This is a genomic window from Burkholderia sp. NRF60-BP8, assembly GCF_001522585.2.
GTDB lineage: Bacteria > Pseudomonadota > Gammaproteobacteria > Burkholderiales > Burkholderiaceae > Burkholderia.
Genome location: NZ_CP013373.1, coordinates 1,420,942 through 1,534,699, shown reverse-complemented (window position 1 = coordinate 1,534,699; position 113,758 = coordinate 1,420,942). Strand labels below are relative to the sequence as shown.

At 69.2% G+C, this 113,758-nt stretch carries 99 protein-coding genes (2 of these 99 running past the window's edge); 33 read left to right on the top strand and 66 right to left on the bottom strand.

Translation table 11 applies throughout. From position 1 onward, the window contains the following. Positions 1-590, bottom strand: partial view of an MFS transporter gene (locus WS54_RS20485; RefSeq protein ID WP_059780262.1) — the beginning only. Its footprint begins 1,345 nt before the window's first position; only the first 590 of its 1,935 coding nucleotides appear in the window; it begins with the start codon at positions 588-590; its stop codon lies off the left edge, out of view. 142 nt (positions 591-732) lie between these two features. After that, complete coding sequence (locus tag WS54_RS20480; protein ID WP_034207093.1) at positions 733-1,188, bottom strand: CBS domain-containing protein; 456 nt, start codon at positions 1,186-1,188, stop codon at positions 733-735. Between the two features lie 157 nt (positions 1,189-1,345). Here WS54_RS20480 and WS54_RS20475 point away from each other — a divergent pair, with 157 nt between their 5' ends. Continuing rightward, positions 1,346-1,663 (top strand): Mpo1-like protein, encoded by a 318-nt coding sequence (locus WS54_RS20475; RefSeq protein ID WP_059780261.1) that lies wholly within the window; start codon positions 1,346-1,348, stop codon positions 1,661-1,663. Positions 1,664-1,678: 15 nt separating this feature from the next. On the opposite strand, the gene WS54_RS20470 is transcribed toward WS54_RS20475, so the two are convergent. Then, positions 1,679-3,007, bottom strand: a complete 1,329-nt coding sequence (locus WS54_RS20470; RefSeq protein ID WP_034207091.1) for a YihY family inner membrane protein — start codon at positions 3,005-3,007, stop codon at positions 1,679-1,681. 142 nt (positions 3,008-3,149) lie between these two features. Here WS54_RS20470 and wrbA point away from each other — a divergent pair, with 142 nt between their 5' ends. The 4 genes from wrbA to WS54_RS20450 are packed head-to-tail and all read left to right on the top strand — an operon-like array spanning position 3,150 to position 6,455. After that, entirely contained in the window at positions 3,150-3,770 is a 621-nt protein-coding gene (gene wrbA, locus WS54_RS20465; protein WP_034207090.1) for an NAD(P)H:quinone oxidoreductase, read from the top strand. Beyond that, a complete protein-coding gene (locus WS54_RS20460; RefSeq protein WP_059780260.1) occupies positions 3,767-4,159 on the top strand; it encodes a DUF2069 domain-containing protein in 393 nt (130 codons plus the stop codon). Before wrbA ends, WS54_RS20460 begins: the two co-directional genes overlap by 4 nt. An 18-nt stretch (positions 4,160-4,177) precedes the next feature. Continuing rightward, a complete protein-coding gene (locus tag WS54_RS20455; protein ID WP_034200667.1) occupies positions 4,178-5,599 on the top strand; it encodes an FAD-binding oxidoreductase in 1,422 nt (473 codons plus the stop codon). Positions 5,600-5,624: 25 nt separating this feature from the next. Next, positions 5,625-6,455, top strand: a complete 831-nt coding sequence (locus WS54_RS20450; protein ID WP_059780259.1) for a metallophosphoesterase — start codon at positions 5,625-5,627, stop codon at positions 6,453-6,455. Between the two features lie 57 nt (positions 6,456-6,512). On the opposite strand, the gene WS54_RS34020 is transcribed toward WS54_RS20450, so the two are convergent. Both WS54_RS34020 and WS54_RS20445 read right to left on the bottom strand, forming a co-directional pair. Continuing rightward, a complete protein-coding gene (locus WS54_RS34020) occupies positions 6,513-6,665 on the bottom strand; it encodes a hypothetical protein (RefSeq protein WP_179955223.1) in 153 nt (50 codons plus the stop codon). Between the two features lie 117 nt (positions 6,666-6,782). Continuing rightward, positions 6,783-7,724, bottom strand: a complete 942-nt coding sequence (locus WS54_RS20445; protein ID WP_059780258.1) for a LysR family transcriptional regulator — start codon at positions 7,722-7,724, stop codon at positions 6,783-6,785. A 157-nt stretch (positions 7,725-7,881) separates the two neighbouring features. On the opposite strand from WS54_RS20445, the gene WS54_RS20435 reads away from it, so the two are divergent. Genes WS54_RS20435 through WS54_RS20420 form a run of 4 tightly spaced genes read left to right on the top strand, consistent with a single transcriptional unit; the run spans position 7,882 to position 12,776 of the window. After that, positions 7,882-9,468, top strand: coding sequence for an efflux transporter outer membrane subunit (locus WS54_RS20435; protein WP_059780257.1), 1,587 nt, complete (start codon positions 7,882-7,884; stop codon positions 9,466-9,468). A gap of 15 nt (positions 9,469-9,483) precedes the next feature. Next, positions 9,484-11,688, top strand: a complete 2,205-nt coding sequence (locus WS54_RS20430) for an FUSC family protein (protein ID WP_059780256.1) — start codon at positions 9,484-9,486, stop codon at positions 11,686-11,688. Further along, complete coding sequence (locus WS54_RS20425) at positions 11,685-11,888, top strand: DUF1656 domain-containing protein (protein ID WP_034207084.1); 204 nt, start codon at positions 11,685-11,687, stop codon at positions 11,886-11,888. Before WS54_RS20430 ends, WS54_RS20425 begins: the two co-directional genes overlap by 4 nt. Before the next feature lie 12 nt (positions 11,889-11,900). Continuing rightward, the gene (locus WS54_RS20420) at positions 11,901-12,776 is read left to right on the top strand and encodes an efflux RND transporter periplasmic adaptor subunit (RefSeq protein WP_059780255.1); all 876 of its coding nucleotides are present in this window, start codon (positions 11,901-11,903) and stop codon (positions 12,774-12,776) included. A 21-nt stretch (positions 12,777-12,797) separates the two neighbouring features. On the opposite strand, the gene WS54_RS20415 is transcribed toward WS54_RS20420, so the two are convergent. Continuing rightward, a complete protein-coding gene (locus WS54_RS20415) occupies positions 12,798-14,471 on the bottom strand; it encodes a methyl-accepting chemotaxis protein (protein ID WP_059780254.1) in 1,674 nt (557 codons plus the stop codon). 403 nt (positions 14,472-14,874) lie between these two features. Here WS54_RS20415 and WS54_RS20410 point away from each other — a divergent pair, with 403 nt between their 5' ends. Continuing rightward, complete coding sequence (locus tag WS54_RS20410) at positions 14,875-16,113, top strand: MFS transporter (RefSeq protein ID WP_059780253.1); 1,239 nt, start codon at positions 14,875-14,877, stop codon at positions 16,111-16,113. 69 nt (positions 16,114-16,182) lie between these two features. Here the strand turns inward: WS54_RS20410 and WS54_RS20405 are convergent, their stop codons facing one another. Then, positions 16,183-16,977, bottom strand: coding sequence for a 5'-methylthioadenosine/adenosylhomocysteine nucleosidase (locus WS54_RS20405; RefSeq protein WP_442861320.1), 795 nt, complete (start codon positions 16,975-16,977; stop codon positions 16,183-16,185). Next, positions 16,977-19,340, bottom strand: a complete 2,364-nt coding sequence (locus WS54_RS20400; protein WP_034207079.1) for a UvrD-helicase domain-containing protein — start codon at positions 19,338-19,340, stop codon at positions 16,977-16,979. Before WS54_RS20400 ends, WS54_RS20405 begins: the two co-directional genes overlap by 1 nt. A gap of 224 nt (positions 19,341-19,564) precedes the next feature. On the opposite strand from WS54_RS20400, the gene WS54_RS20390 reads away from it, so the two are divergent. Both WS54_RS20390 and galU read left to right on the top strand, forming a co-directional pair. After that, on the top strand, positions 19,565-22,432 hold the full coding sequence (locus tag WS54_RS20390; RefSeq protein WP_059780251.1) for a valine--tRNA ligase: 2,868 nt from the start codon (positions 19,565-19,567) through the stop codon (positions 22,430-22,432). 87 nt (positions 22,433-22,519) lie between these two features. After that, positions 22,520-23,404 (top strand): UTP--glucose-1-phosphate uridylyltransferase GalU, encoded by an 885-nt coding sequence (gene galU / locus WS54_RS20385; RefSeq protein ID WP_034207077.1) that lies wholly within the window; start codon positions 22,520-22,522, stop codon positions 23,402-23,404. Positions 23,405-23,455: 51 nt separating this feature from the next. On the opposite strand, the gene WS54_RS20380 is transcribed toward galU, so the two are convergent. The 7 genes from WS54_RS20380 to WS54_RS20350 all read right to left on the bottom strand — a co-directional run bounded on the left by WS54_RS20380 (position 23,456) and on the right by WS54_RS20350 (position 30,832). After that, on the bottom strand, positions 23,456-24,070 hold the full coding sequence (locus tag WS54_RS20380) for a DUF4136 domain-containing protein (protein ID WP_059780250.1): 615 nt from the start codon (positions 24,068-24,070) through the stop codon (positions 23,456-23,458). A 37-nt stretch (positions 24,071-24,107) separates the two neighbouring features. After that, positions 24,108-26,495 carry a CHASE2 domain-containing protein gene (locus tag WS54_RS20375; RefSeq protein ID WP_059780249.1) on the bottom strand — a complete coding sequence of 796 codons (2,388 nt, stop codon included), beginning with the start codon at positions 26,493-26,495 and terminating at the stop codon, positions 24,108-24,110. 10 nt (positions 26,496-26,505) lie between these two features. Further along, positions 26,506-27,879, bottom strand: coding sequence for a FecR family protein (locus tag WS54_RS20370; RefSeq protein WP_059780248.1), 1,374 nt, complete (start codon positions 27,877-27,879; stop codon positions 26,506-26,508). Then, positions 27,876-28,580 (bottom strand): response regulator transcription factor, encoded by a 705-nt coding sequence (locus WS54_RS20365; protein ID WP_006490421.1) that lies wholly within the window; start codon positions 28,578-28,580, stop codon positions 27,876-27,878. Before WS54_RS20365 ends, WS54_RS20370 begins: the two co-directional genes overlap by 4 nt. A 266-nt stretch (positions 28,581-28,846) precedes the next feature. Further along, positions 28,847-29,266 carry a hypothetical protein gene (locus WS54_RS20360; protein WP_034207074.1) on the bottom strand — a complete coding sequence of 140 codons (420 nt, stop codon included), beginning with the start codon at positions 29,264-29,266 and terminating at the stop codon, positions 28,847-28,849. A 286-nt stretch (positions 29,267-29,552) separates the two neighbouring features. Next, positions 29,553-29,780 (bottom strand): sulfurtransferase TusA family protein, encoded by a 228-nt coding sequence (locus tag WS54_RS20355; protein WP_006402122.1) that lies wholly within the window; start codon positions 29,778-29,780, stop codon positions 29,553-29,555. A 116-nt stretch (positions 29,781-29,896) separates the two neighbouring features. Next, positions 29,897-30,832, bottom strand: coding sequence for a LysR family transcriptional regulator (locus WS54_RS20350; RefSeq protein WP_059780247.1), 936 nt, complete (start codon positions 30,830-30,832; stop codon positions 29,897-29,899). A gap of 115 nt (positions 30,833-30,947) precedes the next feature. On the opposite strand from WS54_RS20350, the gene WS54_RS20345 reads away from it, so the two are divergent. Continuing rightward, positions 30,948-32,468 (top strand): CoA-acylating methylmalonate-semialdehyde dehydrogenase, encoded by a 1,521-nt coding sequence (locus tag WS54_RS20345; protein WP_059780246.1) that lies wholly within the window; start codon positions 30,948-30,950, stop codon positions 32,466-32,468. 57 nt (positions 32,469-32,525) lie between these two features. Here the strand turns inward: WS54_RS20345 and WS54_RS20340 are convergent, their stop codons facing one another. The 8 genes from WS54_RS20340 to WS54_RS20305 all read right to left on the bottom strand — a co-directional run bounded on the left by WS54_RS20340 (position 32,526) and on the right by WS54_RS20305 (position 41,617). Next, positions 32,526-33,410, bottom strand: coding sequence for a MurR/RpiR family transcriptional regulator (locus tag WS54_RS20340; protein ID WP_034207071.1), 885 nt, complete (start codon positions 33,408-33,410; stop codon positions 32,526-32,528). Positions 33,411-33,694: 284 nt separating this feature from the next. After that, positions 33,695-34,867, bottom strand: a complete 1,173-nt coding sequence (locus WS54_RS20335; RefSeq protein WP_059780245.1) for a Gfo/Idh/MocA family protein — start codon at positions 34,865-34,867, stop codon at positions 33,695-33,697. 65 nt (positions 34,868-34,932) lie between these two features. Then, positions 34,933-35,859 (bottom strand): TIM barrel protein, encoded by a 927-nt coding sequence (locus WS54_RS20330; RefSeq protein WP_059780244.1) that lies wholly within the window; start codon positions 35,857-35,859, stop codon positions 34,933-34,935. A 77-nt stretch (positions 35,860-35,936) separates the two neighbouring features. Next, a complete protein-coding gene (locus WS54_RS20325; RefSeq protein WP_059780243.1) occupies positions 35,937-36,950 on the bottom strand; it encodes a Gfo/Idh/MocA family oxidoreductase in 1,014 nt (337 codons plus the stop codon). Between the two features lie 75 nt (positions 36,951-37,025). Further along, complete coding sequence (locus tag WS54_RS20320; protein WP_059780242.1) at positions 37,026-37,940, bottom strand: sugar phosphate isomerase/epimerase family protein; 915 nt, start codon at positions 37,938-37,940, stop codon at positions 37,026-37,028. Between the two features lie 44 nt (positions 37,941-37,984). Further along, positions 37,985-39,010 (bottom strand): ABC transporter permease, encoded by a 1,026-nt coding sequence (locus tag WS54_RS20315; protein ID WP_034207066.1) that lies wholly within the window; start codon positions 39,008-39,010, stop codon positions 37,985-37,987. Between the two features lie 27 nt (positions 39,011-39,037). Next, on the bottom strand, positions 39,038-40,621 hold the full coding sequence (locus WS54_RS20310) for a sugar ABC transporter ATP-binding protein (protein WP_059780241.1): 1,584 nt from the start codon (positions 40,619-40,621) through the stop codon (positions 39,038-39,040). A gap of 69 nt (positions 40,622-40,690) precedes the next feature. After that, on the bottom strand, positions 40,691-41,617 hold the full coding sequence (locus WS54_RS20305; protein WP_034207064.1) for a sugar ABC transporter substrate-binding protein: 927 nt from the start codon (positions 41,615-41,617) through the stop codon (positions 40,691-40,693). A 316-nt stretch (positions 41,618-41,933) separates the two neighbouring features. On the opposite strand from WS54_RS20305, the gene WS54_RS20300 reads away from it, so the two are divergent. The 5 genes from WS54_RS20300 (at position 41,934) to WS54_RS20280 (ending at position 48,286) form a co-directional block, all read left to right on the top strand. Further along, positions 41,934-43,889 (top strand): bifunctional 5-dehydro-2-deoxygluconokinase/5-dehydro-2-deoxyphosphogluconate aldolase, encoded by a 1,956-nt coding sequence (locus tag WS54_RS20300; protein WP_059780240.1) that lies wholly within the window; start codon positions 41,934-41,936, stop codon positions 43,887-43,889. Between the two features lie 46 nt (positions 43,890-43,935). After that, positions 43,936-45,819 carry a 3D-(3,5/4)-trihydroxycyclohexane-1,2-dione acylhydrolase (decyclizing) gene (iolD, locus tag WS54_RS20295; RefSeq protein ID WP_059780239.1) on the top strand — a complete coding sequence of 628 codons (1,884 nt, stop codon included), beginning with the start codon at positions 43,936-43,938 and terminating at the stop codon, positions 45,817-45,819. Between the two features lie 65 nt (positions 45,820-45,884). Further along, positions 45,885-46,814 (top strand): myo-inosose-2 dehydratase, encoded by a 930-nt coding sequence (gene iolE / locus WS54_RS20290; RefSeq protein ID WP_059780238.1) that lies wholly within the window; start codon positions 45,885-45,887, stop codon positions 46,812-46,814. A gap of 56 nt (positions 46,815-46,870) precedes the next feature. Then, positions 46,871-47,689: a 5-deoxy-glucuronate isomerase gene (iolB, locus tag WS54_RS20285; RefSeq protein WP_059505638.1), complete on the top strand. Its 819-nt coding sequence runs from the start codon at positions 46,871-46,873 to the stop codon at positions 47,687-47,689. 102 nt (positions 47,690-47,791) lie between these two features. After that, complete coding sequence (locus tag WS54_RS20280; protein ID WP_059780237.1) at positions 47,792-48,286, top strand: heme-degrading domain-containing protein; 495 nt, start codon at positions 47,792-47,794, stop codon at positions 48,284-48,286. Between the two features lie 46 nt (positions 48,287-48,332). Here the strand turns inward: WS54_RS20280 and WS54_RS20275 are convergent, their stop codons facing one another. The 8 genes from WS54_RS20275 to WS54_RS20240 all read right to left on the bottom strand — a co-directional run bounded on the left by WS54_RS20275 (position 48,333) and on the right by WS54_RS20240 (position 55,414). Further along, on the bottom strand, positions 48,333-49,079 hold the full coding sequence (locus WS54_RS20275) for an SDR family NAD(P)-dependent oxidoreductase (protein WP_034207058.1): 747 nt from the start codon (positions 49,077-49,079) through the stop codon (positions 48,333-48,335). Between the two features lie 184 nt (positions 49,080-49,263). Continuing rightward, entirely contained in the window at positions 49,264-49,968 is a 705-nt protein-coding gene (locus WS54_RS20270) for an ABC transporter ATP-binding protein (RefSeq protein ID WP_059780236.1), read from the bottom strand. Continuing rightward, the gene (locus tag WS54_RS20265) at positions 49,965-50,717 is read right to left on the bottom strand and encodes an ABC transporter ATP-binding protein (protein WP_059780235.1); all 753 of its coding nucleotides are present in this window, start codon (positions 50,715-50,717) and stop codon (positions 49,965-49,967) included. The genes WS54_RS20270 and WS54_RS20265 overlap by 4 nt, the downstream gene beginning before the upstream one ends. Then, complete coding sequence (locus WS54_RS20260) at positions 50,714-51,943, bottom strand: branched-chain amino acid ABC transporter permease (RefSeq protein ID WP_059780234.1); 1,230 nt, start codon at positions 51,941-51,943, stop codon at positions 50,714-50,716. The genes WS54_RS20265 and WS54_RS20260 overlap by 4 nt, the downstream gene beginning before the upstream one ends. Then, entirely contained in the window at positions 51,936-52,871 is a 936-nt protein-coding gene (locus WS54_RS20255; RefSeq protein ID WP_059780233.1) for a branched-chain amino acid ABC transporter permease, read from the bottom strand. Before WS54_RS20255 ends, WS54_RS20260 begins: the two co-directional genes overlap by 8 nt. A 9-nt stretch (positions 52,872-52,880) precedes the next feature. Beyond that, a complete protein-coding gene (locus WS54_RS20250; protein WP_059780232.1) occupies positions 52,881-53,318 on the bottom strand; it encodes an acyl-CoA thioesterase in 438 nt (145 codons plus the stop codon). A 142-nt stretch (positions 53,319-53,460) separates the two neighbouring features. Beyond that, positions 53,461-53,997, bottom strand: coding sequence for an NUDIX domain-containing protein (locus WS54_RS20245; protein ID WP_059780231.1), 537 nt, complete (start codon positions 53,995-53,997; stop codon positions 53,461-53,463). Positions 53,998-54,118: 121 nt separating this feature from the next. Then, the gene (locus tag WS54_RS20240) at positions 54,119-55,414 is read right to left on the bottom strand and encodes a YbfB/YjiJ family MFS transporter (protein ID WP_059780263.1); all 1,296 of its coding nucleotides are present in this window, start codon (positions 55,412-55,414) and stop codon (positions 54,119-54,121) included. A 123-nt stretch (positions 55,415-55,537) separates the two neighbouring features. On the opposite strand from WS54_RS20240, the gene WS54_RS20235 reads away from it, so the two are divergent. Beyond that, positions 55,538-56,452, top strand: coding sequence for a LysR family transcriptional regulator (locus WS54_RS20235; protein WP_059780230.1), 915 nt, complete (start codon positions 55,538-55,540; stop codon positions 56,450-56,452). 141 nt (positions 56,453-56,593) lie between these two features. Here WS54_RS20235 and alaS read toward each other — a convergent pair whose 3' ends face one another. After that, entirely contained in the window at positions 56,594-59,218 is a 2,625-nt protein-coding gene (gene alaS / locus WS54_RS20230) for an alanine--tRNA ligase (protein WP_059780229.1), read from the bottom strand. Positions 59,219-59,461: 243 nt separating this feature from the next. Between alaS and WS54_RS20220 the strand changes: the two genes are divergently transcribed. Next, on the top strand, positions 59,462-60,682 hold the full coding sequence (locus WS54_RS20220) for a CaiB/BaiF CoA transferase family protein (RefSeq protein ID WP_034207048.1): 1,221 nt from the start codon (positions 59,462-59,464) through the stop codon (positions 60,680-60,682). 88 nt (positions 60,683-60,770) lie between these two features. On the opposite strand, the gene WS54_RS20215 is transcribed toward WS54_RS20220, so the two are convergent. Beyond that, positions 60,771-61,319, bottom strand: coding sequence for an RBBP9/YdeN family alpha/beta hydrolase (locus tag WS54_RS20215; RefSeq protein ID WP_059780228.1), 549 nt, complete (start codon positions 61,317-61,319; stop codon positions 60,771-60,773). Between the two features lie 185 nt (positions 61,320-61,504). Further along, positions 61,505-61,714: an ornithine acetyltransferase gene (locus WS54_RS20210; protein ID WP_006497729.1), complete on the bottom strand. Its 210-nt coding sequence runs from the start codon at positions 61,712-61,714 to the stop codon at positions 61,505-61,507. A gap of 254 nt (positions 61,715-61,968) precedes the next feature. Between WS54_RS20210 and WS54_RS20205 the strand changes: the two genes are divergently transcribed. Then, positions 61,969-63,678 (top strand): glutamine--tRNA ligase/YqeY domain fusion protein, encoded by a 1,710-nt coding sequence (locus WS54_RS20205; RefSeq protein WP_034207046.1) that lies wholly within the window; start codon positions 61,969-61,971, stop codon positions 63,676-63,678. A gap of 138 nt (positions 63,679-63,816) precedes the next feature. On the opposite strand, the gene WS54_RS20200 is transcribed toward WS54_RS20205, so the two are convergent. The 3 genes from WS54_RS20200 to WS54_RS20190 form a co-directional block, all read right to left on the bottom strand. Then, positions 63,817-64,287 (bottom strand): NUDIX hydrolase, encoded by a 471-nt coding sequence (locus tag WS54_RS20200; protein ID WP_034207045.1) that lies wholly within the window; start codon positions 64,285-64,287, stop codon positions 63,817-63,819. An 11-nt stretch (positions 64,288-64,298) separates the two neighbouring features. Next, the gene (locus tag WS54_RS20195; protein WP_034207044.1) at positions 64,299-64,685 is read right to left on the bottom strand and encodes a hypothetical protein; all 387 of its coding nucleotides are present in this window, start codon (positions 64,683-64,685) and stop codon (positions 64,299-64,301) included. Positions 64,686-64,810: 125 nt separating this feature from the next. Further along, positions 64,811-66,160, bottom strand: a complete 1,350-nt coding sequence (locus WS54_RS20190; protein ID WP_059780227.1) for a cytochrome-c peroxidase — start codon at positions 66,158-66,160, stop codon at positions 64,811-64,813. Positions 66,161-66,383: 223 nt separating this feature from the next. On the opposite strand from WS54_RS20190, the gene WS54_RS20185 reads away from it, so the two are divergent. Next, complete coding sequence (locus WS54_RS20185; protein ID WP_034207042.1) at positions 66,384-67,970, top strand: acid phosphatase; 1,587 nt, start codon at positions 66,384-66,386, stop codon at positions 67,968-67,970. 108 nt (positions 67,971-68,078) lie between these two features. Here WS54_RS20185 and WS54_RS20180 read toward each other — a convergent pair whose 3' ends face one another. Genes WS54_RS20180 through WS54_RS20155 form a run of 6 tightly spaced genes read right to left on the bottom strand, consistent with a single transcriptional unit; the run spans position 68,079 to position 73,785 of the window. After that, positions 68,079-69,623, bottom strand: a complete 1,545-nt coding sequence (locus tag WS54_RS20180; protein WP_059780226.1) for an alginate export family protein — start codon at positions 69,621-69,623, stop codon at positions 68,079-68,081. Then, positions 69,620-70,318: a YoaK family protein gene (locus WS54_RS20175; protein WP_059780225.1), complete on the bottom strand. Its 699-nt coding sequence runs from the start codon at positions 70,316-70,318 to the stop codon at positions 69,620-69,622. Before WS54_RS20175 ends, WS54_RS20180 begins: the two co-directional genes overlap by 4 nt. Next, complete coding sequence (locus tag WS54_RS20170; RefSeq protein WP_059780224.1) at positions 70,315-71,229, bottom strand: VOC family protein; 915 nt, start codon at positions 71,227-71,229, stop codon at positions 70,315-70,317. Before WS54_RS20170 ends, WS54_RS20175 begins: the two co-directional genes overlap by 4 nt. Before the next feature lie 26 nt (positions 71,230-71,255). Then, positions 71,256-71,708: a DoxX family protein gene (locus WS54_RS20165; protein WP_059780223.1), complete on the bottom strand. Its 453-nt coding sequence runs from the start codon at positions 71,706-71,708 to the stop codon at positions 71,256-71,258. A 1-nt stretch (position 71,709) separates the two neighbouring features. Beyond that, positions 71,710-73,599: an amidohydrolase gene (locus WS54_RS20160; protein WP_108041932.1), complete on the bottom strand. Its 1,890-nt coding sequence runs from the start codon at positions 73,597-73,599 to the stop codon at positions 71,710-71,712. An 18-nt stretch (positions 73,600-73,617) separates the two neighbouring features. Beyond that, positions 73,618-73,785, bottom strand: a complete 168-nt coding sequence (locus WS54_RS20155; protein ID WP_059782752.1) for a DUF1427 family protein — start codon at positions 73,783-73,785, stop codon at positions 73,618-73,620. Positions 73,786-73,883: 98 nt separating this feature from the next. Here WS54_RS20155 and WS54_RS20150 point away from each other — a divergent pair, with 98 nt between their 5' ends. Next, on the top strand, positions 73,884-74,807 hold the full coding sequence (locus WS54_RS20150) for a LysR family transcriptional regulator (RefSeq protein WP_059782750.1): 924 nt from the start codon (positions 73,884-73,886) through the stop codon (positions 74,805-74,807). 66 nt (positions 74,808-74,873) lie between these two features. Here WS54_RS20150 and WS54_RS20145 read toward each other — a convergent pair whose 3' ends face one another. Next, positions 74,874-75,560, bottom strand: coding sequence for a hydrolase (locus tag WS54_RS20145; protein WP_034207035.1), 687 nt, complete (start codon positions 75,558-75,560; stop codon positions 74,874-74,876). Between the two features lie 274 nt (positions 75,561-75,834). Here WS54_RS20145 and WS54_RS20140 point away from each other — a divergent pair, with 274 nt between their 5' ends. Genes WS54_RS20140 through WS54_RS20125 form a run of 4 tightly spaced genes read left to right on the top strand, consistent with a single transcriptional unit; the run spans position 75,835 to position 79,056 of the window. Next, complete coding sequence (locus tag WS54_RS20140) at positions 75,835-76,095, top strand: XapX domain-containing protein (RefSeq protein ID WP_050018056.1); 261 nt, start codon at positions 75,835-75,837, stop codon at positions 76,093-76,095. 25 nt (positions 76,096-76,120) lie between these two features. Then, a complete protein-coding gene (locus WS54_RS20135; RefSeq protein ID WP_059782748.1) occupies positions 76,121-77,701 on the top strand; it encodes a cation:proton antiporter in 1,581 nt (526 codons plus the stop codon). 49 nt (positions 77,702-77,750) lie between these two features. Beyond that, positions 77,751-78,143, top strand: coding sequence for an OsmC family protein (locus WS54_RS20130; RefSeq protein ID WP_059782746.1), 393 nt, complete (start codon positions 77,751-77,753; stop codon positions 78,141-78,143). Positions 78,144-78,174: 31 nt separating this feature from the next. Further along, positions 78,175-79,056 (top strand): pirin family protein, encoded by an 882-nt coding sequence (locus WS54_RS20125; protein WP_059782744.1) that lies wholly within the window; start codon positions 78,175-78,177, stop codon positions 79,054-79,056. A gap of 58 nt (positions 79,057-79,114) precedes the next feature. On the opposite strand, the gene WS54_RS20120 is transcribed toward WS54_RS20125, so the two are convergent. The 9 genes from WS54_RS20120 to bcsB are packed head-to-tail and all read right to left on the bottom strand — an operon-like array spanning position 79,115 to position 93,840. Further along, positions 79,115-79,312, bottom strand: coding sequence for a hypothetical protein (locus WS54_RS20120; RefSeq protein ID WP_034207030.1), 198 nt, complete (start codon positions 79,310-79,312; stop codon positions 79,115-79,117). Beyond that, positions 79,294-80,850, bottom strand: a complete 1,557-nt coding sequence (gene bcsG / locus WS54_RS20115) for a cellulose biosynthesis protein BcsG (RefSeq protein ID WP_059782742.1) — start codon at positions 80,848-80,850, stop codon at positions 79,294-79,296. The genes WS54_RS20120 and bcsG overlap by 19 nt, the downstream gene beginning before the upstream one ends. A gap of 27 nt (positions 80,851-80,877) precedes the next feature. Then, complete coding sequence (gene bcsA / locus WS54_RS20110) at positions 80,878-83,415, bottom strand: UDP-forming cellulose synthase catalytic subunit (protein ID WP_059782786.1); 2,538 nt, start codon at positions 83,413-83,415, stop codon at positions 80,878-80,880. Beyond that, a complete protein-coding gene (bcsQ, locus tag WS54_RS20105; RefSeq protein ID WP_059782740.1) occupies positions 83,412-84,191 on the bottom strand; it encodes a cellulose biosynthesis protein BcsQ in 780 nt (259 codons plus the stop codon). The genes bcsA and bcsQ overlap by 4 nt, the downstream gene beginning before the upstream one ends. After that, positions 84,188-84,433: a hypothetical protein gene (locus WS54_RS20100; protein WP_059782738.1), complete on the bottom strand. Its 246-nt coding sequence runs from the start codon at positions 84,431-84,433 to the stop codon at positions 84,188-84,190. The genes bcsQ and WS54_RS20100 overlap by 4 nt, the downstream gene beginning before the upstream one ends. Then, the gene (gene bcsE, locus WS54_RS20095) at positions 84,430-86,385 is read right to left on the bottom strand and encodes a cellulose biosynthesis protein BcsE (protein WP_059782735.1); all 1,956 of its coding nucleotides are present in this window, start codon (positions 86,383-86,385) and stop codon (positions 84,430-84,432) included. Before bcsE ends, WS54_RS20100 begins: the two co-directional genes overlap by 4 nt. 16 nt (positions 86,386-86,401) lie before the next feature. Continuing rightward, complete coding sequence (locus WS54_RS20090; RefSeq protein ID WP_059782732.1) at positions 86,402-90,286, bottom strand: cellulose synthase subunit BcsC-related outer membrane protein; 3,885 nt, start codon at positions 90,284-90,286, stop codon at positions 86,402-86,404. After that, positions 90,271-91,500: a cellulose synthase complex periplasmic endoglucanase BcsZ gene (gene bcsZ / locus WS54_RS20085; protein ID WP_034207024.1), complete on the bottom strand. Its 1,230-nt coding sequence runs from the start codon at positions 91,498-91,500 to the stop codon at positions 90,271-90,273. The genes WS54_RS20090 and bcsZ overlap by 16 nt, the downstream gene beginning before the upstream one ends. 3 nt (positions 91,501-91,503) lie before the next feature. Next, the gene (gene bcsB, locus WS54_RS20080) at positions 91,504-93,840 is read right to left on the bottom strand and encodes a cellulose biosynthesis cyclic di-GMP-binding regulatory protein BcsB (RefSeq protein WP_059782729.1); all 2,337 of its coding nucleotides are present in this window, start codon (positions 93,838-93,840) and stop codon (positions 91,504-91,506) included. A 190-nt stretch (positions 93,841-94,030) separates the two neighbouring features. On the opposite strand from bcsB, the gene WS54_RS20075 reads away from it, so the two are divergent. Then, positions 94,031-95,365, top strand: coding sequence for a sensor domain-containing diguanylate cyclase (locus WS54_RS20075; RefSeq protein WP_236872810.1), 1,335 nt, complete (start codon positions 94,031-94,033; stop codon positions 95,363-95,365). A gap of 16 nt (positions 95,366-95,381) precedes the next feature. Here WS54_RS20075 and WS54_RS20070 read toward each other — a convergent pair whose 3' ends face one another. From WS54_RS20070 to WS54_RS20055, 4 genes are read right to left on the bottom strand one after another with little or no spacing between them, the layout of a single operon-like run. Further along, on the bottom strand, positions 95,382-95,831 hold the full coding sequence (locus WS54_RS20070; protein WP_059782725.1) for a hypothetical protein: 450 nt from the start codon (positions 95,829-95,831) through the stop codon (positions 95,382-95,384). Further along, positions 95,831-97,243, bottom strand: coding sequence for a phosphatase PAP2/dual specificity phosphatase family protein (locus WS54_RS20065; protein WP_059782723.1), 1,413 nt, complete (start codon positions 97,241-97,243; stop codon positions 95,831-95,833). The genes WS54_RS20070 and WS54_RS20065 overlap by 1 nt, the downstream gene beginning before the upstream one ends. Further along, positions 97,240-99,009, bottom strand: a complete 1,770-nt coding sequence (locus WS54_RS20060; protein ID WP_059782720.1) for a bifunctional alpha/beta hydrolase/class I SAM-dependent methyltransferase — start codon at positions 99,007-99,009, stop codon at positions 97,240-97,242. The genes WS54_RS20065 and WS54_RS20060 overlap by 4 nt, the downstream gene beginning before the upstream one ends. Before the next feature lie 59 nt (positions 99,010-99,068). After that, positions 99,069-99,674: a CDP-alcohol phosphatidyltransferase family protein gene (locus WS54_RS20055; protein WP_059782718.1), complete on the bottom strand. Its 606-nt coding sequence runs from the start codon at positions 99,672-99,674 to the stop codon at positions 99,069-99,071. A 468-nt stretch (positions 99,675-100,142) separates the two neighbouring features. Here WS54_RS20055 and WS54_RS20045 point away from each other — a divergent pair, with 468 nt between their 5' ends. Together WS54_RS20045 and WS54_RS20040 are read left to right on the top strand one after the other, a co-directional pair. Next, positions 100,143-100,775 (top strand): lysophospholipid acyltransferase family protein, encoded by a 633-nt coding sequence (locus tag WS54_RS20045; protein ID WP_059782716.1) that lies wholly within the window; start codon positions 100,143-100,145, stop codon positions 100,773-100,775. 37 nt (positions 100,776-100,812) lie between these two features. Next, a complete protein-coding gene (locus WS54_RS20040) occupies positions 100,813-101,742 on the top strand; it encodes a phosphatidate cytidylyltransferase (RefSeq protein WP_059782713.1) in 930 nt (309 codons plus the stop codon). Positions 101,743-101,929: 187 nt separating this feature from the next. On the opposite strand, the gene WS54_RS20030 is transcribed toward WS54_RS20040, so the two are convergent. The 3 genes from WS54_RS20030 to WS54_RS20020 are packed head-to-tail and all read right to left on the bottom strand — an operon-like array spanning position 101,930 to position 104,938. After that, a complete protein-coding gene (locus WS54_RS20030) occupies positions 101,930-102,241 on the bottom strand; it encodes an AtuA-related protein (RefSeq protein ID WP_034207016.1) in 312 nt (103 codons plus the stop codon). Next, positions 102,241-103,599, bottom strand: a complete 1,359-nt coding sequence (locus WS54_RS20025) for an acyclic terpene utilization AtuA family protein (RefSeq protein ID WP_059782784.1) — start codon at positions 103,597-103,599, stop codon at positions 102,241-102,243. The genes WS54_RS20030 and WS54_RS20025 overlap by 1 nt, the downstream gene beginning before the upstream one ends. 40 nt (positions 103,600-103,639) lie before the next feature. Continuing rightward, positions 103,640-104,938, bottom strand: a complete 1,299-nt coding sequence (locus WS54_RS20020; protein WP_059782711.1) for a CitMHS family transporter — start codon at positions 104,936-104,938, stop codon at positions 103,640-103,642. A gap of 97 nt (positions 104,939-105,035) precedes the next feature. On the opposite strand from WS54_RS20020, the gene WS54_RS20015 reads away from it, so the two are divergent. Further along, on the top strand, positions 105,036-105,932 hold the full coding sequence (locus WS54_RS20015; RefSeq protein WP_034207013.1) for a LysR family transcriptional regulator: 897 nt from the start codon (positions 105,036-105,038) through the stop codon (positions 105,930-105,932). Positions 105,933-105,965: 33 nt separating this feature from the next. Here the strand turns inward: WS54_RS20015 and WS54_RS20010 are convergent, their stop codons facing one another. Continuing rightward, positions 105,966-106,550, bottom strand: coding sequence for a flavin reductase family protein (locus WS54_RS20010; protein ID WP_059782708.1), 585 nt, complete (start codon positions 106,548-106,550; stop codon positions 105,966-105,968). Positions 106,551-106,681: 131 nt separating this feature from the next. After that, positions 106,682-107,107, bottom strand: coding sequence for a VOC family protein (locus WS54_RS20005; RefSeq protein WP_059782781.1), 426 nt, complete (start codon positions 107,105-107,107; stop codon positions 106,682-106,684). Positions 107,108-107,220: 113 nt separating this feature from the next. On the opposite strand from WS54_RS20005, the gene WS54_RS20000 reads away from it, so the two are divergent. Further along, positions 107,221-108,111: a LysR family transcriptional regulator gene (locus tag WS54_RS20000; protein ID WP_034207010.1), complete on the top strand. Its 891-nt coding sequence runs from the start codon at positions 107,221-107,223 to the stop codon at positions 108,109-108,111. A 15-nt stretch (positions 108,112-108,126) separates the two neighbouring features. Here the strand turns inward: WS54_RS20000 and WS54_RS19995 are convergent, their stop codons facing one another. From WS54_RS19995 to WS54_RS19980, 4 genes are read right to left on the bottom strand one after another with little or no spacing between them, the layout of a single operon-like run. After that, the gene (locus WS54_RS19995) at positions 108,127-108,882 is read right to left on the bottom strand and encodes a hypothetical protein (RefSeq protein WP_059782706.1); all 756 of its coding nucleotides are present in this window, start codon (positions 108,880-108,882) and stop codon (positions 108,127-108,129) included. Positions 108,883-108,938: 56 nt separating this feature from the next. Further along, on the bottom strand, positions 108,939-111,506 hold the full coding sequence (locus WS54_RS19990) for a TonB-dependent siderophore receptor (protein WP_059782703.1): 2,568 nt from the start codon (positions 111,504-111,506) through the stop codon (positions 108,939-108,941). A gap of 54 nt (positions 111,507-111,560) precedes the next feature. Next, on the bottom strand, positions 111,561-112,544 hold the full coding sequence (locus tag WS54_RS19985) for a FecR domain-containing protein (protein ID WP_034207007.1): 984 nt from the start codon (positions 112,542-112,544) through the stop codon (positions 111,561-111,563). A 3-nt stretch (positions 112,545-112,547) separates the two neighbouring features. After that, positions 112,548-113,057 carry a sigma-70 family RNA polymerase sigma factor gene (locus WS54_RS19980; RefSeq protein WP_059782701.1) on the bottom strand — a complete coding sequence of 170 codons (510 nt, stop codon included), beginning with the start codon at positions 113,055-113,057 and terminating at the stop codon, positions 112,548-112,550. A 483-nt stretch (positions 113,058-113,540) separates the two neighbouring features. Here WS54_RS19980 and WS54_RS19970 point away from each other — a divergent pair, with 483 nt between their 5' ends. Then, positions 113,541-113,758: the beginning of a porin gene (locus tag WS54_RS19970; protein WP_059782779.1), read on the top strand. The gene runs 943 nt beyond the window's last position; the window shows 218 of its 1,161 coding nt (coding positions 1-218); it begins with the start codon at positions 113,541-113,543; the stop codon falls past the right edge of the window.

Below are 113,758 nucleotides of genomic sequence, written 5' to 3'. Positions count from 1 at the left end.
ACCGCGAGCACGCGCTCGCCGCTGCCTTCGATGCCGGCCGCCGCGCCGCCGATGATCGTGCCGATCAGGATCGCGATGAACGTGCCCATCTCGACGAGGCCGTTGCCGCCGACCAGCTCGTGTTCGCCGAGATGCTGCGGCAGGTACGAATACTTGACGGGCCCGAACAGCGTCGAGTGCATCCCCATCATGAACGTGCACAGATACAGCAGCGTCGCGCTGTGCGTGACGAAGCCGGCTGCGCCGACCACCATCAGCACGATCTCGAAGGACTTCACGAAGCGCGTGAGGGTCGCCTTGTCGTATTTGTCGGCGATCTGGCCGGACGTCGCCGAGAACAGCACGAACGGCAAAATGAAGATCGCGGAAATCAGGAACGCGGCCGTCTTCGCATCGACGCCGGAGAACCGCGCGGTGTGATACGTGACGAGCGACGTGAAGCCGATCTTGAAGACGTTGTCGTTCAGCGCGCCGAGGAACTGGGTCGTGAAGAACGGCGCGAAGCGACGCTCGCGCAGCAGGTCGAACTGCGATGCGTGCGCGCGCCGTTCGTCGCGCCGCCCGGAAGTGGCTTGCGTGTGATCGCTCATGCGGAATACGCGCGCATCGTCTGGGCGAAGCTGCGCGGGCCTCGTGTTGTTGTCGTTGAAAAAAAGGCGGCGCAGGACAAACCTGCGCCGCCGCATGCCGGATGGCGGCGCCCATGCATCGAAGTGCCGGGCGCGGCGGAATTCACGGCTTGTGCGCTTCGGCTTCCGATTCCGGCCAGTCGCGGATGTACGCCTTCAGCATCCGGTTCTCGAAGCTCTGCGCCTCGACGACCGTCTTCGCGACGTCGTAGAACGAAATGACGCCCATCAGCACCTTCTTGTCGAGCACCGGCATGTAGCGTGCGTGACGCTCGAGCATCATCCGACGCACTTCGTTGACGTCGGTTTCCGGCGTGCACGTGAGCGGCTCGTCCATCACCTTGCGCACCTGCACGTCGCCGATCGCGCCGCCGTTTTCGCGCAGGCGCAGGATGATCTCGCGAAACGTCAGCATCCCGACGAGATCGCCGTACTCCATCACGACGAGCGAACCGATGTCGTGTTCAGCCATCGTATCGACCGCTTCGCGCAGCGGCTTATCGGGCGTCACGGTAAACAGCGTGTTGCCCTTCACTTTCAGAATATCGCTGACGCGCATCGTAGTCCCCTCATGCTTGAATGCAAAATCTCTTTCGATCCTATCGGAAAGCCTGTCAAAAGGAAAGCACGGGCCGGCGCGGCGGGCCGTCGCCGCTTGCGGACGCGGGCAGCCGGCCGCACAATGAGCCCATGAACGGCGGCCCGAGGAGACGGCCATGGCGCATACGCATACGGAGCAATTCGCCAGCTTCGCTGACTTCTACCCGTATTACCTGAACGAGCACCAGAACCTGACGTCGCGGCGGCTGCACTTCATCGGCTCGCTCGGCGTGATCGGCTGCGTCGCGATGGCGGTCGCGACCGGCTACTGGCTGTGGCTGCCGGCGGCGATCGTCTGCGGCTACGGGTTCGCGTGGGTCGGACACTTCTTCTTCGAGAAGAACCGCCCGGCCACGTTCCGGCACCCCGTCTACAGCCTGATGGGCGACTGGGTGATGTTCAAGGACATTTGCACCGGCAAGATCCCGCTGTAACCGCCGGGCCCGCCGTCAGGCAGGCCGCGGCGGCCGCGCGTGCGGATCGGCCACGCCCGGCGCCGCACCGGCGCCGCCGGCCGGCTCCGCGCCCGCGAGCCGGTGCGCGGCGATCAGCGACGCGAGCGTCACGTCGAACCGGTCGCTCGACAGCACCGCGAGCAGCGCCGCGCCGTCGACGTGGCTGCGGCGCCGCTGGAGCTGGTAGGTCAGCTCCGTGCGATCGATCACCAGCACGTCGAACAGCTGCGCGAGCGTCAACTGTTCCGGGTTCGCGAGCAGGATGTAGCGCGGCGTGGCCTCGCCGTCGCCGTCGAGCCGCGCCACCCATTCCCGCTCCTCCATCGTCGTCAGCAGCCGCTGCGCGGTTTCCATGTCGCAGCGCAGCATCGTCGCGAGCCGGATCGCCGTGTGGCCGCGCTTGCCGGCCGCGCGCGCGTCGGCCAGCCGCGCGAGCAGCTCGAGCGCGTCGAGCAGGTCGCTGCCCGGATAGTGGATGCGGTGGAATTGGCCGACACGAATCGCGGGCAGCGCCGACGCGACCATCGCGCCGAGCAGCGCGATGAACCAGCTCAAATACACCCACAGCAGGAACACCGGCAGCGCCGCGAACGCGCCATAGACGGCCGTATAGGTCGGAATGCGCCGGACGTAGTAGCCGAAGCCGCGCTTCGCGAGTTCGAACGCGATGGCCGCGAACAGGCCGCCGATCACCGCGTCGCGCCATGCGACCGCGCAGTTCGGCAGGTACACGTACAGCAACGTGAATGCGAGCACCGTCAACGGCAGCGACGCAAGTGCGAGCAGCCACTCGACGATCGACGTGGACGGCCCCGCGCCGGTGAACGCGAGCGACTGCGTGAACAGGTACGACGAGATCGACAGGCTCACGCCGAACAGCAACGGCCCGAGCGTGATCAGCGCCCAGTACGCGAGCACGCGCTGCGCGAACGGCCTGGGCTTGCGCACGCGCCAGATCAGGTTGAACGCCGATTCGATCGTCATCATGGTCATCACCGACGTGACGACGAGCACGATCAGGCCGGCCGTCGTCAGCCCCTTGGCCTTCGACGCGAACTGGTTCAGGTACTTGAAGATCTGGATGTTGAACTGCGCGGGCATCAGGTGATCCGCGAGGAACCCCTGCAGCGAGATCTGGAACGACGCGAACATCGGGAACGCGGTGAACAACGCGAACGCGACCGTCAGCAGCGGCACGAGCGACAGCATCGTCGTGAAGGTCAGGCTGCCCGCCACTTGCGGGATGCGATCCTCGGCGCTGCGCCGGGCCGCGAACTGCGCGAGGCGCTTGATGGTGACGAGATCGACGCTCAACTTCGGCAAACGGCTTCTCCTTCTTGATGCTGTGCGCGTCACGGCGCGCCGCCGCGCTGCGCGACGGCTTCAGCCCCTATAATAGCCGCTCGATTCCAGCAGGGGCCGACTGCACCGGGCACGCGCGCGGCCGCACGCGGCCCCGTCGCCCATGAAAGACATCCTCGTCCTCTATTACAGCCGTCACGGCGCCACGCGCGATCTCGCGCTCGCGATCGCGAACGGCATCGACAGCGTGCCGGGCATGCAGGCCCGCATCCGCACCGTGCCGCCCGTGTCGGCCGTCTGCGAAGCCACCGCCCCCGACATCCCGGCCGACGGCCCGCCGTACGCGGAACTGCGCGACCTCGAGGAATGCGCGGGCCTCGCGCTCGGCTCGCCGACCCGCTTCGGCAACATGGCCGCGTCGCTCAAGTATTTCCTCGACGGCACGACGCCGCAATGGCTGTCGGGCGCGCTGACCGGCAAGCCCGCGAGCGTGTTCACGTCGACGGGCAGCCTGCACGGCGGCCAGGAATCGACGCTGTTGTCGATGATGCTGCCGCTGCTGCATCACGGGATGATGATCGTCGGGATCCCGTACACCGAATCCGCCCTCAGCACGACGCGTACGGGCGGCACGCCGTACGGCGCGTCGCACGTCGCGCAGCACGACCGCGCGGCGTCCGGCGGGCTGTCGGCGGACGAGAAGGCGCTCGCGGCCGCGCTCGGCGTACGGCTCGCGCGCGCCGCCGCGGCCCTCGCCGGCGCCCGGGCCGCCGAGGCGGCATGAGCGCCCCCGCCCGCCCCGCCGTCGCGTCCCGGCCGCGCCATGCGCGGGCCGCCGCCGCGTGTCTCGTCGCGCTGATCGCGCTGTCGCTCGCGTGGGAGCTGTGGCTCGCGCCGTTGCGCCCCGGCGGCTCCGCGCTGATGCTCAAGGCCGTGCCGCTCGCGCTCGCGCTGCCCGGCGTCTGGCGGCGTAACATCTATACGATGCAGTGGGCGAGCATGCTGATCCTCGTCTATTTTGCGGAAGGCATCGTGCGCGGCATGTCCGATCGCGGGCTGTCCGCGACGCTCGGCTGGTGCGAGACCGCGCTGGCCGTCGGCTTCTTCGTGGCGGCGCTGGCTTACGTCGCGCCGTTCAAGCGCGCGGCGAAAAAGCCGCGCACCACGTCCTGACCCTTACGCGACAAGGTGATGATGTCCTCCGAAGCTTTCGTTTCCGCGTGCCGCGACGCGATCGGCGCCGACCACGTGCTGACCGATCCGCACGATACCGAACCGTTCCTGACCGACTGGCGCCGCCGCTACAAGGGCGCGGCATGCGCGGTGCTGAAACCCGCGAACACGGCCGAAGTCGCCGCGCTCGTGAAGCTCGCCAACGCGCACGGCGTCGCGCTCGTGCCGCAAGGCGGCAATACGGGCCTCGCCGGCGGCGCGACGCCCGATGCGAGCGGCAGCCAGGCCGTGCTGAGCGTCGCGCGCCTGAACCGCGTGCGCGCACTCGATCCGCACAACAACACGATCACCGTCGAGGCCGGCGTGATCCTCGCCGACGTGCAGGCGCGCGCCCGCGAAGGCGGCCGGCTGTTCGCGCTGAGCCTCGCGGCGGAAGGCAGCTGCACGATCGGCGGCAACCTGTCGACCAATGCGGGCGGCACCGCGGTGCTGCGCTACGGCAATGCGCGCGAGCTGTGCCTCGGGCTCGAGGTCGTGACGCCGCAGGGCGAGATCTGGGACGGGCTGCGCGGACTGCGCAAGGACAACACGGGCTACGACCTGCGCGACCTGTTCATCGGCGCCGAAGGCACGCTCGGCATCATCACGGCGGCGGTGATGAAGCTGCATCCGCTGCCGGCGGCACAGGTCACGGCGCTGGCCGCGCTCGAATCGCCGCATGCGGCGCTCGATTTCCTCGCGCTGGCGCAGCGGGCGGCCGGGCCGCTGTTGACCGGCTTCGAGCTGATGTCGGATTTCTGTATGCAGCTGGTCGGCAAGCACTATCCGCAACTGCGTTACCCGTTCGCGCAGACCCATGCGCAAACGGTGCTGCTGGAGCTGTCCGACAACGAAAGCGAAGCGCATGCGCGCGCGCTGTTCGAGAAGCTGATGGAAGAAGCGTTCGAGGCCGGGCTCGTGGTCGATGCGGTGGTCGCGGAGAACCTCGCGCAATCGCGTGCGTTCTGGGACCTGCGCGAGCACATCCCGCTCGCGCAGGCCGACGAAGGGCTCAACATCAAGCACGACATCGCGGTGCCGATCTCGTCGATCGCCCGCTTCATCGACGAGACCGACGCAGCGATCCAGCAGGCCGCGCCGGGCGCGCGCATGGTGACGTTCGGTCACCTCGGCGACGGCAACCTGCACTACAACGTGCAGATGCCCGAAGGCGGCGATGCGAAGGCGTTCCTCGCCGCATTCCAGGCGCCGATCAACCGGATCGTCTACGACAACGTGCACCGCCACCACGGCACGATCAGCGCGGAGCACGGCATCGGCCAGTTGAAGATCGACGACGCGCAGCGCTACAAGTCGCCGGTCGAAACGACGCTGATGCGCACGCTGAAGACCGCGCTCGATCCGCGCGGCCTGATGAATCCCGGCAAGGTCCTGCGCTGAAGCCGCCTGCTCCGGAGCGAATCCCGTGAAAGTCCGCGTCCTGTCCGACCTGCATCTCGAAAGCAACCTGCCCGACGCGATCCCGTATGCAGACGCCGATCTCGTCGTGCTGGCCGGCGACATCCACAATCACGCGGAGGGCCTGCGCTGGGCCGCCGAAACGTTCGACCCGGCGGTGCCGGTGATCTACGTACCGGGCAACCACGAGTACTACGACGGGGAATTCGGCGCGCTGGAGACGGCGATGTGCGACGCGGCGCACGCGCTCGACAACGTGCATTACCTGAACAACGGCGTCTACGTCGATCCCGCCCAACGCTTCCGCGTGCTGGGCACGACGCTCTGGACCGATTTTTCGCTGTTCGGCCGGGACGAAGCCAGCGTCGCGCGCGCGACCGACGCCGGCCTGCGCGTGATGCTCGATTTCAAGGGATTGATCCAGGTGACCTGGCCGCACGACGCGGCGGTGCATGCGACGGCAGAGGCGCCGGAACGGGATTTCGCGCCGGCCGACGCGATCGCGCTGCACCGGCAGGGCCGTGCATGGCTGGAAGCGCAGCTGGCGGCGCCGTTCGCGGGCAGGACGATCGTCGTCACCCATCATGCGCCGCACCGCCGCTCGCTGGCGGAACGCTATGCGGAAGATCTGGCGTCGGCGGGGTTCGTCACGGACATGGCCGAACTGGTGCGGCCGCCGGTGGATCTGTGGCTGCACGGCCACACGCATACGTCATTCGACTACGTTGCGGACGGCGGCACGCGCGTGGTGTGCAATCCGCGCGGCTACCTTCACCGGCGCACCGGCGAATGGGAAAACCCCGCGTTCGCGTGGGACAAGGTCGTCGAACTCGACTGAGGGCCGGCCGGACGGCCGCGTGGCGCGGCCTTCCCGCCCTGAGGCGCGACGGCAGGATCAGCCGCCGGGGCGGCGCGGCTGGCGCACGCGGACCGGCACGGGCTTCATCTGCGCCTTCGCCTTCATCGCACGCAGCAGGTCGCGGGTCGCCGCCGCGGCGGCAGCCGCGCCCAGCAGGACGCCAAGGCCGATCATCAGGTGCGTATCCATCGCTACTCCGGTGTGGTGTATCTCGTTAACTTCAACAGTATCAAACTGTCCGACACACGTTCGTAAAAAAATGTTGCGTGAAGGACAAATCTCGTCAGATTGCGGTCGACTGCGCGGTCATGTCGCACGCGTGTACTGTTCGAGCGCGGCTTCGTCGGCTTCGAGCGTGAGCGGCAATTCCTCGCGCAGGAAATCGACCCAGGTCCGGATTTTCGCGTCGAGGTACTGGCGCGACGGATACAGCGCGTAGATGTTCATCACGTGCGACCGGTACTCGGGCATCACGCGCACGATGTGCCCGCTGCGCAGCCAGCCGATTGCCGAATAGACCGGCAACCCGCCGACGCCCATCCCCTCCCGCACGGCCACCGCGAGCGCCTCGGCGACGTTCACGCGGAACGGCGGCGCCGTGATCGACACGACCTCGTCGCCGTTCGGCCCCGCCAGCGCCCATTCGTCGAAGTGAAAGCCCGGCGCGACCATCCCGAGGCACACGTGCTGCGCGAGATCGGCCGGCCGCTGCGGCACGCCGTGCGACTCGACGTAGCCCGGCGATGCACACACGACGCTATAGCTCTCGCCGAGCCGCTGCGACACGAGCCCCGAATCGGGCAGATCGCGGCCGACGACGATCGCGACGTCGTACCCCTCGTCGAGCAGGTCGGGCATGCGCTGCGCGAGCGTCAGCTCGACGTGCACGTCCGGGTAGCGCTCGCGGTAGCGCGCGATGGCCGGCACCAGATAGTGCTGGCCGAGGCTCGTGAAGCAATGGACCTTCAGCTTGCCGGACGGGCGCGCATGCGCGTCGCCCGCCTCGGCTTCGGCCTGGTCGACGTACGCGAGGATCTGTTCGCAGCGTTGCAGATAGCGCTCGCCGGCTTCGGTCAGCGCGATCCGGCGCGTCGTGCGGTTCAGGAGACGCGTGCGCAGGTGTGCCTCGAGATCCGAGACCGCGCGCGACGCGTAGGCGGTGGTCGAATTCATCTGCTGGGCGGCCGCGGTAAAGCTGCCCGCGTCGACCACGCGGACGAATACCCGCATGTTTTGTAGCGTATCCATCCTGTTACCCCTGTGAATCCGGAGGGATTGTTGCACAGGGCCCAACAAATATTATCTCAAGATTCGTAAAAATGACTTGCACCGTTGTCCGTATATTCAGGAATCGCTGAAAAATATAATCGCTTCCGACTCATCTATATCCGAAAGGGAGAAAATCGTGCAGTCTCCGGCGACAAAAGGGACGCTCGCACTGGCGGTTCTTGCAGTCTCATTAATAATGGCCGGTTGCGCGAGCATGGGCGACAACAAAACCCAGTCCACCCGTATCGACGCGAACGCGCTCGATGCCGGCGCGGCGATCCGCGCGGCCGACCGCGACGCGGGCTGGCCCGCCGCGGACTGGTGGCGCGCGTACCGCGATCCGCAACTCGATGCGTGGATCGCCGCCGCCCAGGCCGGCAACCCGACCCTCGCGGCCGCCGAGGCCCGCGTGCGCGAAGCGCAGGCGATGGCGCGCGTCGCGCGTTCGGCCGAACTGCCGCAGATCAACGGCAACCTGTCGCTGATGCGCGAGCACTGGCCGGACAACGTGTACTACGGCCCGGGCCCGCTCGCGAACGCCGACACCTGGAACAACACCGGCATGCTCGGCCTGTCGTACCACCTCGATCTGTGGGGCAAGGACAAGAACGCGACCGAGCGCGCGCTCGACACCGCGCACGCGAGCGCCGCCGACGCACGGGCGGCGAAGCTCGAACTCGAGGTCAACGTCGTACGCGCGTATGTCGGCCTGTCGATGAACTACGCGCTGCTCGATCTCGCGCACGAAACCTTCGAACGCCAGCGCGCGCTCGCCGATCTCGCACGCAAGCGGCTGCAGGCCGGCCTCGGCACGCAGCTCGACGTGAGCCAGGCGGAATCGACGCTGCCCGACTACGAGCGCCAGATCGACAGCTACGAAGAAGCGATCCAGCTCGCGCGCCACCAGCTCGCCGCCCTCGCCGGCAAGGGCCCGGGCGCCGGCGACGCCATCAAGCGGCCGCAGCTTGCGCTCGACGCGCCGGCCGGCCTGCCGTCGGCGCTGCCGGCCGACCTGCTCGGCCGCCGCCCCGACGTCGTCGCGGCGCGCTGGACGGTCGACGCGCAGGCGCGCGGCATCGACGTCGCGAAAGCGTCGTTCTACCCGAACATCGACCTGCTCGCGACGGTCGGCGGCTTCGGCGTGACCGCGCCGTTCACCGACTTCCTGCGCGCGATGAACGGCGGCTGGACGGCCGGCCCCGCGCTGTCGCTGCCGATCTTCGAAGGCGGCCGGCTGCGCGCGCAGCTCGGCGCCGCGAATGCCGGCTACGACCAGGCGGTCGAGCGCTACAACCAGACGATCGTCGGCGCGCTCAAGGACATCGCCGATCAGGTCGTGCGGATCCGCTCGCTCGATACGCAGAAGAAGGACGCCGCGCGGTCGGTGGCGGCCAACGATCGCAGCTATCGACTGTCGCGCGAAGGCTTCCGCCGCGGGCTGACCGATTACGTGAACGTGCTGGTCGCGCAGCAGCAACTGCTGCGCGCGCAGGAAACGGCCGCCCGCATCGACGCGGAACGCCTCGCCGCGCACGCGCAGTTGATGGCCGCGCTCGGCGGCGGGATCGAGACGGGCAAGGACGTTCCGGCGGACGACCGGCCCGCCGACGGCGCCAACCCGTCGGGCACGGCGCCCGCGGCGGCGGTTGCCCGGCCCGCGGAAGTCGCCGCCGCCGGCACGTCCGGGACGCCCCGGACGCCCGCCGTGCCGGCCGCACGGTAACGCGGAGCGCGCGCCATGTCAGCCTCCTCTCCCGCTTCCACGCCCGCCGGCGGTCCGCTCGCGGCCTGGTACGCCGCGTTCGGCGACTGGGCCCGCACCGACGGCGCCGCCTGGCTCTATCTGTTCAAGGCGCTGCTCGCCGCGTTCATCGCGACCGGCGTGTCGATGCGGCTCGACCTGCCCGCGCCGAAAACGGCGATGACGACGGTGTTCATCGTGATGCAGCCGCAAAGCGGCGCGGTGCTCGCAAAAAGTTTCTACCGCGTCGCCGGCACGATCTTCGGGCTGATCGCGACGCTCACCTTCGTCGGGCTGTTCCCGCAGCAGCCGCAACTGTTCCTGCTGGCGGTCGCGCTGTGGGTCGCACTGTGCACGGCCGGCGCCGCGCGCAACCGCAACTTCCGCAGCTACGGCTTCCTGCTGGCCGGCTACACGACCGCGCTGATCGGGCTGCCCGCGTCGCAGCACCCGGACGGCGCGTTCATGAGCGCGATGACGCGGGTGGCTGAAATCATGGTCGGGATCGTGTCGGCCGGCGTGGTCAGCGCGCTCGTGTTTCCGCAGACCACCGGCGAGCAGATGCGCACGACGGTGCGCAAGCGCTTCGGCAGCTTCGTCGACTACGTCGCGGCGGCGCTGTCGGGCCAGCTCGACCGCGCGCATATCGAAACCATCCATACGCGCTTCGTCGCCGACGTGGTCGGGTTCGAGGCCGCGCGCAGCATGGCCGTGTTCGAGGATCCGGACACGCGAATGCGCAGCGGCCGCCTCGCGCGGCTGAACAGCGAGTTCATGAGCGCGTCGAGCCGGTTCCATGCGCTGCACCAGTTGATGAACCGGCTGCATGCGGCCGGCGCGCAGGCCGCGATCGACGCGATCGAGCCGTACTTCCGCGAGATCGCACCGCTGCTGCTGACGCCCGCCGGCGAACCGGTGCGCACGTCGGCCGATGCGGGCCACGCGGCCGCGCAACTGCTCGCGTGGCGCGACGCGCTGCCGCGCCGCATCCGCGCGACGCGCGCCGCGCTCGAAACGCAGCCGGACTTTCCGCTGCTCGACTTCGACACGGCCGCCGAACTGCTGTACCGCTTCATCACCGACCTGCACGAGTACGCGGCCACCTATGCGTCGCTGTCGACCGCGACGCACGAGCGCGAACGCTGGATCGAGCGCTACGAGCCGCGCACCAATGCGACGGCGATGGTGATCGCGGCGATTCGCACCGCGACCGTGATCCTCGTGCTCGGCTGGTTCTGGATCGAGACCGCGTGGCCGAGCGGCGTGACGATGACGCTGACGGCCGCGGCCACCTGCGCGCTCGCGTCGTCGACGCCGCGCCCGACCGCGATGTCCGCGCAGATGGGCATGGGCACGGCGCTCGCCGTCTGCACGGGCTTCCTGCTGACGTTCGGCATCTATCCGCACATCGACGGCTTTGCGCTGCTGTGCGTCGCGCTCGCGCCGCTGCTCGCGATCGGCATTTTCATGACGCTGAAGCCGAAGCTCGCCGGCTACGGAATGGGCTACCTGATCTTCTTCAGCTTCCTCGCCGGCCCGGACAACATCACGCACTACGATCCGACCGGTTTCATGAACGATTCGCTCGCGCTCGTGCTGTCGATGCTGGTGTCGGCGATCGCGTTCGCGGTGCTGTTCCCGCCGACCGCGCCGTGGCTCAAGAAGCGGCTGTTCGCGGACCTGCGCCACCAGGCCGTCGCAGCCGGCCACGCGCGGCTCGCGGGCTTGCGCACGCGCTTCGAGAGCGGTGCGCGCGACCTGATGTACCAGGCGCACACGCTGTCGGCCGACCAGCCCGACGTGCAGCGCGACGCACTGCGCTGGATGTTCGCGGTGCTCGAAGCCGGCAACGCGACGATCGACCTGCGTCACGAGCTCGCGACGCTGCCGTCCGAGCCGCGCTATGCGACCGCGATGCCGTGGCGGCGCGCGATCGAGACGATGCGCACCGCGCTGTCGGCGCTGTTCTCGAAGCCGAGCGCCGCGCGTTTCGATGCGACGCTCGCCGCGACCAACGCGGCGATCGACGCGACCCGGCAAACGCTCGATGCGTTCGAGCCGTCGCGTGACGAGCGCCACCGGCTGCAGCGCATCCTGAGCCATCTGCATTTCGTACGGACCGCGCTGCTCGACCCGGAATCGCCGCTCGAGCCGCTCAACCGCAACCGCCCCGTGCGCCCTCAACCCGGAGCCTCGTCATGATGCCGCGTGAAATCGCCATTCTCGATGCCTACATGCCCACGGTGGTGCTGATGTTCGCGCTCGGCGCGATCGCGACCTGGGCCGTCGATCGCTTGCTCGCCTATACGGGCCTCTACCGTCTCGTCTGGCACCCGTCGCTGTTCCGGGCCTGCCTTCTCGTCTGCATTTGCGGCGGACTGAGTCTTGCCGTTTACCGTTGATTCCGAACCATCATGATGCTCAGAAAACTCCTCGGCTTCGTCGCGACCGCCGTCATCCTTCTCGTCGCGATCCTGATCGGGCGCTCGCTGTGGGTGCACTACATGGACGATCCGTGGACGCGCGACGGACGTGTGCGCGCCGAGATCGTCAACGTCGCGCCGGACGTGTCGGGCGCGATCGTCGACCTGCCGGTGCATGACAACCAGCTGGTGAAGAAAGGCGACCTGATCATGCAGATCGACCCGTCGCACTACCGGATCGCGGTCGAGCAGGCGCAGGCGGCGGTGGCCGCCCGTCGTGCGGAACTGCAGATGCGCCGCGACGACGCGGCCCGCCGCGCGGACCTCGACGCGCTCGTCGTGTCGAAGGAAAACCGCGAGAACGCGGTGCACAGCGCGTCGAGCGCCGATGCGCAGTACCAGCAGGCCGTCGCCGCGCTCGACGCCGCGAAGCTCAACCTCGAACGCACGCGCGTCGTCGCGCCGGTCGACGGCTACATCACGAACCTGCAGACGTTCAAGGGCAACTATGCGGTGGCCGGCCAGGCGAAGCTCGCGATCGTCGACAGCCACTCGTTCTGGGTCTACGGCTACTTCGAGGAAACCAAGCTGCCGCGCGTGAAGATCGGCGCGCCGGCCGAGATGCGGCTGATGAGCGGCGGCGTGATGAAGGGCCACGTCGAGAGCATTTCGCGCGGCATCTACGATCGCGACAACCCGCAAAGCCGCGACCTCGTCGCGGACGTGAACCCGACCTTCAACTGGGTGCGCCTCGCGCAGCGCGTGCCGGTGCGCATCCGGATCGACGAAGTGCCGGCCGACGTGGTGCTGTCGGCGGGCACGACCTGCACGGTCATCATCGATCCGGATCAGCGGAAGAAGTCGTGATCGCCCGGGCGCGCCGCGCGCTCACGCCGCGATACGGAAACGCCCGACCAGCGCCTTCAACGCCTGCGCCTGCTCGTCGAGCGCGTTCGCGGCAGCGGCCGCCTGTTCGACGAGCGCCGCGTTCTGCTGGGTGCCGGCGTCCATCTGCGTGACCGCGCGGCCGATCTCGTCGATCCCCGCGCTCTGCTCGTCCGACGCCGCCGAGATCTCGCCGATGATGTCGGTCACGCGCTTGACCGCGCGTACCACGTCGCCCATCGTGCGGCCCGCGTCGTGCGCGAGCGCCGCGCCGTTCGCCACGCGCTCGACCGACGCGCCGATCAGTTCCCGAATCTCCTTGGCCGCCGTCGCCGAGCGCTGCGCGAGCAGCCGCACCTCGCCCGCGACCACCGAAAAGCCGCGTCCCTGTTCGCCGGCGCGCGCGGCCTCGACCGCCGCGTTCAACGCGAGAATGTTGGTCTGGAATGCGATCCCCTCGATCGTGCCGATGATGTCGCGAATGTTCTTCGCGCTGTCGTCGATCTCGCTCATCGTCGCGACCACGCGCCCGACGACCTCCCCGCCCGCCTCCGCGACTGCGGACGCATTGGCCGCGAGCGTGCTCGCCTGCCGCGCGTTCTCGGCGTTCTGCCGCACGGTCGACGTGAGCTGCTCCATGCTGGCCGCGGTGCGCTCGAGCGCGACGGCCTGCTGTTCGGTACGCCGCGACAGGTCGAGGTTGCCGGTCGAGATTTCGCCGGACGCGGCCGCGATCGCCTCGGCGCTCACCGCGATCTCGCCCACGGTGGCCGCGAGCCCCGTCTGCATCTCGGCCAGCGCGCGCACCATGCTGTCGCGGTCGTGGCGGCCGAGCGTGATCGGCCGCGTCAGGTCGCCGCGCGCGATGTCCGCGGCAATCTCCTTCGCGTGCGCGGGCTCGCCGCCGAGCTGCGATGCGAGGCGCCGCACGACGCGCTCGGCGATCGCGACGGCCAGCACGATCAGCGCGGCCGTCATCGCCGCGATCATCGCGAACGACGACGAAAAAATGGTCGCGGACGCATCGAGCGTCGCCTTCGACTTTTCGCCGCGCGTCTTCACGAGTTCGGCGACGAGCTTTTCGAGCTTGCCGGTTTCGACCAGCAGCGACACGTCCTGCGTGCCGACCTGCCAGTTCATCTGCGACAGGTCGAGCGGCTGCGCACGCACGAGCGTGACGAAATCGCGCAGATGCGCGCTCCACGTGCCGACCGCCGTCGAGAATGCGTGCAGCCGCGCCGAATCGCCGGCATCGGCCGGATCCGCATAGCGCTGCAGCGTGCCGAGCGCCTGGCCGATCGACGCGAGTCCCGCGCTCACGTCGGCGCCGAGTTCGTCGCGCTCCTTCGCGGTGGTCGCGGTCAGCAGCATCTTCTGCGCGCGGCTCGCGCGCAGCACCTCGGCGCGGACTTCCTCGGCCGCACGGCTCGCGACGTGCCCCTGCTCGTAGACCGACGCGATCGACGCGTTCAGGCGGCTGATCTGCCACAGCGAAAACATGCCGATCGCGAGCGTGCCGGCCAGCAGGATCGCGAATGCGGCGCGCAACGTCGCCTTGACGGTCCACGGCCGGCGCGCGCGACGCGCCGCCTGCGCGCGCCGAGCGGCGCGACCGGCGGCAACGTCGGGTGCGGCGGCGGCTGCACCGGGCTGTGGATGCAAAGATGCTGCTTTCATCGATCTACCCCGTATTGATCACGCTGCCGGAAAGGTCGGTCCCGGCGTTCCCGCGACGGCTGGCCATGCCGCGCGTCCTGCCCCCTGCCCGGCGGGTAGCCGGCGCCGGGCGCGGCGCGCCTGTTGTCATTGGGTCGTTCTACGGCCGCCACCGCCGTTTCTTGAGTCCGGTAAACCACCACCCGGCCCCGGCGCGCCGCCGCTGACGGGTCGACACGCCGCCAGCGTTATACCCGTTCAAAAAAGTACGCACCGGCCGATCCGTCACACGAATGTCCGATTCACGACAAAACTTGGCCTGACATTCTCGATACGCCACATTACACTTCTTTGACGCAGCAACGATCCAGAACGCGCCGATCCCCAACAGAGCGCGCCAGCCACCTCAACTCGTTCAACTCTCATGGAAACCAGCCTCGACTCCGGCTCCGCCGGCGCAGCCGCCGCCCAGCCGTCCGCACCGCCCGTCGCCCGCACCGTCTATCCGGTGCTCGGCGCGATCAGCTTCTCGCACATGCTCAACGACATGATCCAGTCGTTGATCCTCGCGATCTATCCGATGCTCAAGAGCCAGTTCGCGCTGTCGTTCGCGCAGATCGGCCTGATCACGCTCACCTACCAGATCACCGCGTCGCTGCTGCAGCCGCTCGTCGGCCTCTATACCGACAAGCGTCCGAAGCCGTATTCGCTGCCGGTCGGCATGGGCTTCACGCTCGCCGGGCTGCTGCTGATGTCGGCGGCGTCGAATTTCCCGATGCTGCTGGTGGCCGCCGCGCTCGTCGGCTGCGGCTCGTCGGTGTTCCACCCCGAATCGTCGCGGGTCGCGCGGATGGCGTCGGGCGGCCAGCACGGGCTCGCGCAGTCGGTGTTCCAGGTGGGCGGCAATGCAGGCTCGGCGCTCGGGCCGCTGCTCGCCGCGCTCGTGATCATTCCGCACGGCCAGCACAGCATCGCGTGGTTCTCGGCGGCCGCGCTCGTCGCGATGATCGTGCTCACGCAGATCGGCCACTGGTACAAGAAGCATCCGTCGATGAAGAAGAAGGCTGCGTCGGCCGGCCACCCGACGCTGTCGCGCGGCCGCGTGATGGGCGCGATCGGCGTGCTGGTGCTGCTCGTGTTCTCGAAGTACTTCTACCTCGCGAGCATCAACAGCTATTTCACGTTCTATCTGATCGACAAGTTCCACCTGTCGGTGCAGGCCGCGCAGATCCACCTGTTCGTGTTCCTCGCGGCGGTGGCGGCCGGCACGCTGATCGGCGGGCCCGTCGGCGACCGGATCGGCCGCAAGTACGTGATCTGGGTGTCGATCCTCGGCGTCGCGCCGTTCACGATGCTGCTGCCGTACGCGAACCTGTTCTGGACGAGCGTGCTGACCGTGATCATCGGCGTCGTGCTGGCGTCGGCGTTCGCCGCGATCCTCGTCTATGCGACGGAGCTGATGCCCGGCAAGGTCGGGATGGTCGCGGGCCTGTTCTTCGGCTTCGCATTCGGCCTGGGCGGCGTCGGCGCGGCCGTGCTCGGCCAGCTCGCGGACGCGACGAGCATCCCGTTCGTCTACAAGGTATGCTCGTTCCTGCCGCTGATCGGCGTGCTGACGGTGTTCCTGCCGAACCTCGAAAGCAGCCGGCGCAAGAAGGCATGACGAACGACAGGCCGCGGCGTGCAAGCCGCGGCCTGTCGAATGGTACGAACGGCGGATTCGACGGCGGCTTCAGGCCGCCGTCGTCGCATGCAGCGTCAGGAAACGCTCGAGAATGCCGGACGAATAGCTGCTTGCGATCGCCGACAGGAAGTGCGAGAACGACTGCGTCGCGTGGTCGTCGGCCGTGTCGGAGATCGTGCGCACGAGCGCGAACGGCACGTCGTGTTCCGCGCATACCTGCGCGATCGCCGCGCCTTCCATCTCGACCGCGAGCGCGTCCGGCAGCGCGTCGCGCAGCGCGACGACTTCCCGCTCGCTCGACACGAAGCGGTCGCCGCTGATGATCAACCCGCCGTGCAGCGTCGCGCCGGCCAGCCCGAAGCGCTCGGCGAACTGCGCGCCCTCTTCTTCGACGAACAGCGCGCATGCGGCCTTCAGGCGGGCCGTCAGCGCCGGGTCGGTCGCGAAGCGCATGATGCCGAGCAGCGGCACCTCGTAGCGCGGAAACAGCGGCGACGCGTCGAGATCGTGCTGCAGCAGCGTATCGGCCACGACGACGTCGCCGACCCGCACCGTGCGCGACACGCCGCCCGCGACGCCGGTGAACACGACGCCCGACACGCCGAACACGTGGATCAGCGCGCTGACCGTCGCGGCGGCCGCGACCTTGCCGACGCGCGCGAGCGTGACGACGCAGGCCGCGCCGTGCACGGTGCCGACGTGATAATCGCGGCGGCCGAGCGTGACCGTCTTCATCGCGCCGTCGGCGCGCATCGCGGCGATCAGGTCGCCGAGTTCCTCGGGCAGCGCGGCCAGAATGCCGAGCGGCCGGGCGGCAGGCGTAACGGCCATGTCGACGTCCATCATTCCACCGCCTGCAGTTTCGCGACCGCGAGCGCGAGCCATTTCTCGCCGTGGCGCTTGAACTTCACCTGCGCCTTCGCATCGGTGCCGTTGCCTTCGAGCGCGGTCACCGTGCCTTCGCCGAATTTCGTATGGAATACCTGCTGGCCGACCCGGAAGCCGGCGTCGGCCGCGCGCTGCTTGTCCGCGAACGCCGGCAGCGGCGCGGACACGGCCGCATCGACGATCTGCTCGCGACTGCCGCCGCCCGGCCGCGCGAACCAGTCGCGCCCGTAACCGGCATTGTCCGACCGGCCGCCCCAACGCGACCCGGCCTCGACCTTCGGCGTCAACCACTTCAGCACGTGCTCCGGCAGTTCGTCGAAGAAGCGCGAGCGCACGTTGTAGCGGGTCTGGCCGTGCAGCATCCGGCTTTGCGCGAACGACAGGTAGAGCCGCTCCTTCGCGCGCGTGATCGCGACGTACATCAGCCGGCGCTCTTCCTCGAGGCCGTCCGATTCGAGCACGCTGTTCTCGTGCGGGAACAGCCCCTCCTCGAGCCCCGTGATGAACACGGCCGAGAACTCGAGCCCCTTCGCCGCGTGCACCGTCATCAGTTGCACGGCGTCCTGGCCGGCCTGCGCCTGGTTGTCGCCGGCCTCCAGCGACGCGTGCGACAGGAAGCCCGCGAGCGGCGTCATCGTGTCGGGATTCTGCGCGGGGTCGGCGGGCGACGCCGGATCGAGCACGTCGAGCGCCGGATCGTCCGTCGCGGCGCTCAGCTCGGGCGCCGCGATCGCGCCCGCGCGCAGCGGGATCGAGCGGGCCGGCGTGTCGAGCCCGTAGCCTTCCTCGGCGATGAACGCGGTGGCCGCGTTCACGAGTTCCTGCAGGTTTTCGAGGCGATCCTGGCCTTCGCGCTCGCCCTGGTAGAAATCGGCGAGGCCGCTCGCGCGCACGATGTGCTCGACGGTGTCGGGCAGGTTCATGTGCTGCGTGTCGGCGCGCATCTTCGCGATCAGGTTCGCGAACCCGCCGAGGCTCGTGCCGGCCTTGCCGGTCACGTACGGAATCGCGGCGGCCATCGAGCAGCCGTACAGGCGTGCTGCGTCGGCCAGTTGCTCGACCGAGCGCGCGCCGATCCCGCGGGTCGGAAAATTGACGACGCGCGCGAATGCCGTGTCGTCGTTCGGGTTGTCGATCAGGCGCAGGTAGGCGAGCGCGTGCTTCACTTCCTGCCGCTCGAAAAAGCGCAGGCCGCCGTACACGCGGTACGGAATGCCCGACGACATCAGCGTGTGCTCGATCGAGCGCGACTGCGCGTTGCTGCGGTACAGGACGGCCACTTCGCTGCGCGCCATCCCGGTGTTGATCAGCGAACGGATCTCCTCGACGATCCAGCCGGCCTCCTGCGAATCGGTGCTGGCTTCGTACACGCGCACGGGCTCGCCGTGGCCGGCATCGGTGCGCAGGTTCTTGCCGAGGCGGTGCGCGTTGTTCGAGATCAGCTGGTTCGCCGCGTCGAGGATGTTGCCGTGCGACCGGTAGTTCTGCTCGAGCTTGATCAGGTTGCGCACGCGGAATTCGTCTTCGAAGTCGCGCATGTTGCCGACGTTCGCGCCGCGGAATGCGTAGATCGACTGGTCGTCGTCGCCGACCGCGAAGATCGCGTTCTCGCCGCCGGCGAGCATCTTGAGCCACGCGTACTGCAGCTTGTTGGTGTCCTGGAACTCGTCGACGAGGATGTGCCGGAAGCGCGCCTGATAGTGCGCGCGTAGCGGCGCGTTGTACGCGAGCAGCTCGTAGCAGCGCAGCAGCAGCTCCGGGAAATCGACGACGCCTTCGCGCTGGCACTGCTGGTCGTACGCCTGGTACAGCTCGACGAACTTGCGGTTGAAGTTGTCGGTCGCGTCGACCTTGTCCGGCCGCAGCCCCTGCTCCTTCGCGTTGTTGATGAAGTACTGGACGTTCTTCGGCGGGTACTTTTCGTCGTCGACGTTCGCCGCCTTCATCAGCCGCTTGATCGCGGACAGCTGGTCGGCCGTGTCGAGGATCTGGAAGGTCTGCGGCAGGCCGGCATCGCGCCAGTGCGTGCGCAGCATCCGGTTGCACAGGCCGTGGAACGTGCCGATCCACATCCCGCGCGTGTCGATCGGCATCATCGCCGACAGGCGCGCCATCATCTCGCGCGCGGCCTTGTTCGTGAAGGTGACGGCGAGCACGGTAGGCGGCGACGCATAGCCCTGCTGGATCAGCCAGGCGATGCGCGTGATCAGCACGCGGGTCTTGCCGCTGCCCGCCCCTGCGAGGATCAGCGCCGGTTCGTTCGGCAACGTGACGGCGGCGAGTTGTTCGGGGTTCAGATTGGCGAGCAGATCGGGCATGGAGCGGCAGCTGACGGGCGAGAAAAATGCGGACCCGTCATTATAAGTCGGCCGCGCGATACCGTTTCCGATCCGTTCGGCCGCCCGTCGTACGCGCGGCGCAGGCACGTTGCGGCCGCGCCCCGACCGGCCCGCGCCGGCTGCGCGATGGCTGGCCGATGGGCATCCATTTATAATTGTCAGATTCGGCATCCAATTCACGCATTTTTCGGCAGATTTCCAACATGAGCGACAACACGCTTGCGAAGAGCTTCGAGCCCCATACCATCGAGTCCCAATGGGGGCCGGAGTGGGAAAAACGCGGCTATGCCGCCCCGGCATTCGATCCGTCCCGCCCCGATTTCGCGATCCAGTTGCCGCCGCCGAACGTGACGGGCACGCTGCACATGGGCCACGCGTTCAACCAGACGATCATGGACGGCCTCGCGCGCTATCACCGGATGCTCGGCGAGAACACGCTGTGGGTGCCCGGCACCGACCACGCGGGCATCGCCACCCAGATCGTCGTCGAACGCCAGCTCGACGCGCAGGGCGTGTCGCGCCACGACCTCGGCCGCGAGAAGTTCGTCGAGCGCGTGTGGGAATGGAAGCAGCAATCCGGTTCGACGATCACCGGCCAGGTCCGCCGCCTCGGCGCGTCGACCGACTGGTCGCGCGAATATTTCACGATGGACGACAAGATGTCGGCCGCCGTGCGCGACGTGTTCGTCACGCTCTACGAACAGGGCCTGATCTACCGCGGCAAGCGCCTCGTCAACTGGGATCCGGTGCTGCTCACCGCGGTGTCGGATCTCGAAGTCGCGAGCGAAGAGGAAAACGGCCACCTGTGGCACATCCGCTACCCGCTCGTCGACGGGTCGGGCTCGCTCACGGTCGCCACCACGCGCCCCGAGACGATGCTCGGCGACGTCGCCGTGATGGTGCACCCGGAAGACGAGCGCTACGCGCACCTGATCGGCAAGCGCGTGACGCTGCCGCTGACGGGCCGCGAGATCCCGGTGATCGCCGACGACTACGTCGATCGCGAGTTCGGCACCGGCGTCGTGAAGGTCACGCCCGCGCACGATTTCAACGACTACCAGGTCGGCCTGCGCCACAAGCTCGCGCCGATCGAGATCCTGACGCTCGACGCGAAGATCAACGACAACGGCCCCGAGCAGTATCGCGGCCTCGACCGCTTCGACGCGCGCAAGGCAATCGTGGCCGACCTCGACGCGCAGGGCTTCCTCGACTCCGTGAAGCCGCACAAGCTGATGGTGCCGCGCGGCGACCGCACGGGCGTCGTGATCGAGCCGATGCTGACCGACCAGTGGTTCGTCGCGATGACGAAGCCGGCGCCGGAAGGCACGTTCAATCCGGGCAAGTCGATCACCGAGACGTCGCTCGACGTGGTGCGCGACGGCCGGATCAAGTTCGTGCCGGAGAACTGGACGACCACCTACTACCAGTGGCTCGAGAACATCCAGGACTGGTGCATTTCGCGCCAGCTGTGGTGGGGCCACCAGATTCCGGCGTGGTACGGCGAGAACGGCGAGGTATTCGTCGCGCGCAACGAGGAAGACGCGCGCGCGCAAGCCGCCGCAAAGGGCTACACGGGCGCGCTCAAGCGCGACGAGGACGTGCTCGACACGTGGTTCTCGTCGGCGCTCGTGCCGTTCTCGTCGCTCGGCTGGCCGAACGAAACGCCCGAACTGCAGCACTTCCTGCCGTCGTCGGTGCTCGTCACCGGCTTCGACATCATCTTCTTCTGGGTCGCCCGGATGGTGATGATGACCACGCACTTCACGGGCAAGGTGCCGTTCCATACCGTCTACGTGCACGGCCTCGTGCGCGACGCGGAAGGCCAGAAGATGTCGAAGAGCAAGGGCAACACGCTCGACCCGATCGACATCGTCGACGGCATCGACCTCGAAACGCTGGTCGCGAAGCGCACGACGGGCCTGATGAACCCGAAGCAGGCGGCGACGATCGAGAAGAAGACGCGCAAGGAATTCCCGGACGGCATCCCCGCGTTCGGCACCGACGCGCTGCGCTTCACGATGGCGTCGATGGCGACGCTCGGCCGTAACGTGAACTTCGACCTCGCGCGCTGCGAAGGCTATCGCAACTTCTGCAACAAGCTGTGGAACGCGACGCGCTTCGTGCTGATGAACTGCGAAGGCCACGACTGCGGCAACGACAAGCCGGAAGTGTGCGGCGCGGGCGACTGCGGCCCCGGCGGCTACCTCGACTTCTCGGCGGCCGACCGCTGGATCGTGTCGCTGCTGCAGCGCACCGAAGCCGACATCGCGAAGGGTTTCGCCGATTACCGCTTCGACAACATCGCGACCAGCATCTACAAGTTCGTGTGGGACGAGTACTGCGACTGGTATCTCGAACTCGCGAAGGTCCAGATCCAGAACGGCACGCCGGAACAGCAGCGCGCGACGCGCCGCACGCTGCTGCGCGTGCTGGAAACGGTGCTGCGCCTCGCACACCCGATCATCCCGTTCATCACCGAGGCACTCTGGCAGAAGGTCGCGCCGCTCGCCGGCCGCTATCCGCAAGGCAAGGCCGAGGGCGTTGCGTCGCTGATGACGCAGGCGTATCCGGTCGCGAACCTGCAGAAGATCGACGAAGCGTCCGAGCAGTGGGCGGCCGACCTGAAGGCGATCGTCGACGCATGCCGCAACCTGCGCGGCGAGATGAACCTGTCGCCGGCCACCAAGGTGCCGCTGCTGGCGGCCGGCGACGCCGAGCGCCTGCGCGCGTTCGCGCCGTACGTGCAGGCGCTCGCGCGCCTGTCGGACGTGCAGATCCTCGCGGACGAAGCGGCGCTCGACCAGCAAGCGCACGGCGCGCCGATCGCGATCGTCGGCCAGAACAAGCTGGTGCTGAAGGTGGAAATCGACGTCGCGGCCGAACGCGAGCGCCTGTCGAAGGAAATCACGCGCCTGACGGGCGAGATCGCGAAATGCAACGCGAAGCTCGGCAACGAGGCTTTCGTCGCGAAAGCGCCGCCGGCCGTGGTCGAACAGGAGCAGAAACGCGTCGCGGAATTCCAGAGCACGCTCGAAAAACTGCGCGCGCAACTCGATCGGTTGCCTGCGTAACAAACGGTAAGGTCGTTTGCGTTCACTATAATGCGAACGTGAACATAGACCGTCTGACAAGTCGATTACAGGAATAAAGGTTCGATCATGTTGAAAGTCACCAAGGCGGTATTCCCCGTTGCCGGTCTCGGCACGCGGTTCCTGCCGGCAACGAAGGCGAGCCCGAAGGAAATGCTGCCCGTCGTCGACAAGCCGCTGATCCAGTACGCGGTCGAGGAAGCGATCGCCGCGGGCATCACCGAGATGATCTTCGTGACAGGGCGCAGCAAGCGCGCGATCGAGGATCACTTCGACAAGTCGTACGAAGTCGAGGCCGAACTCGAGGCGCGTGGCAAGGAAAAGCTGCTCGAACTCGTGCGCAGCATCAAGCCGAGCCATGTCGACTGCTTCTACGTGCGCCAGCCGGAAGCGCTCGGCCTCGGCCACGCGGTACTGTGCGCGGAAAAGCTCGTCGCCGACAATCCGTTCGCGGTGATCCTCGCCGACGACCTGCTCGACGGCAATCCGCCGGTGATGAAGCAGATGGTCGACGTGTTCGACCACTATCACAGCTCGGTGATCGGCGTCGAAGAGATCCCGCCGTCGGAGACGAAGTCGTACGGGATCGTCGACGGCAAGGAATGGGAAGAGTCGATCGTCAAGATGTCGGCGATCGTCGAGAAGCCGGCGCCGGAAGTCGCGCCGTCGAACCTCGGCGTGGTCGGCCGCTACATCCTGAAGCCGCGGATCTTCGAGCATCTGCGCGCGCTGAAGCCCGGCGCGGGCGGCGAACTGCAGCTCACCGACGCGATCCAGGCGCTGCTCGCCGACGAACAGGTGCTGGCCTACAAGTACCAGGGCACGCGCTACGACTGCGGCAGCAAGCTCGGCTACCTGAAGGCGACGGTCGAATTCGCGCTGCGCCACCCGGAAGTCGGCGCGGAATTCGATACGTACCTGCGCACGCGCGACGGCGCCCAACCCGCCGTCTGAACGCGGCAAGGGCGCGCCCGCCGGGGCGCGCCCTCACCTCCCGGCCACCGCTTAGCGCGCGTCGGCCGGCTTCACCGAGACGACGCCCGGCATCCCGCCCGCGTCGTCTTTTTTCGTCTTGACCAGCCAGCCGCCGCCGTCGCCGAACGGCAGCTTCGCCAGCGCGCTCCTGACGAGCGCCGGTGCGGCCTGCTGCGTGCCCGGATCGCGGTCGCGCAGCGACGCCGACACGCGATAGACGTCAGCGCCCGATTGCGCATCGACGAAACGCAGCGTCAGCACGTGACGGTATACCTTGCCCGCGAACGGCAGCGCGAACGGCGCCGGCCCGTCGACCGTCACGCATGCGCTGCTGGCCGCACCGCACCGGTCGGCGCTCGCCGCGACCGCCGCCGGCTGCGTCGCATACGCGATCGACAGCCGGTAACGCGCGTCCTTGAGCGGCTGCGCATCGAAGCCGCGGCGCGCGAGTTCGTCGCGTACGAGCGACTCGATCCGCCGGTAGTCGGCGTCGTCCCGCTGCGCGGCCGTCCGCACGAAATCGTAGCCGTGCGCGCCGGATGCAAATGCATTCGGCTGCCCGACCGCACTCACGCCGCTCGTCACGCCGGCGCAACCCGTCAACAGCGACGCCGCCAGCGCGGTCGCTGCCCATTGCTTTCTCATGGCTTTCCCCAAATGCCTGCCGCCGCGCCCGGCCCTGTCAGGCGGACGGCTCGTCGATCGCGGGCAGCGACACCGTCACCGCGGTGCCGACACCCACTTCGCTGTCGACCGACACGCTGCCCCCATGGCGCGTGACGACCGTCTTCACGAATGCCATGCCGAGCCCGGAACCCGGGATGTCGGGCCGCTCGCCGGCATGGAATCGCTTGAACCGCTCGAACAGATGCCGCTGATCTTCCGGCGCAATGCCGTACCCCTGATCGCGAATCGTACAGAACATCCGCTTCGATGCGTGCTCGACCGTCAGCGTACACGTGATCACCGTGTCGGACGGACTGTATTTGACCGCATTGTTCAACAGGTTCACGAACGCGCGCGTGATCAACGAGCGATCCGCGCGCACCCAGCACATGTCGGCGCCCACGTCGGACTCGATGCGAATGTGCTTGGCCTGCGCCTGCGGCCACACTTCGTCGCTCGCATCGATCAGCACGTCGACGAGGCTCGTCACCTCGAGCTGGTACGCCTGCGACTCGGCGCGCGCCAGTTGCACGAACTCGTCGGCGAGCGACAGCGCGCGGTGCGCATAGCGCTCGATCCGCGCGAGCAGGCCGCGCATCGCGTCGCTCTCGACGCGATCGCGCTCGATCTCGACCAGCGCCAGGATCGACGACTGCGGCGAACGCATGTCGTGCGACAGCAGATGCAGCGCCTCCTCGCGATGCCGTTCGGCCGCATGCAGGTCGGTCACGTCGACGAGGCCGGCGATCCAGCCCGTCACGCGCCCTTGCGCGTTCGTGCATGCCGCGTAGCGTAGCAGATGGTCGAGCCCGTCGCGATCGCGCACCTCGATGCCGCGCGCCATCGCGTCGTGCTCGGCCTCGAGCGTCGGGTCGAGCGCGGCCGGCCAGCGCTCGCGGATCGCCGCGTCGTGCTCGGCGTTGCCGTCGACGGTCTTCATGAACGTCAGCTCGCCGAGCGCGGTGCGCAGCGGCCGCCCTTCCGGCAACGGCAGCGCGAGCCGCGACCCGTAGCGTTTGGCCGCGTGGTTCGCGATCAGCACGGTGCCGGCGAGGTCGGTCACGAAGATCGGCTCGGGCATGCTGTCGAGGCTGTCCCACACGAAGCGCTTCATGTCCTGCACGCGCTGCGCGGCCTGCGCCATCAGCGCCATCTGCCGCTCGAGCACGTCGCCGCCGACGCTGCGCGTGCGCGGCGCCTCGGGCAACAGGTGCGGCTCGTCGGCGAGCCGCTGCAGCTCGCGGCGCAGGTACGACATCGTCATTTCCAGCCGCCGCCAGTTCCAGATCGGGTAGACGGCGATCAGCCCGAAGATCGCGGGCGCCGGCGTCAGCCAGATGCGCGCCTCGAACAGCAGCGCCATGCTCGCGATCACGGCGAGCGCGGCAAGGCTCAGCGTCAGCAGCAGCGCGCGCCACGGCGACAGCATCAGGAAGCCGCCCAGCAACACGGCGAGCGGCAGCAGCGACGCGACGAACAACCCCGCGCGCGATGCGGGCGAGATCGCGCTGCCGGTCGCCAGCATGTCGAGCACGTTCGCATGGATATACACGCCGGCCAGCGGGCCGAACTCGCCGGACACCGGTGTCGCGAAGCGATCGTACAGCCCCGACGCCGTCACGCCGACGACGACGATCTTGCCGTGCAGCGCGTCGGGCTTCACGCGCCCTTCGAGCACGTCGTCGAACGACAGCGTCGGATACGCGGGCGTGTTGCGGCTGAACGGAATCAGGTAGCGGCCGTCGCCGGCCGCATCGCGCGACAGGTCGTGCGCGTTCGCGCCAGGCATGCCGCCGACCGGGTGCAGCCGGCCGGCCTGGATCGCGCGGTAGACGGGCACCATCAGTTGCGGCCAGCGCACGCGGCCGTCGCTTTCGAACAGCGCGACGCTGCGCACGATGCCGTCGCGATCGACTTCGAGATTGATATGACCGAGCCCCGTCGCGCGCGCGGCGAGCGCGGCGACAGGCGGATCGACCGATCGTGTGCCGTCCGGCTGCTCGGGGCTCAACAGCACCGGCAGGAAGGTCGGCACGCGGCTCATCGCGTCCGCGAACGTGCGATCCTCGGACGACGGCTCGGTAAACAGCACGTCGTAGACGACGGCGGCCGGCTGCGCGCGCGCGAGCGTGTCGAGCAACCGCGCATGCACGTCGCGCGGCCACGGCCAGCGGCCGAGCGCGGACACGCTCTGGTTGTCGATGTCGACCACCACCACGTCGGGCGACAGCGGCAGGCTGCGCAGCATCAGCAGCCGGTCGTAGATCAATCCGTCGACGCTCGACGACAGGCGGCCGAGCGCGCACGCGAGGATCACCGCGATCCCGAGGCAGCCGATCGCGATCCACTCGATCAGAAAGCGGCGGCCGAGGCGCCGCCGCGGGGAAACGGAGTCGGGTTTCATGCGCCGCGGGTCAGCGCGACAACGTGAACGCGCTGACCGGACTGGTCTTCTCGTAGAACTTGCCGCCTTCGAATTCCTCGACGGTCACGGCCCAGAAGTAGTCGCCCGCCGGCAGGTGCGCGACGGTGATCTGGCGCGCGTGCAGGCCGACCTGGTCGACGACCGGCGCGCTCAGGTCCTTCGAACGCGACAGCACGAACCGGTAACGCGCATTCTTTCCCGACCCGTTCGGCGACCAGCGGAACTCGTAACCGCCCGCGCCTTGCGACGCGCTCGCGTCGAGCCCCATCACGCGGCGTTCGAACGCATAGGTGCGCGGCTGCCCCTCGAGGCCGTTCGCATCGATCGCGGCGATCCGCACGAAGTAATTCCCGTTCGGCACGTCGCGGAACACCGCGTGCGGGGAATCGGTACGCGTTTCGCGGAACAGGTCGAGCAGCCCCGCGTCGTGCGCGAGCTGCACGCGATACGCATGCGCCTGCGCGAGCGGCGTGAGGTCGAATGCGACGTCGGGCTCGTCCTGCACCTTGTCGGGATGCGCGAGCGTGGGCGCGCCCAGCAGTTCGACGGGCGCGCCGACCGCGCCGGACGACGTCGCGACGCTGCCGAAGTTCGCATGCACGAGCGTCGCGCCGGCCGGCTGCCGGCCGCCCGCGACGCCGACGGTGCCGTCGAGCACTTCGACGCGGGTCGCCGCGGTGCCGGCCGCGTCGTAGTTCACGCGAAAGCGCGTGCCGCGCACGCCGGCGACGACCGACGGCGAGCGGATCTGGAAGCGATCGTCGCGTTTCTTCAGGTGGGTGACTTCGCTGTCGACCGAGCCGCGCGTGAGTTCGAACTCGCGATCGAGCGTGCCGGTCAGCACCGTGCGGCGCAGCGACTTCAGCTCGAGCTGGCTGTCGGGCGGCAGGCTCATGTGCGTGCCGTCGGCCAGCTCGATCGTCACGAAGCCGTTCGGGCCGGTGCGCACGCGATCGCCCTCGGCGAGCGTCGCATCGTTCGCGAGCGGCGCGAACGAGGTGCCGGACGTAGCGCCGGACGCGCGCTCGGCCGTGCCCTGCACCGCGATCACGCGGGCGGTGAGCTTTTCCTTGCGCAGCCGCGCGACCGGCAGCTTCAGCGCGACGCCGGGCTGCAGGCGCTTCGGCGCCGGCACGCCGTTGATCTGCTGGAGCAGTTGCCAGTCGTCCGCGCCTTGCAGGTAGCGCGTGGCGACGTCGTACAGCGTGTCGCCCGCCTGCGTGCGATAGACGACCGTCTTGCCTGCGGCGGCGGGCGGCTGCGCCGCGGCCTGCTGCGCGGCGAACGCGAACGCGACCGCGCAGGCTGCGCGCAGTGCCGCCGTGCGCAGGCTCGCCGTACGCTGCGTGATTCGCGCGGTCACTCCGGTTCCCCCTGGCCGACCCGTTCGAGACGGTAGCCGTACCCGTAGATCGGCGCGAGACGGTAACCGTTCTCGGGCCGCAGGCCGAGCTTCGTGCGCAGCATCGAAATATGCGTATCCATCGTGCGCGACGGAATGTCGGTCGCCTGCTTCCACACGAGGTCGAGAATGTGCGCGCGCGACAGCGGCCGATCGAGATGCTGGAACAGCAGCAGCGCGAGCTCGAATTCCTTTTGCGTGAGGCTCACGGCCTTGTCGCCGACGTACGCCTGCTTCAGGTTCACGTCGAAACGGAACTGATCGAATTCGCGGACGGTCGCCTCGGCGTTGACCGGATACGCGCGGCGCAGCAGCGAGCCGATGCGCGCGCGCAGGATCGGGCCCGACACGGGCTTGACCACGTAATCGTCGGCGCCGGCGTTGAGGATCTGCGTGATCCCCGCCTCGTCGTCGCGGCTCGTCATGAAGATGATCGGCAGGCTGTGCTCGGTCTGGTTGGCGCGCACCCATTTGAGCACTTCCTCGCCGGACATGTCGGGCACGTTCCAGTCGAGCACCAGCAGGTCGAACGTCTCGCGCTGCAGGCGCTTCTTCAGGGCCTTGCCTTCCTTGAACGCATAGCACGTGTGGCCGACGGCCGTCAGCGTTTGACTGACGAAATCCGTCTGGGCCGGATCGTCATCCAGTACAGCAATTCTCATAGCACCCCGCAAATCGAAATCGATCCGTCCATTCGGCTCCCGCGCCTGCCCCGGCCGCGCACCCTGCGCGCGGCGCCGGATACCGGCCGGCAAGCCGTCGTTCGCCGCTCGCGCCTCCTGCGCAAACCGGCGACCCCGGGCAAATATCTCAAAAACGGGGCACGGACGAACCGGCGATTTCATCATAGTAGTATGAAATTCGCCAAGAAATTGCGCGGACTATCGCCCTTTCTTCGAATAATCCTTTCTGCTGCACAACCGGACGCCTATTCGGCGCCCGCGATGCCGGCCACCGGCTCGGCAAAATCGTCTGTCGGCACGCGCGGCGACGGCCGTTGCGCGAGCATCCGCTGCAACTGGTCGCGCACGCGCTCCCATGCGCCGGCCGCGTAGTCGGGCTGGCCTGCCGCCCATGCCTGCGCCAGATCGAACACGCGTTCGATCGTCGCACCGCAGTAGGTCGGGCCCGCGCCGTCGTCGCGCGCGGCATCGCGCAGCCGTTCGTCGAGCCACTCGGCCAGCCACGGCATCTCGGCCGCGGCCGAATCCGCGTAGGCTTCCAGCGCGGCACGCGCGTGGCGGTCCTGTTGCGGATCGAGCTCGATCCGGTTCAATTCCGAGGTGCGCACGGGCGCAATGCTTTCCGCTCCGGACGGACTTCGAAGGGTCCCTGGTCTGAAGGACATGTCCTCTCCCCGTTGTACGACGGTAGCGTCAGGCATGGCCCCCGAGCCCGCCGTGCGACGTACCGTGGCCGGCGCCTCCGCTGGGAGCGGACGACCGGCCGCGTCAGTATACGCAGCCGGTCACGCAACGAGGTTTAAGAATTGTCAGAGAGGCGCGGAACCGGCCGGTCAAGGGCGGCCGGCCAGGTGCGGCGGGCTAAGCGGGCCGGCTAGCGGGTCGGCAAAGCGCGGTCAGCCAGGCGCGCCGGCCGGGAGCCTGGCGCGGCGGGACGTCCGATGCGCGCCTTCAGCGGCGACGCATCAGGAACACGAAGGTCTTGTCCTGGGTCGTCGATTCGACGATCTCGTTGCCCGTCTGCTTCGCGAACGCGGCGAAATCGCGCTGCGAGCCCGGATCGGTCGCGAGCACCTTGAGGATCTGCCCGCTTTCCATATCGGCAAGCGCTTTCTTGGCACGCAGGATCGGCAACGGGCAATTGAGCCCGCGCGCGTCCACTTCCTTGTGAATCTGCATCGGCTGTCGACCTTCGAATGACGCGCCCACACGGCGCGGATGGAAGCCGCGATTTTACCGCAGCGCCGCCGCGCCTGCCCGGCCCGCCCACGGCCCGGCGCCCGCCGCCGCCCGGCTCACGCGCCGGAGAAGCCGCCCGCGAGCCGCTCGCGCAGGTGCCGCACGAGCGCGCGCACCGCGCTCGGCACGACCGGGCTGTACGGGCGGATCGCGAAAATGTGGTCGCCGAACGCACCCGACGGCCGCCAGCCGTCGAGCAGCGCGACGAGCCGGCCGGCGTCGAGATCGCGTCGCGCGCTGAAATCGGGCAGCAGCGCGATGCCGAGCCCGCCGAGCGCGGCCTCGCGCATCGCCTCGCTGTTGTTCGCCGCGAAACTGCCGCGCACCGGCACGCTCACGCGCTGGCGCCGGCGGCCGTCCGGCTCGAAGCTCCACGCGGCCGGCTCGTGCTCGCGCAAGTAGCACAGACAGCTGTGATCGACGAGTTCGCTCGGGTGGCGCGGCTCGCCGCGCGTGTCGAGATAGTCGCGGCTCGCGACCAGCAGCGAACGCGTGTCGCACAGCTTCCACGCGACATGGGTCTGCGGCGCGGTGGTCGTATGGCGGATCGCGAGATCGAAGCCCTCCTGCGTCAGCGAATGCAGGCGGTCGGACAGGTCGAGCTCGATCTGTACGCCCGGATGCTGGCGCAGAAAATCGGGCAGGTGCGGCACGATCTGCTGGCGCCCGAGCGCGACCGGCACCGTCAGGCGGAGCAGCCCGCGCGGCTCGCCGGCGAGATCCTTCACGCGCGCGAAATGCTGGCCGATCGACTCGAACGCGTCGCGCGTGCTGTCGACGAGCGTCTGGCCCGCATCGGTGAGCCGCACGCTGCGCGTGGTGCGCCGCACGAGCGGCACACCGGCCGCCTTTTCGAGATCGGCGATGCGCTGGCTCATCGCGGCCTTGCTGATGCCGAGCCGCTGCGCGGCAGCCGTGAAACTGCCCGCCGCGGACAGCACCGTCAGCGAATGGATGTGCGGCCAGAGCGCCTGGACATTTTGCTGATTCATCCGCCGATTATTCAGAATTCTGAACAGTGAATCAAGCTGCGCGGCCTTCTCCCGCCCCGCCGCTTTGCCTAGACTAGGTTCCGTTCACCCCCATTCCCATCCGCAGGAGACACGCATGACCACGGTTCCCGCCTATACGTCCGACGCCGACGTCGGCCACTACCTCGACGGCGCGCCCGTCGCCGGCCGCAGCGGCCGTTTCCAGGACGTCTTCAATCCGGCGCTCGGCCGCGCGGTGCGCCGCGTCGCGCTCGCGGGCGACGACGAAGTGCAGCGCGCCGTCGCGTCCGCCCGTGCGGCGTTCCCGGCCTGGGCCGACACGCCGCCGATCCGCCGCGCGCGCGTGCTGCACCGCTTCCTGCAACTGATGAACGAGCACCGCGACACGCTCGCGGCGATCATCACGGCCGAGCACGGCAAGGTGTTCTCGGATGCGCAGGGCGAAGTCGCGCGCGGCATCGACATCATCGAATTCGCATGCGGCGTGCCGCAACTGCTGAAGGGCGATTTCACCGACCAGGTCAGCACCGGCATCGACAACTGGACGATGCGCCAGCCGCTCGGCGTCGTCGCGGGCATCACGCCGTTCAACTTCCCGTGCATGGTGCCGTGCTGGATGTTCCCGGTCGCGCTCGCGACGGGCAACACGTTCGTGCTGAAGCCGAGCGAGCGCGACCCGTCGGCCGCGCTGTTCATCGCCGACCTGCTCACGCAGGCCGGCCTGCCCGCCGGCGTGTTCAACGTCGTCCAGGGCGACAAGGGCGCGGTCGATGCCCTCCTCGACCACCCGGACGTGCAGGCCGTCAGTTTCGTCGGCTCGACGCCGATCGCAGCCTACGTGCAGCAGCGCGCGGTGCAGTCGGGCAAGCGCGTGCAGGCGCTCGGCGGCGCGAAGAACCACCTCGTCGTGATGCCCGACGCGAACATCGAGCAGGCCGTCGACGCGCTGATCGGCGCCGCATACGGCTCCGCGGGCGAGCGCTGCATGGCGATCAGCATCGCGGTGCTGGTCGGCGACGTGGCCGACAAGATCGTGCCGGCGGTCGCCGAGCGCGCACGCAAGCTGGTGATCGGCGACGGGATGTCGCCGGAAGTCGAGATGGGGCCGATCGTCACCGGCGACGCGCTCAAGCGCATCGAAGGCTATATCGAGCAGGGCGTGAACGAAGGCGCGCAACTGGTGGTCGACGGCCGCGGGCTGCGCGTGCCGGGCCGCGAAGCCGGCTTCTTCACCGGCGGTACGCTGTTCGACCGCGTGACGCCCGACATGCGCATCTACAAGGAAGAGATCTTCGGGCCGGTGCTCGGCTGCGTGCGCGTGAAGGACTTCGGCGAAGCGGTCGACCTGATCAACGCGCACGAGTTCGGCAACGGCGTGTCGTGCTTCACGAGCGACGGCGGCATCGCGCGAGAATTCGCGCGGCGCATCCAGGTCGGCATGGTCGGCATCAACGTGCCGATCCCGGTGCCGATGGCGTGGCACGGCTTCGGCGGCTGGAAGAAGAGCCTGTTCGGCGACATGCACGCATACGGCGAGGAAGGCGTGCGCTTCTACACGCGTCAGAAGTCGGTGATGCAGCGCTGGTCGTCGAGCATCGGCAAGGGCGCCGAATTCGCGATGCCGACCGCGAAGTAAGCCGCCCGGTGCGCCGTCCGCCGATCCGTTCGGCGGGCGGCGCACCGGCAGTCGCGATCAACCGGCTTTCGTGCCGTGCGCGCCGTCGGCGGTCGGCATATAGGACAACTCGAGCCGGTACGCGAGCGCGACGAACAGACTCTGCGCGAGGCCCATCGTGGCGGTCAGCGCACGAAAGCCGAACGTCGCGCTGTCCTGCACCATCAGCGTCACTTCCGCCTCCCGCGCGAGCGGGCTCATCCGGCTGTCGGTGATCGCGATCAGCCGCGCGCCGCGCTGCGCGGCCTGCTGCGCGACCTGCACGGTCTCGTCCGCATACGGCATGAACGAGATCGCGATCATCACGTCGCCGTCGCGCACCGACCGGATCTGGCCGAGATGCATGCTGCCGAGCGCGCTGAACAGGCCGATCCGCTTGTCGGTATGCTGCAGCGCATAGTCGAGATACACGGCGATCGGAAACGCGCGCCGCGACCCGGCGATCCAGATCGCCTGCGTATCGGCGAGCAAATCCACGGCCTGCGCGAGCGCCTGCGAATCGAGCGTCTGCCGCAACTGCTGCATCCCGGCAATGCTGCCCTTGATGAATTCGTCGGCGATCTGTTCGGGCTGCAGGCTCGACGAGCCGGCTTCGATCACGTCGCGCAGCCGCAGGTTGTACGCACGCCCCGGCGCGATCTGCTGCGCGAGCCCCTCGCGGAACAGCCGCTGCATCTCGGAGAACCCGGAGAAGCCGAAGTGCTTCGCGAAGCGCACGACGGCCGACGGCTGGACGCCGCATGCCTCCGCGAGCGACTGGATGCCTTCCAGCCCAAGCTGGTCCCGATGCGTTTCCACGTGACGCGCAATCACCTTCAGGCGATTGCTGAGACCGTCGTACTCCTGCGTCAGATGCTGCAGGAACTGCTCGACGGTGGCGGGAGGTTTCTCGGATGAACTCATCGGATAGCGCGAAGTTGACGGCCCCGATGCGCGTGCGATGCTGGCGGACGCGGCCCGGGGCTCGGCTGGATACATGCATGAAGGGCGAATTTAATCACGTTTGCGGCACGGCCCGCGCCGCCTGCTCGCTCCCACGCGCTCGATCATCGCTTGCATACGCTCCACGGCAAGACTGGAAACGATTGTCCAACGCCCTCGCGGCGTCGTAAAGATCAGGGTGTCTACCAAGCCGGCCGGCGCGACCACACGCGACGGCCCGCGGCGGCGCCGGCCTGCCCCCTCGTTCAACGATAGTCGACCCACACGCCGCCCGCATCGGCGGACCGCACGCAGTTCTCGACCCACCGCACGCCTTCGACGCCCGCATGGACGTCCGGAAAGCGGATCTGCTTCAACGTCTGCGCGTCGCCGCGATCGGCCGCGTCCATCGCGAGCGCGAAGCGTGCGTACAGGTTCGACCACGCTTCGAACAGCCCTTCCGGATGCCCGGCGCCGATGCGGTCTTCGCGCGTCGCGTTCGGGTGCAGGTACGGCATCCCGCGATCGAGCACCTGCGCGGGCTGCCCCTGGATCTCGTAGCGCAACTGGTTCGGATGTTCGTCCCACCATTCGACGCTCGCCTTCGAGCCGATCACGCGCACCTTCTGCCCGTGCATCGAGCCGGCGTTCACCGCGCTCGACCACACGTAGCCGATCGCACCCGTGTCGTATTCCATGATCGTGAACGCGTTGTCCTCGAGCGGTGCGCGGCTCTTCACGAAGCTCTGCCGCGAACACATCAGCCGTTTGATCTTCAGGTCCGGCGCCATTACTTCGGAGATGTACAGCGGGTGCGTGCCGATATCGCCGAGCACGTAGCTCGGCCCCGCGAACTTCGGGTCGACGCGCCAGCGTGCGGCGGCGCTCGCGGCTTCGACGCCGTCGCTGTGGAAGCCGTGCGCGAACTGCATCTGCACGATGCGGATCTCGCCGAGATCGCCGCGCGCAATCATTTCGCGCGCCTGCTCGATCATCTGGTGTCCGGAATAGCCGTACGCGACGCCGACGATGCGGTTCTTCTCGACCGACAGCCGCTGCAGCGCCTCGGCCTCCTCGGTCGTGAAGCACAGCGGCTTCTCGCATACGACGTGCAGCCCCGCGTTCAGCGCCGCGCGGCAAATCTCGAAGTGCGTGTTGTTCGGCGTCGCGATCGACACCGCGCGGATGCCGTCGGCACGCTTCGCCTCGGCGTCGAACATCGTCCGGTAGTCGGGATAGCAGCGGTCCGCGGCGACGCCGAGCTTCACGCCGAACTGCCGCCCGCGCTCGGCATCGATGTCGAACGCGCCGGCAACGAGCTGGAAACTGCCGTCGCGCAACGCGGCCGACCGGTGGCTGTAGCCGATCTGGCTGCCGAGCCCGCCGCCGACCATGCCCCAGCGAATCGAATGTCCGAGCAGAATCTGTCCGTCGATCATGATTGTCGTGTTCCTGTCCGTGTTCAGTGTTCAGAGTGTGTGCAAAGGGTCGGGCCGACGGCCGATCACGCGAACCCGGCCGATGCGAGAAACGCGCGGCTCGCCGCGACGTCGCGCAGGCTCGTGCCGGCATTGCGCGGATCGCGCTCCTGTTCGATCGTGATATAGCCCGCATAGCCGATGTCGTCGAGCGCGCGGCGAATCGCGCGGTAGTCGAGCACGCCGTTGCCGATCGGGCACATCACGCCGCGCGCGCACGCCGCGAAGAATGCGATGTGCTCGCGCATCACCGCGTCGTACACGGTCGCGTCGATATCCTTGAAATGCACGTAGTCGAGCCGCGCCGCGTGACGGCGCAGCCAGGTCTCGGGATCCATCCCCGAGTAGTACAGGTGGCCCGTGTCGAGACAGAGGCCCGCCGTCTCGGCCGCAACGTCGGCGACGATACGGTCGATCTCGTCCGCGAACTCGATGTAACCGCCCGCATGCGGATGGATCACCGCGCGCACGCCGAACTCGTCGCGCGCGAGCGTCGCGATCTGCCGGATATGGTCCACCATCCGCGCCCAGCGCTCGTCGGACAGCCGCGGCGCGCGATCGCCGTGACCGGCCGCATAGTCGCGCTCCTCGTGGCCCCAGTCCATCACGACCAGGTACGGCGCCGCGTAGCGCTGGCCGTCCTGCGTCGGCAGCTTCGGCAAGCGCGTGATCAGCGCGCAGATGTCGCGCGTCTGGCGCAGCAGGTTCGGCAGGTTCTCCGGCGACACCAGGTCGTCGAAGATCGTGCCGGCGGTGATGCTCAGGCGCTGCCGTTCGAGCTCCGCGCTCACCACGTCGAGCTCGAGCGGGATATAGCCGTACGGGCCGAGCTCGATGCCCGAATAGCCGGCCTGTGCGGCTTCGGCGAGCACGTGCCGCCACGGCGGCACGTGCGGATTCTTCACGTCGTCGACGCCCCAGCAGCACGGCGCGCAGCCAATCTTCATCGTCATGTCGGTCAGTCCATCAGGAAAGCGGTGCGTGGCCTCGAGCGTGGCCGCGTGGCACGATGTCAACGTGTCCGGCCCGTTCAGCCGCGATAGAACGCCGGGCGTTCGGCCATCGCGATCGGCTCGACCGCTCCGCTCTGCTGCGCGCGCACGCACGCATCGGCCGCGACCGCCGCCGCATAGCCGTCCCACGCGGACGGGCCGGTCAGCGCGCCCTGCCGCACGCCGTCGACGAACGCCTGCAGCTCGACGTCGTACGACGCGATGAAGCGCTCCTTCCAGTCGGTCATGATCTCGACCGACTGCCGCGCCGCATGCTTGAGCCCGACGGCCGGCGGATCGGGCAGCTTCGCGATGCCGTTCTCGCCGACCACCTCGCACTGGATGTCGTAGCCGTACTGGCAGTTCACGAAGATCTCGACGTCGATGCGCACGCCGCTCGCGGTTTCGAGCAGCACGATCTGCGGATCGGCGAGATGCGCGCTCGCATGGCGCGTCTTCTTCGGGTAGACGACCTGCGCGCTCGTGTAGTCCTCGCCGAGCAGCCAGCGCAGCACGTCGAGCTCGTGGATCAGCGTGTCGGTGATCGCCATGTCGGTCGTATAGCGCTCGCCGACCGACTGGTTGCGATGCGCGCAATGCAGCATCAGCGGCGCGCCGATCTCTCCGCTGTCGATCACGCGCTTGAGCGCACGATAGCCTTCGTCGTACGGACGCATGAAGCCGACCTGCACGAGCCGCTTGCCGTGCGCGATCTCGGCCTCGACGATGCGCATGCAGCCGTCGGCAGTCACCGCGAGCGGCTTCTCGCAGAACACCGGCTTGCCGTGCGCGATCGCGTCGAGCACGAACGCTTCGTGCGTCGGCCCCCACGACGTGACGAGCACGGCCTGCACGTCGGCGGCCGCGACCACGTCGTGGCCGTCGCCGTAGATTTCCGCGTCGAGCCCGTACTTCGTCACCGCATCGCGCGCCTGCTGCGGGTCGATGTCGTTGACGGCTACCACGCGTGCGCCGGACAGCGTACGCGTCAGCCTGCGGATATGGTCCTGGCCGATCGCGCCGCAGCCGATCACACCGATTTGCAACGTCATTCGAATATCTCCAGTCGTTCGTTCATCAACGGCGTGGCCCGTGCCGCGCCGGTCAGCAAGGGTGCCCAAAACGGCTCAGCGCGCGGCCGCCCGCTCGAAATGGCGTTCGACGTAGCGCTGGATCGTGTCGCGCATGTAGCGCGACGACGCTTCCGCGCGGTCCTCCCACGCGAACACGCACGACGACATCACGCCATCGAAGCCGGCCGCGCCGAGCGCGCCGAAAAACACGTCCCAGTCGATCTCGCCCTGCCCGATGTCGAGATGCTGGTGCACGCGGATCTGGTTCGAGCCCGGCGGGTTCACGATGTAGCGCAACTGACTGCTCTTGCGGTGATCGAACGTGTCGGCCACGCGCACGTGCGCGAGAATCGGCGCGGCGGTCGCGATCATCGCGGCCATGTCGTCGCCGTAGTAGAACGTGTGCGGCGCGATGTACGACAGCTTCAGCGACGGCGAGCCGATGTTCGTGACGATGTCGATCGCCGGCTGAAGCTGCTCGATCCAGTCCTCCGGATGCGGCTCGACCGACAGCACGATGCGTTCGCGCTCGAGGATCGGCAGCAGCGCGTCCATCGAGCGAAACCACGCGGCCTCGCACAGCTCCTTCGGGTTCGCGCCCGGCCGCTCGCCGACCGAACGCTCCGGCGACGCGCCGCGCCCGAACTCGGACACCATCAGCGGGCACTCCATCTCCACTGCGACCTCGATCGCCTTCTGCCAGCAGCGCACGGCCCATTGCCGCTCGTCCTCGAACGGGCTCGCCCAGCGGTACATCGGCTGCAGCGACGCGAGACCGACGCCGCTCGCGCGCATCGCCTGTCGGAACGCGGCCATGCGCTCGCGCGTCGCGCGCGGCATCACCCACCAGTCGAGAAAGTCGCTGCGTGGCGACAGCTCGATCTGGTCGTAGCCGAGCTCGGCGACCGCATGCGGCAGCCGGTCGAGCGGCAGGTGGCGAATCATGTAGGGATCCAGAGCGATCTTCATCTTCTTCCCGGAAGGTTGCGTGGTGTCGGCCGCGTCGGAATCGGTCAGCGGCGCGACTTCTTGTTGCGGTACTGGTCGGCGATCACGGCCGCGACGATGATCGCGCCCTTCACCATCTCCTGGTAATACGCGTCGATGCGGATGAACGTGAAGCCCGACGTCATCACGCCGAGGATCAGCACGCCGATCACGGTGCCCGTCACGCGCCCGAGGCCGCCCGACAGCGACGTGCCGCCGATCACGACGGCCGCGATCGCATCGAGCTCGTACATCACGCCCATGCCGGACTGGCCGGAGATCGCGCGCGCGGCCGTCACGGTGCCGGCGATCCCGCTCAGGAGGCCCGCGATCGCATAGACGAAGATCAGGTGGCGCGTCACGTTGATGCCCGATACGACGGCCGCGTGGCGGTTCGCGCCGATCGCATAGGTGTATTTGCCGAAGCGCGTGTAGCGCAGCACGACGTGGAAGATCGCGGCGATCACGAGAAAGACGATCACCGGGTTCGCGCCCGCGCCGATCGCCGCGAACGAGTCGGTCAGCATCGACACCGGCATCCCGTTGGTGAACCACTTCGCGAAGCCGCGCGCGGCGACCATCGTGCCGAGCGTCGCGATGAACGGCGGGATGCCCGTCATCGCGATCAGCGTGCCGTTCAGCAGGCCGACCAGCAGCCCGACGCACACGCCGGCCAGCACCGGCCAGATCACCGGCAGATCGGTGAGATGCGGAAACACCGCGCGCGGGAAGTCGGACACCTGCGCGAGGCTCGCCGACACGACGGCGGCCGCCGCGACCACCGACCCCGACGAGAGATCGATCCCGCTGGTGATGATCACGAGGTTCACGCCGACCGCGATGATGCCGATCACGGCCATCTGCAGCACGATGATTTCGAGCCGCTCGGCATTGAACAGAAAGCTCTGGCCGACGACGATCCAGCCGAGAATCTCGAAGAACAGGCTGATGCCGACCAGCACGAGGAAGATGCTCAGTTCGGGCGGCCACTTCGTATGCCGCGACTTGAGTGTCATGGTCTGCGCATCCGCGACCGGGTTCAGGTTGCCCATTTCAGTTGTCTCCAATCTTGTTTCGGCTCAGCGCGACGCGAGATCCATGATGCGAACCTGGTCGGCGTCCTTGCGATCGACGATGCCGGTCATGCGCCCTTCGTGCATCACCATCACGCGATCGCTCATCCCCAGCACTTCCGGCATTTCCGACGAGATCATCAGCACCGCGACGCCCTTGCCGGCCAGCGCGCTGACGAGCCGGTGAATCTCGGCCTTCGCGCCGACGTCGATGCCGCGCGTCGGTTCGTCGAGGATCAGGATGCGCGGCTGCGTGAGCAGCCAGCGGCCGATCAGCACCTTCTGCTGGTTACCGCCCGACAGGTTCTGGATTTCCTCGTGCAGCCCGGGCGACTTCACGCGCAGCATCCGGCTCATTTCCTCGCAGTCGCGCTTCAACTGCGCCTGCTGCACGAAATTGAACTTCACGTAGCGGTTGCTGAGCACCGCCGCTTCCATGTTCGCGAGCAGGTCGAGATTCAGGAAGCAGCCGGAGTCCTTGCGATCCTCGGTGAGGAACGCCATCCCGTGCTTCATCGCCTGCGCGGGCGTCGCGATCCGCACCGGCTTGCCGTCGATGCGGATCTCGCCCGACGTGGCCGGCACGACGCCGAACAGCGCCTCCGCGACGTTCGAGCGCCCCGAGCCGACGAGGCCCGCGACGCCGAGGATCTCGCCCGCGCGCAGCTCGAAGCTGACGTCGCGGAACACGCCGTCGACGCAGAGATCCTTCACCGACAGCACGACGTCGCCGATCGGCACCGCTTCCTTCGGAAACATCTGCGTGATCTCGCGCCCGACCATCATGCGGATGATGTCGTCGCGCGTGACGTCGCTCGACGCATGCGTGCCGATGTACTTGCCGTCGCGGAACACCGAGAACTCGTCGGCGATCTCGAACAGCTCGTTCATCTTGTGCGTGATGTAGACGATGCCCTTGCCCTGCTCGCGCAGCTGGCGAATGATCCGGAACAGGTGCGCGACTTCCTTTTCGGTCAGCGCGGAGGTCGGCTCGTCCATGATCAGCACGTCCGAGTCGAACGACACGGCCTTCGCGATCTCGACCATCTGGCGGCTCGCGACCGACAGCGTGCGCACGTCGGTTTCCGGATCGATGTCGATCGACAGCCGCTCGAACAGCGCGGCCGTGCGGCGGCGCAGTTCGGCGTGATCGATCAGGCCGAAGCGGTTCTTCGGTTCGCGGCGGATCCAGATGTTCTCCGCGACCGTCATGTACGGCATCAGGTTGAGCTCCTGATGGATCATCGCGATGCCGCGGTCGAGCGCATCGAGCGGGCCGTTCAGCACGACCGGTTCGCCGTTGATCAGGATTTCGCCCTGGTCGGGCGTGTAGACGCCGGCGATGATCTTCATCAGCGTGGACTTGCCGGCGCCGTTCTCGCCCATCAGCGCATGAACGGTGCCGCGGCGCACGCGGAACTGCACGCCGTCGAGCGCGACGACGCCGGGAAAGGACTTGCCGACGCCGCGCACCTCGAGCACGCAGTCGGCCATGGAAGGAGGCGGCGAGCCGGACGAGCCGGCCGCCCCGGACGAAGCGGCCGGCGCGTCGCCGCCGGCCATCGGGCGCGCGATCCTGGCTGTAAACATGGACGTTCCTCGACAAGTCGCGCGCGAACCCGGCCGTGCCGGGCCCGCGCAGTTCAACGGGACAACCGGTCAGTGCTTCGCGTACTGGTTCATGTTGTCGGGCGTCACGAGCTCGAACGGCACGTTCACATAGCGATCGACCGGCTGCTTCTTCGCGAGCTTCAGCGCGGTGGCGACGGCCTGCGCGCCCTGCCCGGTCGCGTTCTGGTAGACGGACACCTTCAACTCGCCGGCCTTCATCGCCGCGAGGCCGTCCGGCGTCGCGTCGATGCCCGCGACGACCGTTTTCGGCGTCAGCTTGCGCGCGGCCTTCAACGCGTTGATCGCGCCGATCGCCATTTCGTCGTTGTTCGACACGATCGCGTCGAACTTGGTCCCGGAGCTCAGCCAGTTCATCGTGATGTCCTGGCCCTGCGTGCGGCTCCACTTGCCTTCGCGCTTGTCGACGATCTTCATGCCCGCGCATTCCTTCGTCGCGATCACGTCCTCGATGTCCTTGGTGCGGGCGCGCGCCGATTCGTTGGACAGCTCGCCCATCAGCACGAGGATGTCGCCCTTGCCGCCGAGCAGCTTGCACACCTGGCGCGCCTGCAGCGTGCCCGACTGCTTTTCGTCGGAGGCGACGACCGCGACGCCGGCCGGCAGCTTGTCGAAATCGACCGGCTTGCGGTTCACGTAGACGAGCGGGATCTTCGCCGCGGTCACCATCTTCGTGATCTTCGGCGTCGCGTCGGTATCGACCGCGTTCACGATGATCGCGTCGACTTTCTGCGCGATCATGTTCTGGACCTGGCTCAACTGCTTGCCGACGTCATTGCCGCCGTCCTCGATCTGCACGGTCGCGCCGTCCTTCTTCGCCGAATCGGCGATGCTGTTGCGCAGGATGGTCAGGAACGTGTCGTCGAACGATGCCATCGTCACGCCGATCTTCTCCGCATGCGCAAGCGGCGCAGCCAGGATCGCGGCGGCCGCGACGGCCATCAGCTTGGTCTTCATGATCAATCTGTCTCCTCATCTCCGGGGGGCGGAAGACGGCGCATTGCGCGCCGCCGGGCCGAGTCCGATCGGATCCGATCGGGACTGAAGCATCCGGATGAAACTGTAGATCACTTCCTCGAAAATTTGGAAATTTATTTCTACGTGATTTCACCTAGGGAACTGGATTTCCAAAAAGTCTAGACTGCGTCCGTAGCCCGAATCCCGGCGGCAGGCAGCCTCGCGTCGTGCGGCACATGCCGCGGACAGCCGCCGCCGGATCGGTCCCCTAATCCGCCGGCAGCGCCGAACGCCGGCCGCGAGCGTGACACGTGATATGAGCCTGCTGAACTTTCCGAGTGACCGCCCCATCGATCTCGCCTGCCTCGGCCGCGTGGCCGTGGATCTCTATGCGCAGCAGTACGGCAGCCGCCTCGAAGACGCGCGCAGCTTCCAGATGTATCTCGGCGGCTCGTCGGGCAACGTCGCGTTCGGCGTCGCGCGGCTCGGGCTGAAGACCGCGATGATCTCGCGCGTCGGCGACGAGCAGATGGGCCGTTTCCTGCGCGAGACGCTCGAGCGCGAAGGCTGCGACACGAGCCAGTTGCAGACCGATCGCGAGCGGCTCACAGCGCTGGTGCTGCTCGGGCTGAAGGATCGCGATACGTTCCCGCTGCTGTTCGTGCGCGAGAACTGCGCGGACATGGCCGTGCGCGCCGACGAGATCAGCGAGGACTTCATCGCCGGTTGCCGCGCGCTGGCGATCACCGGCACGCATCTGTCGACGCCGGGCACGCGCGAGGCGTCGCTGACCGCGCTCGGTTACGCGCGCCGCCACGGCGCGGTGCGCATCCTCGACATCGACTACCGGCCGGTGCTGTGGGGGCTGACCGCGCGCGGCGCCGGCGAGAACCGTTACGTACCCGACGCGCAGGTGACGCGGCAACTGCAGCAGGTGCTCGACGAATTCGATCTGCTGGTCGGCACCGAGGAGGAATTCCTGATCGCGGGCGGCGTGCCGCACGACCTGATCGCGTCGTTGCAGGCGGTGCGCGCGATCACGAACGCGACGCTGGTCGTCAAGCGCGGCGCGCTCGGCTGCTGCGTGATCGAAGGCGACGTTCCCGCGCGCATCGACGCCGCGCCGACCTTCGTCGGCGAACGCGTCGAGGTGCTCAACGTGCTCGGCGCGGGCGACGCGTTCCTGTCGGGCCTGCTGTCGGGGCTGCTGCGCGGGCGCGACTGGGCCGAATCGACGCGCATCGCGAACGCATGCGGCGCGATCGTCGTGTCGCGCCACGCGTGCTCGGCCGCGATGCCGACGCCGGCCGAACTCGCGCACTGGTTCGGCGGCAGCCGCAATCCGGCGGTCGATGCCGACCGCACGCTCGCGCACCTGCATCGCGTGACGGTGCCGCGCCGCGAATGGGACGACCTGTGCGTGATGGCGTTCGACCATCGCAGCCAGTTCTACGAGCTCGCGGTGCAGGCCGGCGCGGACGAGGCGCGGATCAGCACGTTGAAGCGCCTGCTCGTGCGCGCGGTCGAACAGGTCGAGCGCGACCGCGGCATCGCCGGCCACGTCGGCGTGCTGATCGACGGCGGCGCGTACGGCCGCGACGCGCTCGCGTCGGCCACCGGGCGCGGCTGGTGGGTCGGCCGGCCGGTCGAGCTGCCGGGCTCGCGGCCGCTGCGGTTCGACGAGACGCGTTCGGTCGGCTCGTCGCTCACGCACTGGCCGACCGAACAGGTCGTGAAATGCCTCGTTCACTATCACCCCGACGACCCCGTCGACCTGCGCGTCGAGCAGGAGCAGCGCGTGCTCGAACTGTGGGAAGCCACGCGCGCGAGCGGCAACGAGCTGCTGCTGGAAATGATTCCGCCGCGCGCGGTCACGCCGGCCGGCACCGAGGACGACGCGGTGCTGCGCACGGTCGCGCGCTTCTACAACCTCGGCGTGAAGCCCGAATGGTGGAAGCTCACGCCGCTCACCGCCGACGGCTGGGCACGGCTCGCCGCGCTGATCGCCGAGCGCGACCCGCACTGCCGCGGCGCGGTGATCCTCGGGCTGAACCAGCCGCTGCAATACCTCGTCGACAGCTTCCGCTCGGCGACCGACCCGATCGTCAAGGGCTTCATGGTCGGGCGCACGCTGTGGGCCGATGCCTCGCTGAACTGGTTCGCGGGCCGGATCGACGATCAGGCGCTGATCGACGAAGTGGCCGGCAACTTCGCGCAACTGGTCGACGCGTGGCTGGGCCGCCGGGCCGCCGCGCGCGCCGCCGCAGCCTGATGCCCGTGTTCGCGACGACCACCCGACTTCTCTCTATCGACCGACGATGACCACCACCGTAAGACTGACCGTCAGCCAGGCGCTCGTGCGCTACCTGGCCGCCCTGCGCGCCGAAGTCGTCCAGCCCGACGGCCGCACCGAGATCCTGCCGTACTGCGGCGGCGTGTTCGCGATCTTCGGACACGGCAACGTGGCCGGGCTCGGCGAAGCGCTGCATGCCGAGAAGGACCGGCTGCCGACGTTTCGCGCGCACAACGAGCAAGGGATGGCCAACGCGGCCGTCGCGTTCGCGAAAGCGAATTTCCGCCAGCGGATGATGGCCGCGACGTCGAGCATCGGCCCCGGCGCGACCAACATGCTCACGTCCGCCGCGCTCGCGCACGTCGGCCGCTTGCCGCTGCTGCTGCTGCCCGGCGACGTGTTCGTGTCGCGGCTGCCCGACCCGGTACTGCAGCAGGTCGAGGATTTCGAACAGGGCGACGTCAGCGCGAACGACTGCTTCCGGCCCGTGACGCGCTACTTCGACCGCATCGCGTCGCCCGAGCAACTGCTCGTCGCGCTGCCGCGCGCGATCCAGGTAATGACCGATCCCGCGCAGTGCGGCCCCGTGTGCCTCGCGCTGCCGCAGGACGTGCAGACCTTCGCGTACGACTGGCCCGAGGATTTCTTCGCGCCGCCGGTGATCCGGATGCGCCGGCCGCCGGCCGACCCGCTCGAACTCGCCGATGCGCTCGACGTGCTGAAGGCCGCGAAGAAGCCGCTGATCGTCGCCGGCGGCGGCGTGCTGTACAGCCAGGCGTGGGACGCGCTGCGCACGTTCGCCGACACGCACGGCGTGCCGGTGGCCGAATCGCAGGCCGGCAAGGGCAGCCTCGCGTGGGACCACCCGCTGAACCTCGGATCGATCGGCGTGACGGGCTCCCCCGCCGCGAATCGCGCGGCCGCACAGGCCGACGTCGTGTTCGCGGTCGGCACGCGGCTGCAGGATTTCACGACCGGCTCGCACGCGCTCTACGGCGACGCAACGTTGTTGAGCCTGAACGTGCAGCCGTTCGACGCGGGCAAGAAGCGCGGCCGGCAACTGGTTGCCGATGCGCGTACGGGCCTCGGTCAGTTGTCGGCCGCGCTGGCCGGCTGGCGCGCCGACGCGGCGTGGACGGCCGCGAACCGCGACCAGGCCGCCGCGTGGAACGCGCGCGTGACGACGCTGACCACCCGGATGCCGACCGACACGCTGCCGTACGACGCGGAAGTGATCGGTGCGGTGCGCGACTCCGCGGCCGACGCGGGGCGCGACAGCGCGCGCGACGACCTCGTCGTCTGCGCGGCCGGCACGCTGCCGGCCGAACTGCACAAGCTGTGGCGCAGCGGCGTGCCGGGCAACTACCACATGGACTATGCGTATTCGTGCATGGGCTACGAGGTCGCGGGCGGTCTCGGCGCGAAGCTCGCGCGGCCCGAGCGCGAAGTGATCGTGATCGTCGGCGACGGCTCGTACATGATGCTCAACGCGGAGCTCGCGACCTCCGTGATGCTCGGCCGCAAGATCATCGTCGTGATCCTCGACAACCGCGGCTACGGCTGCATCGAGCGGTTGCAGCTCAACTGCGGCGGCGCGAGCTTCAACAACATGCTCGACGACTGCGTGCCCGAAGGCGGCGAACGCTCGACGATCGACTTCGCGATGCATGCGCGCGCAATGGGTGCGGAAGCCGTGCACGTGCGCGACGTCGGCGAGCTGCGCCGCGAAATGAAACGCGCACGGGCGGCGACGAAGAGCCAGGTGCTCGTGATCGACACCACGCATCGTCGCACCACCGACGACGGTGGCGCGTGGTGGGAAGTCGCGGTGCCGCAGGTCTCCGCACGCGCCGATGTCGAACGCGCGCACCAGACGTATCTCGACGCGAAAACCCGGCAGCGGCGCTGATCGCGCACGCCGCTCCACGAACACGCTTCGCCCCCATCATCCGAATCGAATCGAGGAAGCAAGACATGAGCTGGAACGTCCGCATCGGCATCAACCCCCTGTCGTGGATGAACGACGACCTGCCGTCGCTCGGCGGCGAGACGCCGCTCGAGACGGCGCTGAAGGAAGGCGCCGAAATCGGCTATGCGGGCTTCGAGCTCGGCAACAAGTTTCCGAAGACGGGCCCCGAACTGAAGGCGAAGCTCGCCGAATTCGGGCTCGTGTGCGTGTCGGGCTGGTATTCGGGCTTCCTCGCGGAAGTCGCGCCGGGCATGACCGACGCCGATGCCGTCGCGGCGGAGATCGAGCGCTGCCGCGCGCACATGACGAAGCTGCAATTCAACGACGTGACGGTCGTCGTGTACGGCGAATGCGCGGGCACGATCCAGGGCAACATCGACACGCCGGTCGCGAAGCGGCCGCGTTTCGTCGACGACGAAGCGTGGCGGCGCTACGCGGCGCGCCTCGACGCGTTCGGCGCGCATCTGCTCGACACCTACGGGATCCGGCTCGCCTACCATCACCACATGGGCGCGTACGTCGAGTCGCCGGACGACGTCGACCGGCTGATGGCGCTGACCGATCCCGCGAAGGTGTTCCTGCTGTTCGACACCGGCCACGCGTATTTCGGCGGCGCGGTCGACCCGGTGACGCTGCTGAAGAAGCACGTGTCGCGCGTGGCGCACGTGCATTGCAAGGACGTGCGGCCGCAGGTCGTCAACCAGGCGCGCAACGACGGCTGGAGCTTCCTGAACGGCGTGATCAACGGCACCTTCACGGTGCCGGGCGACGGCGCGCTCGACTACGACGCGACGCTGCGCACGCTGAAGGATGCCGGCTACGAGGGCTGGCTCGTCGTCGAGGCCGAGCAGGATCCGGCCGTCGCGCCGAGCTATGCGTATGCGAAGAAGGGCTACGAGTCGCTGCGCGCGATCGTCGACCGGTTGAGCGCGTGAGCTCGCGCGCAAGCGCCCGAGCATTCGCGTCCTACCCTATTGCGGAGACCCACTTCATGACGATTTCTCCCCTGCTGGTCAAGGCATCCGCCGACCGCGAAATCTGCAACGTCACGCCCGAATCGGCCGGCTGGAAGCACGTCGGCTTTCGCGCGCTGCGCCTGAAGGCCGGCGACGCCGAGACGCTCGACACGGGCACGCGCGAACTGTGCGTCGTCGTGCTGACGGGCACGGTGCGCGCGGACGTCGACGGCGAAACCTACGACGCGCTCGGCAAGCGCGACAGCGTGTTCGAAGACGTATCGCCGGACGCGCTGTACGTGCCGGGCGGCAAGCGCGTCACGCTGGTCGCGACGCGCGATGCGGAAGTCGCGCTGTGCACCGCGCCGTACGCGAGCGGCGACAAGCCCGTGCGGCGCCTCGACGGCGAACGGATGCGCCGCTCGGTGCGCGGGCAAGGCACCAACACGCGCTACGTATGCGACATCCTGATGGGCGACAACCCGGCCGCCGAGCGCCTCCTCGTCGTCGAAGTCGTCACGCCGGCCAGCCATTCGAGCAGCTATCCGCCGCACAAGCACGACCGCGACGCGGCGCCCGACGAAACCTCGCTCGAGGAAACCTATTACCACCGGATCGATCCGCCGCAGGGTTTCGCGTTCCAGCGCGTGTACACCGACGACCGCAGCCTCGACGAGGCGTGCGCGGTGGAGAACCACGACGTCGTGATGGTGCCGCGCGGCTACCACCCGGTCGTGGCTCCTCACGGCTACAACCTGTACTACCTGAACGTGATGGCCGGACCGAGCCGCGCGTGGGCGTTCAAGAACGACCCCGCGCACGAGTGGATGCTCGATGCGGCGCCGAAACGCTGACGTGCCGACGCGCCGAAGCACTGAACGGAACACGGGCCCGCGCGGCCCGTGACGATGCGACGCCCGGCACGCGTATCGAGCCGGCCACGCCACGGAGCCGCCATGGTGACGTCCCCCTTTCGCCTCGAACCCCACGCCTTCGACGACGATACGTCGACCCCGGCGCTGCCGCACTTCGATGCGGCCGTCGCGCGCCGCATGGGAGAAATCGCGGTCAACCTCGCGTCGCGACGCGGGCTGCCGATCGCGGTCGGCATCGTCGGCGAGCAGGCGCTGCTGTTCTACTGTGCGCTCGACGGCAGCGGTGCGCACGACGGCGATGCGATCCGCCGCCGGCAGAACACGGTCCTGCGTTTCGGCGAGAGTTCGCTCGCGGTCGGCGCGCGCTTTCGGCGTGCCGGCTGGTCGCTGCGGTCGCAGGGCCTGTCGGACGACGACTACGCACTCGACGGCGGCGGCGTGCCGTTGCGGATCGCCGGCGCCGGCATCGTCGGCGCGATGGCGATCGCGGGCCTCGGCGCCGAACGCGATCACGCGCTCGTCGTCGAATGCCTGCGATGGCACGTCGGCGCGAATGCGCTCGCGATGAGCGCGTAGCGGCGCGAACGGCGCACCCGCACCGCTCGCGCCGACCTGCGGACGATCAGTTCAACCCGCCGCTCACGACGAGGTGCTCGCCGGTCATCCAGCGTGCATCGTCCGATGCGAGGAACACGGCGACCGACGCGATGTCGTTCGGCTCGCCGAGGCGGCCGAGCGGCGTCTGGCCGCGCACCTGCGCTTCGAGATCGGAACCGATGATGCCCGCGCTGTGCGTGCCTTCGGTCACGATCATCCCCGGGTTGATCGCGTTCACGCGGATCTTGCGCGGGCCGAGTTCGAGCGCGAGCACGCCGGTGATCGCGTCGACCGCACCCTTCGTGCCGCTGTACACGGCGCTGGCGGGCGGCGTGATGCTGGTCACGACCGAGCTGATGTTGATGATGCTCGCGCCTTCGCCGAGATGCTTGACCGCCGCCTGCGTGGTCAGCAGCACGCCGAACACGTTCGTGTCGAACTGCCGGCGGTAGTGTTCCTCGGTGATCGCTTCGATCGGCGCGAATTCGTACACGCCGGAGTTGTTGACGAGCACGTCGAGACGACCATACGTTTCGATCGCGGTATCGACGATGCGTTGCGCGTCGGCTGCCTTCGACACGTCGCCGCCGACCGCGACCGCGCGGCCGCCCGCTTCCGTGATCGCGCTCACGACCGCATCCGCGCCTGCCTTGCTGCTCGCGTAGTTGACGACGACCGCTGCACCTTCGTCGGCCAATGCCTTCGCGATTGCCGCGCCGATGCCCTTCGATGCGCCCGTGACGATCGCTACCTTGCCTGTCAGCTTGCTCATGATTTCATTCCTCAGTCCGAAGACGTTCGATGGATGGCGCCGGTTGCCGCGACGATGCGTCGATGCGTCGATGCGTTGCGACGGCGACCGGCCTGACTGGCAATGTACGGTGCGGCGCCGCGACGATAAAGCGGCTCGACGCGAATTGACTGGCGGAGTTTGCCGAACAATCGACTGGATGCCGTCAGCCGGCGCTCAGCCACGCGCGTGCGACCTCGCCGCCCAGCCCGTCGAGCCCGCCGTCGTAGACGATCCGTCCGCGCCCCATTACCGCCGCGCGTCGCGCGAGCCGCGGCGTGAGCTGCAGCCGCTGCTCGATCAGCACGATCGACACGCCGTCGGCCTGCAGCGCGGCGAGGCACGCGCCGACTTCGTCGACCGCGAGCGGCGCGAGCCCTTCGGCCGGCTCGTCGACGATCAGCACGCGCGGCCGGCCGGCGAGTGCGCGCACCAGCGCGAGCACCTGCTGCTCGCCGCCCGACAGCCGCCCGGCTTTCACGTCCGCGCGCGCGGCCAGCAACGGAAAGCGCTCGAACAGGCGGTCGAGCGCCGCGCGTTCGATGGCGCCGCTCGCGCCGCGCAAACCGAGCCGCAGGTTGTCGCGCACGGTCAGCAGCGGAAACACGTCGCGGCTTTCGGCCACGTAAGCGACGCCGCGCCGCGCGATCTCGAACGTGCGCGCGCCCGCGCATTCGGCGCCGGCGATGCGCACCGAGCCGGCCGTGCGCACGAGCCCCATCACGGCCTTCGCGAGCGTCGAGCGCCCCGAGCCGTTGCGGCCGAGCAGCGCGAGCGTCTCGCCCGGCGCGAGCGCGAGATCGACGCCGTCGAGCACGGGCTGCACCCCGTACCACGCACGCAGCCCGCGAATCTCGAGCACGGCGCTCATGCCGCGCCCTCGCCCAGATAGGCGGCCCGCACGCGCGGATCGGCGCGGATCGCGTCGGGCGCGCCGGTCGCGACCACGGTGCCGCGCACGAGCACGGTGATGCGTTCGGCGAAACCGAACACCGCGTCCATGTCGTGCTCGATCATCAGCACGGTGCGGCCCTGCGTCGTCGCGCGGATCAGCGCGATCATCCGCGCCGCCTGCGCGCGGCTCATGCCGGCCGTGGGCTCGTCGAGCAGCAGCGTACGCGCGCCGCTCGCGAGCGCGATCCCGAGATCGAGCGCGCGCTGCTCCGCATAGCTCAGCGCGGCGGCCGGCGTGTCGCGCCGCGCATCGAGGCCGATGTCGTGCAGCACGCGCGCCGCCGCGCGATCGATCGACGCCGATTCGCGCAGCCGGTTCCACCAGCGCCGCCGTTCGGCCGGCGCGTGCAGCGCCGCGCAGCGCAGGTTGTCGAACACCGTCAGGCGCGCGAACGCGCTCGTCTGCTGGAAACTGCGGCCGATGCCGAGGCGGCTCGCGACGACCGGCCCGCGCCCGCGCAGCTCGACGCCGTGCAGCACGACGCGTCCGCGCGTCGGCCGCGTCGCCCCGGCGATCACGCCGAACAGCGTCGATTTGCCCGCGCCGTTCGGCCCGATCAGCGCGTGGCGCTCGCCTGCCGCGATGCTCAGGTCGACCCCGTCGAGCACGGTCTGCGCGCCGAAGCGCTGCACGACGCCGTGAAGCGCGATCGCGTTGCCGTTCATCGCGCGTCCTCCTGCATGGCCACCGCCGCGTCATGCGCGAGCCGCGCGCGCCAGCGCCACAGCAGCGTGCCGATGCCGGCCGCCGAGCACGCGACGGCCCAGCCGGCCGGCGTATCGGCGTCGATGTTCCACGCACCGAACGCGAAGCCCGTGCCGTCGTCCTGCGCGAAGCGCCATGCATAGCCGAGCTCGGCCGCGCAGACGATCGCGACGCCCCAGAACGCGCACGCACCGACGGCGCACAGCACGCGCCACCGCTCGACGGCCGGCGCGCCGCGCCGCAGCGTAGGCGCGAGCGAGCGCGCAATGCCCGCGATCCCGCCGGGCGCGGCGACGACGATCGCGACGAACAGCACGCCGAGATACAGCGCCCACGCGCGCGACACGCCCGCGACGACGATACTCAGCGCGGTCAGCACGGCCGCGCCGGCCGCCGGCCCGAAGAACGCGCCGGTGCCGCCGATCACCGCGGCGATCAGCACGGTCGCCGAGCGCGCCATCGACACGCTGTCGGGCGTCGCGATCTCGACGTCGATCAGCGTCAGCGTGCCGGCGATGCCCGCGAAGAACGATGCGCAGGTGACCATCGCGAGCCGCACGCGCCGCGGATCGGTGCCGAGCGCGGCGACGCGCGCCGGGTTGTCGCGCACCGCGTTCGCGAGGCGCGCGAGCGGCGTGCGCGTCAGCGCATGCATCGCCCACGCCGACACGATGCACCACGCGGCGATCAACGCATACGCGTGCGTCGGCGCGCCGAAATGCGCGTTGCCCCACGGCGCACCGCTCGCGCGATCGATCGGCACGCCGCCGAGGCCGCCGAACCACGCGGGCACGCTCCACGCGGCGGCCGCGACGCATTCGCCGAGGCCGAGCGTGATCATCGCGAACGCGGTGCCGGAACGGCGCGTCGCCAGCAGCCCGGCGACGAACCCGAAGCCCGCGCCGGCCGCGCCGCCGACGAGCGGCAACAGCGGCAGCGGTCCGCCGATATGGTTGAACCAGTGGGCGGCCGCGAACGCGCCGAGGCCCGCGAATGCCGCATGCCCGAACGACAGCAGCCCGGTCGTGCCGAGCTGCAGGTTGTACGACAGCGCGAGCACGACGAGCGCGGCCGTCTGCGCGAGATAGCCGAGCACCGCGCCATGCGGCCACAGCCATGCGGGCAGCGCGACGCACGCGGCGAACAGCGCCCAGCGCACGCATCCGGCCAGTGCGCGGCTACGCATCGGCACGCTCGCCGAACAACCCGCGCGGCCGCGCGACCAGGACCGCGACGAGCAGCAGGTACGGCACCAGCGGCGCCAGTTGCGCGATCGACACGGTGGCCACGCTGTCGGGCAGCGCGATGCCCGTCCATGCCGCGAGGTCGCGCAGCGACGTGTCGCTCGCCGCCGCGAAGGTCTGCGCGAAGCCGACCGCGAGCGACGCGACGAACGCGCCGCCGAGCGAGCCGAGCCCGCCGATCACGACCACCGCGAACACGACCGATCCGACGGTTTCAGCCAGCGCGGGCTCGATCACCGCGAGCGGCGCGCCGATCACGCCGGCCAGCGCCGCGAGCGCGGTGCCCGCGCCGAACAGCGCCGTCATCACACGCGGCACGTCGTAGCCGAGCGCCTCGACCGCCGCGCGATGCGTGAGCGCCGCGCGCACGACGAGCCCGAGGCGCGACGCGCGCAGCAGCCCGCCGAGCACGACCAGCATCGTTGCGGACATCGCCATCATGAACAGCCGGTAACGCGGCAACGCGAGACCGAACACGATCACGGGCGCGCCGTCGAACAGCGGCGGCACGGGCGCCGGCAGCGGCGCGAGACCCCATGCGAGTTTCGTGCCCTCGCCAATCAGGTACGCGAGACCGAAGGTCAACAGCAGTTCGCTCGTATGGCCGCGCGCCTGCACGCGGCGCAGCAGCGCGCGTTCGCAGCCGGCGCCGAGCAGCCCGACGGCCAGCGGCGCGAACACGAGCGCGGGCCAGAAGCCCGCCGAGGCCGCGATGCCGTAGCCGACATACGCGCCGAGCATGTAGAAGCTCGCATGGGCGAAGTTGAGCACGCCCTGCACGCTGAAGATCAGCGTGAGGCCGGCCGACAGCATGAACAGCAGCAAGCCGTAGCTGAGGCCGTTGAACGCCTGGAGCGCGAACGCGTGCACCGCGTATCGTCAGGCGGCGAGCGGTTCGAGCGCGGCGCGCAGCGCATCGGGCAGCGGCACCGGGCGGCGCGTGCCGCGATCGACGTACACGTGCACGAAATGCCCCTGTGCGGCGGGCGCCGCATCGCCTCGGGCGAACAGCCCGACCTCATAGCGCACGCTCGACGTGCCGAGCTTCACGACGCGCAGGCCCGCGTCGACCAATTGCGGAAACACGAGCGGCGCGAAGTAGTTGCATTGCGTCTCGACGACGAGCCCGATCGTCTGCCCATGCTCGACGTCGAGCACGCCCGCACGGATCAGGTACTCGTTCACGACGGTGTCGAAGTAACTGTAGTAGACGACGTTGTTCACGTGCCCGTAGACGTCGTTGTCCATCCAGCGGGTCGTGATCGGCAGGAAGTGGCGATAGGCGTCGCGCGGACGCGGCTGCGGCTTGTCGGACATGGCGATGGCGGTCAGGACGATGGGAGCGAAGGGAACGACGGGGACGGCGCGTGACGGCCGCACGACGCGGCGCGCCGGCCGGCGACGAAGCGCCGCGACGCGCGCACCACGGCGGACGGCATGCTGCGGGCAGGCCGGCGCGTCACTGCCCCGGCCGGTCGACGAATTCGAAATCGAGGCCGCGCGCGCGCATCCAGTCGGCGAGCGCGACGCCCGTGCCGGCGCGCCACGGGCGCAGCAGCGGCGGATCGACGAGCTTGTATTCGAGCAGTTCCGGCGACAGCGACACCGTGCCCGACGCCCGCACGTGGTACGCGATGATCAGCTCGTTCTTGCGCATGAATTCGTACACGCCGACGAGCGATACGTGCTCGGCCTTCAGCGCGGTTTCCTCGAATACCTCGCGCGCGATGCCGTCCTCGGGCGTCTCGCCGTTTTCGAGAAAGCCGGTGATCAGCGCGAACATCCCTTCGGGCCACGCCGCGTTGCGCGCGAGCAGGACCTTGCCGTCGAGTTCGACGATCGCGGCGACGACGGGCAGCGGGTTGTTCCAGTGCACGTAGCCGCAGGATTCGTCGGGGCAGGCCTGGCGGATGCGGCCGCCCTCATGGTCGGGATCGGCCCGCTCGGTCAGCGGGCTCGCGCAGCGCGGGCAAAAGCGGTAGTCGGCGGTGGTCATCGATGGCAATCTGGCGAGCGCCGGACGGCCGTGTGCCGGCTGCCCGCGCACCCGCTCGGCGCGGGAAAGGCTTCATTCTAGCGAGTTTGCCCGCGCCCGAGACGATCCGGCCCCACCGGCGTCAGGGCGACCGGCGCCCGCGTGCGGCGGTCGCCGCGAAGCCGGCGGCGCCGATCAGCAGCGCGGCCGCCGCGACCCACAGCGCGGGCGTAAACGACCCGAAGCGCGCGGCGAGCGGCGCCGCGACGAGCGGCCCGAGTATCTGCCCGACGCCGTACGATGCGGTCGCATAGCCCATCAGCCCGGCCGCACGCTCGCCGTGCAGGCGCCGCGCCTCGCGCATCGCGAACAGCGTGATCGCGGTGAACGGCAGGCCGAGCAGCGCGCTGCCGATCGAGAAGCCGGCCGCGTTCGGCCATACGATTCCGGCCGCGATGCCGAGCGCCTGCGTCGCGCAGCCGGCCGCAAGCAGCAGCCGGTTGTCCCAGTGCCCGGGCAGCCGCGCGGCGGTGATCGCGCCGACGATCAGCGCCGCGCCGAACATCGGCCAGAACAGGTCGGGCCACGGCGAACCGGCCGGCAGCGCGGCGCGCGCGATCACCGGCAGGAACGTCGCGGTGACGATGTAGCCGAAGCCCGGCGCGCCGTACAGCACGACGAGCCACGCGGCGTCCGCGCGACGGCTGCGCGTGGCCGCCCGTGCCGCCCGTGCCGCCAGGGTGGCGGGCGCCCCGGCGGCCGGCGGCGCTGCCTGCGCGTGCGCCGAGGTCGAGGTCGAGGTCGAGGCCGAAGCCGAAGCCGAAGCCGAAGCCGGCGCCGCACCGAACGCGCGCCAGATCGCGACCGACAGGACGGCCGACAACGCCGCGAAACCGAGCCAGCCCACCACCGCACGCTGGCCGGCCAGCGCACTGCCGATCAGCCCCGTCACGACGATGCCGACACCCGGCCCCGCGTAGATCACCCCGCTCCATTCGGGCGCACTCAGTTCGGCCAGGCGCCGCAATCCCCATTGCGACATGAACACGAACGTCCATGCGCTGACGACGCCCGCGACGAAACGCACGACGAGCCACGCCGGCAGCCAGTGACCGGCCCCCATCGCGGCGGTCAGGAGCACGGTCGCGACGAGCCCGACACGCACCATCCGCGCGGGCGCGACGCGCAGCGCCGCGCAACTGAGCGCCCCGACGAAGTAGCCCGCGTAGTTCGCCGACGCGAGCCAGCTGCCTGCTTTCAGGCCGATCGAGCCGTCCGCGAGCATCAACGGCAACAGCGGCGTGAACGCGAAACGACCGACGCCGAGCACGACGGTCAGGCCGATCATGCAGGCGAGCGCGGCCGCGCGGGCGCGGCGGTCGGCGCGGTCGGGCGAAAGCACGCGGGCGGCGGCGGTCGGGACATCGAAGCGGGACATGGCGACATGGGCCGACGCGTCGCGCGCCGGCCGCATCGGGAATCGGAACGTCTCCATCCTAGCTTGACCGAACGTTCTCTAAAAATGAATAATTGAGAATCAAGTCATCCCATGGAGAGAATCATGGACCTGGCGGCGCTGGCGATCTTCCGGGCGGTGGTGCGCGAGAACGGCGTGACGCGCGCGGCGGCCAAGCTCAATCGCGTGCAGTCGAACGTCACGACGCGCATCAAGCAGCTGGAGGAGGAACTCGGCGCGGCGCTGTTCGTGCGCGACGGCCGCCGGCTCGTGCTGACGCCGGCCGGGCATACGCTGCTGCCGTATGCGGAGCGCCTGCTCGCGCTCGCCGACGAGGCGCGCGATGCGGTGCGCGAGGACACGCCGCGCGGCCGGCTGCGGCTCGGCACGATGGAAAGCACGGCCGCGAGCCGGCTGCCGACCCTCCTCGCGCGCTACCACCATGCATGGCCCGACGTATCGCTCGAACTGCTGACGGGCACGACGGGCTGCCTGATCGACCGCGTGCGCGACTTCGAAATCGACGCCGCGCTGTTCGCGCGCCCGCCCGAGCCGGACACGCTGCCCGACACGTTCGAGACGGTGCCGATCTTCCGCGAGGACCTCGTGCTGCTCACCCCGCGCGGCCATCCGCCGGTGCGCACGCCGCGCGACGTGCTCCTGCCGACGCTGGTCGCGTTCGAGCGCGGCTGCGCGTATCGCAAGTACGTCGAGCAATGGTACGCGGCGCACGGCGCGAAGCCGGCGCGCGTGCTCGAGCTCGGCTCGTATCACGCGATCGTCGCGTGCGTCGCGGCCGGCGCGGGCATCGCGGTCGCGCCGCGTTCGGTGCTGAATCTGCAGCCCGAGCCCGGCAACATCGCCGCGCACACGATTCCCGAACTGGAAGGCATCGACACGCTGCTCGCGTGGCGGCACGGTTATGCGTCGGCGGCGCTCGCCGCGCTGCGCGATGCGCTCACCGACGCCGCGCGACAGCCCGGCGACGCGGCGAAGCCGACCGCGACCGTGCCGGCCTGACCGGGCTCGCGCGTCGCCGCATCGAGCGACGCGCCGGTACGGCACAAACGAAACGACCCGACCGGCACCGCTGCCGATCGGGTCGTTTTTCGCTTCACGCGATGCCGTCGGTACGACGACGTCGCGTCGGTCGTACAACGATCAGAGCCGTTCTTCGACCCAGCCCTTCACGCCGGCCAGCGCGCCCGGCAGGTTCGCCGGCTCGGTGCCGCCTGCCTGCGCCATGTCCGGACGGCCGCCGCCCTTGCCGCCGACCTGCTGCGCGACGAAGTTCACGAGCTCGCCGGCCTTGACCTTCTTGCTCGCATCCGGCGTGACGCCCGCGATCAGGCTGACCTTGCCGCCTTCGACGGCCGCCAGCACGATCGCCGCGTTCTTCAGCTTGTCCTTCAGCTTGTCGACCGTTTCGCGCAGCGTCTTCGCGTCCGCGCCGTCGAGCGTCGCGGCCAGCACGTACACGCCGCCGACTTCGACGGCCTGCTGCGCGAGCTCGTCGCCCTGGCTCGACGCGAGCTTCGACTTCAGCGCGCCCAGTTCCTTCTCGAGCGACTTCACCTGGTCCTGCACCTGCGCGATGCGCTGCGTGAGTTCCGACGGCTGCGCCTTCAGCGCCGCTGCCGCTTCGTTCACACGCGCGTCGAGCTCCTGCACGTAGCGCACCGCGTTGTCGCCGGTGATCGCCTCGACGCGGCGGATGCCGGCCGCGACGCCGCCTTCCATCACGATCTTGAACAGGCCGATGTCGCCGGTGCGGTGCACGTGCGTGCCGCCGCACAGTTCGCGCGAGAAGCCGAGGTCGAGCACGCGCACTTCGTCGCCGTACTTCTCGCCGAACAGCGCCATCGCGCCGCCCTTCACCGCTTCGTCGTACGGCATCACGCGCACGATGCCCGGCGCGTTCGCGAGGATTTCGGCGTTGACGATCTGCTCGACGCGACGGATCTCGTCGTCGGTCATCGGCGCGTTGTGCGCGAAGTCGAAACGGGTCTTGTCCGCGTCGACGAGCGAACCCTTCTGCTGCACGTGCGCGCCGAGCACTTCGCGCAGCGCCTTGTGCATCAGGTGCGTGGCCGAGTGGTTGCGCTGCGTGCGCGCGCGGCGCTGCGCGTCGATTTCCGCGCGCAGCACGTCGCCGACCTTGAGCGTGCCCTGCTCCAGCGTGCCGTGGTGGCCGATCACGTCGGCCTGCACCTTCAGCGTGTCGGCCACCGCGAAGCGCGTCGATGCGTTCGCGAGCACGCCCTGGTCGCCGACCTGGCCGCCCGATTCCGCGTAGAACGGCGTGTGATCGAGCACGACGACCGCATCCTGGCCGGCCTTCACTTCGTTGACGGCCGAACCGTCGACGTACAGCGCGACGACCTTCGCGTCGTCGAACGCGATTTCCTCGTAACCGTGGAACGTGGTCTTCGCGCCCGAGTATTCGAGGCCCTGCGTCGCCTTGAACTTGCCGGCCGCGCGCGCCTGCTCGCGCTGGCGCGCCATCGCGTCGTCGAATGCCGGCTCGTCGACCGTCATCCCGCGCTCGCGGCACACGTCGGCCGTCAGATCCAGCGGGAAGCCGTACGTGTCGTGCAGCTTGAACGCGAGTTCGCCGTCGAGCACCTTGCCGCCCTTCGCGTCGACGTCGGCGAGCGCGGCCTCGAGGATCGACATGCCGTGCTCGATCGTTTCGAAGAAGCGCTCCTCTTCCTGGCGCAGCACGTCGGTCACGCGCTGTTCGGCTTCCTTCAGCTCCGGATAGGCCGTGCCCATCTCGGCGACGAGGTCGGCCACCAGCTTGTGGAAGAACGCGCCCTTGCGGCCCAGCTTGTAGCCGTGGCGGATCGCGCGGCGCACGATCCGGCGCAGCACGTAGCCGCGGCCTTCGTTGCCGGGGATCACGCCGTCGACGATCAGGAACGAGCACGCGCGGATGTGATCGGCGATCACCTTCAGCGAGTTGTTCGTGAGGTCGCTGATCTCGGTCACGCGCGCGGCGGCCTTGATCAGGTTCTGGAACAGGTCGATCTCGTAGTTGCTGTGCACGTGCTGCAGCACCGCGGCGAGACGTTCGAGGCCCATGCCGGTGTCGACCGACTGCTTCGGCAGGCGCGTCATGTTGCCCTGCGCGTCGCGGTTGAACTGCATGAACACGAGGTTCCAGATCTCGATGTAGCGGTCGCCGTCTTCTTCGGGCGACCCCGGCGGCCCGCCCCACACGTCCGGGCCGTGGTCGTAGAAGATCTCGGTACACGGGCCGCACGGGCCGGTGTCGCCCATCGTCCAGAAGTTGTCCGACGCGTAGCGCGCGCCCTTGTTGTCACCGATCCGGATGATCCGCTCGGTCGGCACGCCGACTTCCTTCGCCCAGATGTCGTACGCTTCGTCGTCTTCCTGGTAGACGGTGACCCACAGTTTTTCCTTCGGCAGCTGGTAGACCGTGGTCAGCAGCTCCCACGCGAACTTGATCGCGTCGTGCTTGAAGTAGTCGCCGAACGAGAAATTGCCGAGCATCTCGAAGAACGTGTGGTGGCGCGCCGTGTAGCCGACGTTCTCGAGGTCGTTGTGCTTGCCGCCCGCGCGCACACTGCGCTGCGCGGTGGTGGCGCGCGAGTACGGGCGCGGGTCCGTGCCGAGGAAGACGTCCTTGAACTGGACCATGCCCGAGTTCGTGAACATCAGCGTGGGATCGTTACCGGGCACGAGGCTCGACGAGCGGACGATCGTGTGGCCCTTCGATTCGAAGAATTTGAGGAATTTCTCGCGGATTTCGGCAGCTTTCATGGCGTGCGGGGACAGTCTGGCAAAGACGGCTTCAAACGCCGGCGCCCCAGGCGGGGCGCGCGGCGGCATGGATTCGGAAACGATCGATTATACGATACAGACCGCCCGCCCAAGCGGCAGCGGCCCGCTGCGCCGGACGACCGGCCTGGGCCACCGGCGCGGCCGATTCGCCTTAAGATGCTCGGCATGCCAATCGGCCGTGCCCGGCAAGGCAGGCCAGCCATGAAAGGAGACGTTTCGACGATGGGTGCCCTGAGCCATATCCGCGTGCTGGATCTCACCCGTGTACTCGCGGGCCCGTGGTGCGCGCAGACCCTTGCCGATTTCGGCGCGGACGTGATCAAGGTCGAGCGCCCGGGCGCCGGCGACGACACGCGCCACTGGGGCCCGCCGTACCTGAAGGACGCGGACGGCGCGGATACCGCCGAGGCCGCGTACTACCTCGCGGCGAATCGCAACAAGCGCTCGGTGACGATCGACATCGCGACGCCGGAGGGCCAGCAGATCGTGCGCGAGCTCGCCGCGCAAAGCGACGTCGTGCTCGAGAACTACAAGGTCGGCCAGCTGAAGAAATACGGGCTCGACTACGACGCGCTGCGCGCGGTGAAGCCGGATCTCGTCTACTGCTCGGTCACCGGCTTCGGCCAGACCGGCCCGTATGCGCATCGCGCGGGCTACGATTTCATCGTGCAGGGCATCGGCGGCTTCATGAGCATCACCGGCGAACGCGACGGCGAGCCGGGCGGCGGCCCGCAGAAGGCCGGCGTCGCGATCGCCGATCTCGCGACCGGCCTCTATTCGACGATCGCCGTGCTCGCCGCGCTCGCGCACCGCGACCGCACGGGCGAAGGTCAGTACATCGACATGGCGCTGCTCGACGTGCAGGTCGCGCTGCTCGCGAACATGAACACCAACTTCCTCGCGAGCGGCAAGCCGCCGGTGCGCTGGGGCAACGCGCATCCGAACATCGTGCCGTACCAGACGTTCCAGACGCGCGACGGCTGGATCATCGTCGCGGTCGGCAACGACGGGCAGTTCCGCAAGTTCGTCGAGGCCGGCGGGCGGTCCGAGCTGGCCGACGACGAGCGCTTCGCGACGAATCCGTCGCGCGTGCGCCATCGCGACACGCTGGTGCCGATCCTCGCGGAGATGGTGAAGGCGCGCGACAAGGCCGACTGGATCGGCGCGCTCGAAGCGGCCGGCGTGCCGTGCGGGCCGATCAACGATCTCGACGAGGTGTTCGACAACGAGCAGGTGGTCGCGCGCGGGATGCAGGTGTCGCTGCCGCACCCGTGCGGCGCGGAGGTAAAGCTCGTGCGCAACCCGATCCGGATGAGCGCGACGCCGCCCGACGCGCGCACGGCCCCGCCGCTGCTCGGCGCGCAGACGGACGACGTGCTGCGCGACATGCTCGGCTACGACGACGAGCGGATCGCGGCGTTGAAGGCGAAACAGGCGATCTGACGCGGTTCGGGTGACGGCGTCGCGGCGGCGCACCGGATGACGACGATCGGATCAGACGGCCGCGACTCGCGCACGACGAGCAGACGCACTAACGTGCGAGCGCATCGAGCCAGCCGCGCGCTTGCGGCCAGTCGCCGAGCCCGCTGTCGGCGTTGATGTGGCCGCGCGGGCCGAGGTCGTGGAACGTGCTGCCCCACGCGTTCGCGCAGCCGCGCGCGAAGGCGAGCGAACCGTACGGATCGTCGCTGCTTGCGACGACGCAGGTCGGAAACGGCAACCGCTCGTGCGGCACCGGGCCGAAGCCGTGCGCGTCGGCCGGAAACGCCGGCCCGGCGGGATCGGGCAGCGCGACCAGCAGCGCGCCGCGCACTTTCGCGAGCGCGGCCGGCCGCGCGTAGCGGGTCGCCCACCATGCGGCGGTCAGCGTGCCGAGACTATGGCCGGCGATCAGCACCGGCCCGCGCGCGGCTTCGACCGCCCGGTCGAGCGCGAGACACCAGCCGTTGCGGAATGCCCGCTCCCAGTCGGGCATCGCGACGCGCACGAAACGCGCGTCGGCGCGCTCCCAGCGGCTTTGCCAGTGGAACGGGCCGGAGTTGCCGTAGCCCGGCAGCACGAATACGAGGGGGTCGCTCATGAGAGGATTCGTCGGCGCATGAAGTCGTTATGTGGCGTCGACGAAGTGTCGCACACCCGTTCCTCCCTGATGTTGCCTGTCGAAAAACGGAAGGGGTGTGCGGGCGGGCCGTTACGCGTACGGAACGGCATCACGCCCGGCCGGCGAGCGCGCGAGCCGGCGAGGCCCGCACGCGCCGGCGTGAATCAGCGTACGCCGGCGCCGACCAGGCCGCCTGCCGCCGCCCCGGCGACCGTGCCGACCGGCCCGCCCGTGATCAGGTAACCGAGCGCGCCGCCTGCGGCCGCGCCGATACCGGCATTGCGCTGCGTATGCGTCATCGCGCATGCGCCGAGTTGCGACAGGGCCGCGACGATCACCGCGGTACGAACGAGAAAAGTGGTCTTCTTCATCATGATTATTGGCGTCCTCCCGCCACGCAAAAATCGCGAATGGCGGCATTGAATCGGTAACGCCATCATAGGAAAAGCCGAATGGCACCGGCAATCCGATTTACGTCGTGTTACAGCCGACACACACTCGATATATTGCGGTACGCATCGCGAACGCGCGTCGCCCGACCGGCAGGCCGCGCGGGACGGACCCCGGTCAGGTAGAATTACAGGATTAAACCGGCGCGACGCGCCGACACAACCCTGACGCCAACCGCATGAGCACCGAACGCAACGACGCCCCCGCGGCTTCCAATTTCATCCGCAACATCATCGACGACGACAACCGCACCGGCAAATGGGGCGGCCGCGTCGAGACGCGCTTCCCGCCCGAGCCGAACGGCTATCTGCACATCGGTCACGCGAAGAGCATCTGCCTGAACTTCAGTGTCGCGCGCGACTACGGCGGCGTGTGCCACCTGCGCTTCGACGACACGAACCCGGAAAAGGAAAGCGTCGAATACGTCGACTCGATCGTCGACGCGGTGCGCTGGCTCGGCTTCGACTGGCGCAAGGACGCGGTCGATCATCAGTATTTCGCGAGCGACTACTACGACAAGCTGTACGAATTCGCCGAGCTGCTGATCCAGCGCGGCAAGGCGTACGTCGACAGCCAGAGCGCCGACGAAATGCGCGCGAACCGCGGCTCGCTGACCGAAGGCGGCAAGCCGTCGCCGTTCCGCGACCGCTCGCCCGAGGAAAACCTCGACCTGTTCCGCCGGATGAAGGCCGGCGAGTTCAAGGAAGGCGAGCACGTGCTGCGCGCGAAGATCGACATGGCTTCGCCGAACATGAACATGCGCGACCCGGTGATCTACCGGATCCGCTACGCGCACCACTACCGCACCGGCGACGCCTGGTGCGTGTATCCGATGTACGACTACACGCACTGCATCTCGGATGCGCTCGAAGGCATCACGCATTCGCTGTGCACGCTCGAGTTCGAGGATCACCGCCCGCTGTACGACTGGGTGCTGAACGAACTCGCGGAAGCCGGCGTGTTCACGCGCCCGCTGCCGCAGCAGATCGAATTCTCGCGGCTGAACCTGACTTACGCGATCACCAGCAAGCGCAAGCTGCTGCAGCTCGTCACCGAAGGCCACGTCGACGGCTGGGACGACCCGCGCATGCCGACGATCGTCGGCATTCGCCGCCGCGGTTTCACGCCGGAGAGCATCCGCCTGTTCTGCGAGCGGATCGGCGTGACGAAGATCGATTCGTGGATCGACATGAGCATCTTCGAAGGCGCGCTGCGCGACGACCTCGACGAAAAGGCCGCGCGTACGGTCGCGGTGCTCGATCCGCTGAAGCTCGTGATCGACAACTATCCGGAAGACCTCGAGGAAGCCTGCACGGCGCCCGTGCATCCGCATCATCCGGACCGCGGCGTGCGCACGTTCCCGATCTCGCGCGAACTGTGGATCGAGCGCGAGGATTTCGTCGAGAATCCGCCGAAGGGCTATTTCCGCCTGTTCCCGGGCAACAAGGTGCGCCTGCGCTACGGCTACGTGATCGAATGCACGGGCTTCGACAAGGACGCCGACGGCAACGTGACGGCCGTGCACTGCAACTACTTCCCGGACAGCAAGTCGGGCACCGAAGGCGCGAACACGTACAAGGTCAAGGGCAACATCCACTGGGTCAGCGCGAAGCACGCGCAGCCGGCCGAAGTGCGGATCTACGATCGCCTGTTCAAGGAACCGCATCCGGACGCAGGCGGCGCGAACTTCCTCGACGCGCTGAACCCCGATTCGAAGAAGATCGTGCAGGCGTACCTCGAGCCGGGCAACGGCGACGTCGCGCCGGAAACGCGCCTGCAGTTCGAGCGCCACGGCTACTTCGTTGCAGACCGTGTCGATTCGAAGCCGGGCAAGCCGGTGTTCAACCGGATCGTCGGGCTGCGCGACAGCTGGGGCAAGCCGGCCTGACGGCCCTGCTCCGCGCGGCGAGCGTGCGGCTTCGCAAGCCGCCGCTGCCTGCCCATGAAAAAAACCGGCCTTGGAGCCGGTTTTTTCATGGGCGTGCGCCGAACGACGGCGGGCGGCAGCGCAAGCCGCGGCGCCCGTTCACGCGCCGGACAAGCGCCGATGCAGCTCCGCCAGCGGCAGCTTCGTGCGAAACAACCGCGCGAGACTGCGGCTCGCATAGGTGTCGATGTCGCCCGGCACGGTCCAGCGGTACGCATCCATCTCGGGGATCATCGAGCCGTCGCGGCGGCTTGGAAACAGCGACGTACACGTGCAGCGCTCGGGATCGATCTCGCCTTCGGCCACCTGCACCGCGAACAGGTGCAGATCCTTGTCGTGCCGGTATGCGAAGCGGCCGAGATCGAGCAACCGTGCCGGCGCGAACTCGATGCCGGTTTCTTCCAGCAGTTCGCGCAGCGCGGCATCGGCCGGCGTCTCGCCTGGTTCGCCCTGCCCCTTCGGAATATCCCAGTGCGTGGTATCCGTCGCGTGCGCGAGAAACACGCGGCCGGCCGCATCGAGAATCACGACGCCGCACGACACCGTGCGCGGCGCGCCGCCCCGCTTCATCACGCGCGGGCTCAGCGCTTCTGCAACTGCCACTTGCCCGCGGCCGTCTTGCAGTAGACGGGCTTGAGCGTCATCGTCTGGCCCTTCGCGGTGATTTCGGTCGCGACTTCGCGGCAGGTCTTGCCGTCCGTCTCGGTCGTGTTCGGCGTGAGCTTCGCGTCGATCTGCGTGCCGCGGCCGCTGCTCTGCCACGTCGTGGTTTCGCCGTCCTTGCCTTCGTCGCGCGCCTGCACGACCGCCTTCGTGAGCGACGCGCGGTCGGCCTTGCTGAAATAGCTGATCGGCGTGTCGTTCAGGAAGTTCAGGTTGTTCTGCGCATGGGCGGGCAGCATCGCGGCTGCGCACGCGGCGCCGGCCAGCACGCGCGTGACGACGGAAAGGGATGCACGCATCGACATGTTTTTTCTCCTTGGATGTTCGATCGAACGGCGCGGCGCATGCCGGCGAACCGGGAACCGGCCCTCCGGCACGCGCCACGCCCGTCAGCGAGCGAGCATAGCATGCGTGCTGCAATGAATGCCTTCTAGGGCTTGGCCGGCGCGGCCGTTTGCTGATATCCGTCAGTCAGCGTGCCGAGGAACGCGATCACGTCCTTGATCTCGGCCGCGTTCAGCGCCGGCTGCTCGCCGCGCTTGCGGTCGAACGGCGGCTCGCGGTTGATGTTCGGCCAGTAGCGCTTCGGCAAATCGTCGTAGATCTGCACCTTGCCGTGCACGACCGGGTAGAACTTCTCCGGATGGATGTCGCGTTCGACGTAGAAGCGCATCACCTCCTCGAGCGAGTGATACACGCCGTTGTGGAAGAACGTCTTGCGCAGCGCGACGTTGCGCAGCGACGGCGTGCGGAACAATCCGCAGAATTCGTCGCGGCCCTTCAGGTCGGTGCGTTCGGGGCCGCATGCGCCGAGATCGTAAAAGCGCGGGTCGCGATTGACGGGCAGCGCGCGATTGCGCGGCACCGCGATCGCGATCAGCCCGAAATCGCTGAACTGCGGCGGGCCGCCTTCGAGCGTGCGCTGGCTGACGTGGCAGCTCGCGCAGTTGCCCTTCTTCTCGTCGTTGAACAACTGCAGCCCGTGCAACTCGGCGGGCGTGAGCTTTGCGCGGCCGGCCAGATACGCGTCGTATTTGCTTGTGTACGGATCGAACAGCGCCGGCTGCTGCTGGAATGCGTCGAGCGCGCGCAGCACCGCATCGAACGTCGCCTGGTCGTCGCCGAGAACCTGGTCGCCGAACGCCTTGCGGAACGCGTCGGCATACGGTGCGGCGCGAACCGCCTTCGCGACCCGCGCGGGCGAACTGCTCATCTCGAACGGCGACGTGAGCGGAATGCGCGCCTGCGCATCGCGCGTATCGACGCGACCGTCCCAGGTCAACCCGCCGGTCGGGCCCGCGTCGATGCTTTCGTCGCCTTCGTCCGGCGAATCGTGGAAGTGCTCGCTGAACGGCGGGATGCCGCGCAGGTACTTCAGCGACGGTACCGCGCGAAAGCCGGTACGGTGCATGTCGTCGCCGCCGAGCTGCACCGACAGCGCGTTCGGCGGCCCGAACGCATGCTCGGCGCTATGGCACGACGCGCAAGCGAGCTTGCCCGAGCCGGACAGCGACGGATCGAAGAACAGCTGCTTGCCGAGCGCCGTCATCTGCTTCACGCCCTCGAACACCTGCGCGCGCGTCTGCGGCTGGCCGGCCGGCGCGACCGCCGGAACGGCCGGAGCGGCCTGGGCCGCCGGGACGACGGACGCGGCCGACGCATTCGTGCCGGGCCGTGCGTCGCAACCGGCGAGCGCCGCGAGCGTGCCGGCCACCGCGAGCGCCGCCGCGGCGGGGATCAGCGATCGCGCGGACGCGAAGGATTTCAGAAGGGTGTGCATCGTCGTTGTTCTAGTAGCGGTGGGCAATCGGCCGGAGCTTATGTCAGTTCCGTGACCGTTGAATGACGTTCGACCGACAGTCAATTGAAAGCGCCCCTACACCCGGCTGTCAAATCGGTTCCAGATAATGCGCGCAGCCGGGCGATACCGCGAGGTTCGTGCGCCGGCTCTCCCGCCACCCGGTTCCCACACGCGACCAACGACGAATGAGAGAGAACATCGCATGAAGAAGCACGCCTGGATTCGCTATACGCCGATCGCCCTTGCGGCAGCGCTCAGCCTGACCGCCTGCGGCGGCGACGACGTCACGCAGCAGGGCCTGTCGGCCGTCAAGAACGTCGTCGTGATCTACGCTGAAAACCGCAGCTTCGACAACCTGTACGGCAATTTCCCGGGCGCGAACGGTCTGCAGAACGTGACGGCCGCGAACTCGGTGCAGAAGGATCGCGACGGCTCGACGATGGCGACGCTGCCGAAGATCTGGGGCGGCCTGACCGCGACCGGCATCACGCCGGCGGTGACCGAGGCGATGACGGCGAACCTGCCGAACGCGCCGTTCGCGATCGACGATCCGAAAGGCTTCAACCAGTCGATGAGCATCGCGACGCGCGACATCGTGCACCGCTTCTACCAGGACCAGATGCAGATCAACGGCGGCAAGAACGACATGTACGCCGCCTGGACCGACGCAGGCGGCCTGACGATGGGCCACTACACGGCCGATCCGTCGAAGCTGCCGCTGTGGAAGATCGCCCAGCAGTACGTGCTCGCGGACAACTTCTTCATGGGCGCGTTCGGCGGGTCGTTCCTGAACCACCAGTACCTGATCTGCGCGTGCGCACCGTACTACCCGAACGCCGACAAGAGCCCGGCGGCCGGCAAGATCGCCGTGCTGAACGCCGACGGCAAGTCGCTGAAGGTGGCCACGAACTCGCCGGCTTCCGCGCTGAGCGGCCCGCCGAAGTTCGTCAACGACGGCGCGCTCACGCCCGACTTCTACGGCGTCAACACGATGCAGCCGGCGTATCAGCCGAGCGGCAACAAGGCGGCCACGGGCGGCGACCCGCTGCTCGCCGATCCGGCCAATCCGTCGACGATGCCGCCGCAGACGGCGACCAACATCGGCGACCTGCTGACCAATGCGGGCGTGTCGTGGGCATGGTACGGCGGCGCATGGGGCCAGGCGCTGCAGGCGAGCCAGAACGGCACGTCGAACGTGATCTACGGCGCCGACCTGTCGACGCCGAACTTCCAGCCGCACCACCAGCCGTTCAACTACTTCGCGAATCAGGCGCCGGGCACCGCGAGCCGCGCGCAACACCTGCTCGACGGCGGCGCGAACGGCGCCGAGTTCATCAAGGCGATCGATGCGGGCACGCTGCCGCAAGTCGCGTTCTACAAACCGCAAGGCAACCTGAACGAGCACCCGGGCTACACGGACGTCACCTCCGGCGACCAGCACATCGCCGACGTGATCGCGCACCTGCAGGCCAGCCCGCAGTGGAAGAACATGGTCGTGGTCGTCACGTACGACGAAAACGGCGGCTTCTGGGATCACGCCACGCCGCCGAATGCCGACCGCTGGGGCCCGGGCACCCGCATTCCGGCGCTGATCGTGTCGCCGTACGCGAAGAAGGGTTTCGTGGACCACACGCAGTACGACACGGGTTCGATCCTGCGCTTCATCACGCGCCGCTTCTCGCTGCCGCGCCTCGCGGGCCTGCAGCAGCGCGACGACGCGCTGAAGGCGAACGGTGCGCAGCCGATGGGCGACCTGACGAACGCGCTCACGCTGTCGCCGAACCTGTAATCGCCTCGCGATCGCGAACGGGCCGGGCACGCCGCCGGCTCGCTCGAACGGAGAGCGGCCCCTCGGGGCCGCTCTTTTTTCATGGGCGCACGATGCCGCGCGGCGGCGTCACCATCCGTACTTCAGCTCGACGCCGACGTAGTCGGCGTTGTGCCCGCCCGCTTGCCGGATCGCGTCGCCGACCTGGAAATGCACGGCCTCGACCGCGCCGATCAGGTTCGCCGCGATCGTCCAGTCCGCGCGCAGTTGCACGTACATGCCCGTCCACGACCCGCCCTTGCCCGCCGTGCCCGGCACCGGGACGTTCGGCTGCTGATAGACGGCATCGCCCGTCGTCTCGCGCCACTGGAAACCCAGCGCGCCGAGCAGCGACAGGCTCGGCGACGGCTTCAGCGTCACGGACGGCTTCACGTGAATCAGGTTCGCGTAACTCGTATAGCCGGCCAGCGTGAAGTAATAGCCGTTCGGAAACAGCGGATTGAAGGTGCCGACGCGGCCGTCGTGCGGATGCCGGTCGCCCGATGCCGCGTCGACCTGCAGCGCGATGCGCGGCGACCACGGCGCGTCGAGCTTGTAGCCCGCAATCGAACCGACGGCCCACGCGCCGATCGTCGCGTTGCCGACCGTGCCGGTCTGCAGCATCGTTTCGAGATCCCAGTCGAAGCGGCCCTGCGTGCCCGTGTAGCGCACGTCCCACACGTCGCGATGCTCGGGGCCGCTCGCATCGAGGAAGTGCGCGCCGCGGCGGTTGTAGCGCGACCAGTAGCCCGACAGATCGCCAGGCCCGACCGACTGCCGCTCGACGCGTACGCCGCTGAACGTGAGATCGCGATTCGACACGTCGTCGAAATCGGACGCGTTGCGGTTCTGCACCGGCTGCGTCGCATAGCCGATGAAGCGCCACTTTCCGTATTCGTAATCGGCCCAGACCGCGTCGAACGCGAGCCGCATGTTCGGGCCGTCGCGCGCGGCGATGAAGCGCTGCAGGTCGAACGCCATCTCCTGACGGCCGACGCGGAACTTGACCGTGCCGCCGCCGAGCGCCCCCGTGTAGGTCGCGAACGCCTGTTCGAGATCGAGCGGGTTCCGGTCGACCGGCGACACCGTGTTCTTGCCGAACGCGCGTGCGTCCTGCAATTGCGCGAAGAACTGCCAGTGCCGGCCGAGGTGCGCATCGGCGTGCACTTCGACGCGCTGGATCAGGTACGTATCCGATTGCGCGGAGCCGATGCCGAACAGCGGCGCGTCGTTGGTCTCCAGACGCTCGCGCAGGTTCACGCCGAGCGACAGGTAGGGGACCTGATCGTTGCCGAGCGGGATGTATTTCAATCCGTCGAGCGGCGCATGCGGCACGCAGGGATTCGCGAGCACCGACCAGTCTTCCTGCCAGCGGTTGAATAGCACCGTCGGCCGCTTGGCGGTGCACGTCGATGCGGCGGCGGCTGCCGACGTCGACGCCGGCGCCGAAGCCGATGACGCGCTCGACGCCGGCGTCGGTTCTTGCGTCGAAGCCGGCGTGATGATCGGGGACGACGCGGCTGCCGTTTCCGCGAACGCAGCGTCGGTCCCCGCGAACAGCAGTCCCGCGACGACCGACACGCGCGCGGCCCGCGCGAAGCGGGGGCCGCAGCGTCCCCTCCGCCGCTCGCTCATGCGCGCGCCTGCGGGGTTGCATCGGCCGCTTGCGCCGCGCGCAGCGCAAGCGTCGCGAGCGCGCCGACGGGAACCAGCAGCGCCAGGAATCCGACGTAGCGGAACCCGAGCGCACCGCCCGCCGCGCCGAGCGCGAACGCGACGATCGCCGGCAGCATCTTCGCGAAGCGTGCGCGCGCGGTGGCGCGCACGCTGTCCGCCGTGCCGGGCGACAGCATGTCGACGGCATCCAGGATCGCCTGCGTGACGTTGCCGGTCATCACCGTATTCGGCACGCCGCCCGCGCGGGCGATCACGCGCGGATGCGCGTTCTGCACGCCCATCGCGAACGTGCCCACGATGCCGGCCACCAGCGCGGCGACGCTGTCGGGCTGCGTGACGGGCGTCGCCCACACGCCGGCCGCGCAGAAGCCGAGCAGCAGCACGGCCTGCACCGCATGCAGCACGCGCGTGCCCTGCCATGCCGGCCGCGCGGACATCGACCGCGCGATCAGGCTCGCCGCGATCACGCCGCACACGAACGCCGGAAACACGCTGAGCTTCAGAACGACGCCCTGGCCGAAGCCCGCGATGCCCGCACCGATCAGCACGAAGTTGCCGGTCACGTGCGCGGTGAACAGCCCGAACAGCGCGACGAAGCTCAGCGTGTCGACGAAGCCGGCCACTGCGGCAAGGATCGTGTCCTCGTGCTTCATCGCGCCGCGCTCGCGTGGATTTCGGCGACGTAGCCGCCCGGGAACTGCACGAGCGCCGCATCGCGGCCGCCCGACTCGAACGGCGGCACGAGCACGGTCACGCCTGCGGCCTGCGCCTGCTTCAGCGTCGCGGTGAGATCGGACACTTCGTAGCCGGTCATCTCGCGGCCGAACGGGTAAGGCAGATGGCCGTCCGTCACCAGCACGGTCATCTTGCCGAAGCCCGATTCGACGCGAATGCGGCGGTAGGTATCGTCCGGCCGGCCGATCTCGATGCCCGGCGCCTTCGGGTCGTCGGACACCACCTTGCCTTTCGAGAACTTGACGAAGTCGTGCACGAACTTGCGCACGCTTTGCGGCGAGACGTACACGCGGTTTTCGGGGATGATCTGCAGCGCGTCGTAATGCGGCGCCTGCGTGTGCCAGTACAGCTGCATGTTCACGCCGCCCGCCCACGTGACGATCGCGTCGCGGCCGATCGGATCGGCAAACGTGTCGACGATCACGTCGGCGCCGTGCTCGCGAGCCGACTTCACGGCGACGTCCATGTCGGTCACGAGATAGCCGGTGCGCTCCGCGCAGAACGGATACGGGATCGGCGTCTTGAAGCCGAACACCGAGATCGTGCCGACCGGTGTCAGCACGAGTTGCGACATCGTCTGGCTCGGCGTCGGCGTGACCTGGAACACGCCCTGCTTCGACTTCTTGCCGCCGAACGTCGCGACGAAGCTGTCGGTGAAGCGGTCGAAGTCTTCGGGCGCGACGCACACGTGGGTCGTGTCGTACTGCGGGCCGACCGCCACCGTCGGCACTGCGGCGGGCGGCGTCGGCGGTTTCGCGAACGTCGCGGGCGCAACGGCGAGGCCGCCCGCGAGCATCGCGGCGAGCAGCACGGAACGAAGGGATTTCATCACGGGATGTCCTGGTTGTTGCATCGTCATCGAATGGAACGGCCATCATCGGCCGATTGCCGCGCATCGTCGAGCACGGTCGCGAGCACGAGTGCCGCGATCAGCCCGAGATGCTCGAAAAAGCTGTTGAGCGCCATGAAGTGCTCGGCGCCCGAACGGTTCCAGAAATCGTTCGCCACGCACATCGCGACCAGCGTCAGCATGCCGAGGCTGCCGGCGCCGAGCCACGTGAAGCGGCGAAACACCACGCACAGCGAGCCGACGATCTCGACGGCGATCGCGAGCGCCGCCCACAGCGCGGCCGGCTGCAGGCCGAAATGCGCCTGTTCCGCGACCGCGCCGTCGAAATCGAGCGCCTTCGCGACGCCGCCGAGCAAATAGGCGGACACCAGCGCGAGGCGCGCGAGCGGCAAGATCCACGGCTGCGACAGCAGCACGCGGATCCACGCGGGGGTGTCGTAAGCGGTGCGCGTCGCCATGTCAGACCGCCCAGCACGAACAACCGAACGCGCCCCAGAAGCCCTTCGCGTCCGACATCGGCAACGCGCTTGCCCATGCGCTCGCGTGCGCATGCTGGTGAACGGTGCATGCATTCGCGCAGCCGCACATCGCGGCGGCCGCCGCGCGCTGCAACGGCGCGCCGTTGCGCTGCGTCGCGCCCCAACCGCCGTAACCGCCAAATTCGCGCACCGGCGACCAGTCCGGCATCGCCGGCGGAATCGGCGCGTCGTGCGATGCGAACGGCCCCGCCCCCCACACGATCTTCCCGTCGACCACCGTCAGCAACGCGGTCGTGGCGGCGATATCGTCCTCCGCGCACGCGAAGAAATCGCGATCCGGGACGATCAGGTCGGCAAGCTGCCCCACCGCGATGCGTCCTTTCTTGCCTTCCTCGTTCGAGAACCACGTCACGTACTCGGTCCACATCCGCAGCGCGGTTTCGCGATCGAGCAGGTTGCGCTGCGGATACAGGCGCATGCCGCCGACCGTCTTGCCCGTCACGAGCCACGCGAGCGACACCCACGGGTTGTACGACGCGACGCGCGTTGCATCCGTGCCGGCCGACACTTTGAGCCCCTTGCCGAGCATCTTCGCGACCGGCGGCGTCGCCTCCGCCGCTTGCGCGCCGTAGCGCTCGACGAAGTACTCGCCCTGGTACGCCATCCGGTGCTGCACCGCGACGCCGCCGCCGAGCGCGGCGATCCGGTCCATCGATTGTTCGGTGATCGTTTCCGCGTGATCGAAGAACCAGTTCAGCCCTTCGAGCGGGATGTCCTTGTCGACCTTCTCGAACACGTCGAGCGCGCGGCTGATGGTTTCGTCGTAGGTCGCATGCATGCGCCACGGCCAGCGGTTTTCCGCGAGCACGCGCACGACGCCTTCGAGATCGTCCTCCATCTGCTCGGGCAGGTCCGGACGCGCAACGCGGAAGTCTTCGAAATCGGCTGCGGAAAACGCCAGCATCTCGCCCGCGCCGTTATTGCGGAAGTAGTCGGTGCCGTCGTGGTACTTGACGCTCTTCGTCCAGTTCACGAAGTCTTCCTTCTCCGCGTTCGGCTTTTGCGTGAACAGGTTGTACGCGATCCGGATCGTCATCTCGCCCGCGTCGTGCAGCTTGCGGATCACTTCGTAATCCTCCGGATAATTCTGCGACCCGCCGCCCGCGTCGATCACGCCGGTCACGCCCAGCCGGTTCAGCTCGCGCATGAAATGGCGCGTCGAGTTGTACTGATACTCGAACGGCAGCTTCGGCCCCTTCGCGAGCGTCGCGTAGAGGATCGTCGCGTTCGGGTTCGCGAGCAGCAGGCCGGTCGGGTTGCCGGCGGCATCGCGCAGGATGGTGCCGCCCGGCGGCTCCGGCGTGTCCTTCGTGTAGCCGACCACCCGCAGCGCCGCCGCGTTCAGCAACGCGCGGTCGTACAGGTGCAGGATGAACACCGGGGTGTCGGGCGCGACTGCATTGAGTTCGTCGATCGTCGGCAGCCGCTTCTCCACGAACTGATGTTCGGTGAAGCCGCCGACCACGCGCACCCACTGCGGCGCGGGCGTCACGGCGACCTGACGCTTGAGCATCTCCATCGCGACCGCGAGCGACGGCACGCCGTCCCAGCGCAGTTCCATGTTGTAGTTCAGGCCGCCGCGAATCACGTGGCAGTGGTTGTCGATCAGACCGGGCAGCACGCCGCGGCCGCCGAGATCGTTCGTCTTCGTCGCGCGGCCCGCGAGCGGCATGACGTCCGCGTCGCTGCCGACGGCGACGAAGCGGCCGTCCTTGATCGCGACGGCGGTCGCGACCGGGTTCGCACGATCGAGCGTCGTGATGCGCCCGTTGTGCAGGATGAGATCGGGTTGGGTATCGGTTGCGCTCATGAAATGTCCTCGATGCGGTCAGAAGCCGAGCCAGTGACGAACCGGCGCGATGGCCTGCACGCCGACCAGCATGCCGGCGAGGCCCACCAGCGCGATCAGCGGCGGCGCCGGCGAACGTACCCCGATCACGCTGTACACGACGCCGATCAGCATGCCGGCGCCCAATGAAAGTAAATACGATTCCATAACGTCTTTTCTCCCGGCCGGATTAGAATCACCCGCATCGCGAGGCCGCGCGCGCGGCGCATCGCATCCGTTTCGCTTGCCTGCCACCCCTTCCGACCATGCAACACCTTCCTGATCTCGAAGCCTGGGCCATCTTTGCGCGCGTCGCCGAGACGGGCTCGTTCGCGAAAGCCGCCGACCTGCTCGGCGTATCGCAACCCACCGTGTCGAAAGCGATCGCGCGCCTCGAAAAGCGCCTCGGCGCGATGCTGCTGTACCGCACGTCGCGCAAGCTGTCGCTCACACCGACCGGCGAACTGCTGCGCGACCGCGCGATCCGCCTGCTCGCCGATGCGGAGCTGATCGAAAACGAAGCGTCCGCGCAGGCGCTCGAACCGCATGGCCTCGTGCGCGTGAATGCGCCGATGTCGTTCGGGCTGCACCATCTGTCGCCGGTGCTGCCCGCGTTCCTCGAGCGCTATCCGCGCGTCGACATCGATCTCGTGCTGACCGACCACATCGTCGACATCGTGTCCGGCGGCTTCGACGTCGCGATCCGCATCGCCGAGCTGAGCGATTCGACGCTGCGCTCGCGCCGCCTCTGCGCGGTGCGCCGGCCGCTCGTCGCATCGCCCGCGTATCTCGACCGGCACGGCCGCCCCGCTCATCCGCGCGACATCGAACAGCACGTGTGCCTCACCTACACGAACCTGCCTACGCCCGAGTACTGGCGCTTTCGTCACGCGGCATCGGGCGACGACTTCGGCGTGAACGTGCACGGACGCATTCGCTCCAACAACGCCGACGTGATCGTGCCCGCGCTCGTCGCCGGTCACGGCCTCGCGCTTCAGCCCGAATTCCTGGTGTGGGACGAACTGCAGCGCGGCGCGCTCGAGGAAGTGATGAGCGACTGGAAGATCGCGGACATCAACGTGAACCTCGTCACGCCGCCCGGCATGCTGCGCGCCGCACGCGTGACGGTGCTGCTCGCTTTCCTCGCCGAACATTTCTCGCGCGCGCCGTGGGCGCTGCCCGCCGCCTGAACGCGCGACCGCCGCCAGCACGCGCTCGCCGCGGCAGCCGTTGCGGCGAGCGCGGCCGGCGGCCCGTTACTTCGCCGGTACGGCCGGGATCGACTCGTGCGGCGTCGCGGTACGCTGCGGCGCCTTGTGGACCATCGTGTACGCGTAGTCGACGCCCATCCCGTACGCGCCCGAATGCTCCTTCGCGATCGCCATCACCGCGTCGTACGAGTCGCGGCGCGCCCAGTCGCGCTGCCATTCGAGCAGCACCTGCTGCCACGTGACCGGCACCACGCCGGCCTGCACCATGCGCTGCATCGCGAAGTCGTGCGCGGCCTGCGACGTGCCGCCCGAGGCGTCGGCGACCATGTAGATCTCGTAGTCGCCTTCGAGCATCGCGCACAGCGCGAACGTCGTATTGCAGACTTCGGTCCACAGGCCCGACACGACCACCTTCTTGCGGCCGTTCGCGGCGAGCGCGTCGCGCACCTTCTGGTCGTCCCACGAATTCATCGACGTGCGCTCGAGCGTCTTCTGGTTCGGGAACACGTCGAGCAGCTCGGGATAGGTGTGGCCCGAGAAGCTGTCGCTTTCGACCGTCGTGATCGTGGTCGGGATGTTGAAGACCTTCGCGGCCTTCGCGAGCCCGACGACGTTGTTCTTCAGCGTCTGGCGATCGATCGACTGCACGCCGAACGCCATCTGCGGCTGCTGGTCGATGAAGATCAATTGGCTGTTCTGCGGCGTCAGTACTTCAAGCTTCGGGTTGCTCATGGCGAATGGAGTCCTATGAACGAAAAGGGGAGCCTGCCTCGACCGCGACAGCGGGAGGAGCCCGGAATGCGTCGGCGCCGGATCGTCATCCGCGCCGCAATATTTAAGCTGCAAACGCGCGGCGCGAACACCCAAGAAACGGAATCGATCCGATTCCCGAATGGATGCCCGTTCGGGGCCGCCCGCCCTTTTTTTCTTCACGCAAACCCGATACGCTTTCAAGACTTTGACGGTGCCCTTCCGGCGCCGCTCGGGCACCACGAGGCGCACCACCATGAAACCGTATGTCCTCTCGCTGCTCGCCGGCATCCTCGCCGGCGTCATCTACGGCGCGATCGGCGTGAACTCGCCCGCGCCGCCGGTCATCGCGCTCGTCGGCCTGCTCGGCATGCTGGCCGGCGAACAGATCCTGCCGGTCGCGCGGCGCATGCTGTCCGGCCATCGGCTGAACACCGCATGGCGCGACGCCAAGTGCAGCCAGCACATGTTCGGCGCGCTGCCGGGCGGCGCCGCGAACGACCGCAAGCCTTCGTGATCCACCCCATCGCCGTCCGCCACGCATGACCAACGTCGAGCTGTTCCATTACCTGCTGCTGTTGATCTGCGGCGCGGGCGCCCTCACGTGGCTCGCCGAGCGGATCTCGATTCCGCCAGCCGTCGTATTGCTGCTCGGCGGCTGCGTGGTCGCCGTCGCCGGCAAGCGCGTGCCCGACATGGACCCGGCGCTGCTGCTCGCGGCGGTACTGCCGCCGCTGTTGATGTCGAGCGGCTTCTATACCGCGTGGAAGGAATTCCGGCAGGCGCTCGCATCGATCGCGTCGCTCGCGCTCGGGGCCGTGGCGTTCACGACCGTCGCGGTCGCGCTCGCCGTGCACGCGGCGAATCCCGCGCTGCCGTGGGCCGCGTGCTTCACGCTCGGCGCGATCGTGTCGCCGCCCGACGCGGTCGCCGCGAAAGCGATCCTGCAGCGCCACCCGCTGCCCGCGCGGCTCGTCGCGGTGCTCGAAGGCGAAAGCCTCGTCAACGATGCGTCGGGCCTGCTGCTGTACCAGATGGCCGTGTCGGCCGCGCTCGCCGCGTCGATCACGACGGCGAGCGCCACCGGCCTGTTCTTCTCGCTCACGCTGATCGGCATCGCGGTCGGCCTCGCATGCGGCCATGCGATGTGCTGGGTGCTGCAACGCCTGCGCGAGCCGATGCTCGGCATCGTCGTGACCTTCGCGATGGCATGGGGCAGCTACGGAATCGCGGAAGCCGTCGACGGCTCGGGTGTGCTGTCGGTCGTCACCTGCGGCCTCGTGCTCGGCGTGCGCCAGCATCGCGTGTTCGACGCCGACATGCGGATCAAGGCGAAGGCGACGTGGGAAGCGATCGTGTTCGTGCTCGACGCGCTCGTGTTCATCCTGATCGGCCTCGCGTTGCACGCGATCCTCGCGCGCGTGAACCACGAAGGCGCGGTGCTGATGGCCGGCCTGCGGGTCGCGCTGCCGGCGACGGCCGCCGCGATCGGCGCGCGCGTGGTGTGGGTGTTCGCCGCGATGTGGCTGCCGGGGCGCCTGCGCGAGCGACGCGCGGGCCACGCGCCGTGGTCGTGGCGCGAGGCCGTCGTACTCGGCTGGTCGGGCATGCGCGGCGTCGTGAGCCTCGCGGCCGCGATCGCGCTGCCCGCCAACTTCCCCGGCCGCGACCTGATCCTGTTCAGCACGTTCCTGCTGATCATCGCGACGCTCGTCGTGCAGGGCGGCACGCTCGCGCCGCTGATCCGCGTGCTGAAGCTGCGCCCGGCCGTGCGCCGCACGATGTCCGAGCACGCGGTGCGTGCGCACGCGTTCGGCGCGGCGCTCGCCGAACTCGATGCGCGCGGGGGGCGCGGCGCCGGCCTCGAACGCGCATCGCTCGACCGGCTGCTGACCGAGTACCGCAACCGCGTCGCGTTCAACGAACGCGCGCACCGCGACGGAGCGGCGCCCGCGGACGTGCGCGCGCGGATGCTGCGCGTCGAGCTCGAGCTGGTCGGCGTGTCGCGCGACGCATTGCTCGACCTGCATCGCGACGGCAAGGTCGACGACGCGGTGCTGCACCGCATAGAATCGGAGCTCGATTTCGAGGAGCTGCGGCTGCAGCGCCTGCTCGAACCGTGATGCCCGGCCTGCCCGGCCGGCCCGTCCCCTTTCCCCACCCGGAACTGCAATGAGCGAACTGTCCGTCGAAGCGAGCATCGGCCCGGTCGATTACCTCGTCCACTTCAGCGATGGCGTCCATCAGTGGCGCGCCGACGAACCCGCGTCGCTCGGCGGTGGCGATGCGGCGCCGACGCCAATCGCGCTGCTGCTGTCGAGTCTTGGCGCGTGCACCGCGATCACGCTGAAGATGTATGCGCAACGAAAAGGCTGGCCGCTCGACGAAGTGCACGTGAAGCTCGCGCACGAAGCGGGCAGCGCGGGCAGCACGATCGTGCGCCGCATCACGCTCGACGGCGACCTGACCGGCGAGCAGCGCGAACGGCTGCTGCAGATCGCGAATGCCTGCCCGGTGCACAAGATCCTCACGCATCCGATCGCGATCGATACGGCGATCGCCTGACGCGTTCCCCCTGACCACGACCCAGCCCACCATGTCCGCCTCGATCAAGACCCTGCTCACGCCGCGCGAAAGCGACATCGGCAACCTCGTCGTGCGGCGCGTGCTGCCCGCGCGCGCGGCGCGCCTCGTCGGCCCGTTCATCTTCTTCGACGAGATGGGGCCGGCCGTGTTGCCGGCCGGCCGCGGCATCGACGTGCTGCCGCATCCGCACATCGGGCTCGCGACCGTCACCTACCTGTTCGACGGCTCGCTGATGCATCACGACAGCCTCGGCTTCCGGCAGAAGATCGTGCCGGGCGACGTGAACTGGATGACGGCCGGCCGCGGCATCGTGCATTCGGAGCGCTCGCCCGACGAGGATCGCCCGCGCGAGCAGCCGGTGCACGGGATCCAGACCTGGGTCGCACTGCCGGTCGAGCATGAAGACGCCGCGCCCGCGTTCGTTCACCACGCGGCCGACACGCTGCCGTCGTTCACGCGCGACGGCGTGACCGTGCGCGTGATCGCGGGCACCGCGTTCGGCCTCGCGTCGCCGGTCGCCGTGTTCTCGCCGACGCTCTATGCGGTCGCCGATTTCGCGTCGGGCGGGCAGCTCGCGCTCGATGCGGAGCACGACGAACGCGGCGTGTATCTCGTCGACGGCGATCTCGCCATCGACGGCACGCCGCTCGCCCCGGCGACGATGGCCGTGCTCGAACCGGGCGCGACCGTCGCGCTCGCGAGCACGCACGGCGCCCGCGCGATGCTGCTCGGCGGCGCGCACCTGCCGGGCGAGCGGTTCATCGAATGGAATTTCGTGTCGAGCCAACGCGCGAAGATCGACGCCGCGCGGGCTGCGTGGGCCGATCAGACGTTCGGCAAGGTGCCGGGCGAAGAAAGCGAATGGACGCGCCAGCCGGAACGCAAGCCGTAATGAGCGGCCTGGCGCGACGCACCGACGACGGCCGGCAGTCATGCCGGCCGTCGTGTGTTTACCGCTTCAATCCCATCAGCTTCGCGAGCGTCGGCCAGCGTTCGAGCGACGCGTCGAACGCGCGGCGCGCCTGTTCGTCGACGTAGCGCCCGGGATCGAGCGCGGGCAGATGCCGCGCGAGGCCGATCACGTCGTTCGGCTGCGACAGGCGGTCTTCGTCGCCTTCGCCGGTCATCGTTACTGTTCGTCGATCCATACGCCGTCCGGAGTCTTGACCGCGTAACCCGCAGCCGTCTGCATCGTCACCGTGCCCTCGTTCTCGCCGATCATCCGCGTGCGCGGCAAATCGGCCGCGTATTGCGCGAGCGTCGCGCCGGGCTTGAACGGGCTGTTCGACACGAGGTTCGACAGCAATTGCGCGAGCGCGAGGAAGCTGGTCGGCTGCTCGATCACGGTCGTCGCGCCGTGATTGCCGGTGAAGCCGACGAGCCGCACGCCGACCGGCCCATGCACGATGCGCGGCGTCGGAATCTCGCGCAGCCCCGCGACCTGGTTCTTGTCGCCGCGCAACGCGGCGCCGTGCTCGGGCACGAACACGATCACCGCGCGGCGGCCCGATTGCGCGATCAGGTCGGCAAGACGGTCGAAGTCGGTCATCAGCTTCGTCGCGCGCTGCGGATACGAGTCGATGCTCGTCAGCGCGCTACCGACCACGCGGTTGCCGTCGTGCAGGCTGATCGTGTTGTAGTACAGCGCGACCGGCCCCGGCACCGCCGCGCGCTGCGCGTACCAGTTCGCGAGCGTCGCGTAGTCGTCCTTGATCGCCGACCCGTCGAACGCGTGCATCGCGACCGGCGCGGCCGCGTTCGAGATCATCGGCGCATCGGCCACGCCGATGTTGTCGTGGATCACCTGCAGGAAGTTGTCGAAATGGCCGTCGTGGTTCAGCAGCGACTGCACCGTGTAGCCGGCGCCCGCCAGTTGCGAGAACAGGTGGCACTGCTGCGGCGCGGGCTTGTACAGGTCCGCATGCGCTTCCTGCCCGCAGCTCGCGCGCAGCACGCGGATCGCCGCCGGGCCGCTGTAGCTCGCGGCCGTGCTGAAGTTCGTGAACAGGTAGTCGAAGTGGCTCAGCATCGGATGGTTGCGCACCTTCGCCGCATCGAGGTCGTCCCACGACAGCGAGCAGACGTGCAGCACGATCACGTCGAACTGCGCGGCCGGATCGCTGCCGAGATGGCCGAACGCGACCTGCCGCTGCGACTCCTGCGTGCGGAACGTCGCGAGCGCCGCGTTGTGATCCTCGGGCTGGTCGACGCGGGTGGCGCCCGCCGCGCTCGCCTGCGGCTGGGCCGGCGCGGCGACGCGCGCCATCAACCCGCTGCCGGCCTGCCAGAGCGGCATCGCGATCAGCGCGACCACCACGAACGTCGCGACGCGCAGCCAGCGGTTGACGATGAAATAGACGATCAGCGCGCCGACGATCGTCAGCGCCAGCACGGGCGGCAACAGGCGCGGCAACAACTCCATCCAGTAATCGACGCGGAACGTGCTGACCTCGCGCGCGGCCTCCGCGAGACGGACGAGCGGCGGCGCATGCAGCTCGCGCGCGAGCAGCGGCACCGCGATCGCGATCGCCGCGACCTGCCGGACGATGCGCCACGCGCGCGAGCGCAGCGGCGCGCTCGCCGCCAGCGCCACCGCGAACGCGAGGTTCGCGAGCCAGAACGGCTGCAGGCGCCCGGTCGCGAACAGCGCGAACTTCAGGATGAAATACAGATTCCAGAACGTCATCTAACCCACTCCATGATGCGCGCCGCGTCAGTCGCGCGCGCGATCGAGTTTCGGCGCGAGCATGGCCTGCAGGCCGCGCGCCGCGCCCTTCCACATCCGTACGTAACCGTCCAGCCCGATCCGCAGCACTTCCTTGAGCCCGCCGAGCGGCGTGTCGGGCCGGGCGCCTTCGTGCCAGTCGAGCCACGCATCCGCGCGGCCGAACGTGCATTGCACGAGCTGGCGCTCCTGCTCGAGCGTCAGTTCCTCGAAGCTCACGCCGACGTGGGTCGGCGTCGCACGGGTCACGCGCACCGGGAACGGAAACGCGCGGTCGCCGCGCGTCACGCACACCGTCAGCGTGTCGCCGACGGCGAGCGGCAGCCCCGGCACCGCTTCGAGGCCGAGACCGCCGGTCGAGTAGTCGCTCGTGAAGCATGCGGCGGTCGAGCCGTCGGCGAGCAGCAGCATCGCCGGCACGCGCATCGCGATCCGGTGCGTGACACGTACCTGCTTCGTCTCGCGCGCGACGGCCAGCGCGGCGCCGAGCATCGCGAGGTTGTACACGGTCCAGCCGAGCGTGATCAGGATCGTCGACGCCTCGTCGCCCTGGTCGGCCACGAGCCGCCACAGGCCGGCGACGATCGCGAGCACGTTCAGCGCGAACAGCACGAGATACGGCTTCGACGTCGACCAGTCGACGTAGCCTTCGTCGATCTTGCCGCCCTTGTCGGTCACGTTGAACTTGCCGTGCTTCGGGCTGAAGAACGCAACGGTGGTCGGCAGCGCGATGTACCACGCGAGCACCGATTCGTAGACCTCGGCCCAGAACGAATGCCGATAGCGTCCCTGCATCCGCGAATTCGCGATGTTCGCGAGCACGAGATACGGGATCACGTAGCTCGCGAGCGCGAGCGACGACGCGTTGATGAAGTACAGGTGGAAGAACAGATACGCGAGCGGGATCGTCAGGAACACCAGCCGCGGAATCCCGTAGAAGAAATGCAGCATCGCGTTGCCGTAGCAGATCCGCTGGATCAGGCCGAGCCCGCGCCCGAGGAACGGGTTGTCGATGCGGAAGATCTGCGCCATCCCGCGCGCCCAGCGCGTGCGCTGCTTCACGTGGCCGGCCAGGCTTTCGGTCGCGAGGCCTGCCGCCTGCACGGTCGGCAGGTATGCCGACGTATAGCCGCGCCGATGCAGCTTGAGCGCCGTATGCGCATCCTCGGTCACGGTCTCGACCGCGACGCCGCCGACCTCTTCCAGCGCGCTGCGCTTGAGCACCGCGCACGATCCGCAGAAGAACGTCGCGTTCCACAGGTCGTTGCCCGACTGCACGAGGCCGTAGAACAGGTTGCCCTCGTTCGGCACCTCGCGGAACGTGCCGAGGTTGCGCTCGAACGGATCGGGCGAGAAGAAATGGTGCGGCGTCTGCACGAGCGCGCACTTCGGGTCGCGCAGGAACACGCCCATCGTCGTCTGCAGGAACGAGCGCGTCGGCACGTGATCGCAGTCGAAGATCGCGATGTACTCGCCGTGCGTTTTCGGCAGCGCACGGTTGATGTTGCCGGCCTTCGCGTGACGGTTGTCGTCGCGCGTCAGATAGTCGATGCCGGCCTCGGCCGCGAATGCCGCGAACTCCGGACGCCGGCCGTCGTCGAGCAGGTACACGCGCAGCTTCGCGCTCGGCCAGTCGATGCTCTGCGCGGCGAACACCGTCGGCTTCACGACCGACAGCGGCTCGTTGTAGGTCGGGATATAGACGTCGACGGTCGGCCAGGTGTCCGGATCGTCGGGCAGCGGCACGATCGGCCGGTCGAGCGGCCACGCGGTCTGCACGAAGCCGAGCAGCAGGATCATCCACGTATAGGCTTCGGCGCCGTACAGCAGGTAACCGGCGACGGCTTCGACCGGGCTGCGGAAGTCGAGCGTCTGGGTCGTGCGCCACCACACGTAGCGCACGGCCGCGAGCAGCGCGAGCGACGCGAGCGCGAGGGTCGGCAGGTGGCCGGGCAGCCGGCGCAGCGCGAGCGCGAGCACCGCGACGATCGCGAAGAACGCGAACTGCGCGCCGGGCATCAGCGGCGACATCCCGGCCGCGGCCCACAGCACCGCGCCGGCCACGAGCAGCAGCGGCGCGAGCCAGCGGCGCCGGCCGACGCCGTTCGCGCGCGCATCGAGCCAACCGCCCCAGCGCGCCCACGGCAGACGCGCGAGCATCGCGTCGATGCGCCGGCCGAGCGCGCGCCCGGCCATGTAGACGGGCACCACGAGCGTATCGAACCATGCGAGCGGATCGTGCGCGGGACGACCGTCGGCCGCACGCGGTGCGCGCACGATCGCGCGCCACAGCCATTCGCGCGCGCTGAGCGGTTGCAGCACGCCCCAGTCTTGTGCGAGCCGCAGGAACGCGACGCGCACCCAGCGGCGCACGAGATCGGGCCGGCCGGGCGGCGGCGCGTGGAAGAACAGCCGCACGAGCCAGTCGACCCGCGTGCGTTGCGCCGGCAGCCCGATGCCGCGCGCGCACCAGTCGGCCGCCCGGCGGCCGAACGCGCGCAGTCGCGACGCGAACGCGGCCTTCATCGCGCCGCTCCGGCACGGCCCGCGACGGCCGCCGTGAGCCATGCATCGACCCAGTTCGCGACGCCGTTCAGGTCGTGCGACGCCTGCGAATACGGCGCGTCGTCGAAGATCCAGCTGCCGCGCGCGAGCGCTTCGGGCACCGCGGCGTCGACGTGGATGCGCTGCTCGAGCATCGATGCCGGCCCCGCGACCGCGCGCAGCATCGCCAGCGCGTCGCGCTGCATGTCGCGCGCCGGGTTCAGCCGGTTCACGACGATCTGCAGGTCGCCGCGGCCGGCCCGCAACGCGCCGAGCCGCGCGGCCGTCGTCGCGCAGGCGGCCGGCTCCGGCGGCACGACGACGAGCGTCAGGTCCGCGCACCGGATCGCCTGCCCGGCCTGCGGCGACGGATAGCGGGGGGTGTCGACCAGCACGACGCCGTCGGCCGGCAGCGCGATCTCGTCGAGCGCGCGCGACAGCCAGGCGGGATCGGCCGCGAGCCGCGCATCGCACGCGGCGGCGCCGGCCGCATCGACCTGCCCGTACGGCACGAACAGCACGCCGTCGGCGTTGCGCCACGTATGCGCGTGCCACGGTTCGGCGCCGCCCAGCAGGCCGTGCGCGAGACCGCGTTCGGCCAGCGTGTCGAGGCCGAGCGTCGCGCCCATCAGGTTCTGTGCATCGAATTCGACCGCGACGACCGGGCGGCCGCGGCGCGCAAGCAGCACCGCGAGCGCGGCGGCGAGTGTCGTGCGGCCCGCGCCGCCCGTCGTCGAAGTCACGGCGATCGTCTTCATCGTGCCGCCTCGCTGTCGTGCTCACCGCGTTTGCCGCGCTTGTCACCTTCGTCGCCGCCGACGCCCGGCAGCAGGCGGCCGCGCAGCACGACCGGCACGAGTTCGCACGGCACCGCGTCGCGCCGGTCGATGCCCCTCGGCGCGTGGAAGCCGCGGCCGATGCCGAGGTGCTGCGCGACGATCCACACCGGCACCGCGATCGCGATACCGACGACGAAGCCGATGACGAGTTCGGCGATCATGCGTCCTCCTGCTTGCGCAGCGGCATCGCGCTGCGGACGGCGCCGCGCGCACGCGCGGCGGGAACGACGGGGTCCGGCGCCGACGGGGCGACGGCAGCGGGCGCGGACGCCTGCGGCACGCCGATCGCCTCGAGCGCGACGACGGTATCGATCGCCGCGATCGCGTCGCTCACCTCGCTCGCGTCGGGCAACGCCGCGCCGGGACCGGCGTGCGCGCCGCCCGCCGGCTGCGTCGCCGCGAACAGGTCGCTGTAGTCGGCGATCGGCGCGCGCCGGTTCTCGGCCGTCAGCGCGTCGAGCTCGGTGTCGATGCTGCCCTGCCCGAGGCACACGACGCGGTCGGACAGCGTATCGACCGGCACGTCGAAGATCCGCGCGAGCGCGTCCTCGGCGTCGACCGGCTCGCACGCGAACAGGAATACGAACAGGTGTCCGGCATCGGCCGTCACGATGTCGCCCGTGCGGCGCGGCCGGCAGTGCCGCAGCGCGTCGACGTGCGACACGTCCGGCAACAGCGTGAGCTTCGCGAGCGTATGCGGCAGCGCGAGCACCGCGCCGCGTTCGAGCACCGCGCGAACCCGCTGGCAGAACGCGCCGACCGGCAGATAGCCGAGCACGGAATCGCCGAGCGCGGCCGCGAGCGTCGCGCGATAGTCGGCCGCGACGGGCCGCGCGTAAAGCTGGCCGTGCAGCGCGTGCACGGCGGCCTGCATCCGCGAGACCGGCAGATCGCGCGCGACGACCCGGTTCGCGCCGACGCTCAGCACGAGCACCTCGAACTGCTGGCGCAGCACCTCGCCGCGCTCGACGACCGCGATCTTCAGCGCGCCGCCGCACTGCCGGCGCAGCGCGTGCACGTCCGCGCACAGCGCTTCGAGCTGCGCATGCGAACGGAACACGAGCACCGCGGTCGCGGCCTGCGCGTGCGCGCACGCGGCGACGACGGCCGCGTTGTCGTCGACGATTTCCCAGCCGTCCGGCACGCGGCTCGCGCCGTCGAGCACCGCGCGGCTCACCACCACGCGATCCTCGTCGCGCGCGAGCTTCATCCGGCGCGCCGGTTCGGTCGCACCGCCATCCACGTTCGCCGACAGCCGGCCGCCCGGCGCAAAGCGCAGCGGCCGTACCTCGCCGGCCGCGAGCGTGTCGCCCGCGCGCCAGAAATCGACGACCCACAGCAACTCGCCGTGCGTGCGCTGCAACTGCGCGACGCCCGAGCAGACACCGTGGAAGTCGCCGCGCTGCGTGCGATCCGCATCGCGCACGAGCGGCGCATCGTCGGCGCGGGCGACGCCGCCCGCACGGCTCGCTTCCGGGTCGAGCAGCAGCACGAGCGCGATCCGGCGCGTGCGGCACCAGTCGGCCAGCGCATACGCTTCATCCGCGAGCGCGGCCGGATCGTCCCAGCTGAACCAGCGCTGCGCGCCTTCGACGAAATACAGCGAACGCGCATGCAGCCCGTAGCGCTTCATCGCGCGCAAGCCGCCGGTCAGCCGCGCGAACGCACCCGGCGCCGCGCGGCGCGACGCGTGGCCGGCCACGCCGGCGTCGGCACCGTCGTCGGCCGGCTGGGCCGCCGCCGGCATCGCCAGCACGTTCAGGTTGCGCGGCCAGCCGGCCGGCTGCGCGCCGCCCGCGAAACCGAGCGACGCAATCTGCGCGGCGACGCGCGCCGGATCGCGCGCCAACACGATCGTGACGTCGCGCGTGCGCGCCTGGCGCGCGCTTTCCCATACGAGCGCATCGCATGCCGGCGTGCCGCCGGCCGCGTAGATCGCATAAAGGCCGCCGGCTTCCAGTTGCGTCCAGGTATCGGGCAAACCGTCGATCGCGAGCCGGCTCAACGCGCCGGCACGGCCGCCCGCCAGCCTCACGCGCAGCAGCGTGCGCAAGCGGTCGGCCAGGCCGGTAGCGCCGGGCGCGAGGCGGTTGGCATCGAATTCCGTAGTCACGGCGTTCCCCTCGTCCCTAGTAATCCGAATAAAGCCGCACGGGCGTCGGCGTCACGAGCCAGTTGCGCGGCGCGCGCGCATCGAACGCATAGCGCAGGTAGACGAGCGCCGAGCTCGGCGCATAGTCGTGCGATCGGTCGATGTGCAACTGCGCGCCGACGCTCAGGTGCGGGTTCACGCGATACTCGACGATGCCGTTCACGCCGTACGAGAACGACACGCCGCGCGTCGAACTGCCCGCGTACACGAACCCGGCCGCCACCTGCGCGGCGCGCTGGTCGGAGAACGTCGGGTAATACAGCGAATCCTTCTCGTAGCTGTTCGAGATCCCGCCCGTGACGGTCAGGTCCCACGACAGCGCATCGTGCCGCCCCGCCCATTCGATCGGCACGCCGAGCGACAGATAGCGCTGCGGGCTGTAGTAACCGCCCTGCCCGTACGTGTAGTAGCGCAGGTTCTGCGCGTAGTGCCACGCATTGCCGACGAGCCCGGTGCTGACCTTCATCGTCGCGCGCTCGTACACGGGCACCGTGAAGCCGGTGCGCAGCGTGACTTCCGCATTGCGCTCGACGTTGCGGCCGGACAGCACACCCGCGCCGAGTTCCGCGAACAGGTTCGTGCGGCCGACGTCGACCGACGCGCGCAGGTTCACGCCGTCGCGGCGCACGCCGCCCCACACCGCGCCCGTCCACGGGTCGCGCATCCCCGCGTACGACAGCACGCTGCTCGTTTCCGGCCGCCGCGATGCATTCACGGAGAAGCTCGCGGGGCCCGCGTCGAAGCGATAGCGCACGCCGCCGACGAGGTAATGCACCGGGAAGCCGAGCGGCGACGTGCCGAGATCGACGCGCCACGCGTCCGACAGGTAGCCGGCGCCGAGCGCGACGCCCGTCGTCGACTGGTGCAGCGAGCCCGGCGGATTCGCGAGCAACGCGGGGGCCAGCGGATTCGTCCGTGCCCTGAGCGCCGCATAGGTGCCGAACGTCTTCAGCGAATACGCGTCCGGATCGCTCGTGTCGAGCGCGCCCGGGTCGAGGTGCACGGTGTCGATCTGCGCGAACGCGTGCCCGTCGTAGCGGATCGGCATCTGCAGGTAGATCGGCACCTGCTGCGCGCGATACGACGAGACGCCTTCGTCGCCCGACTTGTACGCGGGCATCCAGCCGGTCTCGATCTCGGGATTGCGCCGCTGTTCGAGTTCCGCGAACGCGGCCTGCGCGGGCGTCAGCCCGTCGCGGCCCGGACTCACGCCCGCCGTGCGTTCCTGCGACAGCGACAGCCGGTACAGCGACGCCGCGTCGTCATAGCGGCCCTGCGCCTCGGCCACGCGCCCGGCCGCCACCGTCACGTCGGCGCGTGCCGGATATGCGGCCTGCAGCCGGCCGGTCACCTGCGCGGCGTCGTCCGGGCTGCGCAGCGCGTTCAGGCGGCGCACGGCCGACAGTTGCGTGTCGACGTCGTCGTCCGGCGTGCGCGCCAGCACCGCGAGCACGCGCGTGCGGGCGGCGGCGCGGTTGCCGCTGTCCTCGTCGATCCGCGCGAGCGCGAGCTGCGTATCGGCGTCGTCCGGCGTGCGCGCCACGACCGGCGCGAGCGCATCGCGTGCGGCGTCGTAATGACCCTGCGCGCGTTCGAGATCGGCGAGTTCGAGCGCGTAACGCTTGTCCGCGCGGCCGGCCGGGCTCGCGCGATCGAGCAGCGTGCGCGCCCGTGCATAGTCCTGTCGCGCGATCGCATCGTCGGTCTGCCGCAGCACGAGCCGCAGCGACTGGTCCTCGAGCCGCGCCGTCTGCGCGGGCGTCAGCGCCGGGTCGCGGCGCAGCGTGTCGAGCCACGCGGCGAGCGCATCGTCGCGACCGGCGCTGCCGAGCAGGTCGCCGTAGCGCAGCCGCACGTCCGCGTCGGCTTCGCGCGGGTGCGCGGCGATCCAGTCGTGCAGCGGCGCGAGGCCGCGCTCGGGTTCGCCCGCGTCGATCCACTGCGCGCCGATCGCGGCGAGCATGTCGGGATCGTCCTGCGCGCTCGCCTGCGCGTGCGCGAGCGTGGCGGCGAATGCCGCGCGATCGCCGCGGGCATGCGCGCCGCGCGCGTCGGCCAGCGCGCTTTCGGCATCGAGCTTGCGCGCCAGCGCTCGCATGCCGTCCGAACGGTGCGCATCGTCGACCGGCGCCAGCGCGGCCTGCGCGCCCGCGACATCGTCGAGCGAGTTGCGGTACAGCGCGCTCGCGTAGCGCATCTCGGGCGTGTCGCTGCGGGCGAGCCCGTCGTCCATCACCGTGCGGCCGAGCTGCGGCAGCCCCATGTCGCGATAGAGGCGCGCGAGCGCGAAGCGCGTCCACGGCGCGTCGGGTGCCGCGCGCACGGCCGCCTCGTAGCGTTGCGCGGCCGGCCCGCGCGCCCCCTTGTCGGCCAGCGCGCGCGCCTCCTTCGCGAGCAGGTCGCCGCGCAGGCCGTCGAGCGCACGGCGATCGTCGGCGCCCGTCACGCGCCCTTGCAGCGCGTCGAGCAGCGGGCCGATCCGGTCCGCACGGCCGGTGTTCTCATACAGCGTGGCCGTGTCGCGCACGGCCGACAGGCTCGGCGAGCGGGCGGCCAGCAAGCCGCGCAGCAACGGCTCCGCCTGCGCCCAGTCGCGCTGCGCGAGCAGCGCATCGGCGAGCTGCAGCTTCGCGTCGGGGTTGTCCGGCTGCATCGCGAGCGCCGCGCGCGCGGCGCGTTCGGCATCCCGCGGGCGTCCCGCACCGGCCGCTTCGCGGCCCTGGGCGAGCAGCCCCCAGAACTGCGCGGTACGCGCGAGGCCCAGCCATTTGCCGCGCTGGTCGGTCGCACGCGTCGCGGCCCGCGCGAACAGCGCGCGCGCTTCGTCGTGCCGTCCTTCGCGCAGACGCAGCAGGCCGAGCCCGCCCAGCGCATCGGCGTCGTCCGCGCGCACCCGCGCGGCGCGCGCGAGCAGCGGATCGGCGGCGGCCAGATCGCCGCGCGCGAGCGCCTGCAACCCGCGCTGCTGCGCGATGTAGTCGGGATCGCGTTCGAGCCGGCGCTGCGCATCGCGTTGCCGCTCGAGGCCGGCGACGCGATCGCGGAATTCGGTGTCGTCCGGCGCGAGCGCGAGATAGGCCTGCAGCGCATCGAGATACGCGGGATCGCTGCCGGCCGACTGCAGCACGCGCCGCCACAGCGCCATCGCTTCCGTATGGTCCGCGTCGGCGCGTTTCGCGAGCGACGCTGCGATCCGGTTCGCTTCCGCGCGCGTGTCGTCGCGCTGGTTCAACAGCCCCGCGAGTGCCATCGACGCGCTCGTGTCCCGCGGATCGGCGGCGACCGCGCGCCGCAGCGCGGCGATCGCCGGCTCGCGCCCGCCCGGCGCATTCGACACGATCTGGTAATACTCGGCGCCGAGCGCCCCCGCCGGCGCGCCGTTCGGAAACAGCGCGACGATCCGCCGGGCCGCCTCGTCGGCGCGGCCGCTGCGCGCGAGTAGCCGGATCTGCGCCATCTCGCCACGCCCGCTCGTCGCGACGCGGTATTCGTCGGCCACCCGCCGCGTGGCGGGCGCATTCGGCGACTGCGCCTGCAGCCGCGCCAGCGAGGCCTGCGCGCCTTTCGCGTCGCCGAGCCGCAGCAGCACGCGCACCTGTTCGGCCAGCAGATCGGGATCGCCCGGCGCGATCAGCAGCCCCTTGCGCAGCGCATCGCGGGCGAGATCGTCGCGATGCTTGATGCCCCACATCCGCGCGGTGTCGAGCTCGCGCCGCGCATCGGCCGCAGCCGAGGCCGCCGGTGCCGCGGGGTTCGCCATCGCCGCGCCCGACGCGGCGCCCGGCGCCGCCGCGCACACCGACGACGCGAGCCACGCGAATCCCGCGACGTGAGGCACGGCGCACTTCAGCGGGCGGCGCACGAGCGGCCTCCCCAGCGGGCGTCGAGCGTGCCGTCCGCCCCGAATCGGTAGCGGCCGTCGCGCCAGCCGAGGCCGAACAGCGTCAGCACGCTGGTGTAATAGCCGGGCGCCGACTGGCGCGCGAGCGTGTCGACGCGGGCTGCCTGCGCATCCGCGAGCGCGTGCTGGCCGCGTGCGTCGAGAAACGGCACGGCCGCCGCGGAGAATCCGCCGTTGCCGTCGTTCGGCCCCGCGACGCCCGTCGTCGTATCGACCCGCTCCGGCGGCGCGCCGTGCGCGGCGATATGGTCGGCGAACGGCGCGAAGCGCGCGAGCAGCGGCGCGGCGAGCGGATCGGCGCGATCCAGCATGCCGGCCCACAAGTACACGCGGATCGCGTTGTACGCGCTCTGCGCTTGCGTGTCCGGATCGGGCCCGAAACCCTTGCCCGCGCGATACAACGCCCAATCGGGCGAGAAGCCCTTCGGCGCGGTGTCGAGCAGCACGCGCCCGGTGCTGGATGCCAGCGCTGCCCAGCGACGGTCGTCGGGCAGCCGCGCACCGAGCGCGCGAATCACCTGCGGCGGCGAATAGCTCGGATTCACGCGCCATTGGCCGTTGGCCAGCTTGAACCCGGTCGGCCCCGGCAGCAGCGTGAGGCCGAGGCCCGGCACGGTCGCCGTCTCGGCGTCGAGCACGCGCTTCGCGAGCAGCGCGCCGCGCGCCGTATAGCTGCGCTCGTGCCACAGCCGGCCGGCCTCGACGAGCGCATACGCGATCCACAGGTCGGCGTCCGACGCCGCGTTCGCGTCGAGCACGCGCCACGCGCCGTCGGGCGCGCGGCCCCACAGCCACGCCGGCAGATGCGCGCTCAGGTCGCCCTGCGCGAGGTTGTTCTCGGTCCATGCGAGGATCGTGTCGAACATGCGCCGGTCGTCCGCGACGAGCGCGAAGAAAAGTCCATACGCCTGACCCTCCGATACCGTGCGCGAATCGGCCGAGCCGACGTCGATCACGCGGCCGTCCGCCGAGATGAAATCGCGCTTGAACGCCTCCCAGCGCGGCCACGCCGCGCCGCATCCCGCGGCGGCCGCGTCGGCTGCGCCGGCCCCGGCGGCGTGCGCGCGCGTGGCCATGCCGGCCGCCGCGCACGTCACCGCAACCGCCAGCGCGAGCGTCGCGCCGACACGCCGCGCCGGCTGCGTTGCCCGTCGCTTCGTCATTGCCCGCGCCATCCGTTACATCCCCCGTCGACGCGCGGCAATCCGCTGCAGCACGCTGAACACGCCGAGCGCGAGCAGCAGCCCCGCGACGACGCCGACCGCGCCGAGCACGACCGGATGCCGCGCCGCCTGCGTCCACACGCGCGCATACCACGGCACGAAGCCGACCACGTACGGCTCGCCGACCCGCAAGCTGTCGACCTGCCCCGGCCGCACCAGCGCGAGGTCGCCCTGCAACTGCGACACGAGTCCGGCGTTCTCGAACGCGTCGAGCAGATCGCCGAGGCGTCGCTGGTCGGTCGCCGTCAGCGCGACGACGCTGCGGCCGCGGCTGCCCGGCAGCTCGAACCCGGCGAGCGCCGCGAGCGGGCCGGTCTGTTCGATGTGCGCGCCGCCGTCGGCGACGCCCACGCCGTTGCGCCAGCGCTCCTTCACCGTGAACGCGACGCGCGTCGCGCCCGCGCCGCCCGCGCCGCCCTGCTCGCCGATCGCGAGCGGCAGCGCCGCGCGCCAGTGCGCGAGCAGCGGCGACGCCGGCGAACCGTCGATCACGAGCAGATCCTTGTGCCCCGACAGCGCGGCGACGTCGCCGGGCCGCGCGACCTGCACGCGCAGCGCCGGGAAGCCGGTCCATTCGCCCATGTGGCCGAGCATCGTCAGGTAGGCCTCCAGTTCCTGCGGCGACGGCCGGTCGGGCATCACGACGGCCGTCTGCGACAGGTCCGCGAAGCGCGTGAACGGGAAGCCGCTGTTCGCGAAGAACGCGAGATTCGGCAATTGCGCGTAATGGACGAAGTGCGAGAAGTCGATCGTCGAATCGGGATCGATCGCCGCGCGCTGCGGCTCGGTGGCCGTGCTCGAACACAGGCCCGTCTTCTGCGAATCGAGCGTGAAGCGGAACTGCAGCTGGTTGCCGCTGCCGACGCGGAACGCGGGAATGTCGACGTCGCTCGTCACGCGCCCTTCCGGCACCGCCAGCAGCGGCAGCTGCATGCGACCGTGCGCGTCCTCCGCATGAGCCGGCCCGAGCCGGTACGACTTCACGAGCTGATCGTTGATCTCGACCGCGAGCGTCGAATTGTCCTGCACGGTCGGCGCCGTATAGCGGTAGCGCAGCGTGATCGGCACGCCCGCGCCGTTCCACGAATGCAGATCGGCCGGCACGCGCAGGTTCAGCCGGATCGCGTCGGGCGTCGTGCCGCGCACTTCCAGCTGGCGCGGGTCGTTCACGAGTTCGCGGAACGCGATCGGCCGATTCACCGGCAGCCAGCGCGGCGCGTCGTACGGCTTGCGCGGCGCGCCGAGATCGACGTGCGCGACCGTCGCCGCCGGTCCCGACAGCGCCGCGCGGCCGAGCACGAGCGTCGCGACCGCGTCGTCGACTTCGGCCGCCGTGCGGCCCGTGACGACCAGCAGCTTGCGGCCCGGCGCGGCCGGGTTGTCGGCGACCGCGAGCAGCGGGCCATCCACCGGCGGCAGCGCGAGACCGGCCGGCAGCGTCGCGGCCGTGCCGACCACGACGGCCTGATCGTCGGCCGGCAGCGCGACCGACACCGGGAAGCGCGCATGCCGGTAGTCGGCCAGCGCGCCGAACCACGACGCGAGCACGCCCGCGCTGCGCAGCGTCGCCGAATCGGGCGTGGCCGGCAGCACGAACGGCAGCCGCACGCGGCCGTTGTCGCGCCGGTCGAAGAACGGCGCGGGCAGCAGCGCGAGATCGTTCGGCAAGCGCACCGGCGATTCGTCGAGGATCAGTTCGCTCGTCGGGCTCACGTCGGCCCACAGCGCCGAGTTCGCCGGATCCTCGCAGTGATCGAGCGTGTAGTGCGCGATCAGGCGCAGACCGATCTGGTTGAAGTCGGAAAAGTAGCGCGGATCGATCGGGATCTCTTGCGTCACCGTGCGGCCCGCGCGCGCGGCGTCGAACGGGACGGTCGCGATCACCTCGCCGTTCACCGATACCTTCAGATGCGACAGCGGAAACACCAGCGACGGCGAATACGCGTAGGTCAGGCGCAACCGCGCGCCCGTGATCACGCGATCGAGCCGCACGCCGGCGTTGATCGTGCGTGCGTCGTCGGCGCCGCGCAGGCGTAGCGGATCGAACGCGCCGAGCGACGCGAACGGCACATGCACGGTCGTCGCCGGCAGCCCGGCGGCCGGCGCGCTGGCCGACGTCGGCGCCGTCGCGGGCACCGCGGCCGGGGCGGCATCGAGGGCCCCCGCGTGACCGGCAGCGGCCGTCGCAGCGGCGGCCGGGGCGGCCGGGATCGGCGCGGCCGACGGCGCGGCCGCGTGGAAAGCGCCGGTCATCGCGGCCGCCAGGACGAACAGCGACACGGCCGGCTTCATGCGCGGCTCCGCGGCGTCACGATCGTCCGGTCGTCCTGCGCGTCGACACCGACGCGCGCAAAGCAGCTATGCCCGTGAGTGCACATCCCCTCTGCTTCCCCTCATGTATGTTGCGCGTCGCGTAACGCGGATATGGCCTGATTGATTTATCGGAACGACGCGACGGATTCTTCAATGATCCGTTCGTCGCGTGGCGCAGCGCCTGGCACCGGCGCCCGCCCATTCGTCACACTATCTCAAAAATAGAACAAAATTCACCGCGATTCGCGACTGGGAAGCGAAAAAAATCTCAATTCGGTCGGAAATGCTGCACAGGAGGCGTGAATGGCAAGAATTGCGCCGTTGCTGCCGGACGGCCGGAACGGCATACTGCCAGCGCGGAACGGCTCGCCGGGCGTCGGCCGCGCTCCGTTGCAGACCGCCCGGAACACGCTGCCGTGAGCGGCGCGTATGCTACCGCAAGCGCGCGCCGCGCGACGGATTTTCTTCGTGGAAAACTGACTTGAATCAAATCGTCGACTCCGCTACCCCGTCCCCCGACACGTTGCTGCGGATCATCGCCGCTCAAACCGAAATCGCGAAACTCGGCCTCGACCTCGGCAGCGTGATCGCCTACGTGGCCGAGCAGGTGCCGCGGCTCACCGGCGCGAGCGCCGCCGCGGTCGAATTCGCCGAAGGCGACGACATGGTGTACCGCGCCGCGTCGGGCACGGCCGCCGGAATGCTCGGGCTACGGTTGCGGCGCTCGGGCAGCCTGTCGGGCCTGTGCGTGCAGCAGGGCGAGTTGCTCCACTGCATCGATTCGGAAACCGACCCGCGCGTCGATCGCGATGCGTGCCGCCGGGTCGGCCTGCGCTCGATGCTGGTGATGCCGCTCACGCATGCCGATACGACGGTCGGCGTGCTGAAGGTGATGTCGCCGGATGTCGACGGCTTTTCGCCGGCCGACGCCGGTACGCTGCGGCTGATGGCCGATCTGGTCGCCGCCGCAATGTTCCACGCGGCGCGTAACGAAGCGAACGAACTCTATCTGCGCGCGACGCACGACGCGCTCACCGGGCTGCCGAACCGCGCGCTGTTCTACGATCGCCTGCGCCAGTCGATGCACACGGCGTTGCGTGCGAGCGGCCGGCTCGGCATTCTCAACATCGACATGGACGGGCTGAAGCCGATCAACGACGGGTTCGGCCACCGCGCGGGCGACGCCGCGCTACGCGAGATCGCCGTGCGGATGCAGGCTGCGGTGCGGCGCTCGGATACGGTCGCGCGCGTCGGTGGCGACGAATTCGCGGTGATCCTGCCGAACATCGGCACCCGCGACGATGCGCATGTGCAAAGCACGCGGCTCGCGCGGCAGGTCGGCGAGCCGTTCGAATTCGAGGGGCACGCGCTGCGGCTGGGCGTCAGCATCGGGATCGCGATGCTGCCGGACGACGGCACCGACATGAATGCGCTGATCGAGCGGGCGGATCAGGCGATGTACGAAGCCAAGCGAACGCGGTCGCAGCGCTCCGCGCCCGCATGACGCCTGGCATGCATCGCTAGCCGATCGGCCGCCCCGCGATCGCGATCCCGACGACGATCCACTGCACGACCGCGACGAGCACGGCGGCACGGCACAGCCCGACCGCGCCGCGCACGCGCGCGTCGAGCGTGCGCCCGGCCTTCGCTGCGTCGATCCAGCCCAGATCGACGAGCGCGCGGTCGAGCGCCGCGAGCCCATCGTCGACCGATGCATGACCTCCCGTCGCCTGCGCCAACGCGGCGAACAGCCGCCGATCGATCTCGATGCGCACCGCGTACCACAGCGCCGCGATCCCCGCTCCCGTGCTGACGGCGGCCAGCAGCACGCGGGCGAGCGTCGCCGGCCAACCGGCCGCGGTCCACCCGCCGGCGCCGGCCGCGACCAGCGCGGCCGCGATCGCCCACGCACCCGCATCGAGCGCGCCGCGCGCGGCGGCGATCCTGAACGGGGCGGACGGATCGCGCATCACCCGTGCTCCCCATCGCGACGGCGATCGATCCACTGCTGCAGCACGGCCGCACCTTCCTCCGACCACACCGCGTGCGGCCGGACCGCGCGCACCGCGGCCAGTGCGTCGCGCGCATTCGCCAGCCCGCGCCGCGCCGCGAGCCAGGCGGCCGCGCACAGCACGCTGCGCCCGTAGCCGAGCGCGCAGCAGACCAGCACGTCGCGCCCTTCGCCATGCAGGCGTTCGAGCGCCGCGACGGCCTGCGCGAGCTGCGCCGCCGTCGGTGCGACGAGGTCGAGCTGCGGCACGCACGCATACGCGAACGATGCATCGGCTGCGGCCCAGCGCGGCATCTCGGCGGTCAGGTCGACCAGCGCGGTGAAGCCGTGGCGCCGGATGTCGCGCGTCGTCGGCGTACGGCCGATCGACACGCGTTCGTCGATCCGCACCGGCGCCGGCTGCCGCCACGTCCACAACCGCGAATTGACGAACGCGCCGACGATCGTCGGCGCGAGCAGCCAGCCGATGAAGACCGGAAACCGCCCGTGCGCATCCTTCTGAAACGCGTCGGGCGCACCGCGCCGGTAAGCCCAGGCGACGCAGGCGAGCGCCAGCGCGACCCACCCTGCCGCCAGCGCCCAGCCCGGCGCGCGCGGCACGCATGCCAGCGCCGCGAGTGCGACCAGCGCGGCGCCGAACGCATAGCGGCGCGCGAGCGCGCGACCGGCCGCGCACGGCAACGCATCGGTGCCCGGCAATCGGCCCGCGGCATCGCGCAGCGGAAACAGGAACAGCGCGAGGCAGCCGACGGCCGCACCGGTCGGCACGTCGATCGCGTGATGCTGGTAGGTCGTCAGCACCGACACGCCGATCGCCGCGAACCACAGATGCAGCACGGCCCGCACGAACGTGCCGCGCAGGTGCTTCGCATAGACGGCCCACAGCACGACGAGCAAGCCGATATGCAACGAAGGCGCCTGGTTGAACGGCTTGTCGAAACCCATCAGCAGCGAGAACAGCGCACCGGCCATGCCGCCCGCGTCGGGCCGTTCGAAGCCGAAGCGCAACGGCCACGCGATGAAGCACGCGACCGACACCAGTTGCACGGTCAACAGCCGCTTCACGTGATCGAGCAGATCGTCGCGGCGCGTCCAGAAGAAGAACGACAGCGCATACAGCAGGTCGATCGACCAGTACGGCACGATCGTCCACGGCACGAACGGGATCGCATGCTCCCAGCCGAACGCGAACGTCGGCACCGCGACGCGGCGGGCGGCGAGCCAGTTCGCGAAGCCGTACGTCGAGAAGAACACGGCGCCCATCGCCGCGAGCCAGCCGATGCGCAGCGCGAACGACGCGTCGCGCGCGCCGGCCGCCGCCGGCTCGGCCAGCCCGCCCCGCGCGCCCGCGCCGCCGCCGAGCGCGCTCATGACGCGTCGACCCGCTGCGCGAGGCTGACCGTGAAGATGCCCATCTCGTCGATCCGCTGGTCGAGCTTGCGGAAGCCCGCCCGCGCGACGAGCTCGTCCATTTCGGCCTGCGAACGGCGGCGCATCACCCAGGTCGACTCGCCGCGGTGATTGTTCAGCACGCGCGCGATGAATTCGAGCTGCGGATGCCACGGCTGCCCCGTATAGACGAGATAGCCGCCCGGCGGCACGGCCTGCGCGAGCCCGCGCAGCGAGCGCTCGATCAGCGCGTTCTCGCCGAACAGCTCGTACAGGCCCGACACGATCGCCAGCGTCGGCCGCGGCTCGAGCGTCGCGAGCGACGCTTCGTCGAATGCGTCGCCGCGCTCGAAGCGCGCGATCGGCTCGAGACCGCGCTGCGCGATCAGCACACGCCCGGCCTCGACGTTCGGCGGGCTGTAGTCGCGCAGCGTGATGTCGTCGGGCGCCGCGCCGTCGCGCTCGGCGGCCATCGCGATCGCGTCGAGCACGTAGCGCCCGTGGCCGGCCGCGATGTCCACGATCCGCACCGGCGAGCCGTGCCCGCGCAGGCGGCCGATCGCCGCGCCGATCAATTCCTGCAGATGCACCTTGCGCTGGCGAATGCCGACCCAGCCCGGCGAATCGAGATACGTGCGGTCGATCAGCGCGCCGACGCCGAATCTCCCCTGCGCGCGATTGCGGTACACGTAGTCGAGCGTCGAGCCCGAATCGAAGCCGAGCCGCAGCCCGAGCGCGATGCCGTCCGACAGCGCGCCGCCGGCTTTCAGGCCGGCGCGCGCGAGTGCCCAGTACGCACGGGCGAACAGGTTGGCCGGCGGCCGACCGAGCGCCGCGTATTCGTCGTGGAACGCGCCGCGCCGGTCCGCATCCGCGAGCGACACGCGCGGGCTCGGCGCATCGAACTCGCGCAGCACGAACGCACGCAGCGGCGCGAGCGCCTGCGCACGGTCGCGCTCGCCGAGCGTGTCGTGATAGAAGCCCGGCAGCACGATGCGCTCCTTGCGCGCCGCGCCGAGCCGTTCGAAGAAGCGGTCCTGCGGGCCGCGATGCACGACCCAGTCGGCGCCCGAGATCAGCAATTGCGTCGGCACGGTGATCGCGGCCGCGTCGGCGACGATCCGCCGCGCGGTATCGTGCAGGTCGAGCAGCATGTTGACCGCGATCGGCCGCGTGATCAGCGGATCGGACGCGTAGCTCGCGATACGTTCCGGATCGTGCGTGAGGAATTTCGGCTTCACGTAGCTGTTCACGTAGAACAGCCCGCGCAGCGTGTACATCAGCCGCAGCCCCGGCCGCGCGAACGGCACGTAGAGCTTGATGTGGAACGCCGGCGACGCGACGACGAGCGCGCGGATCGGCGGCGCATAGTCGTGCGCCCAGGTCGCCGCGAGCACCGCGCCGACGCTCTGGCCGACCACAGCCATATCCTCGATCGCGATGCCGTGCGTGTCGCGGATATGCTCGACGAAGGTCTGCAGGTCGCGCACCGACGCGGCCGCGCTCGGACTGTAGCCGCGCGCGCCCGGCGAGCGGCCGTGGCCGCGTGCGTCCCACGCGAAAAAAGCGAAATCCGGCAGGTCGAGCTCGTCGACGAGGTGCGCGACCCGCGCCGAATGTTCGTGCCCGCGATGCAGCAGCACGATGGCGCCGCGGCAGCGTGCGCCCGTCGCGGGCCAGTGTCGATAGAACAGCGTTTGACCGTCGTGCGTGACGAAGTCGGCCTCACGGGCCGTGCGTGTGCTCATGCGATCTCTCTCGTTTCGTTGTTCGAATCATGTAGCGCCGCCCTCCGGCGCCCGCCCCGTCAGCCGCCCGCTTCGGCAATGCCCGCCTGGACGCGCCGCACCGCCGTCACGATCGACAGCACGATCAGCAGCCGCCACAGCCATGCGGCGACACTGCCGATCGGCAAGCCCAAGCCGATCCACAGCGCGAACGCGCCGAGAGCCAGCGCCCGGTCGCTCTTGCCGAACGGGCCGTCGTAGCGGCGCGTCGCGCCGACGAGCGGGCCGATCAGCCCCGCGCATTCGACGATCACCGCCGTCAGCGCGAACAGCCACACGTCCGCCGGCGCGAACGCGGGAATGGCAAGGAACGGCAGCACGAGCGCGACGTCGGACACGATGTCGCCCAGCTCGTTCAGGTACGCGCCGAGCGTGCTCTTCTGCCCGTGCTCGCGGGCGAGCATCCCGTCGATCGCGTTGAGCGCCATCCGCGCGAACAGCCACAACGGAATCAGCAGGAACAGCACGCGGGCGAACACGCCGAGCCCCGCGAGCGCGCCGACGACGATCGAGCCGCCGGCCGCGAACAGCGTGACCTGGTTGGCGGTGACGCCGCGTTCGGCGAGCGCATTCGCGAACGGGCGCAGACGGTCCTGGAATTTGGGTTTGAGTGCGTAGAGGCTCATCGTTTCGTATTCGTATTATTCGCGCGAGACGGTCGGCTACGTTTCCCGCCGCCATGCCCCGGGCGGCGAAACGGCCGTCGCCGGCCTGGATTGAACGGCCCTCATCGTCGCCGAGCGGCCTCGCTGCGTCAAGCATGCGGGCCGGCCCGCCCGGGCGGCGCCAATCTGGCGTTTTTCTTCGAAACTCGCGATAATCCGCTGGCCCGATCGCGGCGAGATCGATTCGAACTGCAGACGGGCACGCGTGCAACAGCCGATTATCACGCCGCCGTCCGGCGCATTCGCCGCGACGCAACAGCGTGCGACGGCGAATCGTCCGATCATCGCGGACCTGCGACAGGCAGCCACGAACTTGAAAAAATGTAAACGAGAGCGATCCGGCGCGCATCCTGCCGCGCCGGCATTCCGGGGTTCCGTCCGCCGCGCGTGCGCAGCGGGCCGGGCATGCATGCAGGAGCCGGTGTACCGATGAACGTCCTCAACGTCTGGCAGCGCGACTTCCTGCTGTCCATCGTGCGGCTCGTCGCCGGCGCGTATCCCGTCTGGCATCAGGCGCCGCCGTCGCCGACTCAGAAGATCTATTTCTCCAACCATACGAGCCACATCGACACGCTCGCGATCCTCGCCGCGCTGCCGCGCGACGTACGCGCAGTCGTGCGGCCGGTCGCCGCGCGCGACTACTGGGACAGCAGCAACCTGAAGCGCCACATCGCGCAAAAGCTCCTGAACGTCGTGCTGATCGACCGTCATCGCGAAAGCGGGGGCGACCCGCTCGACCCGGTGCGCGATGCGCTGCGCCAGGGTCACTCGATCATCATCTTCCCGGAAGGCACGCGCGGCGCCGACGTGCTGCCGCAGCCGTTCAAGAGCGGGCTGTTCCATCTCGCGACCGAGTTCCCGGACGTCGCGCTCGCGCCCGTCTATCTCGAGAACCTGCAGCGCATCATGCCGAAGGGCGCGATCTGGCCCGTGCCGCTGATCTGCAAGGTGCATTTCGGCGCAAACGAAGCGCTCGGCGCTCAGGAAGACAAGCCGACGTTCCTCGCCCGCATGCGCGACGCGGTCATCGCGCTCGCGCCGCCGCAGCGGCCGGCCGGCTGAACGCGGCGCCCCCTTCTCCCTTTTCCGGACATCAACCATGCGAACCCTCTTCTGGGAACTGGTCGCGGGCGTCACGGGCGTGCTCGTCGTCGCGACCGTGATCGGCGCGATCCTCGGCGCGCGCAGCGGCGGCACGAGCGCGACCATCGTCAACCTGAACCAGCGCATCCGCGCATGGTGGGCGATGATCGCGATCATGGCCGTCGCGATCGGCCTCGGCAACAACGTCACGTACCTGGTGTTCGCGCTGCTGTCGTACCTGACGCTGCGCGAATTCATCACGCTCACGCCGACCACCGCGAGCGACCATACGACGCTCTTCATCGCATTCTTCGTCGCGATTCCCGTGCAATACCTGCTGCTCGGGATCAACTGGTACGGAATGTATTCGATCTTCGTGCCCGTTCACCTGTTCTTCGCGATGTCGCTCGTATCGGCGCTCACGCAGGACACGCGCGAATTCCTGAGCCGCAACGCGAAGATCAACTGGGCGCTGATGGTGTGCGTGTACGGGCTGAGCCACGCGCCGGCCGTGCTGATCCTCGACATTCCGCGCTACGCCGGGCAGAACGCGCTGCTGCTGTTCTTCTTCCTGTTCGTCGTGCAGATCAGCGACGTGCTGCAGTACGTGGTCGGCAAACTGTTCGGACGCCGCAAGATCGCGCCGCAGTTGTCGCCGTCGAAGACGATCGAGGGTTTCGTCGGCGGCGGCCTGCTGGCCACGCTGTGCGGCGCGTCGCTGTATCGCGTGACGCCGTTCGGCTTCGGCGCGGCGTTCGGGATCTCGCTCGCGATCGTGATCGCCGGCTTCGTCGGCGGGCTCGTGCTGTCGGCCGTCAAGCGCTCGCTCGGCACGAAGGACTGGGGCTCGATGATCGCCGGCCACGGCGGCATGCTCGATCGCGTCGATTCGATCTGCTTCGCCGCGCCGGTGTTCTTCCACCTCGTGCGCTACCTGTACGTGTGAGGGGTGGGCGGCGTAACGCCGCCCATTCCGGCGCACGGCGACTCAGTATCCGCCGCGCAGCGCCTTCGGCACGCCTTGACGCCCGCGCGCGGCGTCGAACTTCACCGTCCAGTGCACGTGGATGGCCTAGCCGCCGCGCGTACCCGATGCCGTGAGCGCCCGGCCCCGTCCCGGCACTACGCCTGTGTCACGCCGGATCCGGCACCTCGATCGCGAGCAGCGCCGAACTGATCGACTTGCCGTGCGCATCGAGCGCGAGCGAGCGCGTCACCCCGCCGCCGAGCGCATCGCGCAGCACGAAGTTGAACGCGCCGAGCGCCGGCAACTCGTAGCGCACGACGTCGCCGTGGACGATGCCCGCCAGTGATGCCTTGACCGTCTGCGCATCCAGATGCGTGCGCAGATGGTCGTAATGACGCGGATCGCGGCAGATGACCGACACGTTCAGCGTATTGCCCTTGTCGCCGGTGCGCGCATGCGCGAGTTCACGCAGTTGCATCAGGCCTCCACGAATGAAAACGACGGCGTCACGGCCGCGCGCGGCAGCAGCACCGACTGCACGGCGATCACCTCGCGCGTCGACTTGAACGCACCGCCGCCGCCGGCCGGCCCGTTCGTATAGAGCGTCTCGACTTCGTTGCCGATCCGCGCGGCTTCGGCGGCGGTCGCCGCCCGGCCGGCCACCCGCACGCGCACCTCGGCCGGCTTGCCGCGTCCGGCCGGCGTCGCGTCGCCGTACAGCGCATCGACGCCGATCAGGTCGAAGCGCAGCTCGCTCGCCGCGACGCCGGTCAGCGCGAGCCGCTCGCGAACGATGTCGAGCGCAAGACGCGCACGCGCGAGCGCGCCCGGGCCGCCGTACGAGATCTGGCCTTCGCCGATCCAGCCGTCGACATACGCGACCGACACCTTCAGCGTATCGGGCCGCGCGGCGCCGCGCCCGCCCGTCACGCGCACGCGATCGACCGCTTCCTCGGCGACTGCCACGCCCGTGAAATCGGCCACGACATCGGGCTGCAGATATCGCGCCGGGTCGTGAATCTCGTAGAGCAGTTGCTCCTTGCAGGTCGCCGCGCTCACGCGGCCGCCCGCATGCGGCACCTTCGTGATCACGACCGAGCCGTCGGCCGCGACCTCGCCGATCGGGAAGCCGAGCCGCGCGAGATTCGGCACGTCCTTGTAGCCGGGATCGGCGAAATAGCCGCCCGTCACCTGCCCCGCGCATTCGAGCAGATGGCCGACGACGGTCGCCTGGCCGAGCGTGTCCCAGTCGTCCATCCGCCAGCCGAACGCGTGGATCAGCGGCGCGGCGAACAGCGACGGGTCCGCGACGCGGCCGGTCAGCACGACGTCCGCGCCGGCCGCGAGCGCATCGACGATCGGCGCGGCGCCGAGATACGCGTTCGCGGACACGATGCGCTCGCGATACGCGGCGACTTCATCGCCCGATTCCTCGAAACGGAACGCGCCGCGCAGCACGACGTCGAGCACGTCGTCGCCTTCGACCGCCGCGACTTTCAGCCCCGCGATGCCGAGCGACTGCGCGATCCGCGCGGTACGTCGTGCGGCCGCGCGCGGGTTCGCCGCGCCCATGTTCGATACGATGCGCACGCGCCTGGCCGCCGCGACCGGCAGCACCGCCTGCATCCGCGCGTCGAGCAGCGGATCGTAGCCGAGCGCCGGATCGTTGCGGCGCGCCTGCTGCGCGATCGCGATCGTGCGCTCGGCCAGGCATTCGAACACCAGATAGTCGAGCTGCCCGTGTTCGGCCAGTTCGACCGCGGGCTCGATCCGGTCGCCCGAGTAGCCGGCGCCCGCGCCGATTCGCACGCGTCGTTCAGTTTGCATGGCTGTCATGTCCGTACCGTCGTCCGGCGACACGCGCCGCCGGGAAGAATCAAAAGATGCCGAGCGCGACGCTGGCGATCGTCATCACGATCGACGCGCCGAACAGCAGCGGAAACGTGAATTTCTGGTGCTCGGCCAACTCGATCCCGCACAGGCCCACGACGAGGAACGTCGCGGGCGTGAGCGGGCTGACCGGGAACCCCGTCGTCATCTGGCCGAGCAGCGCCGCCTGCCCGACCTGCACGGCCGGCACGCCGAGCTGGCCGGCCACCTCCGCGATCACCGGCAGCACGCCGAAGTAGAACGAATCGGGATCGAACAACATGCTGAGCGGCATCGACGCGAGACCGAGCGCCACCGGGATATGGCCCGCCATCGACGGCGGCACGAAGCCGACCGCCGCCTGCGCCATCGCCTTCAGCATCCCGCTGCCCTGCATGATCCCGGTGAACACGCCGGCCGCGAGCAGGATGCCGGCCATCATCAGCGCGGCGCGCGCGTGCGCGTCGATGCGCTTTCGCTGCATGTCGACGTCGGGGTAATTCACCATCAGCGCGACACACAGCCCGACCATGAACATGATCGCGGGCGGAATCTTCTCGCCCATCACGACCATCGTGCCGAGCACGACGAGCGTCAGCACGAGGTTGAACCAGAACAGGTGCGGCCGGCGCAGCGCCTGCTCGTCGGCCGTCAGTTCGCGTCGGGGCAATGGAATCGACGCATCGTCGCGCGACAGGCCGAGCCGCTTCTCCTCGCGCCGCCCGAGCCAGTAGGCGACGCCGAACACGAACACGAGCCCGATCGCCTGCACCGGGATCAGCGGATTGAACAGCGCCGACACCGGCAGGTGCAGCGACGCGGACGCGCGGATCATCGGCCCGGTCCACGGCAGGAAGTTGATGCCCGCGGCCATCGACACGGCAGCGGCCAGCACGCGCCGGTCCATCTTCAAGCGATCGTACAGCGGCAGCACGGCCGGAATCGTCACGAGAAAGCAGACGGCGCCCGAGCCGTCGAGGTGGATCAGCAGCGCAAGCAGCGTCGTGCCCATCACGATGCGCGTCGGCCGCGTGCCGACCGCGCCGAGGATCCGGTCGATGATCGGATCGAGCGTGCCGGCGTCGGTGATCGTCCCGAAATACAGGATCGCGAACACGAACATCCCGACGACGGGCGCGAGCCCTTTCAGCCCGTCGATGACGAACTTGCTGGTGTGCAACCCGAAGCCGCCGAGCAGCGACGCGGCGATCGGCACGACGATCAGCGCGACGAGCGGCGACATCCGCTTCGACAGAATCGCGGCCAGCAGCACGACGATCGTGCCCAGCCCGAGTAACGGCAGCATCGGTGTCTCCTACCTTGTCTTTTGTTGGAGACGAGCGTAAGGTCGGCGCAGCGATAGCACAATTGAAATGATTTGATCGCAGCAATCACAAAGCGTTATGGATCTGAATCTTCGCGACATTCGCGCGTTCGTCACCGTCGCGCACGCCGGCAACTTCACGCGCGCCGCCGCGCGGCTGCATCTGTCACAGCCGGCGCTGACCGTGCAGATCCGCCGGCTCGAGGACATCGTCGGCGCGCGCCTGTTCGACCGTAACAGCCGCAGCGTCGCGCTCACACAGACCGGGCGCGAGTTGCTGCCGCTATTGCAGCGCTCGCTCGACGACATGGAGCGCGTGCTGCGCGATGCGCGCGCGCTCGGCGAAGGCACGAGCGGCACGGTGCGGCTCGCGTGCCTGCCGACCTTCGCGTCCAGCGTGCTGCCGGAGCTGATCCAGTCGTTCCGGCGCGACGTGCCGCGCGCGGGCTTCGAGATCCGCGACGGCGTCGCGAGCCTCGTCACCGCGCTGGTGCGCAACGAGGAAGCCGATCTCGGACTGACCGGCGGCGACATGTTCGATGCGTCGCTGGAGGTGCTGTACGCGGGCGCCGACCGGCTCGTCGCCGTATGCCCGAAGGATCATCCGCTCGCGCGCAAGCGCCGCGTGAGCACCGCCGACGTCGCCGGCGTGCCGCTCGTGCTCACCGCGCAGGGCACGAGCGTGCGCAGCGTCGTCGATGCCGCGTTGAAAGCGACCGGCTGCACGCCCGACATCGCGTGCGAGCCCACCTACATGATGACGGCCGTCGCGATGGTGCGCGGCGGCCTCGGCGTGACGATCCTGCCCGCGACCGCACGCGAGGTGCGCGCCGAGCCCGACCTGGTCGCGAAGCCGATCGACGATCGCGCGTTCGTACGGCCGATCGCGCTCGTCGCGAAGCGCGGGCGCACGCTGCCACGCGTCGCGCAGACGTTCGCCGACCTCATGCTCGCCGAACTGAAAAAGCGCGCATGAAGCGCGCCCGATCGGGGACAGTCCGTCCGGCGCTTACTGCGCGTCCGGATCGACGTGCAGCGATTCGCCGATCGCATAGAAATTGCCGCCCGCGATGTAGTGCAGGCTGCGCAGCGCGGGGTCGGCCGATTCGAAATACCAGTGGCCGTCGCGGAACACGCGCGTGTCGGACCATGCGCCGATCACCTCGCCGATGAACAGATCGTAGGTCTGCTGATTGTGCGGCTCCGGAATCAACCGGCACGCGAGCCAGCCCGAGCAGCCGGCGACGAACGGCAGGTCGTGACCGGCGACGTCGAACAGCGTGACGCCCGCTTCGCGCAGCTTGTCGGGCCGCTCCGCGAGGCTGTGGCTGCCGACCGCATGCGTGAGCTGCAGTTGCGCGGCCGTCGGCACCTGGATCACGAACGTGCCGCTGCGCTCGACGAGCTCGCGCGTCTTCGCGGATTTGTCGAGCACGACGGTCAGCTTCGGCGGCAGGAAATCCAGCGCGCACGCCCAGGCGGCGGCCATCACGTTGTCGACGCCGTCGTGGCGGGCCGACACGAGCACGGTCGGGCCGTGATTGAGGAGGCGGTAGGCTTTCTTCAGCTCCACCGGAGCGATGTGATTGTCCATACGGGTTCCTTGGAGAACGACGCGCACGGACGGATGCCGTGCGGCGCGGCGCCGGCCGTCGCAGCTGCGCGCGGCCGGGCCGCAGGCCGCATTCTCGCACCCAATTTCAATCGGCGCCGCGCCGCTGCCGGTTACTTCGCGAACAATTGGCCGATGTCGCGGAACGCCTTGAATTCGAGCGCATTGCCGCACGGATCGAACAGGAACATCGTCGCTTGTTCGCCGACCTGCCCCCGGAACCGCACGTACGGCTCGATCGCGAAAGTCACGCCGAACGCGCGCAAGCGTTCGGCCAGCGCTTCCCAGCTCGCCCAGTCGAGCACGATCCCGAAATGCGGCACCGGCACGTCGTGACCGTCGACCGCATTCGTATGTGAGCCTTCCTGCGAGGCGGTTCTCGGATGCTCGTGGATCACGAGCTGATGCCCGTAAAAGTCGAAGTCGACCCACTGTGCACTCGAGCGCCCCTCCTCGAGCCCGAATACGCGACCGTAGAAATCGCGCGCGGCCGGCAGGTCGTAGACCGGAATCGCCAGGTGAAACGGGGAAAGACTCATGATGGCCTCGTGAAAGAAATGCTCGCGTGGCGCGAGGACGGCATCATGGTAGACAAGGCCGAGCAAAAATTAAATCAATATATAATTTCGCGATTCATAAACGGAATCGATGAATGATCCGCGAACTGAAAACCCTCGTCGCCGTCGCCCGCGAAGGCACCTTTGCCGCGGCCGGCAATCGTATCGGGCTCACGCAAGCGGCCGTGAGCGCGCAGATGCAGCGTCTCGAAGCCGAACTCGGCTTCGCGCTGTTCGATCGGCAAGGGCGATCGGCGCGTCTCAACGAGCGGGGCCATCACGTGCTCGACCAGGCACAGGCGCTGATCGGCCTGTACGAGAACCTGAGCTCGACCGCGCCCGGCTCGCCGGCCGCCGTGCGCGTGACGATCGGCGCGATCGCCTCGGTGCAGAGCGCGCTGCTGCCTGCCGCGCTGGCCGATTTCCATCGCCTGCACCCTGCATGCCGGACGCGCGTGATACCCGGGCTGTCGATCGAGCTGGTCAACCGGGTCGACACGGGCGAAATCGACATGGCCGCGATCATCCGCCCGCCGTTCGCGCTGCAGAGCGACCTGCACTGGACGACACTCGCGCAGGAACCGTTCCGGCTGATCGTGCCGCGCGGCGTGAAGGGCAAGGACTGGGCCGCGCTGCTCGCGCGCGAGCCGTTCGTGCGCTACGACCGCGGGTCGTTCGGCGGCCGCCAGGTCGACCGCTTTCTGCGCAAGATGCACATCGCGGTGCGCGACACCTGCGAACTCGACGAGCTCGACGCGATCGTCAAGCTGGTCGAGAACGGTGTCGGCGTCGCGATCGTGCCGCAAACCGCCGGGTATCGCCGCTGGCCGGCCGGCGTGCGCGCGATCGATCTCGGGCATCACACGTTTCACCGCGACATCGGGCTCGTGCATCGCGCCCGGCGCACGATGTCGGAACCCGCGCAGACGCTCGCGCGACTGATCGACGCCGCGTCGCGTCGGCGCCCGCCGCCGCGGGCCGCGTGATCGACGCGTGGCAGCTCAGCGCCGCCCGGCCGCCCAATCCACCGCCGCGTCGAACAGCGCGACACCGGCCGGCGACAGGTTCGTGAACGTGTCGTTGTCGAGGAAGAACATCACGCGGCGCGCCGGCGCGAGCGTTTCGTAGTCCATCGTCGCGCCCTTCTCGTATGCAAAGATCGCGGCCTTGTCGGGTTGCCCGTACACGGTCGCGATCGTGATCGCGCCGAGCCCCGGCTTGCCCCAGCTCATCGGCGCCTGCTTGCCGTACGCGTTCGTCGCGCCGGCCGGCAGCCCGGCCGCCATCGGATGCGGCGCATTGACGAGCCACAGGTAACGCTCCTTGCCCGTTTCGCCGAAGTCGACGTCGTGCCGCTTGCCCGTCATCGCGAGATCGTCGAGCAGGTCGTTTTCCCACGTCACGAGCGGCTTGTCGAGCGTGCGCCAGCCGGGCCGCACGTTCTTCGACGATACCGTCGACGAGATCACCACCAGATCGGCGTCGCGCGCCGCATCGGGCGCGGCCGCCTCGTCGATCAGGCGCACCGCGTAGCCGCGTTCGCCGAGATGCTGGCCGATGCGTTCGTCGACCTTCAGGTTCGGGCCGTGCAACTGCACGAGCATCGCGACGCGCGTGACGGGCTGCGGCGCATCGGCGGCGAATGCGGGTGCCGACACGCCGGCGCCGACACCGACGCCCGCGGACAGCGCGAGCGCCGAACCCGCGATCGTGCGCAACAAGCGGCGGCGCGCACCGGTCTTCGTCTTCAGATTCATCTGGATTCCTCTCCGAAACCGCGCGCCGGCGTTACGGCCGCGCGGTGATTGCATGGTCAGAACTGCAGCGTGGTCAGCAGCGACACCTGCCGCGCGTCGCCGATCGCGACGAAGTAGCGGTTCGCGCTCGACGGGTAGTACGTGCGATTGAACAGATTCTTCACGTTGAACTGGAACGACAGTTTCTGCTTGCCGATCCGCGTGTCGTAGGTCGCGAACGCATCGGCGAGCACGTACGACGGCAGCGTGAAGCTGTTCGCCGAATCGCCGGGCCGCGCGCCCACGTAGCGCGCGGCCGCGCCGATGCGCAGGTCGTCGCCGCCCGCCACCGTGCCGAAGTCGTAGACGGCCGCGAGCGATGCGGTGTGACGCGCGACGTTCCACAGCTGGTTGCCCGTGTACAGCGGATCCTCGGTCGTCTTCGCGTCGATGTATGCGTAGCTCGCGATCACGTTCACGCGTTCGCCGATCTTGCCGGACACGTCGAGCTCGATGCCGCGCGAGCGCGCCTTGCCCGACGTGCGCCAGTCGGTCAGCTTCGTCGCGTCGTTGTATTGCGACACGAGCACGTTCTTCTTGTCGATGTCGAACAGCGCGAGCGTGCCGGTCATCCCGCCCGGCAGGTCGAGCTTGCCGCCCACTTCCCACGCGGTCGCTTCCTCGGGCGGCGTCGCGCCGTCGATCACGTAACCCGTCATCGGCGCGATCGACGACGACGGCTTCAGCGACTGCGAATAGCTGCCGTACAGCGAGAACGTATCGGTCCACTTGTAGACGACACCCGCGCGCGGCAGCCACTTCGAGCCGCTGAGATCGGTGTTCGCGGTGAACGGCCGACCGCGTCCCGCGACCTGGTTGTAGGTGATGTAGCGGAGGCCGCCCGACACGATCCACTTGTCGGTCAGGTGGACCGTGTCCTGGAAGAACGCGGACGCATCGTGCAGCGTGTCGGTCTGGTCGCTGTCGCTCGCGGACACCGTGCTCGACGGCGGCAGCAGCCCGTACACCGGATCGACGTAGCTGAACGGCGTCTTCACGGCCTGGCGCAGCATGTCCTTGCGATAGATGCGGCGGTATTCGGTATCGAAGCCGACCTGCACGTCGTGCCGCATCCCCGCGAGCGTCAGCTTGCCGGTCACGTAGCCGATCCCGTAGCTGTCGGTGCTGAGCGACCCGTGCGTCGCATCGTTGCTGCGCGTCAGCGTGCCCTTCACCGGATCGACGCCGGTCGTGCGCAACTGGTTCGCGTCGTAAGTTTCGCGGTTGTAGCTGTAGCCGACATGCGCGCTCCAGTCCGCGTTGAACTGATGATCGACGCTCAGTTGCGCGAGATGCGATTCGCCGTCCATGTCGTTGAACGGCTCGTCGATGCGCCGCCGTGCGGGAATGTCGAGCGGCGCATTGGTGCGCGGGTCGAGCGCGGTGCCGCGATCGAACGGCGAATGGAACTTCCGGTACTGATACGACACCACGACCTGCGTATCGCGGCCGTACCACGCGAGCGACGGCGCGACGAAGGTCTGCCGGTACTCGCCGAAGTTGCGCCAGTACTGCTCGTTCGACTGATCGACGATCAGCCGGTACGCGAGCCGCGAATCGCCGACCGGCCCGGTCGAGTCGAAGGTCGCGCTGCCGCCGTTCTTGCCGTGCCCGAACGTCGACGCGCCGAGCGAGATCGCGTTGTAGCGCGTGAGCTGCGGCTGCTTGCTGACGACGTTGACGACGCCGCCCGGGTCCATCAGCCCGTACAGCAGCGACGTCGGCCCCTTCAGCACCTCGACGCTGTCGGTCGCCGCGTTGAACGCCCGGCCCTGCACGAGCGGCATGCCGTTCTGCATGATCGAGCCGTCGCGATTGCCGCCGAAGCCGCGCTTCATGATCGTGTCCTGCGTGCCCGCGAGCGTGTTGCCCTGCGTGATGCCGCTCACGTTGCCGAGCGCGTCGTCGAGATTGCGCGGCCGCTGGTCGCGCAGCACCTGCGCGGGCACGATGTTGACGGCCTGCGCGGTATCGAGCAGCGGCACGTCGGTGCGCAGCACGCCCGCTTCCTTCGGCGCACGATAGCTTTCGGCGCGCAATGCGCTGGACCGCACGTCGATCGTCGGCAACTCGGCGGCCGGCGCGGCGCCAGCCGCCACGAGCGCGGCCGCCGAACCGTCCGCCCGCATCAGCGTGTAGCCGCCGCCCGGCTGGCGCAGCGCGACGAGCCCCGTGCCGGCGAGCAGGCGGTCGAACCCGCCGTCGACGTCGAACCGGCCGTGCACGCCGCCGCTCGTCAGGCCGGCCGTCAGGTCGGCCGGGAACGCGAGCAGGATGCCCGCGTCGCGGCCGAACCGGTTCAGCACCGCTTCGAGCGGGCCGGCCGGAATGTCGAACGCGCGACGCGACGCCCGCTGCGCGGCGGGAGCCGCATCGGCATCGGTGTCGGCCAGCGCCGGCAGCGGCAGCAGTGCCGACAGCAGGACGGCGCCGGCCAGCCGGCGGGCAAACGGGGCCGGCGTGGCCGGGCGCGACGCGCACGGCAGACGACGGGCGGGCGCCGGACGGCGCCGATACGTGAGACGGATGGAAGCCATGATCGGGGAGTCGGTGGACGATGGGCCAGTGCTGTGTTCATGACCCATGTCACGCGAACATCGAGAAACAGCTCAGGTCGGCGAAAAAAATTTTCGGCGCGCTCACGAACGGGCCGGCACGACGGTCGCCCAGTAACGCGTCAGGTAGTGGACGTCGATCGGCAGCGTCGCCGTCAGCGTATCGAGCACGCGTGCGGGATCGTCGAGCGGATAGGTGCCCGACACGCGCAGATCGGCCACGGCCGGATCGCAGCGCAGGCTGCCGCGCCGATAGCGGTCGAGTTCGGCGACGAGATCGGCCAGCCGCATACGCGACGCGACGAGCATGCCGCCCGTCCACGCGGACGCGTACGGATCGAGCGGCGCCGCCGCCCCGATCGCGGCGCGCGTGAAATCCGCGCCCTCTCCGGCCGCGATCACGCGCGTGCCGGCCGACGCATCGACCGGTTGCACCCGGACGGCGCCGGCAAACACCTCGCAGCGCGTCGCACCGTCGCGCTGCCGCACCGCGAAGCGCGTACCGAGCGGCCGCAACTCGCCCTGTGCGGTCGCGACCACGAGCGGCCGCGCAGGCACACGCCCGTCGTGACCGCTGGTGACCATGATCGTGCCGCGCAGCAAGTGCAGGCGCCGCGCCGCGTCGTCGAAGCGCACGTCGAGCGCCGTGTCGGTATCGAGCACGACGACCGTGCGATCCGCGAGCGTCACCGTGCGCCGCTCGCCGACGGCCGTGCGCAGGTCGGCCGGCCAGATCGCCGCGCGCCGTGCGGGCTCGGCCATCCATGCGGCGCCGCCCGCGAACAGCAGCACGGCCAGCGCCTTCACGGCCGCGCGGCGGCCCGCCCGCTTCGGCAGCAACGCCGCATGCGCGGCTTGCGCGTCAAGCCCGCCCGCCAGCCGATCGAACCGGCCCTGCATCGCTTCGATGTGACGCCACGCCGCGTCGTGCGCCGGATCCTCCGCGCGCCAGCGCGCGAGCGCGGCGACGAACGCATCGTCCGTCCGGCCGGACTGCCGGTCGACCCACCATTCGACCGCGCGACGTGCGACGTGCGGCGGCACCGCCGGCGCTCCCGGGGCGGCCATCGGTCAGGCCGCCATCACGAAAAAGCACTGCGTGCCGGCCTTCACGAGATAGCGCTTCACCGTCGCGAGCGACACACCGAGTTCGCGCGCGATGTCGGTCTGCGTGAGCCCGTCGAGCTGCGCGAGCAGGAACGCGCGCTTCGCCGCGAGCGGCAAGCCGTCGAGCAGCCGGTCGATGTCGAGCAGCGTCTCGACGACGACGGCCCGTTCTTCCGGCGACGGCGCAACGGCTTCCGGGCGCTGCGCGAGCACGTCGAGATACGCGCGCTCGATCTGCTCGCGCCGCCAGTGGTTGCTCAGCACACGCTGGGCGACCGTCGTCAGGAACGCGCGCGGCTCGGCGGCGCCGATCGGCTCGTCGCGTGCGAGCAGGCGCACGAACGTGTCGTGCGCGAGATCGGCCGCGCGGTGCGCGCAACCGAGCTTCCGGCTCAGCCAGCCGCGCAGCCACGCGTGGTGGCCGGCATAGAGGGCGTCGATTTCTCGATGGAGGGACAGCTTGTCAGCGGACATGGCCGGGTTCCGGGGTGCGCAGGCGTCAACCATTCTGTAAATGAGAATGATTATTATATACAAAAGCGAGATGGTGACCGCGGTTTCGGTACGCGAGCGACGCTGACGCAGCGACGGATGGCGAAGTCGATACCGCCGTCGGATGCGAATCGCGCGCGGTTATCACATTCGTTCCGGGGCGGCCAATTCGATTCGTTAAATAATGATTTGACGGATCGATAACAATATTGCGATTGCGGGCATTCACCCGAATATCGCGCCGTATTATCACGCCCCGCGCAAAACGCAATGGAAAAATCGCGAAACGGCAATCCATTGATGCATAGTGTTCAATAATCCAAATCCCTCAAAAATGAATTTCCGGGAATGCGCCTGTCGGCATCAGGCCACAACGGAGAATTTCATTTTTGCCGTTTTATTACGGCTCTGTAGTCTCCTGCCATTCCGGATCACGAACCCACACCCATGCGCAAGGAGATGAAAATGAAACGCACGACCCTCTCGCTGATTTCGCTCGCGTCGTTCGCGGCGATGCCCGTCGCGCATGCGCAGTCGAGCGTCACGCTGTATGGCGTGATCGACACGTCGATCACCTATGTGAACCATGCGCAAGGCAAGGACAACGCGTGGATGCTCGGCAACAGCAGCGCGGGCAATCTGGCCGGCAGCCGCTGGGGCGTGAAAGGCACCGAGGATCTCGG

Excerpts from the sequence above, each read along its gene's own strand:
- WS54_RS20475 (WP_059780261.1), top strand. The coding sequence starts at position 1,346 with ATGGCGCATACGCATACGGAGCAATTCGCCAGCTTCGCTGACTTCTAC.
- WS54_RS20275 (WP_034207058.1), bottom strand. The coding sequence starts at position 49,079 with ATGAGCAAGCTGACAGGCAAGGTAGCGATCGTCACGGGCGCATCGAAG.
- WS54_RS19980 (WP_059782701.1), bottom strand. The coding sequence starts at position 113,057 with ATGTCCGCTGACAAGCTGTCCCTCCATCGAGAAATCGACGCCCTCTAT.
- WS54_RS20360 (WP_034207074.1), bottom strand. The coding sequence starts at position 29,266 with ATGTCCTTCAGACCAGGGACCCTTCGAAGTCCGTCCGGAGCGGAAAGC.
- alaS (WP_059780229.1), bottom strand. The coding sequence starts at position 59,218 with ATGAAAGCTGCCGAAATCCGCGAGAAATTCCTCAAATTCTTCGAATCG.
- WS54_RS20345 (WP_059780246.1), top strand. The coding sequence starts at position 30,948 with ATGACCACGGTTCCCGCCTATACGTCCGACGCCGACGTCGGCCACTAC.
- WS54_RS20380 (WP_059780250.1), bottom strand. The coding sequence starts at position 24,070 with ATGAGAAAGCAATGGGCAGCGACCGCGCTGGCGGCGTCGCTGTTGACG.
- WS54_RS20175 (WP_059780225.1), bottom strand. The coding sequence starts at position 70,318 with ATGAAGCACGAGGACACGATCCTTGCCGCAGTGGCCGGCTTCGTCGAC.
- WS54_RS20155 (WP_059782752.1), bottom strand. The coding sequence starts at position 73,785 with ATGGAATCGTATTTACTTTCATTGGGCGCCGGCATGCTGATCGGCGTC.
- WS54_RS19985 (WP_034207007.1), bottom strand. The coding sequence starts at position 112,544 with ATGGCCGCCCCGGGAGCGCCGGCGGTGCCGCCGCACGTCGCACGTCGC.
- bcsB (WP_059782729.1), bottom strand. The coding sequence starts at position 93,840 with ATGAAGCCGGCCGTGTCGCTGTTCGTCCTGGCGGCCGCGATGACCGGC.
- WS54_RS20165 (WP_059780223.1), bottom strand. The coding sequence starts at position 71,708 with ATGGCGACGCGCACCGCTTACGACACCCCCGCGTGGATCCGCGTGCTG.
- WS54_RS20160 (WP_108041932.1), bottom strand. The coding sequence starts at position 73,599 with ATGAGCGCAACCGATACCCAACCCGATCTCATCCTGCACAACGGGCGC.
- WS54_RS20125 (WP_059782744.1), top strand. The coding sequence starts at position 78,175 with ATGTCCGCCTCGATCAAGACCCTGCTCACGCCGCGCGAAAGCGACATC.
- WS54_RS20210 (WP_006497729.1), bottom strand. The coding sequence starts at position 61,714 with ATGATGAAGAAGACCACTTTTCTCGTTCGTACCGCGGTGATCGTCGCG.
- WS54_RS20245 (WP_059780231.1), bottom strand. The coding sequence starts at position 53,997 with ATGACCACCGCCGACTACCGCTTTTGCCCGCGCTGCGCGAGCCCGCTG.
- WS54_RS20170 (WP_059780224.1), bottom strand. The coding sequence starts at position 71,229 with ATGAAATCCCTTCGTTCCGTGCTGCTCGCCGCGATGCTCGCGGGCGGC.
- WS54_RS20430 (WP_059780256.1), top strand. The coding sequence starts at position 9,484 with ATGTCAGCCTCCTCTCCCGCTTCCACGCCCGCCGGCGGTCCGCTCGCG.
- wrbA (WP_034207090.1), top strand. The coding sequence starts at position 3,150 with ATGAAAGACATCCTCGTCCTCTATTACAGCCGTCACGGCGCCACGCGC.
- WS54_RS20250 (WP_059780232.1), bottom strand. The coding sequence starts at position 53,318 with ATGTCCGACAAGCCGCAGCCGCGTCCGCGCGACGCCTATCGCCACTTC.
- WS54_RS20410 (WP_059780253.1), top strand. The coding sequence starts at position 14,875 with ATGGAAACCAGCCTCGACTCCGGCTCCGCCGGCGCAGCCGCCGCCCAG.
- WS54_RS20335 (WP_059780245.1), bottom strand. The coding sequence starts at position 34,867 with ATGATCGACGGACAGATTCTGCTCGGACATTCGATTCGCTGGGGCATG.
- WS54_RS20405 (WP_442861320.1), bottom strand. The coding sequence starts at position 16,977 with ATGGACGTCGACATGGCCGTTACGCCTGCCGCCCGGCCGCTCGGCATT.
- WS54_RS20205 (WP_034207046.1), top strand. The coding sequence starts at position 61,969 with ATGAGCACCGAACGCAACGACGCCCCCGCGGCTTCCAATTTCATCCGC.
- WS54_RS19990 (WP_059782703.1), bottom strand. The coding sequence starts at position 111,506 with ATGGGTCATGAACACAGCACTGGCCCATCGTCCACCGACTCCCCGATC.
- WS54_RS20325 (WP_059780243.1), bottom strand. The coding sequence starts at position 36,950 with ATGACGTTGCAAATCGGTGTGATCGGCTGCGGCGCGATCGGCCAGGAC.
- WS54_RS20265 (WP_059780235.1), bottom strand. The coding sequence starts at position 50,717 with ATGAACGGCAACGCGATCGCGCTTCACGGCGTCGTGCAGCGCTTCGGC.
- WS54_RS20200 (WP_034207045.1), bottom strand. The coding sequence starts at position 64,287 with ATGAAGCGGGGCGGCGCGCCGCGCACGGTGTCGTGCGGCGTCGTGATT.
- WS54_RS20070 (WP_059782725.1), bottom strand. The coding sequence starts at position 95,831 with ATGCGCGATCCGTCCGCCCCGTTCAGGATCGCCGCCGCGCGCGGCGCG.
- WS54_RS34020 (WP_179955223.1), bottom strand. The coding sequence starts at position 6,665 with ATGGATACGCACCTGATGATCGGCCTTGGCGTCCTGCTGGGCGCGGCT.
- WS54_RS20305 (WP_034207064.1), bottom strand. The coding sequence starts at position 41,617 with ATGAAGACCAAGCTGATGGCCGTCGCGGCCGCCGCGATCCTGGCTGCG.
- bcsQ (WP_059782740.1), bottom strand. The coding sequence starts at position 84,191 with ATGAAGACGATCGCCGTGACTTCGACGACGGGCGGCGCGGGCCGCACG.
- WS54_RS20235 (WP_059780230.1), top strand. The coding sequence starts at position 55,538 with ATGGACCTGGCGGCGCTGGCGATCTTCCGGGCGGTGGTGCGCGAGAAC.
- WS54_RS20150 (WP_059782750.1), top strand. The coding sequence starts at position 73,884 with ATGCAACACCTTCCTGATCTCGAAGCCTGGGCCATCTTTGCGCGCGTC.
- WS54_RS20425 (WP_034207084.1), top strand. The coding sequence starts at position 11,685 with ATGATGCCGCGTGAAATCGCCATTCTCGATGCCTACATGCCCACGGTG.
- WS54_RS20135 (WP_059782748.1), top strand. The coding sequence starts at position 76,121 with ATGACCAACGTCGAGCTGTTCCATTACCTGCTGCTGTTGATCTGCGGC.
- iolB (WP_059505638.1), top strand. The coding sequence starts at position 46,871 with ATGACGATTTCTCCCCTGCTGGTCAAGGCATCCGCCGACCGCGAAATC.
- WS54_RS20195 (WP_034207044.1), bottom strand. The coding sequence starts at position 64,685 with ATGTCGATGCGTGCATCCCTTTCCGTCGTCACGCGCGTGCTGGCCGGC.
- WS54_RS20390 (WP_059780251.1), top strand. The coding sequence starts at position 19,565 with ATGAGCGACAACACGCTTGCGAAGAGCTTCGAGCCCCATACCATCGAG.
- WS54_RS20310 (WP_059780241.1), bottom strand. The coding sequence starts at position 40,621 with ATGTTTACAGCCAGGATCGCGCGCCCGATGGCCGGCGGCGACGCGCCG.
- galU (WP_034207077.1), top strand. The coding sequence starts at position 22,520 with ATGTTGAAAGTCACCAAGGCGGTATTCCCCGTTGCCGGTCTCGGCACG.
- WS54_RS20240 (WP_059780263.1), bottom strand. The coding sequence starts at position 55,414 with ATGTCCCGCTTCGATGTCCCGACCGCCGCCGCCCGCGTGCTTTCGCCC.
- WS54_RS20130 (WP_059782746.1), top strand. The coding sequence starts at position 77,751 with ATGAGCGAACTGTCCGTCGAAGCGAGCATCGGCCCGGTCGATTACCTC.
- WS54_RS20100 (WP_059782738.1), bottom strand. The coding sequence starts at position 84,433 with ATGATCGCCGAACTCGTCATCGGCTTCGTCGTCGGTATCGCGATCGCG.
- WS54_RS20375 (WP_059780249.1), bottom strand. The coding sequence starts at position 26,495 with ATGAAACCCGACTCCGTTTCCCCGCGGCGGCGCCTCGGCCGCCGCTTT.
- WS54_RS20120 (WP_034207030.1), bottom strand. The coding sequence starts at position 79,312 with ATGGATCGACGAACAGTAACGATGACCGGCGAAGGCGACGAAGACCGC.
- WS54_RS20190 (WP_059780227.1), bottom strand. The coding sequence starts at position 66,160 with ATGCACACCCTTCTGAAATCCTTCGCGTCCGCGCGATCGCTGATCCCC.
- WS54_RS20270 (WP_059780236.1), bottom strand. The coding sequence starts at position 49,968 with ATGAGCGCCGTGCTCGAGATTCGCGGGCTGCGTGCGTGGTACGGGGTG.
- WS54_RS20025 (WP_059782784.1), bottom strand. The coding sequence starts at position 103,599 with ATGACAGCCATGCAAACTGAACGACGCGTGCGAATCGGCGCGGGCGCC.
- WS54_RS20280 (WP_059780237.1), top strand. The coding sequence starts at position 47,792 with ATGGTGACGTCCCCCTTTCGCCTCGAACCCCACGCCTTCGACGACGAT.
- WS54_RS20065 (WP_059782723.1), bottom strand. The coding sequence starts at position 97,243 with ATGAGCGCGCTCGGCGGCGGCGCGGGCGCGCGGGGCGGGCTGGCCGAG.
- WS54_RS20145 (WP_034207035.1), bottom strand. The coding sequence starts at position 75,560 with ATGAGCAACCCGAAGCTTGAAGTACTGACGCCGCAGAACAGCCAATTG.
- iolE (WP_059780238.1), top strand. The coding sequence starts at position 45,885 with ATGAGCTGGAACGTCCGCATCGGCATCAACCCCCTGTCGTGGATGAAC.
- WS54_RS20300 (WP_059780240.1), top strand. The coding sequence starts at position 41,934 with ATGAGCCTGCTGAACTTTCCGAGTGACCGCCCCATCGATCTCGCCTGC.
- WS54_RS20180 (WP_059780226.1), bottom strand. The coding sequence starts at position 69,623 with ATGAGCGAGCGGCGGAGGGGACGCTGCGGCCCCCGCTTCGCGCGGGCC.
- WS54_RS20140 (WP_050018056.1), top strand. The coding sequence starts at position 75,835 with ATGAAACCGTATGTCCTCTCGCTGCTCGCCGGCATCCTCGCCGGCGTC.
- bcsZ (WP_034207024.1), bottom strand. The coding sequence starts at position 91,500 with ATGGCGCGGGCAATGACGAAGCGACGGGCAACGCAGCCGGCGCGGCGT.
- WS54_RS19995 (WP_059782706.1), bottom strand. The coding sequence starts at position 108,882 with ATGAATCTGAAGACGAAGACCGGTGCGCGCCGCCGCTTGTTGCGCACG.
- WS54_RS20415 (WP_059780254.1), bottom strand. The coding sequence starts at position 14,471 with ATGAAAGCAGCATCTTTGCATCCACAGCCCGGTGCAGCCGCCGCCGCA.
- WS54_RS20400 (WP_034207079.1), bottom strand. The coding sequence starts at position 19,340 with ATGCCCGATCTGCTCGCCAATCTGAACCCCGAACAACTCGCCGCCGTC.
- WS54_RS20460 (WP_059780260.1), top strand. The coding sequence starts at position 3,767 with ATGAGCGCCCCCGCCCGCCCCGCCGTCGCGTCCCGGCCGCGCCATGCG.
- WS54_RS20020 (WP_059782711.1), bottom strand. The coding sequence starts at position 104,938 with ATGCTGCCGTTACTCGGGCTGGGCACGATCGTCGTGCTGCTGGCCGCG.
- WS54_RS20320 (WP_059780242.1), bottom strand. The coding sequence starts at position 37,940 with ATGAAGATCGCTCTGGATCCCTACATGATTCGCCACCTGCCGCTCGAC.
- WS54_RS20215 (WP_059780228.1), bottom strand. The coding sequence starts at position 61,319 with ATGAGCGACCCCCTCGTATTCGTGCTGCCGGGCTACGGCAACTCCGGC.
- WS54_RS20005 (WP_059782781.1), bottom strand. The coding sequence starts at position 107,107 with ATGAGTCTTTCCCCGTTTCACCTGGCGATTCCGGTCTACGACCTGCCG.
- WS54_RS20000 (WP_034207010.1), top strand. The coding sequence starts at position 107,221 with ATGATCCGCGAACTGAAAACCCTCGTCGCCGTCGCCCGCGAAGGCACC.
- WS54_RS20355 (WP_006402122.1), bottom strand. The coding sequence starts at position 29,780 with ATGCAGATTCACAAGGAAGTGGACGCGCGCGGGCTCAATTGCCCGTTG.
- WS54_RS20260 (WP_059780234.1), bottom strand. The coding sequence starts at position 51,943 with ATGCGTAGCCGCGCACTGGCCGGATGCGTGCGCTGGGCGCTGTTCGCC.
- WS54_RS20420 (WP_059780255.1), top strand. The coding sequence starts at position 11,901 with ATGATGCTCAGAAAACTCCTCGGCTTCGTCGCGACCGCCGTCATCCTT.
- bcsA (WP_059782786.1), bottom strand. The coding sequence starts at position 83,415 with ATGAAGGCCGCGTTCGCGTCGCGACTGCGCGCGTTCGGCCGCCGGGCG.
- WS54_RS20480 (WP_034207093.1), bottom strand. The coding sequence starts at position 1,188 with ATGCGCGTCAGCGATATTCTGAAAGTGAAGGGCAACACGCTGTTTACC.
- WS54_RS20220 (WP_034207048.1), top strand. The coding sequence starts at position 59,462 with ATGGGTGCCCTGAGCCATATCCGCGTGCTGGATCTCACCCGTGTACTC.
- WS54_RS20365 (WP_006490421.1), bottom strand. The coding sequence starts at position 28,580 with ATGAGAATTGCTGTACTGGATGACGATCCGGCCCAGACGGATTTCGTC.
- WS54_RS20010 (WP_059782708.1), bottom strand. The coding sequence starts at position 106,550 with ATGGACAATCACATCGCTCCGGTGGAGCTGAAGAAAGCCTACCGCCTC.
- WS54_RS20330 (WP_059780244.1), bottom strand. The coding sequence starts at position 35,859 with ATGACGATGAAGATTGGCTGCGCGCCGTGCTGCTGGGGCGTCGACGAC.
- WS54_RS20040 (WP_059782713.1), top strand. The coding sequence starts at position 100,813 with ATGCGAACCCTCTTCTGGGAACTGGTCGCGGGCGTCACGGGCGTGCTC.
- WS54_RS20045 (WP_059782716.1), top strand. The coding sequence starts at position 100,143 with ATGAACGTCCTCAACGTCTGGCAGCGCGACTTCCTGCTGTCCATCGTG.
- WS54_RS20030 (WP_034207016.1), bottom strand. The coding sequence starts at position 102,241 with ATGCAACTGCGTGAACTCGCGCATGCGCGCACCGGCGACAAGGGCAAT.
- WS54_RS20015 (WP_034207013.1), top strand. The coding sequence starts at position 105,036 with ATGGATCTGAATCTTCGCGACATTCGCGCGTTCGTCACCGTCGCGCAC.
- WS54_RS20055 (WP_059782718.1), bottom strand. The coding sequence starts at position 99,674 with ATGAGCCTCTACGCACTCAAACCCAAATTCCAGGACCGTCTGCGCCCG.
- WS54_RS20455 (WP_034200667.1), top strand. The coding sequence starts at position 4,178 with ATGATGTCCTCCGAAGCTTTCGTTTCCGCGTGCCGCGACGCGATCGGC.
- WS54_RS20060 (WP_059782720.1), bottom strand. The coding sequence starts at position 99,009 with ATGAGCACACGCACGGCCCGTGAGGCCGACTTCGTCACGCACGACGGT.
- WS54_RS20185 (WP_034207042.1), top strand. The coding sequence starts at position 66,384 with ATGAAGAAGCACGCCTGGATTCGCTATACGCCGATCGCCCTTGCGGCA.
- WS54_RS20315 (WP_034207066.1), bottom strand. The coding sequence starts at position 39,010 with ATGGGCAACCTGAACCCGGTCGCGGATGCGCAGACCATGACACTCAAG.
- WS54_RS20340 (WP_034207071.1), bottom strand. The coding sequence starts at position 33,410 with ATGAGTTCATCCGAGAAACCTCCCGCCACCGTCGAGCAGTTCCTGCAG.
- bcsG (WP_059782742.1), bottom strand. The coding sequence starts at position 80,850 with ATGACGTTCTGGAATCTGTATTTCATCCTGAAGTTCGCGCTGTTCGCG.
- WS54_RS20350 (WP_059780247.1), bottom strand. The coding sequence starts at position 30,832 with ATGAATCAGCAAAATGTCCAGGCGCTCTGGCCGCACATCCATTCGCTG.
- iolD (WP_059780239.1), top strand. The coding sequence starts at position 43,936 with ATGACCACCACCGTAAGACTGACCGTCAGCCAGGCGCTCGTGCGCTAC.
- WS54_RS20445 (WP_059780258.1), bottom strand. The coding sequence starts at position 7,724 with ATGGATACGCTACAAAACATGCGGGTATTCGTCCGCGTGGTCGACGCG.